General features: G+C 69.2%; 101 protein-coding genes, 4 tRNA genes, 1 pseudogene and 1 riboswitch (2 of these 107 cut by a window edge). Of the genes and pseudogenes, 50 read left to right on the forward strand and 56 right to left on the reverse strand.

Annotation, left to right across the window (positions count from 1 at the left end):
- On the forward strand, positions 1 to 223 hold the 3' portion of the coding sequence (locus MKK67_RS24025; protein WP_243970220.1) for a response regulator. It extends 500 nt beyond the left edge of the window; the window shows 223 of its 723 coding nt (coding positions 501-723); its start codon lies off the left edge, out of view; the stop codon is at positions 221 to 223.
- 19 nt (positions 224 to 242) lie between these two features.
- Here the strand turns inward: MKK67_RS24025 and MKK67_RS24030 are convergent, their stop codons facing one another.
- Positions 243 to 461 (reverse strand): hypothetical protein, encoded by a 219-nt coding sequence (locus tag MKK67_RS24030; protein WP_243970222.1) that lies wholly within the window; start codon positions 459 to 461, stop codon positions 243 to 245.
- A gap of 285 nt (positions 462 to 746) precedes the next feature.
- A tRNA-Asn gene (locus MKK67_RS24035) sits at positions 747 to 822 on the reverse strand.
- A gap of 456 nt (positions 823 to 1278) precedes the next feature.
- Between MKK67_RS24035 and MKK67_RS24040 the strand changes: the two genes are divergently transcribed.
- The 3 genes from MKK67_RS24040 to MKK67_RS24050 all read left to right on the forward strand — a co-directional run bounded on the left by MKK67_RS24040 (position 1279) and on the right by MKK67_RS24050 (position 6045).
- Positions 1279 to 1422: a hypothetical protein gene (locus MKK67_RS24040; protein ID WP_243970225.1), complete on the forward strand. Its 144-nt coding sequence runs from the start codon at positions 1279 to 1281 to the stop codon at positions 1420 to 1422.
- 258 nt (positions 1423 to 1680) lie between these two features.
- Positions 1681 to 3360 carry a methyl-accepting chemotaxis protein gene (locus tag MKK67_RS24045; RefSeq protein WP_243970227.1) on the forward strand — a complete coding sequence of 560 codons (1680 nt, stop codon included), beginning with the start codon at positions 1681 to 1683 and terminating at the stop codon, positions 3358 to 3360.
- A gap of 996 nt (positions 3361 to 4356) precedes the next feature.
- On the forward strand, positions 4357 to 6045 hold the full coding sequence (locus tag MKK67_RS24050; protein ID WP_243970229.1) for a methyl-accepting chemotaxis protein: 1689 nt from the start codon (positions 4357 to 4359) through the stop codon (positions 6043 to 6045).
- 87 nt (positions 6046 to 6132) lie between these two features.
- Here MKK67_RS24050 and MKK67_RS24055 read toward each other — a convergent pair.
- The 3 genes from MKK67_RS24055 to rocF form a co-directional block, all read right to left on the reverse strand.
- Positions 6133 to 6206 (reverse strand) — tRNA-Cys (locus MKK67_RS24055).
- 165 nt (positions 6207 to 6371) lie between these two features.
- On the reverse strand, positions 6372 to 7229 hold the full coding sequence (locus MKK67_RS24060; RefSeq protein ID WP_243970231.1) for an urease accessory protein UreD: 858 nt from the start codon (positions 7227 to 7229) through the stop codon (positions 6372 to 6374).
- Complete coding sequence (gene rocF / locus MKK67_RS24065; protein WP_243970233.1) at positions 7229 to 8197, reverse strand: arginase; 969 nt, start codon at positions 8195 to 8197, stop codon at positions 7229 to 7231. The genes MKK67_RS24060 and rocF overlap by 1 nt, the downstream gene beginning before the upstream one ends.
- 424 nt (positions 8198 to 8621) lie before the next feature.
- Here rocF and MKK67_RS24070 point away from each other — a divergent pair, with 424 nt between their 5' ends.
- On the forward strand, positions 8622 to 10769 hold the full coding sequence (locus MKK67_RS24070) for a methyl-accepting chemotaxis protein (RefSeq protein WP_243970237.1): 2148 nt from the start codon (positions 8622 to 8624) through the stop codon (positions 10767 to 10769).
- Positions 10770 to 10816: 47 nt separating this feature from the next.
- Here MKK67_RS24070 and MKK67_RS24075 read toward each other — a convergent pair whose 3' ends face one another.
- Both MKK67_RS24075 and MKK67_RS24080 read right to left on the reverse strand, forming a co-directional pair.
- Complete coding sequence (locus MKK67_RS24075) at positions 10817 to 12226, reverse strand: ATP-binding protein (protein WP_243970239.1); 1410 nt, start codon at positions 12224 to 12226, stop codon at positions 10817 to 10819.
- On the reverse strand, positions 12223 to 12978 hold the full coding sequence (locus tag MKK67_RS24080; protein WP_243970241.1) for a response regulator: 756 nt from the start codon (positions 12976 to 12978) through the stop codon (positions 12223 to 12225). Before MKK67_RS24080 ends, MKK67_RS24075 begins: the two co-directional genes overlap by 4 nt.
- 116 nt (positions 12979 to 13094) lie before the next feature.
- Between MKK67_RS24080 and MKK67_RS24085 the strand changes: the two genes are divergently transcribed.
- Both MKK67_RS24085 and MKK67_RS24090 read left to right on the forward strand, forming a co-directional pair.
- Positions 13095 to 14339, forward strand: coding sequence for an acyl-CoA dehydrogenase family protein (locus MKK67_RS24085; RefSeq protein ID WP_243970243.1), 1245 nt, complete (start codon positions 13095 to 13097; stop codon positions 14337 to 14339).
- Positions 14340 to 14458: 119 nt separating this feature from the next.
- Complete coding sequence (locus tag MKK67_RS24090) at positions 14459 to 16315, forward strand: glycoside hydrolase family 15 protein (protein WP_243970245.1); 1857 nt, start codon at positions 14459 to 14461, stop codon at positions 16313 to 16315.
- A 251-nt stretch (positions 16316 to 16566) separates the two neighbouring features.
- Here MKK67_RS24090 and MKK67_RS24095 read toward each other — a convergent pair whose 3' ends face one another.
- From MKK67_RS24095 to MKK67_RS24110, 4 genes are all read right to left on the reverse strand, one after another.
- Positions 16567 to 18096, reverse strand: coding sequence for a DUF2336 domain-containing protein (locus MKK67_RS24095; RefSeq protein WP_243970247.1), 1530 nt, complete (start codon positions 18094 to 18096; stop codon positions 16567 to 16569).
- A complete protein-coding gene (locus MKK67_RS24100) occupies positions 18093 to 19184 on the reverse strand; it encodes a lytic transglycosylase domain-containing protein (protein WP_243970542.1) in 1092 nt (363 codons plus the stop codon). The genes MKK67_RS24095 and MKK67_RS24100 overlap by 4 nt, the downstream gene beginning before the upstream one ends.
- Before the next feature lie 90 nt (positions 19185 to 19274).
- Entirely contained in the window at positions 19275 to 19904 is a 630-nt protein-coding gene (locus MKK67_RS24105; RefSeq protein WP_243970250.1) for a flavin reductase family protein, read from the reverse strand.
- 27 nt (positions 19905 to 19931) lie between these two features.
- The gene (locus tag MKK67_RS24110) at positions 19932 to 20495 is read right to left on the reverse strand and encodes a nitroreductase (RefSeq protein ID WP_243970252.1); all 564 of its coding nucleotides are present in this window, start codon (positions 20493 to 20495) and stop codon (positions 19932 to 19934) included.
- A gap of 135 nt (positions 20496 to 20630) precedes the next feature.
- Between MKK67_RS24110 and MKK67_RS24115 the strand changes: the two genes are divergently transcribed.
- Positions 20631 to 21557: a hypothetical protein gene (locus MKK67_RS24115; RefSeq protein WP_243970254.1), complete on the forward strand. Its 927-nt coding sequence runs from the start codon at positions 20631 to 20633 to the stop codon at positions 21555 to 21557.
- A 7-nt stretch (positions 21558 to 21564) separates the two neighbouring features.
- On the opposite strand, the gene MKK67_RS24120 is transcribed toward MKK67_RS24115, so the two are convergent.
- Entirely contained in the window at positions 21565 to 22461 is an 897-nt protein-coding gene (locus tag MKK67_RS24120; RefSeq protein WP_243970257.1) for a DMT family transporter, read from the reverse strand.
- A gap of 289 nt (positions 22462 to 22750) precedes the next feature.
- On the opposite strand from MKK67_RS24120, the gene MKK67_RS24125 reads away from it, so the two are divergent.
- Positions 22751 to 23149, forward strand: a complete 399-nt coding sequence (locus MKK67_RS24125; RefSeq protein ID WP_243970258.1) for a PRC-barrel domain-containing protein — start codon at positions 22751 to 22753, stop codon at positions 23147 to 23149.
- Positions 23150 to 23369: 220 nt separating this feature from the next.
- Here MKK67_RS24125 and MKK67_RS24130 read toward each other — a convergent pair whose 3' ends face one another.
- Positions 23370 to 23621 carry a hypothetical protein gene (locus MKK67_RS24130; RefSeq protein ID WP_243970260.1) on the reverse strand — a complete coding sequence of 84 codons (252 nt, stop codon included), beginning with the start codon at positions 23619 to 23621 and terminating at the stop codon, positions 23370 to 23372.
- 286 nt (positions 23622 to 23907) lie between these two features.
- Here MKK67_RS24130 and MKK67_RS24135 point away from each other — a divergent pair, with 286 nt between their 5' ends.
- From MKK67_RS24135 to MKK67_RS24145, 3 genes are all read left to right on the forward strand, one after another.
- The gene (locus tag MKK67_RS24135) at positions 23908 to 24384 is read left to right on the forward strand and encodes a DUF2231 domain-containing protein (protein WP_243970262.1); all 477 of its coding nucleotides are present in this window, start codon (positions 23908 to 23910) and stop codon (positions 24382 to 24384) included.
- Positions 24381 to 25721, forward strand: a complete 1341-nt coding sequence (locus MKK67_RS24140; protein WP_243970264.1) for a PQQ-dependent sugar dehydrogenase — start codon at positions 24381 to 24383, stop codon at positions 25719 to 25721. The genes MKK67_RS24135 and MKK67_RS24140 overlap by 4 nt, the downstream gene beginning before the upstream one ends.
- Before the next feature lie 70 nt (positions 25722 to 25791).
- On the forward strand, positions 25792 to 25989 hold the full coding sequence (locus MKK67_RS24145; RefSeq protein WP_243970544.1) for a hypothetical protein: 198 nt from the start codon (positions 25792 to 25794) through the stop codon (positions 25987 to 25989).
- Positions 25990 to 26040: 51 nt separating this feature from the next.
- Here MKK67_RS24145 and MKK67_RS24150 read toward each other — a convergent pair whose 3' ends face one another.
- The 5 genes from MKK67_RS24150 to MKK67_RS24170 all read right to left on the reverse strand — a co-directional run bounded on the left by MKK67_RS24150 (position 26041) and on the right by MKK67_RS24170 (position 30871).
- The gene (locus MKK67_RS24150) at positions 26041 to 26202 is read right to left on the reverse strand and encodes a hypothetical protein (protein WP_243970266.1); all 162 of its coding nucleotides are present in this window, start codon (positions 26200 to 26202) and stop codon (positions 26041 to 26043) included.
- 438 nt (positions 26203 to 26640) lie between these two features.
- Positions 26641 to 27609, reverse strand: a complete 969-nt coding sequence (locus MKK67_RS24155) for a helix-turn-helix domain-containing protein (protein ID WP_243970267.1) — start codon at positions 27607 to 27609, stop codon at positions 26641 to 26643.
- Between the two features lie 578 nt (positions 27610 to 28187).
- The gene (locus tag MKK67_RS24160; RefSeq protein ID WP_243970269.1) at positions 28188 to 28850 is read right to left on the reverse strand and encodes a hypothetical protein; all 663 of its coding nucleotides are present in this window, start codon (positions 28848 to 28850) and stop codon (positions 28188 to 28190) included.
- 276 nt (positions 28851 to 29126) lie between these two features.
- A tRNA-Lys gene (locus MKK67_RS24165) sits at positions 29127 to 29202 on the reverse strand.
- A gap of 103 nt (positions 29203 to 29305) precedes the next feature.
- Complete coding sequence (locus MKK67_RS24170; protein WP_243970271.1) at positions 29306 to 30871, reverse strand: 2-isopropylmalate synthase; 1566 nt, start codon at positions 30869 to 30871, stop codon at positions 29306 to 29308.
- A 405-nt stretch (positions 30872 to 31276) separates the two neighbouring features.
- Here MKK67_RS24170 and leuB point away from each other — a divergent pair, with 405 nt between their 5' ends.
- From leuB to ubiB, 3 genes are all read left to right on the forward strand, one after another.
- Entirely contained in the window at positions 31277 to 32386 is a 1110-nt protein-coding gene (leuB, locus tag MKK67_RS24175; protein ID WP_243970274.1) for a 3-isopropylmalate dehydrogenase, read from the forward strand.
- Between the two features lie 188 nt (positions 32387 to 32574).
- Positions 32575 to 33357: a bifunctional demethylmenaquinone methyltransferase/2-methoxy-6-polyprenyl-1,4-benzoquinol methylase UbiE gene (gene ubiE, locus MKK67_RS24180; RefSeq protein ID WP_243970276.1), complete on the forward strand. Its 783-nt coding sequence runs from the start codon at positions 32575 to 32577 to the stop codon at positions 33355 to 33357.
- Positions 33358 to 33424: 67 nt separating this feature from the next.
- Positions 33425 to 34987, forward strand: coding sequence for a 2-polyprenylphenol 6-hydroxylase (gene ubiB, locus MKK67_RS24185; RefSeq protein WP_243970278.1), 1563 nt, complete (start codon positions 33425 to 33427; stop codon positions 34985 to 34987).
- Between the two features lie 77 nt (positions 34988 to 35064).
- Here the strand turns inward: ubiB and MKK67_RS24190 are convergent, their stop codons facing one another.
- A complete protein-coding gene (locus MKK67_RS24190; protein ID WP_243970280.1) occupies positions 35065 to 38019 on the reverse strand; it encodes a response regulator in 2955 nt (984 codons plus the stop codon).
- On the reverse strand, positions 38016 to 39248 hold the full coding sequence (gene zapE, locus MKK67_RS24195) for a cell division protein ZapE (protein WP_243970283.1): 1233 nt from the start codon (positions 39246 to 39248) through the stop codon (positions 38016 to 38018). Before zapE ends, MKK67_RS24190 begins: the two co-directional genes overlap by 4 nt.
- Before the next feature lie 297 nt (positions 39249 to 39545).
- On the opposite strand from zapE, the gene MKK67_RS24200 reads away from it, so the two are divergent.
- Entirely contained in the window at positions 39546 to 40139 is a 594-nt protein-coding gene (locus tag MKK67_RS24200; RefSeq protein WP_243970285.1) for a GNAT family N-acetyltransferase, read from the forward strand.
- A gap of 6 nt (positions 40140 to 40145) precedes the next feature.
- Here MKK67_RS24200 and MKK67_RS24205 read toward each other — a convergent pair whose 3' ends face one another.
- Together MKK67_RS24205 and MKK67_RS24210 are read right to left on the reverse strand one after the other, a co-directional pair.
- Positions 40146 to 40907 (reverse strand): ComF family protein, encoded by a 762-nt coding sequence (locus MKK67_RS24205; RefSeq protein ID WP_243970287.1) that lies wholly within the window; start codon positions 40905 to 40907, stop codon positions 40146 to 40148.
- An 18-nt stretch (positions 40908 to 40925) separates the two neighbouring features.
- Positions 40926 to 41171 carry a hypothetical protein gene (locus MKK67_RS24210; RefSeq protein WP_243970289.1) on the reverse strand — a complete coding sequence of 82 codons (246 nt, stop codon included), beginning with the start codon at positions 41169 to 41171 and terminating at the stop codon, positions 40926 to 40928.
- A gap of 182 nt (positions 41172 to 41353) precedes the next feature.
- On the opposite strand from MKK67_RS24210, the gene MKK67_RS24215 reads away from it, so the two are divergent.
- On the forward strand, positions 41354 to 42244 hold the full coding sequence (locus MKK67_RS24215; RefSeq protein WP_243970291.1) for a methyltransferase domain-containing protein: 891 nt from the start codon (positions 41354 to 41356) through the stop codon (positions 42242 to 42244).
- Entirely contained in the window at positions 42241 to 42609 is a 369-nt protein-coding gene (locus MKK67_RS24220; RefSeq protein ID WP_243970293.1) for a DUF427 domain-containing protein, read from the forward strand. The genes MKK67_RS24215 and MKK67_RS24220 overlap by 4 nt, the downstream gene beginning before the upstream one ends.
- A 425-nt stretch (positions 42610 to 43034) precedes the next feature.
- Here MKK67_RS24220 and MKK67_RS24225 read toward each other — a convergent pair whose 3' ends face one another.
- Both MKK67_RS24225 and MKK67_RS24230 read right to left on the reverse strand, forming a co-directional pair.
- Positions 43035 to 44561: a DUF6880 family protein gene (locus MKK67_RS24225; protein ID WP_243970295.1), complete on the reverse strand. Its 1527-nt coding sequence runs from the start codon at positions 44559 to 44561 to the stop codon at positions 43035 to 43037.
- Between the two features lie 16 nt (positions 44562 to 44577).
- A complete protein-coding gene (locus MKK67_RS24230) occupies positions 44578 to 44817 on the reverse strand; it encodes a DUF2188 domain-containing protein (RefSeq protein WP_243970296.1) in 240 nt (79 codons plus the stop codon).
- A gap of 105 nt (positions 44818 to 44922) precedes the next feature.
- Here MKK67_RS24230 and MKK67_RS24235 point away from each other — a divergent pair, with 105 nt between their 5' ends.
- Entirely contained in the window at positions 44923 to 45180 is a 258-nt protein-coding gene (locus tag MKK67_RS24235) for a hypothetical protein (RefSeq protein WP_243970298.1), read from the forward strand.
- Positions 45181 to 45203: 23 nt separating this feature from the next.
- Here MKK67_RS24235 and MKK67_RS24240 read toward each other — a convergent pair.
- The 3 genes from MKK67_RS24240 to MKK67_RS24250 form a co-directional block, all read right to left on the reverse strand.
- Positions 45204 to 45290 (reverse strand) — tRNA-Leu (locus MKK67_RS24240).
- A gap of 34 nt (positions 45291 to 45324) precedes the next feature.
- Complete coding sequence (locus MKK67_RS24245) at positions 45325 to 46521, reverse strand: FAD-dependent monooxygenase (RefSeq protein ID WP_243970300.1); 1197 nt, start codon at positions 46519 to 46521, stop codon at positions 45325 to 45327.
- A gap of 11 nt (positions 46522 to 46532) precedes the next feature.
- Complete coding sequence (locus MKK67_RS24250; RefSeq protein WP_050732645.1) at positions 46533 to 46790, reverse strand: zinc-finger domain-containing protein; 258 nt, start codon at positions 46788 to 46790, stop codon at positions 46533 to 46535.
- A 215-nt stretch (positions 46791 to 47005) separates the two neighbouring features.
- Between MKK67_RS24250 and map the strand changes: the two genes are divergently transcribed.
- The 6 genes from map (at position 47006) to MKK67_RS24280 (ending at position 52786) form a co-directional block, all read left to right on the forward strand.
- The gene (gene map, locus MKK67_RS24255; protein WP_243970302.1) at positions 47006 to 47833 is read left to right on the forward strand and encodes a type I methionyl aminopeptidase; all 828 of its coding nucleotides are present in this window, start codon (positions 47006 to 47008) and stop codon (positions 47831 to 47833) included.
- Positions 47834 to 47839: 6 nt separating this feature from the next.
- Entirely contained in the window at positions 47840 to 48574 is a 735-nt protein-coding gene (gene radC, locus MKK67_RS24260) for a RadC family protein (protein WP_243970305.1), read from the forward strand.
- 97 nt (positions 48575 to 48671) lie between these two features.
- Positions 48672 to 50111 carry a circularly permuted type 2 ATP-grasp protein gene (locus MKK67_RS24265; RefSeq protein WP_243970307.1) on the forward strand — a complete coding sequence of 480 codons (1440 nt, stop codon included), beginning with the start codon at positions 48672 to 48674 and terminating at the stop codon, positions 50109 to 50111.
- 63 nt (positions 50112 to 50174) lie between these two features.
- Positions 50175 to 51122: an alpha-E domain-containing protein gene (locus tag MKK67_RS24270; RefSeq protein ID WP_243970309.1), complete on the forward strand. Its 948-nt coding sequence runs from the start codon at positions 50175 to 50177 to the stop codon at positions 51120 to 51122.
- A 22-nt stretch (positions 51123 to 51144) separates the two neighbouring features.
- Positions 51145 to 51972, forward strand: a complete 828-nt coding sequence (locus tag MKK67_RS24275) for a transglutaminase family protein (RefSeq protein ID WP_243970311.1) — start codon at positions 51145 to 51147, stop codon at positions 51970 to 51972.
- A gap of 58 nt (positions 51973 to 52030) precedes the next feature.
- Positions 52031 to 52786: a peptidase gene (locus MKK67_RS24280; protein ID WP_243970314.1), complete on the forward strand. Its 756-nt coding sequence runs from the start codon at positions 52031 to 52033 to the stop codon at positions 52784 to 52786.
- Here the strand turns inward: MKK67_RS24280 and MKK67_RS24285 are convergent.
- Positions 52783 to 54552, reverse strand: a complete 1770-nt coding sequence (locus tag MKK67_RS24285; protein WP_243970316.1) for a peptidase domain-containing ABC transporter — start codon at positions 54550 to 54552, stop codon at positions 52783 to 52785. The two genes, MKK67_RS24280 and MKK67_RS24285, sit on opposite strands and share 4 nt — an antisense overlap.
- A gap of 389 nt (positions 54553 to 54941) precedes the next feature.
- Here MKK67_RS24285 and MKK67_RS24290 point away from each other — a divergent pair, with 389 nt between their 5' ends.
- The gene (locus tag MKK67_RS24290) at positions 54942 to 56297 is read left to right on the forward strand and encodes an esterase-like activity of phytase family protein (RefSeq protein ID WP_243970318.1); all 1356 of its coding nucleotides are present in this window, start codon (positions 54942 to 54944) and stop codon (positions 56295 to 56297) included.
- Positions 56298 to 56304: 7 nt separating this feature from the next.
- On the opposite strand, the gene MKK67_RS24295 is transcribed toward MKK67_RS24290, so the two are convergent.
- The 7 genes from MKK67_RS24295 to dnaG form a co-directional block, all read right to left on the reverse strand.
- A complete protein-coding gene (locus MKK67_RS24295) occupies positions 56305 to 56931 on the reverse strand; it encodes a thiamine phosphate synthase (RefSeq protein ID WP_243970320.1) in 627 nt (208 codons plus the stop codon).
- Entirely contained in the window at positions 56928 to 57731 is an 804-nt protein-coding gene (locus MKK67_RS24300) for a thiazole synthase (protein WP_243970322.1), read from the reverse strand. The genes MKK67_RS24295 and MKK67_RS24300 overlap by 4 nt, the downstream gene beginning before the upstream one ends.
- A 2-nt stretch (positions 57732 to 57733) precedes the next feature.
- The gene (gene thiS / locus MKK67_RS24305; protein ID WP_243970324.1) at positions 57734 to 57946 is read right to left on the reverse strand and encodes a sulfur carrier protein ThiS; all 213 of its coding nucleotides are present in this window, start codon (positions 57944 to 57946) and stop codon (positions 57734 to 57736) included.
- The gene (gene thiO / locus MKK67_RS24310) at positions 57943 to 59166 is read right to left on the reverse strand and encodes a glycine oxidase ThiO (RefSeq protein WP_243970326.1); all 1224 of its coding nucleotides are present in this window, start codon (positions 59164 to 59166) and stop codon (positions 57943 to 57945) included. Before thiO ends, thiS begins: the two co-directional genes overlap by 4 nt.
- Before the next feature lie 64 nt (positions 59167 to 59230).
- A riboswitch (TPP riboswitch) is annotated at positions 59231 to 59359 on the reverse strand.
- Between the two features lie 120 nt (positions 59360 to 59479).
- Positions 59480 to 60739, reverse strand: a complete 1260-nt coding sequence (locus MKK67_RS24315; RefSeq protein ID WP_243970328.1) for an adenylate/guanylate cyclase domain-containing protein — start codon at positions 60737 to 60739, stop codon at positions 59480 to 59482.
- A 76-nt stretch (positions 60740 to 60815) separates the two neighbouring features.
- Entirely contained in the window at positions 60816 to 62816 is a 2001-nt protein-coding gene (rpoD, locus tag MKK67_RS24320; RefSeq protein ID WP_243970329.1) for an RNA polymerase sigma factor RpoD, read from the reverse strand.
- A 200-nt stretch (positions 62817 to 63016) separates the two neighbouring features.
- Positions 63017 to 64915: a DNA primase gene (dnaG, locus tag MKK67_RS24325; RefSeq protein WP_243970331.1), complete on the reverse strand. Its 1899-nt coding sequence runs from the start codon at positions 64913 to 64915 to the stop codon at positions 63017 to 63019.
- A 169-nt stretch (positions 64916 to 65084) separates the two neighbouring features.
- On the opposite strand from dnaG, the gene MKK67_RS24330 reads away from it, so the two are divergent.
- Complete coding sequence (locus MKK67_RS24330; RefSeq protein ID WP_243970333.1) at positions 65085 to 65399, forward strand: BrnA antitoxin family protein; 315 nt, start codon at positions 65085 to 65087, stop codon at positions 65397 to 65399.
- 2 nt (positions 65400 to 65401) lie between these two features.
- Here MKK67_RS24330 and MKK67_RS24335 read toward each other — a convergent pair whose 3' ends face one another.
- Positions 65402 to 65863, reverse strand: coding sequence for a GatB/YqeY domain-containing protein (locus tag MKK67_RS24335; protein ID WP_243970335.1), 462 nt, complete (start codon positions 65861 to 65863; stop codon positions 65402 to 65404).
- Between the two features lie 192 nt (positions 65864 to 66055).
- Here MKK67_RS24335 and carA point away from each other — a divergent pair, with 192 nt between their 5' ends.
- Positions 66056 to 67288, forward strand: a complete 1233-nt coding sequence (gene carA / locus MKK67_RS24340) for a glutamine-hydrolyzing carbamoyl-phosphate synthase small subunit (protein WP_243970337.1) — start codon at positions 66056 to 66058, stop codon at positions 67286 to 67288.
- Positions 67289 to 67411: 123 nt separating this feature from the next.
- Positions 67412 to 67789: a hypothetical protein gene (locus tag MKK67_RS24345; protein WP_243970339.1), complete on the forward strand. Its 378-nt coding sequence runs from the start codon at positions 67412 to 67414 to the stop codon at positions 67787 to 67789.
- Positions 67790 to 67821: 32 nt separating this feature from the next.
- Here MKK67_RS24345 and MKK67_RS24350 read toward each other — a convergent pair whose 3' ends face one another.
- Complete coding sequence (locus MKK67_RS24350) at positions 67822 to 68256, reverse strand: pseudoazurin (RefSeq protein WP_243970342.1); 435 nt, start codon at positions 68254 to 68256, stop codon at positions 67822 to 67824.
- Between the two features lie 305 nt (positions 68257 to 68561).
- On the opposite strand from MKK67_RS24350, the gene carB reads away from it, so the two are divergent.
- From carB to MKK67_RS24380, 6 genes are all read left to right on the forward strand, one after another.
- Complete coding sequence (carB, locus tag MKK67_RS24355; RefSeq protein WP_243970344.1) at positions 68562 to 72035, forward strand: carbamoyl-phosphate synthase large subunit; 3474 nt, start codon at positions 68562 to 68564, stop codon at positions 72033 to 72035.
- A 90-nt stretch (positions 72036 to 72125) separates the two neighbouring features.
- Complete coding sequence (gene greA, locus MKK67_RS24360) at positions 72126 to 72602, forward strand: transcription elongation factor GreA (RefSeq protein WP_187277678.1); 477 nt, start codon at positions 72126 to 72128, stop codon at positions 72600 to 72602.
- Between the two features lie 4 nt (positions 72603 to 72606).
- Positions 72607 to 73110: a hypothetical protein gene (locus tag MKK67_RS24365; protein WP_243970346.1), complete on the forward strand. Its 504-nt coding sequence runs from the start codon at positions 72607 to 72609 to the stop codon at positions 73108 to 73110.
- Positions 73111 to 73143: 33 nt separating this feature from the next.
- Positions 73144 to 74193, forward strand: coding sequence for a mitochondrial fission ELM1 family protein (locus MKK67_RS24370; RefSeq protein ID WP_243970348.1), 1050 nt, complete (start codon positions 73144 to 73146; stop codon positions 74191 to 74193).
- Positions 74194 to 74207: 14 nt separating this feature from the next.
- On the forward strand, positions 74208 to 75188 hold the full coding sequence (trxB, locus tag MKK67_RS24375; protein ID WP_243970349.1) for a thioredoxin-disulfide reductase: 981 nt from the start codon (positions 74208 to 74210) through the stop codon (positions 75186 to 75188).
- 263 nt (positions 75189 to 75451) lie between these two features.
- A complete protein-coding gene (locus MKK67_RS24380; RefSeq protein WP_243949111.1) occupies positions 75452 to 76342 on the forward strand; it encodes a LysR family transcriptional regulator in 891 nt (296 codons plus the stop codon).
- Positions 76343 to 76856: 514 nt separating this feature from the next.
- Here MKK67_RS24380 and msrP read toward each other — a convergent pair.
- The 4 genes from msrP to MKK67_RS24400 all read right to left on the reverse strand — a co-directional run bounded on the left by msrP (position 76857) and on the right by MKK67_RS24400 (position 82272).
- Positions 76857 to 77810, reverse strand: a complete 954-nt coding sequence (gene msrP, locus MKK67_RS24385; RefSeq protein ID WP_243970351.1) for a protein-methionine-sulfoxide reductase catalytic subunit MsrP — start codon at positions 77808 to 77810, stop codon at positions 76857 to 76859.
- A 146-nt stretch (positions 77811 to 77956) separates the two neighbouring features.
- Positions 77957 to 79711: an AMP-binding protein gene (locus MKK67_RS24390; RefSeq protein ID WP_243970353.1), complete on the reverse strand. Its 1755-nt coding sequence runs from the start codon at positions 79709 to 79711 to the stop codon at positions 77957 to 77959.
- A 102-nt stretch (positions 79712 to 79813) separates the two neighbouring features.
- The gene (locus MKK67_RS24395) at positions 79814 to 80488 is read right to left on the reverse strand and encodes a hypothetical protein (RefSeq protein WP_243970355.1); all 675 of its coding nucleotides are present in this window, start codon (positions 80486 to 80488) and stop codon (positions 79814 to 79816) included.
- Between the two features lie 272 nt (positions 80489 to 80760).
- Positions 80761 to 82272, reverse strand: a complete 1512-nt coding sequence (locus MKK67_RS24400) for a leucyl aminopeptidase (RefSeq protein ID WP_243970357.1) — start codon at positions 82270 to 82272, stop codon at positions 80761 to 80763.
- A 183-nt stretch (positions 82273 to 82455) separates the two neighbouring features.
- On the opposite strand from MKK67_RS24400, the gene lptF reads away from it, so the two are divergent.
- From lptF to rsmA, 7 genes are all read left to right on the forward strand, one after another.
- Positions 82456 to 83616: an LPS export ABC transporter permease LptF gene (lptF, locus tag MKK67_RS24405; protein WP_243970359.1), complete on the forward strand. Its 1161-nt coding sequence runs from the start codon at positions 82456 to 82458 to the stop codon at positions 83614 to 83616.
- Positions 83617 to 83623: 7 nt separating this feature from the next.
- Positions 83624 to 84712, forward strand: a complete 1089-nt coding sequence (gene lptG / locus MKK67_RS24410; RefSeq protein ID WP_243970361.1) for an LPS export ABC transporter permease LptG — start codon at positions 83624 to 83626, stop codon at positions 84710 to 84712.
- Positions 84713 to 84790: 78 nt separating this feature from the next.
- Positions 84791 to 87370, forward strand: a complete 2580-nt coding sequence (locus MKK67_RS24415) for an LPS-assembly protein LptD (RefSeq protein WP_243970363.1) — start codon at positions 84791 to 84793, stop codon at positions 87368 to 87370.
- Between the two features lie 620 nt (positions 87371 to 87990).
- Positions 87991 to 88362, forward strand: a complete 372-nt coding sequence (locus MKK67_RS24420; RefSeq protein WP_243970365.1) for a hypothetical protein — start codon at positions 87991 to 87993, stop codon at positions 88360 to 88362.
- On the forward strand, positions 88359 to 88826 hold the full coding sequence (locus MKK67_RS24425) for a hypothetical protein (protein WP_243970367.1): 468 nt from the start codon (positions 88359 to 88361) through the stop codon (positions 88824 to 88826). Before MKK67_RS24420 ends, MKK67_RS24425 begins: the two co-directional genes overlap by 4 nt.
- A 269-nt stretch (positions 88827 to 89095) precedes the next feature.
- Positions 89096 to 90214 (forward strand): 4-hydroxythreonine-4-phosphate dehydrogenase PdxA, encoded by a 1119-nt coding sequence (pdxA, locus tag MKK67_RS24430; protein WP_243970369.1) that lies wholly within the window; start codon positions 89096 to 89098, stop codon positions 90212 to 90214.
- The gene (rsmA, locus tag MKK67_RS24435; RefSeq protein ID WP_243970371.1) at positions 90211 to 91065 is read left to right on the forward strand and encodes a 16S rRNA (adenine(1518)-N(6)/adenine(1519)-N(6))-dimethyltransferase RsmA; all 855 of its coding nucleotides are present in this window, start codon (positions 90211 to 90213) and stop codon (positions 91063 to 91065) included. Before pdxA ends, rsmA begins: the two co-directional genes overlap by 4 nt.
- A gap of 319 nt (positions 91066 to 91384) precedes the next feature.
- Here the strand turns inward: rsmA and MKK67_RS24440 are convergent, their stop codons facing one another.
- The 3 genes from MKK67_RS24440 to MKK67_RS24450 form a co-directional block, all read right to left on the reverse strand.
- Positions 91385 to 92353 carry a Tim44 domain-containing protein gene (locus tag MKK67_RS24440; RefSeq protein WP_243970374.1) on the reverse strand — a complete coding sequence of 323 codons (969 nt, stop codon included), beginning with the start codon at positions 92351 to 92353 and terminating at the stop codon, positions 91385 to 91387.
- Between the two features lie 124 nt (positions 92354 to 92477).
- Entirely contained in the window at positions 92478 to 93575 is a 1098-nt protein-coding gene (locus MKK67_RS24445; protein ID WP_243970376.1) for a two-component system sensor histidine kinase NtrB, read from the reverse strand.
- Between the two features lie 106 nt (positions 93576 to 93681).
- Entirely contained in the window at positions 93682 to 94314 is a 633-nt protein-coding gene (locus MKK67_RS24450; protein WP_007567824.1) for a helix-turn-helix transcriptional regulator, read from the reverse strand.
- A gap of 592 nt (positions 94315 to 94906) precedes the next feature.
- On the opposite strand from MKK67_RS24450, the gene MKK67_RS24455 reads away from it, so the two are divergent.
- The 4 genes from MKK67_RS24455 (at position 94907) to MKK67_RS24470 (ending at position 99402) form a co-directional block, all read left to right on the forward strand.
- Positions 94907 to 95257: a DUF952 domain-containing protein gene (locus tag MKK67_RS24455; RefSeq protein ID WP_243970546.1), complete on the forward strand. Its 351-nt coding sequence runs from the start codon at positions 94907 to 94909 to the stop codon at positions 95255 to 95257.
- The gene (locus MKK67_RS24460; protein ID WP_243970378.1) at positions 95254 to 96330 is read left to right on the forward strand and encodes a quinone-dependent dihydroorotate dehydrogenase; all 1077 of its coding nucleotides are present in this window, start codon (positions 95254 to 95256) and stop codon (positions 96328 to 96330) included. The genes MKK67_RS24455 and MKK67_RS24460 overlap by 4 nt, the downstream gene beginning before the upstream one ends.
- 339 nt (positions 96331 to 96669) lie before the next feature.
- Positions 96670 to 98967: an FdhF/YdeP family oxidoreductase gene (locus tag MKK67_RS24465; protein ID WP_243970380.1), complete on the forward strand. Its 2298-nt coding sequence runs from the start codon at positions 96670 to 96672 to the stop codon at positions 98965 to 98967.
- 171 nt (positions 98968 to 99138) lie between these two features.
- Complete coding sequence (locus MKK67_RS24470) at positions 99139 to 99402, forward strand: hypothetical protein (protein WP_243970382.1); 264 nt, start codon at positions 99139 to 99141, stop codon at positions 99400 to 99402.
- Here MKK67_RS24470 and MKK67_RS24475 read toward each other — a convergent pair.
- From MKK67_RS24475 to motA, 8 genes are all read right to left on the reverse strand, one after another.
- Positions 99387 to 99869: a VOC family protein gene (locus tag MKK67_RS24475; protein ID WP_243970384.1), complete on the reverse strand. Its 483-nt coding sequence runs from the start codon at positions 99867 to 99869 to the stop codon at positions 99387 to 99389. The two genes, MKK67_RS24470 and MKK67_RS24475, sit on opposite strands and share 16 nt — an antisense overlap.
- Before the next feature lie 31 nt (positions 99870 to 99900).
- Positions 99901 to 100365: an SRPBCC family protein gene (locus MKK67_RS24480; protein ID WP_409568437.1), complete on the reverse strand. Its 465-nt coding sequence runs from the start codon at positions 100363 to 100365 to the stop codon at positions 99901 to 99903.
- 42 nt (positions 100366 to 100407) lie between these two features.
- Positions 100408 to 100827, reverse strand: a complete 420-nt coding sequence (locus tag MKK67_RS24485; protein WP_243970388.1) for a VOC family protein — start codon at positions 100825 to 100827, stop codon at positions 100408 to 100410.
- A gap of 512 nt (positions 100828 to 101339) precedes the next feature.
- On the reverse strand, positions 101340 to 102509 hold the full coding sequence (locus MKK67_RS24490; protein WP_243970390.1) for an SDR family oxidoreductase: 1170 nt from the start codon (positions 102507 to 102509) through the stop codon (positions 101340 to 101342).
- Positions 102510 to 102680: 171 nt separating this feature from the next.
- Positions 102681 to 103541, reverse strand: a complete 861-nt coding sequence (locus tag MKK67_RS24495) for a MipA/OmpV family protein (RefSeq protein ID WP_243970392.1) — start codon at positions 103539 to 103541, stop codon at positions 102681 to 102683.
- Positions 103542 to 103785: 244 nt separating this feature from the next.
- Entirely contained in the window at positions 103786 to 104610 is an 825-nt protein-coding gene (locus MKK67_RS24500; RefSeq protein ID WP_243970394.1) for a phytanoyl-CoA dioxygenase family protein, read from the reverse strand.
- A 443-nt stretch (positions 104611 to 105053) separates the two neighbouring features.
- Positions 105054 to 105914, reverse strand: a complete 861-nt coding sequence (locus MKK67_RS24505; RefSeq protein WP_243970396.1) for a flagellar motor protein MotB — start codon at positions 105912 to 105914, stop codon at positions 105054 to 105056.
- A gap of 22 nt (positions 105915 to 105936) precedes the next feature.
- Positions 105937 to 106800: a flagellar motor stator protein MotA gene (gene motA, locus MKK67_RS24510; protein ID WP_243970399.1), complete on the reverse strand. Its 864-nt coding sequence runs from the start codon at positions 106798 to 106800 to the stop codon at positions 105937 to 105939.
- A gap of 263 nt (positions 106801 to 107063) precedes the next feature.
- On the opposite strand from motA, the pseudogene MKK67_RS24515 reads away from it, so the two are divergent.
- A pseudogene (locus tag MKK67_RS24515) lies at positions 107064 to 107381 on the forward strand (DDE-type integrase/transposase/recombinase); the annotation flags it as partial.
- Between the two features lie 4 nt (positions 107382 to 107385).
- Here MKK67_RS24515 and MKK67_RS24520 read toward each other — a convergent pair.
- Positions 107386 to 107796 carry a GFA family protein gene (locus tag MKK67_RS24520; RefSeq protein WP_243970401.1) on the reverse strand — a complete coding sequence of 137 codons (411 nt, stop codon included), beginning with the start codon at positions 107794 to 107796 and terminating at the stop codon, positions 107386 to 107388.
- Between the two features lie 23 nt (positions 107797 to 107819).
- Positions 107820 to 108713, reverse strand: coding sequence for an HpcH/HpaI aldolase/citrate lyase family protein (locus MKK67_RS24525; RefSeq protein WP_243970403.1), 894 nt, complete (start codon positions 108711 to 108713; stop codon positions 107820 to 107822).
- 216 nt (positions 108714 to 108929) lie between these two features.
- Between MKK67_RS24525 and MKK67_RS24530 the strand changes: the two genes are divergently transcribed.
- On the forward strand, positions 108930 to 109268 hold the full coding sequence (locus MKK67_RS24530) for a hypothetical protein (RefSeq protein WP_243970405.1): 339 nt from the start codon (positions 108930 to 108932) through the stop codon (positions 109266 to 109268).
- A gap of 28 nt (positions 109269 to 109296) precedes the next feature.
- Here MKK67_RS24530 and MKK67_RS24535 read toward each other — a convergent pair whose 3' ends face one another.
- Both MKK67_RS24535 and MKK67_RS24540 read right to left on the reverse strand, forming a co-directional pair.
- On the reverse strand, positions 109297 to 110676 hold the full coding sequence (locus tag MKK67_RS24535) for an MATE family efflux transporter (RefSeq protein WP_243970407.1): 1380 nt from the start codon (positions 110674 to 110676) through the stop codon (positions 109297 to 109299).
- Between the two features lie 42 nt (positions 110677 to 110718).
- Positions 110719 to 111063, reverse strand: a complete 345-nt coding sequence (locus tag MKK67_RS24540; RefSeq protein ID WP_243970409.1) for a DUF6460 domain-containing protein — start codon at positions 111061 to 111063, stop codon at positions 110719 to 110721.
- Between the two features lie 202 nt (positions 111064 to 111265).
- On the opposite strand from MKK67_RS24540, the gene MKK67_RS24545 reads away from it, so the two are divergent.
- Together MKK67_RS24545 and MKK67_RS24550 are read left to right on the forward strand one after the other, a co-directional pair.
- Positions 111266 to 112222, forward strand: a complete 957-nt coding sequence (locus MKK67_RS24545) for an alpha/beta hydrolase (RefSeq protein ID WP_243970411.1) — start codon at positions 111266 to 111268, stop codon at positions 112220 to 112222.
- Positions 112219 to 113149, forward strand: partial view of a ligase-associated DNA damage response DEXH box helicase gene (locus tag MKK67_RS24550; protein ID WP_279601815.1) — the 5' portion only. 1817 nt of this gene lie beyond the right edge of the window; 931 of the gene's 2748 nt are visible here — the first part of the coding sequence; its start codon is at positions 112219 to 112221; its stop codon lies off the right edge, out of view. Before MKK67_RS24545 ends, MKK67_RS24550 begins: the two co-directional genes overlap by 4 nt.

Below are 113149 nucleotides of genomic sequence, written 5' to 3' on the forward strand. Positions count from 1 at the left end.
GCATGCCGGCAAGGTGCTGACCCACGCGCAGCTTATGCAGGCGGTCTCGGTCTCCTCCGATCCGCAATACCTGCGGGTCTACATGCGCCAGCTCCGGCAGAAGCTGGAGGCCGACCCCGAGCGCCCGCGCCTCCTCCTCACCGAGACCGGCGTCGGCTACCGCCTGCGCGCCCCCGACGACGAGCCGACGCTCAGGCCGCCCGTTGGGGAAAGCGGGCGCTGAGGCGCCGCGCCGCCAGCCTTCACAGCCGCAGTTCGATGCGCTCCGCGGAGAGCGATACGGCATCGGGCCGGTGGTCGGTCTCGCCCACAGCGTAATCGACCGCGGCCTCCCGGCTCCGAAACAACCCGCCGGCCCGCCCATGGATCTCGACGGCCACCCAATGGCCCTCGGGATCCTGCCCGACGACGAACCGGGCGGTCTCCCCCGCCGGGGCGATGATGTGAAGGGTGGGCGACATCGGACGTCTGGGGTTGCCGCGATCCTCCGGGGACCGCGGCCTCAAGCTGGGCCGGGACGCGTGAGGGTTCGAGCGGGAAACCGGGCCAATCGCGTAAGTGTCGCGTTAGGATCCGCAAGTCAGGCGCGGCCGTCCTGGAACGGGTCTTGCCGCATTGTGATGCCGATACGAACAGCACTGCCGCACGATGCGACCACTGAAACGCGAACGCTATTCCCGCACCTCGCAACCCGGTGCGGGAGCGAAAGCTAAAAGCGCAACGTTTTGAGGATCTTGGAAGGCTGATGGCTCCCCGAGCAGGACTCGAACCTGCGACAAGGCGATTAACAGTCGCCTGCTCTACCAACTGAGCTATCGGGGATCACGAGCGGGTCTCTACACACCGCTCTCGCGGGACGCAAGACCCTGATTGGCGTGATCGACGGGCTTCGTGAGCGCGTGCCCTCTGTGAACCGCTCGATGGGGTGTTTTGCCGGCGCTCAAACGGCAGAGATGTTGCCTTTCTGCAACATGCCGTTCAGGCGCCGGCCGGATGGAGCGTGCAACCGCGGCCGGATTGGATTCGGCGCGCGGGTTCCGGTGCGATGCAGCGGGGTCATCCCGCCGTCATGGCCGCCACCTAGGGGTCGGGCCGCCGAATGCAGCGCGGTCCGATGCCCGTCCCACTCAGTCTCGATCCAAAAGGCCCGTCCGCCGTGTCCACCGTCCATGCCGCGGCCCTCGACCGGCGATACGCCGACATCCGGCGCGATCGGGTTTCACGCGTAGGATTAGACCGCAGGGGCTCGTTCGCCTCGTCTCCGGAGGCTTGACGAGGGTGCACGATCCCGATGGCACCCATGAGGTCTTCGAGGCCGATCGCGAGCGCGGGAGCCGCATGCCCGACTACATCGGCCTATCGCTGATCGGGTTCCTAATCGTCGCCGTCGCGGCGCGCGTGATCCTGGCGCATTCCGTTTGAGATGGCCCCGTCGCGCAATCGGACAGTGGAGCCGCACCGCGAAGGTCAGGTTTCCCGCCGCCAAGATGATGCGATGATCGAAGATTTCGAGCGTGATTTGTGTAATCCTGACGCGCATTTTGTCTTCGTGATCATCAATTATAGTTCAAAAATCGAAGTATAAGCGATACGCGTTTGCCGGCTATATTTAACGCCGGCGCAAGCGTTGCTATAGTACGACCCCGTCCATCGATTCGTCCCGAAACCGGTCTCCTTCTCATGCGCATCTCTCTCGGCCTCAAGCTGACGGCGGTCGTCGGCCTGCTAGGCTTCGTGGCGGTCGGCATTTCGGCCTTCGCCATTCGCCAATCGCTCTGGGAGCAGGAGCGCGCCGCCGCCACGGACAAGATCTGGAACGCCGGCCTCCAGGCCGGTGCGCTGGGCCAGGCGATCGAGCACGCGGTCGTGCAAGCCACGGCCCTCTACACCGCCGACGACACGGCGGAGGCGCGCACGCGCTTGTCCGCGCTTCACGACGCCCTGGCGGCGGTGGAGCAGGTCCGCGTGCCGTTCCTGGAGGCGATGGAGGATCAATTGCCGCCGGACCGGCGCCGCCGGTTCGACCTGTTCGTGAAGGAATTCATCGCCTACCAGACCGACACCGCCGAGCTCGGCCTGACGATCTCGCCCAAGGCGGCCCTGATCCAGGCCACCGACGAGGCGACGGTGAAGAACCGCGAGCACATGATCACCGAGATCGGCCTGCTCGGGCGCGAGGTTCTGGCCCGCCTCAACGAGCGGCGCGCCGCAGACGCCGCGGATCGCCGCCAGGCCCGTTTGGCGTTGATCGTCGTGCCGGCCGTCGCGCTCGCCCTCGGACTGCTCGCCGCGATCTGGATCATCCTCAGTCAGGTCAAGAGGCCGCTCGACCGCCTGAAGGCCAGCATGACCGCCCTGGCGGCCAACGACCTCGGCCGCACCATCCCGTTCACCCACCGCCGGGACGAGATCGGCGAGATGGCCGACGCCATCGCGGGCTTCCAGACCGCCTTGCTTGAGAAGCGCGGGCTCGACGCCGAAGCGCAGGCCCGCCGCGACCGTGACCGCGTCCGGACCGAGCAGCTGGCCGCGGCGACCCGGGCCTTCGAGGGCGAGACGCATCGCGCGGTGGCGGACCTCGCCGGATCGGCGGACTCGATGCAGGAGGCGGCCGCGACGCTGACCGGCACGGCCGGGGACATGGCCGCCCGGGCCGCCGTGGTGGCGGGGGCCTCGAGCCAGACCGCCGGCATCGTCGACAGCATCGCCAGTGCTGCCGAGGAGTTCGCAGCCTCCGCCCGGGAGATCGAGGCGCGGGTCCGGCACACGAGCGAGATCGCGGCGACAGCCCTCAACGATACCAAGCAACTCGAAGTCACGGTCTCCAGCCTGTCGCAGGCCGCGGCCGAGATCGACGCCGTCGTGACCCTGATCCGCACGGTGGCCGAGCAGACCAACCTGCTCGCCCTCAACGCCACGATCGAGGCGGCCCGCGCCGGGGCTGCGGGGCGCGGCTTCGCCGTGGTGGCCGCCGAAGTGAAGGCGCTGGCCGGCCAGACGGCGCTCGCCACCGACCGCATCACCGGGCAGGTCGGGGCGATCCAGGGCGCCGCGTCCAACACGGTCGACGCCATCGGGTCGATCGGCGAGACCATCGCCCGGATGAGCGTCATCGCCTCGGAGGTGGCCCAGGCGGCGGATCAGCAGGGTGCCGCCAGCCAGGAGATCGCCCGCGCCATCGCGGGTGCGGCGGCGGATTCCCACAAGGTCTCGGAGAGCGTCGGGGGCGTGCGCGCCGCCGCGACCTCCAACGAGGTCCAGGCCGAGCAGGTTCGGGGCAGCGCCTCCCGGGTCAGCACCGGGACCCGGACCCTGCAGCAGGCGATCGAGACCTTCCTGGGGCAGGTTCACGCCGCCTGAGGCGCGTCGCCGCGTCTCGACGCGGTCGAGGATGGGTCCAAGTCTTTGATATGGCCCCGCCTTTGATGTGACCCGCTCGCAGTCGCCGAACCGGCATCCGTTTCGGCGACGCGCCGTTCAGCCGATACGGCCGAACGGCGCCCTCCTTCGCCGCCTAGGATATTCACCCATCGGCTCGCGGAAGGCGGGACGGGCTCTCCTCCCCCTTGCGGGGAGGAGTTGGAGGTGGGGGTGGTTCAGAAGGCACCGTCAGGCTCGCTCCTGCACCACCCCCACCCCTGGCCCCTCCCCGCAAGGGGGAGGGGAAAAGCTTGGTGCAGCAAGCGCTTGCTAACGGACCCGATGTGTGAATCCGTTAGCCTTCGCCGCCACCCTGCCGGGCACCGCCCCGGCCTCGCGGTGCGCAGGCCGATCCCGGTCGCCTTCGCCGGTGCGTGAGCCAGGCTGCTCAATCCGTCGGCCGCGCCTCATCCCGACAGCAATGTCCCTGAACGCGAAACTCAAAGGCGTAGGGCGCGGATGTTTCCGATTCCGCATGCCAATTCGGCATCTGTCGTTTGACCGTTCACAGAAATGACGATGGTCAATATTGTAAAGAAACGCGCATTAAAATTCAGCCGATACTTATCAACTCAATTTTCAAATATTGACAACTTTCGCGTGTATTGACGTGCTAAGGTTTGTGGCGGTATCTCTATAGCCGTGCTGAAATCAGCCTCGACAACCTGACTTGCCCACCCATGTCTGCATTGCCGATCTCCAGTCCGACGGAGCTATCCCGTCATCGCCGTCCTCGCCACGCCAATCGGGCTGAGGCTTCGCCCTGCCGATAGCTGATCCGCGTTCGACGGCGGCTGTCGCGCGCTTCTTGAGGCCCGGACGCGCTTTCCGACTGATCACCGGATGATCGCGGGAGCGAAGACGCGCCCATCAATACATTGCATTGCGACGACGCCATCGCGCGTCGGTACGATTGAGAAGGTTCTCGTGTTTCAGATGCGCAATTCTTTCGGTTTCAAGCTGGCGGCGGTCGTCGGCCTGCTGGGCTTCGTCGCAGTCGGAATCTCGGCCTTCGCCGTGCGTCAATCACTGTGGGAGCAGGAGCGCGCCGCTGTCACGGACAGGATCTGGAATGCCGGCCTTCAGGCCGGTGCGCTGGGCCAGGCCATCGAGCACGCGGTCGTGCAGGCCACGGCGCTCTACACGGCCGAGGACACCAACGAGGCGCGCACGCGCCTGTTCGCATTGCAGGAAGCCCTGGCTGCGGTGGAGCAAGTCCGGGGGCCGTTCCTGGAGGCGATGGAGCATCACCTTCCGCCGGAGCGCCGGCGCAAGTTCGATCTGTTCGTGAAGGAATTCATCGCCTACCAGACCGAGACGGCGGAGCTCGGCCTGACGATCTCGCCGAAGGCAGCCCTGATCCAGGCCACCGATGAGGCGACGGTGAAGAACCGCGAGCGCATGATCGCAGAGATCGGCTCGCTCGGTCGCGAGGTGCTGGGCCGCCTCAACGATCAGCGCACGGTCGCGACCTTGGAGCAGAGCCGGGCGATCCTCGCGTTGATCGTGGTGCCGGCGGTAGCGCTCGCCCTGGGGCTGCTCGCCGCGATCTGGATCATCGTCGCCCAGGTCCAGCGGCCCTTGGCCAGGCTGAAATCCGCGATGCAGGCCCTGGCGGCGGATCGGCTCGACAACGTGGTTCCGTTCACTGACCGGCAGGACGCGATCGGCCAGATGGCGCATACGATCGCGGCGTTCCAGGCGGCGATGATCGAGAAGCGAACCCTCGACGGCGACGCGCGCGCCCGCACCGCGCGGGACCTCGTCCGGACCGAGCGGCTGGCCGGGGCGACCCGGGCCTTCGAGAAGGAGACGCATCGCACCGTGGCGGATCTCGCCGCCTTGGCGGAGGCCATGCAGGTCTCGGCCGACGCGCTCTCCGGCCTCGTCGGCGAGACGACCGCTCAGATGGCCGTCGCCGCGGAGGCGTCTGACCAGACCGCCGGCGTCGTCGTCAGCATCGCCAGCGCCGCGGAGCAATTGTCGGTCGCGGCCCGGGAGATCGAGAGCCAGGTCCGGCATACGAGCGTGATCGCGTCGACGGCGCTCTCCGACACGCAGGGGCTGGTGGCGACGGTGACGACCCTGTCCCAAGCCGCCGACGAGGCCGGGACCGTGATCGCGCTGATCCGCGCGGTCGCCCAGCAGACCAACATGCTCGCCCTCAACGCCACGATCGAGGCGGCGCGGGCCGGTGCTGCGGGGCGCGGCTTCGCCGTGGTCGCCACCGAGGTCAAGGATCTGGCAGCGCAGACCGCGCAGGCGACCGACCGCATCGCCCACCACATCGGGGCGATCCAGGCGGCCGCCGCCGACACGGTCGGGGCGATCGGCTCGATCGGCACGGTCGGGCAGACGATCGCGCAGATGAGCTCCATCGCCTCCGAGGTCGCGGTTGCGGCCGACCAGCAGGGGCAGTCGAGCCAGGTGATCGCCCGCGCGATCACCAGCGCGGCGCTGGAATCCCGAAAGGTCTCGGACAGCGTCGCAGGCGTGCGGGCCACCGCGGCCTCGAACGAGCAGCAGGCGGAGCATGTCCGACAGAGCGCCCTGCAGGTGAATGCCGGCACGCACAGCCTGCAACGGGCGATCGAGACGTTCCTGGCTCAGGTCGCGGCGGCTTGATGCGGAGGCCGGGGCAATCGCTCGGCCAGGTGCGCTGCACCTGGAATGCCGGCGGCCTGATCTGAACGGCGCTGATCAAAAAGACGATGGAGGCCTCGCCCGGAATCGAACCGGGGTGCAAGGATTTGCAGTCCTCTGCGTAACCACTCCGCCACGAGGCCCCTCGTCGCGACGCCGCGGCGTCGCCCTCGGAGCCTGACGGCCGGCTCCGGGTGGGCGTCTCTAGCAGAGGTCGGTGGCGGCAGGCAACGGTCGCGATGCGGCTTCTGCGCGGGAATATGATCGTGGTCGGGGCCGTCAGGCTATCCGGTCCGGCGCCGCGCTCTTCAGCTCTGCCAGACTCGGGGCATCGGCCGATCGCGATAGGAGGCCAGGACGCGGGCGACGAGGCCGCGCAGGGGGCCGACCGCCTCCGACAGGGCCCGGATGACGAGGTGCCCGTTCCAGGCGCTCGCCGCCGCCTCGATTCCCGGCGTGGTTGCCTGCTCCAAGAGAACGCGGGCTTCGTCCAGGCGGCCCTCGGCGCCGTCGGCGACGTCGAGCAGGGTCGCGCAGGCCCGCGCGCCGCCGCCGATCGCCGGTCGCGTCAGAAGATCGGAGATCGGGCCATCGAGCCAAAAGCTGTCGGCGTAGACGAGCCGCCCGGCCCGGCGCACGCGCCAGGCATCCGCGAACAGTCCCGCCTGGATCCGCTCGCCCCGGGCGGCGCGGCCGAAGGCCACGATCTCGACGGCGAGCAGGGCAGCGCCTTCGGCTAAATCCGCATCGAAGTGCCGCCGCACCCGGGCGCGATCGAACAGGATCGTCTCCTGCGGCAGCCAGGCCAGCCGGGCGCCCTCTCCTAGGGTGACGCGGTTCTCGATCCGGCTTACCGGCCCGTCCGAGCGATAGATCTTTTCCGCCGCCGTGGTGGTCAGGACCAGATCGGCCCCCGGGGCGAGATCGAGGGCGATCGTGAAGGCATCGCCGCACGCGACCCCGCCGGCGGTGTTGACCAGCACCGCCTCCAGCGCGCCCTCCCCGCGCGGAAAGCGCAGCCGCGACGGGCCGGATTCCGAGAGATCGATGATTCGGGTCGGGCCGGCGCCGCCGAATGGGCCGGCGCGCAGGTGGACGCGCCCAGTCGACCGCTGGCGCGCTGGCGCCTCGGGTGAACGATGAGCGTCGCCTCGGCTGCCCTCCATCAGCGACGGCCAGCTTGGTCGCTCGCGACGGCTTCGATCGCGGGGGTTGGCCGATCCAGGATGCGCCGGCCGAACAGGCTCGCCACCAGCTCGACCAGCACCCGGGCGCTGCGCCCCCGATCGTCCAGGAACGGGTTCAGCTCGACCACGTCGAGGGACCGGACCAAGCCGGAATCGTGCAGCATCTCCATGATCAGATGCGCCTCGCGGAAGGTCGCGCCCCCCGGCACGGTGGTGCCGACACCGGGCGCGATCGACGGGTCGAGGAAGTCCACGTCGAGACTGACATGCAGATGCGCGCCGTCCCGGGCCACGCGGTCGAGCACGCGCCGCAGGGGGGCGACGACGCCGAACTCGTCGATCGTGCGCATGTCGGTGACGCCGACCCGGCGTGCGGTCACCAGGGCGCGCTCGCCGGCATCGATCGAGCGCAGGCCGAACAGGTGGACGTTCTCCGGCGGCAGCGGCGCCGGCACCGGTTCTGCGAACAGGCTGGGGAAGCCCGGCTCGCCGCAGAGCGCCGCCAGCGGCATGCCGTGGACGTTGCCCGAGGGCGAGGTCTCGGGCGTGTTAAAATCGGCATGGGCGTCGAGCCACAGCACGAACAGCGGTCGGCCCTCCCGGGCGCAGTGGCGCATCGCTCCGTCCACCGAGCCGAGGGACAGGCTGTGGTCGCCGCCGGCGGCGAGCGGCACGGAGCCGGCCTCGAGGGCAGCCTCGACCGCCCGAGACAGGGCGCGGGTCCAGGCCGCGACGGCTTGCAGGCCGCGCCCGTCGGCCGGGCCATCGGGGACGACGTCGCCGTGGTCGACCACCGCGTGGCCCAGATCGGACAGGGTCCGGGCGAGGCCGGCCGTACGGAGCGCTGCCGGGCCCATGAGCGCGCCGGGCTCGCTGGTGCCGACCTCGATCGGTGCCCCGATCAGCGCGATCCGGCGCGCCTCCTCTCGGCTGGTCTCGCTCGTCATCCGGTCCCCTCGGTCCAGGTGAAGGTCTTAGCTTGAGGTTTTGGCGCTCCGCCGATGCTCTAGGCGGACTTGCCGGGGCAAGCCACCGATTCGCGTCCGCGCTTCCCGATCGCCAGCAAGCGCCGGGCCGCGCTTCCATGAATGCGGTCGCGCCGGCTGGGCGGGGCCGTCCGGGGTGCCAACGGGGAGGTCATGCGCGCAGCATCGGTTTTCAAAGGCCGTATTCATGCGGATTCGGCGATTCATCTAGGGCAGCCCCCGCTTATGTCCCGGCGCTGTTGGGCAAATATTGGAAGATCTACTATCCAGATAGATTAGCTTGAACGCAACGAAAGCATGCTTTCGGTCTCACGTTTACCAGATTTTAGTGACATTGCCCTAAGGTTGCGCCAGTTTATCAATCCGAAGACGTTGTGGGCCTGTCATGGTGATGCTTTCGCGGCTGAGTGCGCGCCTGCCGGCGATGACGATCGGATTGGCCTTGCTCAGCGCCACCGCGATGGGCGGCTTCAGCTGGTATTCCGCCAAGTCCGGGTTGATCGACGCGGCGAACGAGCGCTTGCAGCTCGCCGCTGCCGCGCGTCGGGACGGGATCGAGCTGGTGGCGGACCGGATGCAGGCCGACTTCCTCGCCGCTGCGGGGCATCCGCAGATCGTCTCGAACTTCCCCGACCTGATCGAGACCCTCGACCCGGCCAAGCCGGAGACGGCTGCGGTGGTCGAGGCGTTCCAGGCGCCGCAGACCGTCGAGGCGCGGGTCGCGCTGGACGGGAGCGGCATGTACGGACGCCGGCACGTCAAGGTCCAGGAGGTGGCGCGCAAGCTCGTCGCCCAGGCCGGCTATGCCGACCTGCTGTTCCTCGATGACAACGGCCGCATCGTCTACACGACCACCAAGGGCGGCGACTTCGCCAAGTCGGTGGCGGAGGACGGCTTGAAGGGTACGGCGCTCGCGCGCCTGGTCGAGCGGCTCAAAGCTGCCGACCCGAGCGCGGTCCTGTTCGAAGACTTTGCGGCCTATCCGGTAGACGGCGTGCCGGCGGCCTTCATCGGCCGGGCGATGACCAAGCGGGCCAACGTCGCCATGGGCACCGCCCAGGCGGCGGAGCGGATCGGCTTCATCGCCATGCGGGTGACGCCGACCCTGTTCGATCAGGCGCTGGCCAAGCGGACCGGCCTCGGCGAGACCGGCCAGGTCCTGGCCGCCGGTGCCGACGGGCGCCTGCGCAGCAACCCGCCGCTGAGCCAGGCGGTGAAGGCCGGCGACGGCCTCGCGCCCCTCGGGATCGCGGCGGACCGCCTCAAGGCCGGCGGCGGCTTCGAGTTCCCGGCCGCGGACGGCCCGCACATGGCGGCGGCCTCTTCGGTCAGCGTCCTGGGCGCGCCCTGGACCGTGGTGGCCGAGCAGTCGCAGGCGGAGGCGATCCACGCCGTGCAGGCCCTCTCGCGCACCCTGTTCCTGATCGGGCTCTGCGTCCTGGGGGGAACCGCCCTGCTCGGCATGCTGTTGGCGCGCTCGATCGTGTCGCCCCTCGGTGCGCTCACCCGCGCCCTCAAGGCGCTCGCCGACCGGCAGGCCCTCACGGATGTGCCGGGCAGCCGGCGCCGCGACGAGATCGGCGACATCGCCCGCGCCGTGGTCACCATCCGCGACGTGTCGCTTGAGGAGGCGGCGCAGCAGTTGCAGACCACGGAGGCGGCGCGGATGCGCGAGGAGCAGGCCCGCCGGGTCATGCTGCAGGACCTCGCCAACGATTTCGAGCGCTCGGTCGGCGGCATCGCCGAGGGGCTGACCCGGGGTGTCGCGGCGCTTCAGGATGCGTCCGGCACCATGCGGGCCGCCGTGGCCGGCACCTCCGAGCGCTCGACCAGCGTCGCCAGCGCCGCGCGCCAGACCGCCGACAACGTCGACGCCGTCGCGGCCGCCGCGGAACAGCTCGGTGCCACCGTGCAGGAGATCGGCCGTCAGGTCGAGCAGGCCGCCGGCATGTCGGCCACGGCCGTCGACGAGGCCAAGCGGGCCGAGGGCACGATGGCAAATCTCGCCGCCGCCGCCACCCGCATCGGCGACGTGGTCGGGATGGTCTCGACCATCGCCGGCCAGACCAACCTGCTCGCGCTCAACGCCACGATCGAGGCGGCCCGCGCCGGCGAGGCCGGCCGCGGCTTCGCGGTGGTCGCCGCCGAGGTCAAGGAACTCGCGACCCAGACCAGCCGGGCCACGGAAGAAATCAGCCGTCAGGTGGCGTCGATCCAGGCGGTGACCGGCGGCGTCTCCGAGGCGATCCAGGGCATCGTGTCCCAGATCGAGGCGATGAACCACGTCTCCACCAGCATCTCGGCCGCCGTCGAGGAGCAGGGCGTCACCACGCAGGACATCGTCCGCAGCATGGGGCAGGCCTCGACCGGGACCAGCGGGATGACCACCGACATCGCCGAGGTCGCCCGGGTCGCCGGCAATGCCGGCCAGGCCGCGTCTTCGGTCGCGCAGGCCTCGGACGACCTCGCGGCCCAGTCGGAGCGGCTGCGCGCGGAGGTCTTCCAGTTCCTCCAGAACGTCCGGGCGGCCTGATACGACCCGTAAGTCTCCGACCCCTTAAGTCCCCGGCCCGGACGGTCTCAGGCCGCCCGGGCCGGCAGCGGTGATGCCGGCTGCGCCGTCCGCCCCGCATAGACCTGCGCGGCCAGGGGCAATTCGATCGCGGCGCAGAGTCCGCCCTCGCGCCGGTTCTCCAGGATCAGCCGGCCATTATGCGCCTCGACGATCGCCAGCACGATCGACAGGCCGAGGCCGAAGCCGCTGGCCTCGTTGAGGTTGCGGGCGCGGTCGCCGCGCACGAAGGGCTGGAGCATCGCGTCGCGCTCCGAATCGGGGATGCCCGGCCCCTGATCGAGCACGCAGACCCGGATGCCCCGCTCGGAGGTCTCCATCCGGACCTCCGCCCGTCCGCCATACTTGACGGCGTTGTCCACCAGATTGGTGATCGCCCGCTGTAATTCCTCCGGCCGCCCCTGCACCAGGACGTGGCGGCTGCGCCCGACGCTCACCGCCGCGCCGAAATCAGAGAAGTCGTCGCAGACCGTCTGCACCACCGAGGCGAGGTCCACGAGGCCGAGGCTGCCGGCATCGCGGGTCTGCCCATCGCGCACGAAGGAGAGCGCCGCCTCGACCAGCCCGTTCATCTGCTCCAGGTCGCGCAGGGTGGCGGTGCGGGTGTGCTCGTCCTCGATGAACTCGGCGCGCAGGCGCAGGCGGGTGATCGGCGTGCGCAGGTCGTGGCTGATCGCGGCCAGCATCTGGGTGCGATCGTCGATCAGGCGGCGCACGCGCGCGCGCATCCGGTCGAGCGCCCGGGAGACGGCGAGCACCTCGCGGGGCCCCGCCTCCGGCAGGGCGACGTGGTCGTCCCGCGTGCCGAACGCCTCCGCGGCGCCGGCGAGCCGCGCCAGCGGCGCTGTCAGCGCCCGGGTCGCCCAGACGCAGAGCAGGGCCAGGGTCAGCGCCAGGAACACGACCGTGAAGATCAAAGCCCCCTGCCGGGGCGGGCGCAGGGGGCCGTTCGGCAACGTGGCCTGGAGGGTCGCCCCGGTCGGCGTCACCACCCCGATATGCAGCAACCCGTCCGACTGCGCCTGCTCGGGATCGATGGTGGAGAGATCGACGACAGTCACCGGCCGGCCGGCGCCGACGCGCAGGCGGTTGATGACCGGCAGGTTGGGTACGGGCGCCGCGCCCGGCGGCACCGTCCCGTCCCAGGCCTCGACCCGGACCAGCGGCAGGCTGCGCCCGCTCGCCAGCAGGGCCGGCCGCACGGCCGGGTCCGCCTCGTCGAGGAGCCGCACCAGCGTGGACAACCGGCCCGCGGCGACGCCCGGCAGCGTATCCGGGTTCTGCGGTTCGTGCAGGAGCAGGAACGCCGCGGTGGCGACCATATGGGCCACCGCGATCCCGGCCACGACCAAGAGAGCGATCTGGCCCGCGATGCTCTGCGGACGCAGCCGGGCGCGCAGGCGCTGGAACGCGGTCATGACCGGGTCACTTCGGGCGTGAACAGGTAGCCGCCCGAGCGGATCGTCCGGATGAATTCGGGGTTGCGCGTGTCCCGCTCGATCTTCTGGCGGATGCGCGAGATCAGCACGTCGATGCTGCGCTCGAACGGCCCGGCCGAGCGGCCCTGGGTGAGATCGAGGAGCTGGTCCCGCGACAGCACGCGGCCGGGCCGCAGGCAGAGCGCGTGCAGGAGGTCGAATTCCGCGCCCGTCATGGCGATCCGGGCGCCCTCCGGCGACAGAACCTGCCGGAGCGACACGTCCAGCGTCCAGCCGGCGAAATGCAGGCGCCGGCGCTCGTCCGGATCGGGCGCCTCGGCGGCGACCCGGCGCAGGATCGCCCGGATCCGGGCCAAGAGTTCCCGGGGGTTGAACGGCTTGGCGAGGTAATCGTCCGCGCCGAGCTCCAGGCCGAGGATGCGGTCGACCTCCTCGGATTTTGCGGTCAGCATCAGGATCGGGATCTGTGACGAGGCCCGCAGGCGCCGGCATAGGCTCAGCCCGTCCTCACCCGGGAGCATCAGGTCGAGCACGATCAGGTCGATGCGCGATTCCGCCAGCGCCCGGTCCATCTCGGCGCCGTCGCCCGCGAGCGTCACACGACAATCGTTGCCGCGCAGGTAGCGGGCGACCAGGGCCGAGATCTCCCGGTCGTCCTCGACCACGAGGATGTGGGGTGTGGCGGGTGCGGTCATCGCGCAGGAATCGGCGAGCGGATCGGCGAGCGTCATCAGGTGATTATGCGCCGAAGCGGCGATTATTCGAAGATGCGCGCGGGAACCATTTTGTAAGCGCGTGTTTCCAGCACAGCCGTAGCTGTGGCGGCGAATGGATTCCGGGAGAGACCATGACCACCAAGGCGGCCAAGCCGGATCCGATCGCGCCGAAGCCGCCCGAACTGGCCTCGCCGTGGCACACGCCCGCGCGGGCCGCGCTCCAGGCCAAGGCCCGTGATTTCGCCCGCGACACGGTGCTGCCGCTCGCCGACGAGCTCGACCGGCAGAAGGCCGAGATGCCCCGGTCGCTGATCGACACCATGGCCGAGAAGGGCTGGTTCGGCATCACGATTCCCGAGGCGCAGGGTGGCCTCGGCCTCGGCGTGTTCGAGTATTGCCTGGTCTCAGAGGAATTGGCCCGGGCCTGGCTGTCGGTGGGCAGCATCCTGGCCCGCGGCCAGGGGCTCGGCACTCAGACCCTCGACCCGGAGCGCCGGGCCGACCTGCTGCGGCGCTCGGCCAAGGGGGCTTGGATCGGCTCGATCTCGCTGTCGGAGCCCAATGCCGGGTCCGACCTCGCCGGGGTGCAGACCCGGGCGGTGCGGGACGGCGACGATTGGGTGCTCACCGGCACCAAGCGCTGGGCCGGCTTCGCCAAGGGTGCCGACTTCGTCGAGGTCCTGGCCCGCACCCGCGATCCGGAGCCCGGCGAATCGCGCTCGGCCGGCCTGGAGCCGTTCTTGGTGGTGAAGGACCGGGACAGCTTCCCGCCCGGCATGACCGGCCGGGTGATCGACAAGATCGGCTATCACGGATTCCAGACCTTCGAGCTCGATCTCGACGGCGTGCGCGTGCCCGAGAGCGACCGGCTCACCGGCCTCTACGGCGACCAGGGGGCGGACGCCGATTCCGGCGGCTTCGCCTCGGTCCAGCGCGGGCTCAACATCGCCCGGGTCCACACGGCGGCCCGGGCGGTCGGGGTGGCGCGGGCGGCCGTGGAGGATACGCAAGCCTACCTGCAGGAGCGCGTCCAGTTCGGCCACCCGATCGGCGATTTCCAGGCCCTGCGCTTCGCGCTGGCCGACATGGCCGCGGAGGTCGCCCAGGCGCGGGCGTTCTGGCATCAGGTCGCCCACCTCCTCGATCAGGGCGAGGCGGCCGAGAGCGAATCCGCGATGGTGAAGCTGCTGGCCACCGAGATGGCGGTGCGCGTCACCAACCAGGCGATGCAGCTCCACGGCGGCAACGGCTACACCACCGAGCGGCGGGTCGAGCGTTACTGGCGCGATGCCCGCCTGACCACGATCTTCGAGGGGACCAGCGAGATCCAGCGGCGGATCATCAGCGACCGGATGCTGCCGCGACCGGGGGCGTGATCGATCGCGGCTCCGTGCGGCGAATCGTCGAGCCGGACTCCCCGCCCCGTCCGGTCTGGCTACCTCATCGGGATCTCTCTTGCGCCGCACCATCGGCGCAGCCGCCATTCGGAAGCCCCGTGTCGAAGCCCATCAGCGATTACGCCCTCATCGGCGACACCCATTCCTGTGCCTTGATCGCCCGGGACGGCTCGATCGACTGGCTGTGCTGGCCGCGCCACGACTCGCCGGCCCTGTTCCTGAAGCTCCTGGACGACGACAAGGGCGGCGCGTGCAGCCTCGCCTTCGAGGGGCTCGAGGGCACCGAACGCCGCTATCTGCCCGACACCAACATCCTGGAGACCACCTTCACCACCGCCACCGGGCGCGCCCGGTTGCTCGACCTGATGCCGGTCAGCCCGCCGAGCCCGGAGCCCGACGAGGGCCCCGACGGCGAGGGCGAGAGCCGGCTGATCCGGCTGCTCACCTGCGAGAGCGGGGAGATCACCGGACGGTTCGTGGTGCGCCCGACCTTCGACTACGCCCGCCGCCCCTGCACGCCGATCGTCGAAGGCCGGTCCGTCCTGTTCGAGGCCGGAGATTGCCGCCTGCGCGTCAACGCCTTCCCGCAGCCGGACCTGGCGGGCGACGAGGCCGAGGTCGCCTTCAGTCTGACCGAGGGCGAGACCGCCTATCTGGTCCTGACCCATGGCGAGGACAACGAGGACGCCTGCATCGACGATTTCGCCGGCGCCCAGCGCCGCCTGGAGACCACGACCGAATACTGGCGCCGCTGGAGCGCCCGCAATTCCTATCAGGGCGCCTACCGGGATGAGGTGATGCGCTCGGCCCTGTGCCTCAAGCTCCTGACCTACTCGCCCACGGGCGGGATCGTGGCGGCGGCCACGGCGGGGCTGCCGGAGGCGGTGCCCGGCGACCGCAACTACGATTACCGCTTCACCTGGATGCGCGACGCGGCCTTCACGGTCACCGCCTTCGTGATGCTGGGCTATGTCCGCGAGGCCGCTGAGTTCCTGCGCTTCCTGCGCGAGCGGGACGGGTCCTACGGACGCGACACCAAGCTGATGTACGGCATCAGCGACGGCATGCCGTCGGAGGAGGTGCTGGACCACCTCGCCGGCTGGAACGGCGTCGGCCCGGTGGTGATCGGCAACCTCGCCGAGGCCCAGGACCAGCACGACATCTACGGCGAATTGCTGCGGGCGCTCTGCGTGTTCCTGGAGGCGGTCGATTACGACCCGCCCGAGAAGGTCAACGACCGCCTGCCCGAGGTGCTCGACAACCTCACCGCCCGGGCGATCCGCCACCGGCACGACGCCGATAACGGCATCTGGGAATTGCGGACCGGGCCACGCCACCAGGTCCACACCAAGGCGATGATCTGGGTGGCGCTGACCGACGCCGCCCGGATCGGCCGCAACATCAAGGGCGTCCCCGCGGAGAAGATCGCCGCGTGGGAGCAGATCGCATCCGAGGTCCGGGCGGAGTATCTCGACAAGGGCTGGAGCCCGGAGAAGCAGGCCTATACCGGCGCCTTCGAATCCCACCACCTCGACGCCGCCGTGCTGCGCGTCGCCCTGTTCGGAGCGCTCGATCCGTCCGAGCCGCGCACCCGCGCGACCCTCGAGGCGATCGAGCGGGAACTCGGCGACGGCGACCTGATCTACCGGTACCGCATGGATGACGGCCTGAAGGGCGATGAAGGCACGTTCACGGCCTGCGCGTTCTGGCGGGTCGGCTGCCTCGCGCTCGACGGCCGCACCAGCGAGGCGAAGGCGGTGTTCGAGCGGCTGATCGCGCGCGGCAACGATGTCGGCCTGTTCGCCGAGGAGATCGACGCGGCCACCGGCGAGCAGCGTGGGAACGTGCCCCAGGGCTTCTCGCACATGGCGCTGATCAACGCGGCCCTGCGGCTGGAGGACAGCATCGACCGGTTCGGCTTGGTCGACGCGGTCGAGCGGCGGGCGGCCGAATAGGCAAAGTCACGGCCGTGTCCCTCGCCCCGTTTGCGCCGGGCGACATCCAACTCACTCGACGGCCCGGACATCGCACGGAGGCTGAAGCTTTTAAGCCGTCATTCCGGGGCGCCGCAGGCGAGCCCGGAATCCAGATCCACCGCCGATGCAGGGCCGTGCGACACCTGCGTTTCTGGATTCCGGGGCTTCGCTTCGCGGCCCCGGAATGACGGAGCGGGTTGTGTAGACCAGCGATAGGTTCCTGGCTTCGGTCAGGCCGCGATCCGGATCACCTCGTCCGACCCCGCATCAGCAGTGTCGCGGCTGGCGCGGAACTGATCCAGCAGGTCGGCGCCGAGCCCGTCGAGGACTTCCTGCATGGCGGCCTGGACTTCAGGATCCTCCTCCTTCGGCTCCGTGCGGTACCAAGCCAGGATCTGCTCGGGCAGCGCATCCAGGATCGCGCCGACCGGGTTGGGCACTTCGGCCTCCGCCGGCTCGCCTTGCGCAGCCTCGAACACCACCGGATCGGCGGTCTCGATCGGCGCCGGCGCGACGACTTCGACGGCGTTCTCCGGTTCGGCGAAGGCGGTGCGGCGCTGGCTCTCCAGGGCGGCGCGCCAGGCGGCATCCGTGGCCTCGGCGTCGCGGCGGACGGCTTCCCGGGCCATGGCTTCGGCCGCGACGGCTCGGGCGACTTCGCGGGCCTCGTCGCGGGCGGCCTCGGCCTCGTAGCGGGTCAGCAGCGCGACCACCGCGTGCATCTCCGGCGCCGGCAGGTCGGTGCAGGCGTCGATGGCGGATTCGATCATCCGGCGCGACAGGCCGGCGCCGCGCAGGCCGGTCGGTCCGCCGGCTGCTTGCCGCGCGGAAAGGGCCGCCTGCATCGCCGGCAGCAGCGCGTCGGGCAGCCCGGCCTTCCGGTGCAGCTCGGCGAAGGACCGCGGCTCCCGCATGGCCCGGGCGATCCCGACATGATCCTGGCCCGACAGGTCGGCCAGCGCCGCCTGCACGAAGTCGGTCCGGCCCGAGAGCACGGCCCGGAGGATCAGGCCCGCGGTGAGCTGGCGGGTCGTGCGCAGATGCGTCACGAGGCGCGCGACCCCGGCAGCGCCGGATTGATCGCAGGCCTCCAGGGCCACGCGCTCGCCCGCCTCGCGGCGCATCCGGTCGCAGCGCTCGGTGCCGAGCCAGCCGCGGTCTGTGACGAACAGCGACAGGGCCTCGGCCACCGCGAGTCCGATCGCGTAGCGCACCTCCGGCGGCAGGTCGGGTCGGCGCAACAGCGCTTCGCGTAAGCGCGCTTCGTCGCCGCGGCGCTCGATCATGCGCAGCATCCGGCCGGCGGTGATCTTCGCCGTGGGGTTCCCGGCGAGCACCACCAGGGTGTCCAAATCGCCGATCTCGGCCAGAGCCCCCGAGACCGCGTGTGAGAGATGATGGCGGGCGGCGATCACCGCCCGGGTGGCCTCGTCGCCCAAAGCGGCGGCATCGACCAGATCCGCATCGGTCAGCACCGGCGAGCGCGCCAGGACCAGACGCGCCACCTCGGGCACGTCGCAGGACAGGGCGACCACCAGGGGCCGCGGTGTCCGCGCGGAGGCCGCGCAGGTCTCGGCGAGCGCCCGGCGGACCAAGGGAGACGGATCGTCGAGCAGCGACAGCAGCGCGGTCTTGGCCTCCCAGGCCTCGTCGGCGGAGAGGTCGCCGTAGAGGTACGCCCGCGCCAGCGCGGTGGTGGCCTCGGCTCGGCGGCCGGCCGAGGCGTTCTGGGTCCAGGCCAGGAACTCGCGGATGATCATGGGCCGCTCCGGGGGGCGAACAGGCTGGTCCTGGTGCCGGTGGTGGATCCCGCGCCGGCGAGATCGGCCGGGCGGCGGGGCGGCAGCGGCGGGTTGACGAGGGCGAGACCGGCCGGCGTCGGCGCTGGTTCGGCGAGGGCGCCTGTGGTCGCCGGCTCAATCGCGGCAATGCTTGGTGGAGGTTCGGCGCCCGAACGCGGAAAATAGGTCGGCGCGGCGTGCTGGGTCGGCGGCGCCGCGTTGCGGGCCTGCCAGAGGCGCGCCACCGCGTCGGACGCCGCTCCGCGCTGATCGGTCTGGAACAGGCTGCGCAGGTCGGAGCTGCCGCCGAACGCCGTTGCGGTGCTGGCATAGGCGGTGGCCGCCTGGGTGGCGGGGGCACCGTCCTGGCGCAGGGCGGTCAGGTCGGTGGCAGCGGCGGCGCCCTGCGCGGCGGCCGACAGGCTGGCATAGAGTTCGGCGGCACTGCGCGGCCGGCCGGCCCGGTCGTAGAACAGGGCCCGGTTGGCGGCGGCCGCCTCCGGCAGGTCGAGGGCGGCGGCCCGGGCCGGGAAGGCGCGGGCGGTGGAGATCAGCGCGGCCGCGCCCTTGGCCCCCAAGACATGCGCCGCATAGAGGTCGCCCGATGTCGGGTCGCGCCCGAGGGCCGCGGCAAGCGCGTCGGAATTCTGCTGGGTCAGGGCTCCGGCCAGCGTCGCGGAAATCTTCGGATCGCGCCGCAGATCGAGGATCGCCTGGCGCTGGTCGGCATCCGGGACCGTGTAGGTGCCGTCCGGCTGCCGGGTGATCGCGTCCGCATGCGCCTGAAGGCCGAGTTTCGGCCCGGCATTCTTCATCACCCCGAGCCAGGTCTGCTCGATGAACTGGAACAGGCCGGTGGCCGACGAGGTCCCGGCCTTGGCGGCGGGATCGAGGGCGGATTCCCGCCGGGCCGTGGCCAGGAGGTAGTCGAAGCCGACGCCGCTCGCCATCGCGCCGTCGCGGATCGCCTGGACCACCGGCCCGGAGGCGGCCGCGCCCGACGCCGCTCGTCCTTGCGCGGGCGAGCTGCTCTCCGGTGGGCTGGACGGCGTGGTGAACAGGAACATCCGGGCGCGCACGGGGTCTGAGGACACCGTGAACCTGCGCCGCTTATGGTAAACAACTCCTCAATCGACGTTGCGCCGCGATATCTGGTTTCAGGACCCGGTGAATTCGGCCGCGCCCTTCGGCCGGCGCATCTGGAACCGGGTGTCGGCGGTGGCACGGAAGTAATCGAAATAGCCGCCGCGCAGGATCGGATGCATCGCCGCCGTGTCGACCATGCCGTCCGTGACAAAGCGCTCGTCGACGTAGATCGACACCACCTGCCCGATCACCAGAAAGTTCTCGGCTTCGCCGCCGCCGAGCGGCACCAGCGGGACGGTCTGGAGCCAGCGGCATTCGAGAGCGGCGGGCGAGGCCGCCACCCGGGGCGGACGCACCTTCTGCGACGGGGCGGTCTCCAGCTTGGCGAAGGCGAACTCGCTCTCGCCCCGCGGCAGCGGCGCCGAGGAATCGTTCATCCCGTCGCGCAGGTCCCAGGTCGCCAGGCTGCAGACGAACTCGGCCCCCTCCTCCGCGAAGGTCATGGCGTCCTTCCGGCCCGAGGACGAGAACGCCACCATGTTGTCGGCAACCGCATTGAAGAACGAGTACGGCGCGAGATTGAGCTTGCCGTCCCGGCTCATGGCGCTGATCCAGCCGATCGGCCGCGGCGCGACGATCGCCTTCAGCGGGTTGTGCGGCAGGGCGCGCGCCTCGCGCGGGGCTTCGAGATCGTAATGCACGGGTGCGCCTTCTGAGGTCGGTCTCGCTCAGAGATAGGTCACGATCTCGGAAAGACTCGGCCGCGGCCGATCGGACGGTACCTCGCGCGCCCGGCCGATATGCACGAACCCAGCGAGCTTTTCGGACGGCGCGAGGCCCAGCGCATCCAGCACCCGGCGATCGTAGGCGTACCATTCGGTCAGCCAGGACGTGGCGAAGCCGGAGGCGTTGGCCGCGATCACGAGGTTCATCGTGGCGGCGCCCACCGAGAGCAACTGCTCCCAGTCCGGGATTTTTATATGTGGGCCGGTGCGGGAAACGACCGCGACGGTGAGCGGCGCGTGCATCAGGCGGCCGCGTTCCTGGGCCAGCCGCTCGGGGGTCGCCTGGGGATTGTCGGCCGCGAACGTGGCCGCGATGGTCTCGCCGACCCGTTCCCGGGCCGCTTCGGCGATAACGATGAACCGCCAGGGCGCCAGCTTGCCGTGATCGGGCACCCGGGAGGCGACAGTCAGGATGGTCTCGAGCTGCGTGCGGTCCGGCCCCGGGCCGTCGAGCAGCAGGGGCGGCACCGAGCGGCGCGTTGTCAGGAGGTCGAGGGTGGCGTTCATGCGTCCTGTCCCGCTGGGAGATCGGCACCCGGATGTGGCATGCAGGGCCCGGCGGTGGAAGAGCGTGCGGCCTTGCCGTCGCCATGGTCCGAAGGCAGAGGCGGGCCCGGATACGGCTTGATGAGGATTCGACCGATGCGCACGAGGCTTGCCACGATGGCGGTGGCAATTCTCCTGCCGGCCCATCTCGTGCCGGCGAGCGCGCTCGCGCAGCAGGGCGTGTTCCAGAACCGCCTCGGCGATCCCCTGCCCTCCCCGTCGATCACCAGCCCCAGCCTGCCACCCAGCATGCCGCCGGCCGAGCCGGAGGCGCAGCTGTCCCTGTCGGCGCTTCTATCCGGGGCGGGCGTGCCCCTGCGCCAGGGGCTGGCCTGGCGGATCTACGAGGATCGCGGCGACGGCACCCGGCCGTCGATCGTCGGCCGTTCCACCGAGGCCGAGCCGAACTTCACGCTCGCTCCGGGCGCCTACGTGGCGACCGTGACCTACGGCTTCGCCAGCGCCTCGAAGCGGATCGTGATGGGCGGCCAGCCGGCCACCGACACCCTCCGGGTCGCGGCCGGCGCCCTGAAGCTCGCCGGGGCGGTCGGCGACCAAAAGATCCCGGCCGCGCAGGTCTCGTTCTCGGTGTTCGTGCCGGTGGGGACCAATTCCGAGGGCCGGCTGGTGCGCTCCGGCATCAAGGCCGGGGAAATCCTGCGCCTGCCGGAGGGCACGTATCACGTGGTCTCGACCTATGGGGAGTCGAACGCGATCCAGCGGGCCGACCTGCGGGTCGAGAACGGGAAGGTCACGGAGGCGACGCTTAACCACCGCGCGGCCACCGTCACCCTCAAGCTGGTCGCTGCCCCCGGGGCCGAGGCCTATGCCGGCACCGCCTTCTCGGTGCTGACGCCCGGCGGCGACACGATCCGCGAGGCGATCGGCGCGTTTCCGCAAGTGACCCTGGCCGAGGGCGACTACGTGCTGATCGCCCGCCATGACGGGCAGGTCTATACCCGCGAGTTCAAGGTCGAGAGCGGGCTCGACCGGGACATCGAGGTGGTGGCCAAGGCCGGCTGAACCCGGTTCAGGCGAAGCGTCGCGCCAGGGCCACGCAGACGGCGACCAGAATGGCCGCCGCGATCATCGCGGGCTCGATCCGCTCGCCGAGCACCAGGGCGGCGACGCCGAGCCCCAGGAACGGCTGCAGCAACTGAAGCTGCCCGATCGCCGCGATGCCGCCTCGGGCGAGCGCCCGGTACCAGAACACGAACCCGATCAGCATGCTGAACAGAGCCACATAGCCGAGGCCGGCCCAGGCCGGGAGCGGGATCGCGCCGGGATCGGCCGGGCTCAAGACCAGCGCCAGCGGCAGGGAGAGCGGCAGGGACAGGACCGTCGCCCAGGCGATCACCTGCCAACCGCCGAGCCGCCGCGCCAGGATTCCGCCCTCCGCATAGCCGAGCCCGCAGACCAGGATCGCCGCGAGCATGAAGGCGTCCCCCGGTCCCGGCGGCCCGTCGAGCCCGCGGGCGGCGAAGCCCACAGTCACGAGCGCACCCAGCACCGACAGGACCCAGAAGGCCGCGGACGGGCGCTCGCCCGAGCGCAGGGCGCCGAACAGGGCGGTCGAAAGCGGCAGCAAGCCGACGAAGACGGTCCCGTGTGCTGCGCCGACGGTGCGCAGGGCCAGCGCGGTCAGGAGCGGAAATCCGACCACGACCCCGCCGGCCACGATCGCGAGCGCACCGAGATCGCGTCTCCGCGGCCACGCTTCTCGCAGGACCAGCAGCGCAGCCGCCCCCGCGAGGCCGGCGAGTGCTGCCCGTGCCGCGCTTAGGAACAGCGCGTCCATCCCGGTCAGCGCGAGGCGGGTCGCCACCAGGGAGGCGCTGAAGATCGCCACGCCGATCAGCCCGTCGATCCAGGCGCCCGACTGTCGCGTGACGGCACTCACGCCCGCGCCGCCCGGCAACGCCTTCACGACCTCTCCCTGTTTCACAGTCCGTGTCCCCCGGTCATCATCCGGCCGTGACATGCGTCCAGCGGCCGCTTGCCGCCAGGGACGGTTCGGGCGCGGTCCAGCTGAACTGTCCCGGCCGTGGACCCGTACAATCGCCTTGGGCCGTCATGCCGCGCGGAGACCCGGCGATGCCCAACTGGGGGATCCGATCGGTTCCATGTTCCGGGCATTAACATTTCTGCGAGAGGGCGGAACGATGCGACCGGGCCGGCACTTTCCAGGCGCCCATTCCGGGCCACTGGAGATCCTTATGCGCCGCCTCGTCCTCGCTACCCTCGCCGCCGCTGTCCTGGCCGGCCCTGCCCTCGCCGCCAACGACACGCCCCCGACGGTGGCCCCGAAGTTCGAGAGCGTGCCGCAGGACGCGGTGCTGAGCTACAACCTGATCGGCCTCAACATCACCGACGCCGCGAACAACACCGTCGGCGAGATCAAGGACCTCGCGATCGTCCACGAGAAGCTCGTCGGCTACATCGTCTCCGTCGGCGGCTTCCTCGGCATGGGCGAGCGCTACGTCGCCGTCGCGCCGTCCTCCGTTGCCCTCGGCTACGATGCCGACGCGAAGAAGTGGAAGGCGATCATCGGCGCCACCAAGGATCAGCTGAAATCCGCGCCGGAGTTCAAGTACGACGGCAAGTTCAAGCGCTGATCTTTGGCCAGGGCTGCCGGCAAGCGGAGTGCCGCCACTGCCGCAGCCCCGGCTCTGCGAGGATTCCCGGCCGTTCGATGAAGCGCAGATCGAGACCGAGAAGCCTCATTGCTCCGGAAGCGACATCGCGCAGCGGCCGGACGTGCCTTCCGCGTCGCGATGGCCAGAATCTCATATCCGAGATCACGGCCTCGACCCTGTCGCAAGCGCCGGTCGCGCGTCAGGACGATGCCCGATCCCCTTGCAGGGCCTCGCGCGCGATTTGACTGACCAGCGCGTCGCGTTTCGCCTGGCGGAGGATGATGCGGGCCGCCGCCCGGGCATTGGCCGCGCGCAAGGCGGCCTGCGGACCGCCATCGCGTTGCGCTCGCCAGGCGAGGGCACGAAACCATTTGACGTTGCCGAGCGCGGCTGCCCGGCGGCTGATTGGGCCACCGACATCGAGTGGCGTTTCTACTGTTGCAGCGGCCATTGGCTCAATCCTGGACTGCACGTCGCCGCTTGTCCGCTTATGAGACAAGAAATGGCGATGCTGAGCAGACTCGGCAATAGTGGTGCCGGGCGCTGATCTTAGAAAACGACACAGTTTTCACGGTTCGACGGTGCGGGGCCGCACGCCGCTCCCTCGCGTCGGCCCAGCTTGCCGGACCGACTCATCTGGCCGCCCTCGTCCCGGCGGTTCGCCCTGTCGCAGGGACGCCCTACGCGGAACCTTTGCGGCGGCGCGCGGTAGAATCCTCGCTAAACGATGTGATCGTATGACGAGGATCGCTGTGTCCGAAATGTACCCGCGATCGACCGCCAGCATCGCCGGCCATCCCATCCATCCGATGCTTGTGCCGATCCCGATCGTCTGCTTCGTCGGGACCCTCGTGACCGATGTCGCGTATTGGTCGACGGCCAACATGCAATGGGCCAACTTCTCGGTCTGGCTCCTGACCGTCGGGCTGGTCGCCTCCGTGTTCACGGCGCTGGCCGGCGCGATCGATTTCTTCGGGGATCGGAGCATCCGGCGGCTCAAGCCCGCCTGGATCCACGTGGCCGGCAATGCGGTTGCGCTGATCCTCGCGATCATCAACGCCTTCGTTCACAGCCGCGACGCCTACACATCCGTCGTGCCGACGGGCCTGATCCTCTCGGCCCTGGTCGTCCTGATCCTGATGGTCACCGGCTGGAACGGTGCCACCTTGATCCATCGTCACCGAGTCGGCGTTCGGCCGGGAGAGCGCGCATGAGTCGGCTTCGTCACCTTCTCGCCGGGGCTGCCCTGCTGCCGCTGGCCGCCTGCGGACCGGATCCGATCGACCCGCAGACCCAGGTCGGGCCGAACCCGCCCCTGCCCGCGCTGCACCAGTACCTGCTGCCGCCGATGCACGTCTCCCGCTCGGTCGGCTGGAAGGACGGCGAGACCCCGCAGGTCGCGGCCGGACTTCAGGTGAAGGCCCTGGCCACGGGCCTCAAGAGCCCGCGCTCGGTCCTGGTCCTGCCCAACGGCGACATCCTGGTGGCGGAGAGCGGCGGCCCGACCCCGCCGATCAACCGGCCCAAGGAGATCATCATGGGCTGGCTCGAGGGCCTGTCCCATCCGCCGGAGAAGCCGGGCCAGCGCATCACCCTGCTGCGTGATGCCGACGGCGACGGCGTGGCCGAGTTGCGCACCGTCCTGCTCGACACGCTGAACGCGCCCTTCGGCATGGCGCTGGTCGGGGACGACCTCTACGTTGCCAACACCGACGCGGTGATGCGCTACCCCTACAAGCCGGGCACGACGCGGATCACCGAACCCGGCACCAAGCTCACAGAGCTGCCGGCGGGCCGGATCAACCATCACTGGACCAAAAGCCTGACGGCCAGCCCCGACGGGACCAAGCTCTATGCAGGCGTCGGTTCGAACAGCAACGTCACCGAGAACGGGATCGACGAGGAGACCGACCGCGCGTCCATCTGGGAGATCGACCGGGCGACCGGCGCCCACCGGCTCTACGCCACCGGCCTGCGCAACCCGAACGGCCTGACCTTCGAGCCGCAGACCAAGGTGCTCTGGTGCGTGGTCAACGAGCGCGACGAGCTCGGACCCGACCTCGTGCCGGACTACATGACCTCGGTGAAGGAGGGCGGCTTCTACGGCTGGCCGTACAGCTACTGGGGCCAGAACCTCGATCCGCGGGTGATGCCGCAGCGCCCGGAACTGGTCGCCCAGGCGATCATGCCCGACTATTCGCTGAGCTCGCACGTCGCTCCGCTCGGGATGGCGTTCGCCACCGGCACCGGCCTGCCGCAGGCTTACCGGAGCGGCGCCTTCGTGGGCGAGCACGGCAGCTGGAACCGCGATCCGCTCAACGGCTACAAGGTGGTCTATATCCCGTTCGAGAACGGCAAGCCCGTCGGCAAGGCCCGGGACGTGGTCACCGGCTTCGTCAATGCCGACAATCAGGCCCGTGGCCGGCCGGTCGGGCTGGCGATCGATACCCAGGGCAGCCTGCTCATCGCCGACGATGCCGGCGGCACGGTGTGGCGCGTGACCGGATCGGGGGCGCGCTCGGATGCCGGCCCGGCGGCGATCCTCCGTTGATCCGTGTGGGGGCGCCTCGAAAAGCCTCTGGCCGAACCAGAATCATAACCCGGAGGGTCATGCCGTGACGATGTCGACTCGTTCACCCACCGCAATCAGCGACGAGGGGCGCCACGCCCGGGATCGCGGGGATCCGATCACGGCCAACCCGTATCCGGAGAATTCGGACGCGCACGGCACCTGGGAGCGCGGCTACCGGATTCCCGATCGCGAGGGACAGGACCAGGCCGCCGGCTCGGCGATCGACAGGGCCGATCAAGGATCGTGATCGTAGCTCGGTCAGCCGGCATGTCCGGCGATGTCGTTGCGGGTGCTCTCGCTACGGCGTGGGGGCTGATGGATCCTCGAGAGGCCGTTCATCGCCTGGTGCGATGAGCGGGGCCGCATTCCCGAAGCCGCTGATGACGTCCGCGACGAGATCATCGAGCGCGTCGGCGACCCATGTGGCGCCGGTCATGACTGAATTCATGAGGCTGTGCATCGCCAGCTCCCCGAATGCGAAGCATTCATTTTCAGAGGCGACGGGGCGTCGGGTTACCGGGCGCTCCGTCGCCGGGATCTGCCGACATCAGGCGAAGTGGGCCGGCAGGGCGAGGCTCATGGCCTGGACATAGGTGCCGGCCAGTATCGCGACGGTGGCGAGCGTCGCGGCGGCGGCGAGGGTGAGGCGGGCAGCGAGGGTCATCGGAAGTCTCCATCAGGTCCGCGACTGTGTTCGCGGTGTGACCCTGATGTATGCCCAAGCTTTCAGGATGGGCGTGCTCCGGCACACCTGGGACGTGACCTGATGGTTTCCCGTCAGGCGCGCCGCGATATCCGTGCTCAGGCCGCGCACGGTGGCGTGATGCTCAGGCTGCCGCGACAGCGCGGATACCGCCCCGGCCCAGCCTCGAACGAGCCGCCACAGCCCGGTCGAGGCTCAAGCTTTTGGATCGGCCGCGTCAGCCAGATGCCGGAAGTCGCTTGGCGCCATCCCGTATCGGTCCCTGAACCGGCGGGAAAAATGGGCTTGGCTGGCAAAGCCGCAGCCGAAGGCCAGAACGCCGATGGAAAGATGGCGGCAGCCTTGGTCGGTCAGACGCTTGGCTGCAGTCTCCAGGCGACGTTGCCAGATCCAGTCCGAAATGTGCTGACCCTGTTCTTTGAAAAGTTCCTGGAGCCGGCGCAGCGACACCCCCACTGCCGTCGCCAGTTTGGGCGGATCGAGAGAGGAGTCGCCCAGGTGCGCCTCGACGTAGGCCTTGGCGCGTTGGACCACGACGGTGCCGTGCAAGGGCTTGGGCACTTCCTTGGCCAAGCGTTCGGCGACGCTGGCCGCGATCAGGTCCACGGCGATCGCCGACATCCGCTTGGCCGCATCGGGCGTGAAGGCGTTCTCGACCCGCAGCAGCGTCTCCAGGAACGTCGTCACCAGCTTGGTGCTGCCGAGATCCGCTCCAACGGTGAGGGCCGAGAAGTGGCGCGCGTCGCCGAGAAGGTTCTCCATGCGAGCGCGCGGAATTTCCAGGAGCAGGGATTGGGACGATCCGGACGTCTGCCGGACGGATGGATTGGCCCGATCCAGAACCATGATCTCGCCGGCCTGCACGGTGGCCTGGCGTCCGAACTGCTCGCAACTCGACGTGCCCGACAGCTTGATCGTGACGGCTAAGGTGTCCCGCTTGTCGTTCCGACGCAGCGTGGTCGGTGTCGACTCGACGCGGACGGCGCTGAACGTCGAACGGGTAATCAGCAGCGATCCGAGATCGGTACCTTCGAACAGGCCACGAAATACACCATCATCGACCCGGTACAGCTCGGCCGGCATCAGTCGATCGCGAGCGAAATCTCTCCAGAGTTGGAAATTTGTATCCGACTGTTCTCCGAGGGCCGAAAAAATGGTCTTCATTGAGGCGAAGGTCGGTCCGTTATTTCGAATTCAGGATCGGTGGATTATCTCTCGCCTTCCCTGGAAATGGTAGCGCTGACAGGGTAAGTTGTAAATTACAAGTTGCAGTGAGATATTTCTTCAACAATTGTTTTTTTATATTGTTAGACTGAATTAATGGGGTAAATATAGAGCTTATTAGAGATATTTACGTTAACTGAAGTCGTTATTCTTACATGAGTTAAAATGTCGCGGCGAACGATCGCGTCATCCGCAGGTCTGGATCGCGCATGACCTCGACGCCCATTGCCGGCTTCATAAAATGTGTTTCGTAGAGGCGATGACGGCCTCGCCGGCTTTCCGATCTGCATCGCGCTCTTACAGTCCCGCGGGCTTGGGCGGCGGTGATGCGGGTTTCACCGATTCCGAAGGTGCCCACTTCTCTGGTCTCCCTCAGGCGCGGCGGGTTTTTCGAGGCCGGCCCCCGCGATGGGCTACGCTGTCGGCCGGATCGCCGCAGAGGGCGCGGCGCCGACGAGCGAGCGGTTTTGATGGGCGAGGAACCCAGATGTCGCCCGCGGCCCTTGGGGAACGCCCGATCAATCGGCGATCGGCGGACCGGTATCGTCCGGCGCCTCTTGCGGCGCTGGCCGGGGTTTCCGGGCCGGCTTGACCGGTTGGACGGCTCGGGCCTGCGGCGGTGCTGGGCTGACGGACCGCTGCGGCGGGCTCGGTGGCCGCTCGATCCGGGCTCTGTTCGGGGCACCGGCCCGTTGACCGGCAGGGGCGGCGGACGGCTCGGCTGCCGGACCGGTCCGGGCCGGCGGCGTCGCGATGGCGGCCCGGTTGTGCTGTGGCGATCGCGGCGGCGTCCGGCCCGCTGCGGCCGCAGGTCCCCCCTGCCCCGGCACCGGCACGGCCGCTGCCGGGCCGGCGGCGGCTGCACTCTGCGGGACGACCTCACAATGCTGGCTGCAATTGCTGACGACCGCTTCGACGGTCTTGCCGTCGATCGTCGCGGAGACGATGCACCGGGCCGGATGGTAGATCAGCTCGTACTGGAACGTGCCCTTGTCATCCGACTCGGTGCGGAATCTGTTCTCCAGCACCACGGGCCTGCGCGGACCCTCCGTCGTCCCGACGATGTAGAGCCGGCCCGTCGCGATCGCCGCGACGGTGATCTCCGATCCCGCCCACGCGGACCCGCACGTCACCAGGGCGCCAACCCCGGCCGCGGCGACAATCGAGGCGAAACGAACCAATCGACACTTCTCCGCATTCTGCCGTCGACATGCGACGGCTAGACCATTTTCAGGCGGAGATAGTTACGACATCTAGATTGATCAGGCGATAGCAATTATCCTCGGCCCTATCGCACAAGTTTTGATTTCGTTGTGCATGAGCGCGGCCGCGGCGATGGCCGCACGGCCACCTCGGCATTCAGCATCCAGCCGCCGGAGACGGGGCACGAAAACGACCCACACGGCACACCGGTACAAGTCGAGGGCTGATTTTCTAAGGGAGGTCTTCGAGGATCTTGGTGGGCGCACTAGGGTTCGAACCTAGGACCCGCTGATTAAGAGTCAGCTGCTCTACCAACTGAGCTATGCGCCCGATCGCATCTGCGATCCGCCCCGGCGGCCACCAAGTCCGTCCGGGGTGGCGGGCTGATACCAACGCATCCGGGGGCTGTCCACCCCCGGATGCGAGTTTTTTGCTATTCCGCCGCCGCGTGCTGTGCATGAACCCGCACCGCGTGGGCCGCGAGCTTGTTCAGGGCCGAGAGATACGCCTTGGCCGAGGCGACCAGCGTGTCCGGATCGGCACCGCGGGCGGTGACGCTGCGCTCGCCGTCGCGCAGGCGTACCGAGACCTCGGCCTGGGCGTCCGTGCCGCCGGAGACGGCCTGGACCTGGTACAGCTCCAGCTCGGCCTTGTGCGGCACCAAAGCGGTGATGGCGTTGAACACGGCATCCACCGGCCCGTTGCCGTCCGCCTCCTCGATCCGCGTGCCGGTCTCGTCGGCGATGCGCAGGGTCGCGCGCTGCGGCCCTCGTGTGCCGGCGATGACCGAGAGCGACACCAGCCGAATCCGGTCATGCGCCGTGGCGAGGTTCTCGTCGACCAGCGCCTCGATATCCTCGTCGTAGACGTGCTTCTTGCGGTCGGCCAAGGCCTTGAACCGCTCGAACGCGTCCTGGAACTGGTTGTCGGACAGGTGCAGGCCGAGGTCGTCGAGCTTGGAGCGGAACGCCGCCCGGCCCGAGTGCTTGCCCATCACCAGGGAGGTCTTGCTCAGGCCGACCGAGGCCGGGGTCATGATCTCGTAGGTCTCGGCGTTCTTGAGCATGCCGTCCTGGTGGATGCCGCTCTCGTGCGCGAAGGCGTTGCGGCCGACGATCGCCTTGTTGAACTGCACCGGGAAGTTGGTGGCGTGGCTCACCAGCTTCGAGGCGCGGGTCAGCATGGTCGATTCGATGCCGGTCTCGTAGGGCAGCACGTCCGCGCGGGTACGCAAAGCCATGACGATCTCCTCGAGCGCGGCGTTGCCGGCCCGCTCGCCGATGCCGTTGATCGTGCACTCGACCTGCCGGGCGCCGCCCTCGATGCCGGCGAGCGAGTTGGCGATCGCGAGGCCGAGATCGTTGTGGCAGTGGACGGAAAAGACCGCCTGGTCGGCGTTCGGCACCCGCTCGCGCACCGACGCGAACATGTCGCGGTACTCGGCCGGGGTCGCGTAGCCCACCGTGTCGGGCAGGTTGATCGTGGTGGCGCCGGCCTTGATCGCGGCCTCGACGCAGCGGCACAGGTAATCGATCGGCGTGCGGGTCGCGTCCATGGCCGACCATTCCACGTCCTCGACGAGGTCGCGGGCCTGAGCCACGGTCTTCAGGATGATCTCGAGGACCTCGTCCTGGCTCTTGCGCATCTGGTGCGCGAGATGGATCGGCGAGGTCGACACGAAGGTGTGGATCCGCCCGCGCTGGGCATGCCGCACCGCCTCGCCGGCCCGGGCGATGTCGGCCGGGATGGCCCGGGCGAGACCCGCGATCGTGGCGCGCTTGGTGCGCCGGGCGATTTCCGACACCGCCTCGAAATCGCCGATCGAGGCGATCGGGAAGCCGGCCTCGATGATGTCGACGCCCATCGTGTCGAGGAGCTCGGCCACCGCGAGCTTCTCGTCGTGGGTCATGGTGGCGCCGGGGCATTGCTCGCCGTCGCGCAAGGTGGTGTCGAAGATGACGATGCGTTCGCGGGCGGTGGTGCTGGTGGTTGTGGTCATGGCGTTACCCTGTCGCGGGCCGCCCGGCGGAAGGCTCGGGGCGGCGGGGAGCCCAAAAGGGGCGAGGTTCGCGAGTTCAAAAAATCCCCTGAAGGCCCAGGCGCGCCCGGACGGCCCTCAGGGGCGGGTAAGCAGAAGCGGAAGGAGAAGCCCGGCACGACGCGCGCGCGACCGCGGCGCCGGCGAAGCGGCGTGGGCGGTCTCGGTCGCTGAGCCGGCTCTGGCCAAGGCTCGTCTCTCCCGGGTGAGGCGCGGACGGCGTGATGCAGCATCCGCGCGGTGGGCGGCAGAGGTAGCGCCCGTGTGGCGGAAACACAAGGCCCGGTTCCGACCGCGACCTTGCCAAGCGCGGTTCGCCCTCGATAAAGCCCGCCGGCACGTCGAGAGAGAACCCGCGAGACCGCCATGGCCAGCTACAAGCTCCTGCTCCTGCCCGGCGACGGGATCGGCCCGGAGGTCGCGGGCGGCATGCAGGTCGTGCTCGGCGCCCTCAAGGAGACCGGCCTCGCCACGTTCGAGACCGAGACCGATCTCGTCGGCGGCTGCGCCCTCGACGCCCATGGCAGCCCGCTCTCGGACGAGACCCTGGCGCGGGCTCGGGCCGCGGACGCGATCCTGCTCGGCGCGGTGGGCGGCCCGAAATGGGCGGGCGTCGCCTACGAGAGCCGCCCCGAGGCCGGCCTGCTGCGCCTGCGCAAGGATCTGGAGCTCTTCGCCAACCTGCGGCCGGCGATCTGCTACCCGGCTCTGGCCGACGCCTCGGCGCTCAAGCGCGAGCTGGTCGAGGGACTCGACATCATGATCGTCCGGGAGCTGACCGGCGGCGTCTATTTCGGCGAGCCCAAGGAGATCACCACCCTGCCGGACGGCTCCAAGCGGGCGGTGGACACGCAGGTCTACACCACGGGCGAGATCGAGCGGATCGCTCATGTCGCTTTCGATCTGGCGGGCAAGCGCTCCGGCCGCGTCGCCTCGGCCGAGAAGCACAACGTGATGAAGTCCGGCGTCCTGTGGAAGGAGGTCGTCACCAAGGTCCATGCCGAGCATTATGCCAGCATCGAGCTGGAGCACGTGCTCGCCGACAACTGCGCCATGCAGCTGGTGCGCCGGCCGAAGCAGTTCGACGTGCTGGTGACCGACAACCTGTTCGGCGACGTGCTGTCCGACCTCGCCGCGATGCTCACCGGTTCGCTCGGCATGCTGCCCTCGGCCTCGCTGGGCGCGGTGGATGACAGCGGCGTGCGCTGGGCGCTCTACGAGCCCTGTCACGGCTCGGCCCCGGACATCGCCGGCCAGGACAAGGCGAATCCGATCGCGATGATCGGCTCGCTGACCATGTGCCTGCGCTACTCGTTCGGCCTCGGCGAGGCCGCGGACGCGCTGGACGGCGCCGTCATGGACGCGCTGGCGAGCGGCGCGCGCACCGCCGACATCGCAGGCGAGGGTACGAACCCGATCGGCACCCGCGCCATGGCGAACGCCGTGGCCGATGCGCTGCGCGCCCGCGTCGGCTGAGGATCCGTCACCGCCCGCGTGTTAGGACGCATGGCGGATGGGCGCAGCCTTCGCTATGACGCACGGGCTTTAGAGCGCTCGCCGCCGAAGTGGATACCGGTTCGGTGTCAGCGAGCGCGTCACATCAAGAACTTGGAGTCGTTCCCGAGCGCAATGCGATCGGGAACGGCTCTCGGAACGGGAGCGTCATGAAGGCCGGGGACGGGGCGACGGAGCGCGAGGGCGCGGATTTCGGCTTCGAGCGCGTGTCGCTCGACGAGAAGCAGGGGCGCGTCGACAGCGTCTTCCACTCGGTCGCCCGCCGCTACGACGTCATGAACGACCTGATGTCGGCGGGCCTGCACCGGGCCTGGAAGGCGCAGCTCGTCTCGATGCTGCGGCCGCCGCAGGGCCGGCCGTTCGCGCATCTCGACGTGGCCGGCGGCACCGGCGACGTGGCGTTCCGGGTGCTCGCTGCGGGCGGCCCGAAGACGCGGGTTACGGTGCTCGACATCAACGAATCGATGCTGCGCGTCGGCGCCGAGCGAGCCAAGGAGAAGGTCGAGGGCGCGGGCGACCGGATCGCCTTCGTGACCGGCAACGCCGAGAGCCTGCCCCTGCCGGACGCCGCCTTCGATGCCTACACGATCGCCTTCGGCATCCGGAACGTGCCGCGGATCGAGACCGCGCTCGCCGAGGCGCGCCGGGTGCTGAAGCCCGGCGGCCGGTTCCTGTGCCTCGAATTCTCCGCCGTCGACATCCCGCTGCTCGACAGGATTTACGACGCCTATTCCTTCCACGTGATCCCGCGGATCGGCGCTCGCGTCGCCGGGGATGCCGAATCCTACCGGTACCTCGTCGAATCGATCCGGAAATTCCCGACCCGGGGCGCGTTCAGCGGCATGATCGAGCGTGCCGGCTTCCGCCACGTCACCGACCGGCCGCTATCCGGCGGGATCGTGGCGATCCATTCCGGCTGGAAGGTCTCCTGATCTTGGCCGGTGCACGCGATCTCCCCCCCTCCCCCGCAGAGGGGGGCGGGAACGTCTCGGCGCGTCGATGATCGGCGCCGCGATCAACCTGTTCCGCGGCGCCCGGGTCGGCTTCGTCCTGGCGCGCGAGGGCGCGCTCGCCCTCGTCGATCCCTCCGAGCTCCCCGCGCATCTGCGCTTCGCCCTGAAGCTTGGGCGGACCCTGGAGCGGCGGGGACTGGGCGACGGCGCCGCCGGGCTGTCGGCCGCCCTGACGCGGCTCGGCCCCTCCTACGTGAAGTTCGGCCAGTTCCTGGCGACCCGGCCCGACATCGTCGGCATGCGGGCGGCCTTCGACCTGGAGCGGCTGCAGGACCGGGTGCCGCCGTTCCCGCAGGAGACCGCGCTGAAGGTGGTCGAGGCCGCGCTCGGCAAGCCGGTGCACACGCTGTTCGTGTCGTTCAGCGAGCCGATCGCCGCCGCCTCGATCGCGCAGGTCCACAAGGCGGTCGTGCAGGATGCCGACGGCACGCAGCGGGCGCTCGCCGTGAAGGTGATGCGGCCGGGCGTGCGCGAGCGGTTCATGCGCGACCTCGAAGTCATGCGCTTCATGGCCCGGGTGGTGCACGCCCTCTCGCCGCAGGCCGAGCGGCTGCGCCCGCGCGAGGTGGTCGAGATCCTCGCCCGCTCCGTGATGATGGAGATGGATTTCCGTCTGGAGGCGGCCGCCGCCTCGGAGATCGCGGAGAACACCAAGGGCGACCTCGATTTCCGCGTGCCCAAGCCCGAATGGGAACTCACCGCCCGGGAGGTGTTGTCCGCCGAGTGGATCGAGGGCGTGCGCCTGCACAGCGCGGCCGAACTCGCCGCCGCCGGCCACGACCCGCAGGCGATCGGGCGCACCGTGATCCAGAGCTTCTTGCGGCAAGCGATCCGCGACGGCTTCTTCCACGCCGACATGCACCAGGGGAACCTGCTGGTCGATGCCGAGGGGCGGCTCGTCGCCGTGGATTTCGGCATCATGGGGCGGCTCGGCCTGAACGAGCGCCGATTCCTCGCCGAAATCCTGCTCGGCTTCATCCTGCGCGACTACCGCCGGGTGGCGAAGGTGCATTTCGAGGCCGGCTACGTGCCGGCGCACCATTCGGTGGAGGATTTCGCGCAGGCGATCCGGGCGATCGGCGAGCCGATCCACCAGCGCCGGGCCGACGAGATCTCGATGTCCAAGGTGCTGACCCTGCTGTTCGACATCACCGCCCTGTTCGACATGAGCACGCGGACCGAGCTGGTGATGCTGCAGAAGACCATGGTGGTGGTCGAGGGCGTGGCCCGCTCGCTCGATCCGCGTCTCGACATGTGGACCACCGCCGAGCCGGTGGTGCGCAGCTGGATCACCAAGAATGCCGGCCCGCTCGGGCGTGCCCAGAGCGGCTTCGAGGCGCTGCGGGTGCTGTCCGACGTGGTCGGCGACATTCCCGACCTCGCGACCCGGCTCAAGCGCGTGCTGGTCCGCCTCGACGAGGCCGGGACGGGCGACGCGCGGCGTCTGGAGCACTTCGCCCGCAGCGAGGGCCGGCGCGCGATCTGGTCGACCCTGGCGCTCTGGGGCATCGCGGTCGGGGCGCTGGTGCTGGCGTTCCGGGGGATCTGACAGCCAGGATCGCCCGCGGCCCCCGGCCGGCATCGTCCCAAGAGCCGGCCTCCCCCGCTCGGGGATGATGCGCGGCGTCAGCCCACCTCCGCATGCCCCGGCATCAGCGCCCGCAGCTCCCGGGCGAGCTCGCTCAAGCCCGTCGTGCCCTTGGCGAGCACCCGGTCGGCCTGGCCGGCGAGGCGTCGGCGATCCTCGGCGGTGATGTCCTTGGCGGTGAGCACCACCACGGGGATGTCCCGCCAGTCCGGCCGGGCGCGCAAGGCCCGCAGGAAGCCGAACCCGTCCATCTCCGGCATCATCAGGTCGAGCAGGACCAGGCAGGGGCGCTCCGCCTCCAGGGTTTCCAGGGCGCGCAGGCCGTTCTCGGCCTCGACCACCGGAAAACCCTCGCGGCCGAGATAGGCGCAGAGATGGGCACGCACGTCCGCCTCGTCCTCGACCACCAGGATCGGACCGTCCGTGGTGACCGGCCGGAACCGGTCGATGACATGGCGCAGGCTGCCCCAGTCGATCGGCTTCTGGAGGTAGTCCGTGGCCCCGAGCGAGAAGGCGAGGTTCTGCTCGTCCAGCACCGTCACCATCACGATCGGCGTCGCGCCGACCTCGGGATCCGCCCGCAGGGCGCGCAGCACCGCCCAGCCGTCCATCTGCGGCATGGTCACGTCGAGGAGCACCGCCCGGGGGCGCAGGGACTTAGCCAGTTCCAGCCCCCGGCGGCCGTCCTCGGCCACCGCCACGGAAAAGCCCTCGCGCTCCAGGAAGCGGGCGAGGAGGTCCCGGGTCGCGGCATCGTCGTCGACCACCAGGATCGTCCTGCGATCGCCCGGGGTATCGCCGGGCGTCTGCGCGTGCTCGGCCTCCGGGCCCTGGAACTGCACTGGCAGCGTCAGCGTGAAGGTGGTCCCCTGCCCTTCCCGGCTCTCCACCACGATGGCGCCGCCGAGCATCTCCGAGAAGGCCCGGGTGATCGACAGGCCGAGCCCGGTGCCGCCGAAGCGCCGCGTCGTCGAGGCGTCGGCCTGGGTGAAGCGCTCGAACAGCCGCCCGACCTGCTCGTCGCTCATGCCGATGCCGGTATCCGCCACCGTGAAGCGCAGAGCCTCGGCGGTGCGGGTGACGCCCAGGGTGATCCGGCCGTTCTCGGTGAACTTCGCCGCGTTGCTCAGGAGGTTGATCAGGCACTGGCGCAGCTTGGTCACGTCGGTATGGGCCCGGCCGACATCCTCGGCCAGTTCCAGGGCCAGGGCGTTGCCCTTCTTGGCGATCAGGCCCTCGACAGTGGCGGCCACGTCGCGGACCACCTCGGCCACGTCGAAATCCTCCGCATAGATCTCGACCCGGTCGGCCTCGATCTTCGAAATATCGAGCACGTCGTTGATCAGGCCGAGGAGATGACGCGCATTGGACTCGATCTTCTTCATGTCGGCGATCAGGTCGGCTTCGCCGAGATCCTCCAGCTCCTCCTGGACCATCTCGGAATAGCCGATCACCGCCGAGAGCGGCGTGCGCAGCTCGTGGCTCATATTGGCCAGGAACTGGCTCTTGGCCTCGTTGGCGGCTTCCGCGGCGGCCCGAGCCGCTTCGATGGCCGCTTCCGCCTCCTTGCGCTCGGTGATGTCGGTGTGGGTGCCGACCCATTCGCGTAAGGTGCCGTCCGCTTCGAGGATCGGGACCGCCCGCACGCTCATGTGGCGGTAGGCGCCGGAGCGGGCGCGCAGCCGGTGCTCGGTGGCGTAGGGCGTCAGGGTCGACACCGCCCGGGACCAGTCGGCCTGGGTGTGGGCGCGGTCGTCCGGGTGGATCACGTCGAGGAAGCCGAGGCCGGCATAGGTGGCCTCGTCCTGGCCGGTGAAGCGGCTCCAGGCGGTCTGGCGCCGGTGCAGGCTCCCCTCCGGGTTGGCGGTCCAGACGATCGCCGCGCTGGCCTCGATCAGCGAGCGGAAGCGCTCCTCGCTGCGCCGGGTCCGCATCTCCGCGAGGTGGCGGATCGTGTCGTCGACCACGACCAGGCCGACACCCTCCACGTCCTGGCCGCTGTCGGGCGCTGTGCCCTCGCCGCGCAGGGGATAGAAACTCATCGAGAACTGGCGCACGCCGCCGGGGGCGGAGGGTGTCGGCACCCCCACCGGCACGTTCGGCGAGACCAGACCCGCTTCGAGGGCCGCGGCGAGCTTGGGTGCCAGCGCCTCGCGCAGGGTCGGGAGCATCGCCCAGATCGGGGCGCCGAGATCGGCCCCGAAGCCGCGCTCGCTCATGGTGGCGAGCGCCCGGTTCATGTGGCGGATCTTCAGGTCCCGATCGAGGAAGCCGAGGCCCACGGGGGCGTTGGCGAGCACGCCGTCGAGCAGGCGCGACATGCGCAGGGATTCCTGCCGCCGCACCAGGGCGAGGCGGGCGAGCAGCACGATCGCGCCGAGCGCCGCCGCACCGGAGAGCAGGAACAGGATCAGCCCGCGCCAGCGCTCCCGCACCTGCACGTCGGCGAGGTGCTGGGCCGTCATCGCCTGGCGGGCGGCGGCCTCCATGCGGATCGCGTCCATGAGACGCTTGCCCTCGCCGGTGCGCACGAGGTCGGTGGCCGCGTCGAAGCCCCGCTCCCGGCGCGCCGCGACCACCCGGGTGGCGAAGTCGCGCTTCTGCGCCACCAGCCCGGCGAGGGACGGGCCGCCGGCGCGCACCGGCTCCTGCGCGGTCGAGCCGAGGCCGGCAAGCTCGGTCTCGATCTTGCCGAGCGCGAGGGTGTAGGGCGTCAGGTAATCCTCGCTGCCGACCAGCACGAAGCCGCGCTCCCCGGTCTCCAGGTCCTTGACCTCGGAGAGCAGGCGCTCGACCCCCGCGATCGTGGCGTTGGCCTGCGCGGTGGCGGCCCGGTCGGCCTCCCCGGCGATGTAGTTGGCGGTGCCCGCCGCGAGCGCCACGACCAGCAGGACGAAGGCGGCCGGCGAGCCGAGGAGCGGTCCGAGCGGGCCGGCACCGCGCCAGTTCGGCCGCCGCAGGCGGAAGATCGAGCCGACTCCCGGGCGGTTCACGTCTCCACCAGCCCGGTGCTGGCACCTGAGGCTTCGGAATCGGCCCGTCCATGCGGCAGGGCGAGGTATTCCCGCGAGCGCATCTCGATCAGGCGGGAGACCGTCCGGTCGAACTCGAACGCTTCCCGGCCGGTCTCGGCCACGTAGAGATCCTGCGCCTCGGCGGCGGCCGAGGCCACCAGCTTCACGTGCCGGTCGTAGAGGGTGTCCACCAGGGTGATGAAGCGCTTGGCCTCGTTGCGCTCGGCCTCCCGCATTACCGGGATCCCGTCGAGGATCACCGTGTGGAAGGCCCGCGCCAGGGCCATGTAGTCCGAGGCGCCGAGCGGCTTGCGGCACAGGTCGTCGAAGCCGAAGCGGGCGACGCCGTTCGCCTCCTCCGGGATCGTGACGTCCCGTCCGTGGACCTGGATTGTGGCCGGGCGGCCCTTGGCCTTGCCGGTCAGCCCCTTGAACGCGGCGTCCAGGGCCGTCCGGGCGGCCTCGTCCGCCGGGACATGGTAGACGGCCGCGCCGCCGAGCTTCTCCAGACGGAAATCGGTGCGCGAATCGAGCCGCACGACCTCGACCTGCTCCTTCAACGTCGCGACGAACGGCAGGAACAGCGCCCGGTTCAGCCCGCCCTCGTAGAGCCGGTCGGGCTCGACGTTGGAGGTCGCCACCACGGTGACGCCGCGCCGGAACAGGTGGCCGAACAGGCGCCCGAGGATCATCGCGTCGGCGATGTCGGTCACCGTGAACTCGTCGAAGCACAGCAGGGTCGCCTCGTCGGCGAGCTGGTCCGCCACCGGGCCGATCGGATCGTCGCCCTTCACGGTGCCGGCTTTCAGTGCCTGCCGGTAGGCGTGGATGCGCTCATGCGCGTCCGCGAGGAAGCCGTGGAAATGGACCCGCCGCTTCGGCGCCGGCGCGGCGTCGTGGAACAGGTCCATCAGCATGGTCTTGCCGCGCCCGACAGAGCCCCAGATGTAGAGCCCCTTGGGCGCCTCGGCCTCGTCCTTGCGCCGGAACAACCAGCCGAGCGCGCTGGTCTTGCTGGCACGCTTGCGGCGCCCGAGGTCCTGGAGCAGCCGGTCGAGGGCGCGCACCAGCTGCGCCTGGGCGGGATCGCGCTCGATCGCGCCGGTGGCGACCAGGGCCTCGTAGCGCTCATGGACCGGGCCGGGCGACACGGCGCTGGCCCGCGCCTCCGCGGATGGCGCGTGTTGCTTCCCGGATTGCTCGCTCACGCCGCCGGTCCCCTGCAGCTCCGCATGGCGCCTGACCGGCACCCCCCGCGCCCGATCGACCGTTCCCGACCTGAGCCGCATCCCTGTGCCGCGCAAGCTGGGCCCGAATCAAGTCCAGCCCGGAACACGGTACGGCGAACCGTTCCATCCGGTCTGCGCATGGCAGCGTGTCCACGGTTGGCCTCAGTCATATTGCTGCATTGCACAACGGCCATGGGGATGCGAGATCAGCCCCGTCTTTCGGGAGGAACGTCCGGATCAATCGGCGCGACAACGCGCACAGACCGGAGACCCATCATGGCTGTTCGACACCTCGCCGTGTCGGCCCACACGGTCCGGCGCCTATGGCCGGCCGACCGCAATGCGGTGCTCGACTATTTCCTGCGCCTCGATTCCGAGGCGCGCGCGAATCGCTTCATGGGCAATGTCAGTGAAGCCGGCGTGCGGGCCTATGCCGCGCAGGCGCTCACCGCTCAGGGGGTGATGTACGGCGCCTTCGTGGACGGCGAACTGCGCGGCTTGGCCGAGTTGCGGCCCATGGGGCCGGGTGCCTCGCCCTACGGCCTCGGTCCGAGTGCCGAGGCGGCCTTCGCGGTCGAGCGCGCCTTCCGTCGGCAGGGCATCGGTGCCGACCTGTTCGCCCGGATCGCCCGCGCCGCCCGCCATCGCGGCGTCGCCGACCTCCACGTCCGCTGCCTGTCCGGCAACGGGCCGATGCTGCGGCTGGCAGCCAAGCAGGGCGCGGCCCTGCACCGAGCCGGCTCCGAGACCGAGGGCGCGCTCCACCTCGCCCGGCCGACGCCGTTCTCGCTGTGGTACGAGAGCATCGCGGAGGCGTTCGACTTCACCTTGGCGGTGAGTTTCCCGAACCGCGAGCGGGCCACGGCCTGACCGGTCTTACCCGGCGGCGGTATCGACCAGCGCGAAGGTCAGCAGGTCCACCGACGCCGCCCCGCCGCGCAGGAGCGCCCGGGAGGCGGCATTGCCGGTGGCGCCGGTGGTCATGACGTCGTCGATCAGCAGCACCCGCCGTCCGCGGATGCGGTGTGCCTGCGCCGCCGCCACCCGGAACGCCCCGCTCAGGTTCTCGGCCCGGGCTGCCCGGCTCAGGCCGACCTGGGAGCGGGTTGCCCGGACCCGGACCAGCACCGACGGCTCGAACGGCAGCCCGGCGCCCCTGGCGATCACCCGGCCCAGCAGGGCGGCCTGATTGAAGCGCCGGCGCCAGAGCCGCCAGCGATGCAACGGGACCGGAACGATGCACTCCGCCTCGGCGATCAGGGCCCGGCCGCTCGCCGCCATCATCCGACCCATCACGCCGGCCAAGTCGAGACGATCCTCGTACTTCAACCGGTGGACCAGACGACGGGCGACCTCATCGTAGAGGGCGACCGCCCGGGCGCGTCCGAAGACCGGCGGCTCGGCGATGGCGCGCGGCGAGAGCAGCGGCCCGACGCCGAGATCGACCGCGAACGGCGTCCCGAAGCGCTGGCACAGGGGCTCCTCGATTAGGCGCAGGCCGGTCCAGCAGGCCGGGCACAGGGCGCCGGGATCAGCCGTCGCACCGCCGCAGCCGGAGCAGGTCGGCGGGTAGATCAACGACACGACCCCGCGCGGCAAGCCGCGCAGGGCCGATGCGACGGCCTCGATCGCCGTCATGCGGTCGAAGGACCGGTTTTAGCGGGCCGAGACCGGGCGTGCGCCCTGCTGGTCGATCGCCTGGTCTCGCTGCCGGGCCTGGGAATTCGCCCGGTGGCGACCGATGGCGCAGCCGGCGGCGGCGCCGACCAGGCCGTGATGCCCGGCATAATGGCCGGCGATGCCGCCGACGATCGCGCCCTTGATGCAGCCCTTGGCCTCAGCGCCGCTCGCGACGGTGAGGGCGGCGAGGGCCATTGCGGCTCCGATGAGCGTACGCTTCATGACCTGAACTCCATGATCAATCTCGGCCTTGCGGCCGGTCGCAGCAGGAACGGCGGCGCTGCTGAGTCGTTCCATGAGGTTAGCGCGCCTCACGGCTCCGTGTGCAGCCGCGATCGATCCTGTTCACAGGCATGCGGACGGGATGCTGGCGGGACGCCGCCGCAAGCGCCATGTGCAGGCCCATGAACGCCCCGGCCGCCCTGTTCGACACCGCCCTCGCCCGCCATCGCCTCGCCCGGGCCGAGCGGATCGGCTACGCCGGTTTTCTGCTCGACCGGCTCGTCGAGGATCTGGATGATCGCTTGGGCGCGGTGCTGCGCGATTTCTCGACGGTGCTCGACCTCGCCACACCCGGCACGGGGGCGGGCACGGCGCTCGCATCTCGGTATCCGAAATCCCTGATCCTCCGCCTGGCGGCCCTGCCCGGATCCGGCGGCAGCCACATCGTCGGAGACCCGGAATTCCTGCCCCTGGCCGCCGGGAGCCTCGACCTCGCCGTCTCCCTGCTGACGCTGCACGCTGTCAACGATCTGCCCGGCACGCTGATTCAGCTGCGCCGGGCGCTGCGGCCGGACGGCCTGTTTCTCGGCTGCCTGCTCGGCGGCGCGACGCTCACCGAATTGCGCCAGAGCTTCGCCCAGGCCGAGAGCGAGATCGAGGGCGGGATCAGCCCGAGGGTGTCGCCGTTCGCGGCCGTGCGCGAGGCAGGCGCCCTGCTGCAGCGGGCGGGGTTCGCCCTGCCGGTGGCCGATACCGACACCCTGATGGTGCGCTACGCCGACCTGTTCGGGCTGATGCGCGACCTGCGGGCCATGGGCATGACCAACGTCCTCACCGAGCGTCGGCGCACGCCCCTGCGCCGGGCGACCCTGGTGCGTGCTGCGGAAGTCTATGCCGAGCGCTTTTCGGACTCCGACGGGCGCGTGCGGGCGACCTTCGAGGTGCTGTGGCTCTCAGGCTGGGTTCCGCATGAGAGCCAGCAGAAGCCGCTGCGGCCCGGGACCGCCAAATCCCGCTTGGCCGATGCCCTTGGAACCGTCGAACTGAAACCCGAGCCTGGAAGAACGCCATGAAACAGCCCGGACCAGACCATCCGATCACCCTCACGCCGGATCCGCGCCAGATCCGCGTGATCGTGGCTGGCGTGGCGGTGGCGGACACGCGCAACGCCGTGCGCCTGGAGGAGGCGAGCTACCCGCCGGTGTTCTACATCCCTCGGGCGGACATCCAGGCGGACTCCTTCGTGCCCTCCGCCAAGACCAGCCACTGCCCGTACAAGGGCGAGGCCCGGTATTTCGATCTCGTCGTCGAAGGCGTTCGGCGCGCCGATGCGGTGTGGAGCTACGAGGCGCCGTTCCCGGCCGTTTCGGCCATCAGGGACCACGTCGCGTTCTATCCCGATCGCGTCGATGCGATCGAGGTTTTGGAAGCCTCATAGGGCTCGCTCTCCGGCCCGCCGTTCCCGGCCGGACCGCGCGTATCATCGTCTCAACCGTCATTGCGAGCGCAGCGAAGCAACCCAGGGAACCGCACCATTCTGGGATCGCGCGCTGCCCTGGGTTGCTTCGCTGCGCTCGCAATGACGGGAATAGCCGAGCTAAATCCCTGATCCAACAAAGGGACCGATTTTCAGGCACGTCTTCCATGCACGCGTCGGAGAGGTAGAAAAGACTACGATCCGTATCTGGGCGCCAAATGACTTTAACGACAACATTTCAGAGCTTGTTTGACTGCACGATCGCCGTCGAAGGATGGTTCTGATCGACGGAGATCCTGATCTTTTCCCTCATCCTTCGAGGGCTCTGCTCCGCTACGCCACCGCAGGATGAGGTAGAGGATGGGAATGACCGGTCAAACAGGCGCTCAGTCGCGCAGCAACCCCCAGAACGCGTGCTTGCGGCCGTGATCCCGCCGCAGCCTCTCCCGGTAGGCGGCCGGTGGCGGGTCGATCGCACCCGCCGCCAGGCGGTCGGCGAGGCCGTCGAGTTCCAGCAGGTAGCGTGCACCGTGGGCATAGGCGGCGCTGCGGCCGGATTCGAGGATGCCGTCGAGCAGGCGACGATACAGGATCGTCGCGGCGAGCGGGTAATCCTGGACCAGGGCCTCGGCGGCCGGCGCCAGCACGGCGTAGTTCTCGCCCTGCCAAAGCTTTCGCTTCGCGGTGACCAGCCCCGCAGCCCGGGACAGGTCCGGCCAGCCCACCAGGAAGGCGAGCGCCCGGTGCGGATTGGTAAAAGACTCGGCGTGATTGAGCGCCTTTTGAAGCGCCTCCTCGTCCTCGAAATCGGGGAGCTTGGCGAGGTAGGCGCGCAGCATCGGGGCGTCGAGATCGCGCTCGAACAGCGCCCAGCGCAGGGCCTGCGCCTCCTCGCCCCGGTTGAGCGCGTCGAGGATCTCGATCTCAAGCGCCTGCCGCTCGCGCTCGGGCCCGCGCGGGTCGAAGCCGGCGATCAGGTCGGCGCGGGTCACGATGCGCAGGCCCGGCTCCTGCTCCCGCCGGATCCAGTCCAGGGCTTCCGCGGCCCGGCCGGTGGCGAGCAGGCGTTGCGCGACCGAACGGCGGTCCTCCCGGCCCGGCGCAATCTCGCGCTCCAGGGCGATGAAGGCGTCGGTGTCGTTGCGCCGGTCGGCGATCACTTGGCGGAGGCGCAGGATCTGACCGCGGGCGGCGACGCGGCGATGGGCGGCGTCACTCCGTGGAGTGCCGGCCTTCTCCATCCCAGCGGCTGCTTCCGCCAGCGCCGTTTCGATCTCCGACAACGCGTCCGGAGCGAGCGTCGGCACCATCTCGCCCAGCAGCGGTCCGAGGGGGCCGAACGGATCGGCCGTGAAGGGGGCGACGAGGCTGGTGGCGACCCGTGCGGCCTCGGCCGGCGTCAGACCGGCGGCAATCTCCACGAAGGCGTCGGTGGCGCGTTCATAGACGCCCTGCACCGCGCCGGTGCTGTCATCGACCCGGTTCAGTACGGCGTCGCCGCCGTCCAAGAAGCGCCGGAGCCGATCGAGGGCGGCGCCGGCATCCAGCGGGCGCAGCTCGTTGAGGATGACCGTCACGGTGGCGTCGAGATCGCCCGCGAAGGCCCGGCGCTTCTGCCAGTCGATGTAGCCCTGGGCGGATTCGAGGGCCGCCAGCCGCCGGTCGACCATCGCCGCGACGGCATCCGGGCCCTGCAGGGCCGCGAGCGCGGCGGTGACCAGCTTCTTGAAGGTGGGGTTGCGGGCGGTCTCGCCGAGGATCAGCCCGATGAGCCGATCCGGCCCCAGCTCCGACAGGGTCTCGGGCGACGGGGTCGTGCGGCGCGCGCCCTTGGGGCGCGCCGGCTTGGGGGTGGCGTCCGGCTTCGGACGGGCCTTGGTGCGCGCCTGGGTTGCGGCTTTTGTTGGCGCCACGGCAAGGCCGCTCCGGTCAGTCCACGACCTTGGCGCGGGGACGATCGCTGCCCTGCGCGGTCTCGTCGTGCCAGCTGCCGCTCTTGTCCTGGTAGCGGATGCCCTCGGTGGAGCCGGGGACCTGCTGCTCGGCGGCGGCGGCCTGAGCGGCCTGGAGGGCCTCTTCGCGGCTCGGGAAGGTCTCGGAGAAGACGTCGCCGACCTTGTAGGCGAAGCCGCCATCGTGCTCGACGATGCGATAGGTAACCTCGGACATTGCGACTCCTGTACGCGCTCGGATTGGTGGAACGCGAACCCGTCGCCCGCCGCCGGGTTCCAAGCCGGCCTCCGATCCGCCGGAAAGTCGGGCTAGCGGGACCGGATGACGACGCTGCTTCGCCCGATCCTGGCCCTCGGCCTCCTCGTCGCTTCGACGCATGTCCATGCCGAGGAGGGCTTTTTCGATTCTCTCTTCGGCGGCTCTTCGCGGTCTGCGCCGCCGAACCCGTTCGCTTCGAATTATCCCTCGGCCCCGCCGACCCCCGACGACATCCGCGCCGAGCGTCAGCGCCGCCCGGTGCGAACGGAGCGCGAGCGCGGCCGGGGGCCGGTGCCGCCGGGCCGGATCCCGGAAGAGTGAAGCGGCAATCGATTCGGGTTTCATGGTGCGGACGGCGGGACTCGAACCCGCACGGCCTTGCGGCCGCAAGATTTTAAGTCTCGTGCGTCTACCGGTTCCGCCACGTCCGCATGGGTCCCTCGGTAGCGGCGCCGGCGCGCGTGATCAAGCGGGGGGCGTCCAGCCGTAGAGCCAGGCGTAACGGTCGCGCATGCCGTCCGGGCCGAGGCGGGCCATCACGGTGTTGCGGGCAAAGCCCAGGAGACGGCCGGCGTGGTAGGTGCGGCCGTTGGAGCGGGCCGCCCATTGCACCCGGCGCACCCGGGCGGTCCGGTCGGTTGAATAGGCGGCGAGCGCCGCGGGAACGTCGGCGTTGTCCGCCAGGGCGCGGCTCAGCACGGCGGCATCCTCGATCGCCAGGGCGGCCCCTTGTGCGAGGTAGGGCAGGACCGGGTGCGCCGCGTCGCCGAGCAGCGCTACCCGGCCAGCGGCCAGGGGACGGGCCACGGCCCGGTCGGCCAGCGACCAGACCAGCCAGGAATCGGGCAGGCTCAGCAGATCGCGCAGCGGCCCGGCGCAGCCGCGCAGATGCGCGCGCAGCACTGCTGGCTCGCCGAGGCGACCCCAATCCTCGTCGCCCACCGCCTCGGGCACCACCGCCACGACGTTGAGGAAGCGGCCGCCCCGCACCGGGTAATGCACGACGTGCCGGCCCCGGCCGAGCCACAGGCCGGTGGCCGGACCTTGCAGCGCCTCCGGCACCGCCTCGCTGGGGATCAGGGCGCGCCAGGCCGCCGCCCGGCCCGGTCGCAGCGGCGCCGCGTCGAGATGGGCGCGCAGGCGCGAGCGCAACCCGTCGGCGCCGATCACGAGGTCGAACGGCAGCGCCTGGGCGCCGCCGCTGCTTTCGGCGGTGAGGACGGCGCCGGAATCGGTCTCGGCCAGGCCGGTGATGTCGCGGCCCATCATCAGGCGGATCGCCGGGCGGCTGCGCAGGGCATCGAGCAGCAGGGTTTGCAGGTCGGCCCGGTGGATCACGTAATAGGGCGCGCCGAAGCGCTCCTGGGCCGCCACGCCCAGCGCCACGCCGCCGATCCGGCGGCCGCTCTCTAGGGCACGCACCTCCACCCCCGGCGGCTCGCTCGCCGCCCGGCGCAGGGCCGCCGAGAGGCCGAGATCGGCCAGCACCCGGCTCGCGTTCGGGGAGATCTGGATCCCGGCCCCGACCTCGCTGAAGCCGGTGCGGCGCTCGATCACCGTGACGGCGTGCCCGGCATCCGACAGGGCCAGGGCCGCGGTCAGACCACCGATCCCGGCCCCGACGATCCCGATTTCCAGGGGCGTTCGACTGTCTGAGGGCAAGGGAGGGGGCGCTACTCCGCGGCGACGGCGGCGGCGTCGTGCCAGACGCAGGCCTGCGGATCGGCCTCGTCGGCCTTCAGGCCGGCGCGGTAGCGATAGAGTGTCGAGCAGTACTGGCAGATGATCTCGGTGTCGGCGCCCATGTCGAGGAACACGTGCGGGTGGTCGAACGGCGGCAGCGCGCCGATGCACATGAATTCCTTCACCCCGACCGCGATCACCGGCACGCCCGGCTCGTTGTGGAAGTGCGGTACCGCCTTGCCTGCCATACGGCCCTCGCCTGCCCCGCACCCGTCCGCACGGGCGAATCTGCCCGGGCGCTCCGGGGCGCCTCGCGGCCGCTTATGCCGCCAGCCCCGCGGCCCGCGCAAGCCTCCAACGCCGCGCACCCGTGCACCGTCCGGCGCGGGCGGCTTGGCCTGCCGCGCCGGGCACCGTACATAGGGTCGGCACCCGATTTACGACGCCGCAAAAAGTCACGACGATGCAACAGGAACAGGCCACCGCGCAGGGCACGCGCCGCGCGCCGGAGCCGCCGATCCACGGGCCGGAAGGATTCGAGGGCATGCGTCGGGCCGGGCGTCTGACCGCCGAGGCCCTGGACGTCCTGATGGAGGCGACGCAGCCCGGCGTCACCACCGAGGAGCTCGACAAGCTCGCCTACGAATTCGCCATGGATCACGGCGCCTATCCGGCCTCGCTGCTGTATCGCGGCTATCCGAAGTCGATCTGCACCTCCATCAACCACGTGGTCTGCCACGGCATCCCGAACGACAAGCCCCTGCGCGAGGGCGACATCGTCAACCTCGATTGCTGCCTGATCCTCGACGGCTGGCACGGCGATTCGAGCCGGATGGCCTATGTCGGCGAGGTGCCCCGCAAGGCGCAGCGCCTGTGCGAGATCACCTACGAGGCGCTGATGCGCGGCGTCGCGGCGGTGAAGCCCGGCGGCTCGACCAACGATATCGGCCGCGCAATCCAGACCTTTGCCGAGAGCGAGCGCTGCTCGGTGGTGCGCGACTTCTGCGGCCACGGCCTCGGGCGGATCTACCACGACGCGCCGACCATCCTGCACTACGTCGAGGCGAGCTACGACGTGCCGTTGAAGCCCGGCCAGTTCTTCACCATCGAGCCGATGATCAATCTCGGCCGCCCGGCCGTGAAGGTGCTGGGCGACGGCTGGACCGCGGTGACCCGCGACCGTTCGCTCTCGGCCCAGTTCGAGCACACGGTGGCGGTGACCGAGACCGGCGTCGAGATCTTCACGATCTCGCCCAAGGGGCTGCACCAGCCCATCAATCCGGCGGCCTGACCGGCCGTGGCTCCGGAGGACGGCAGCGCGGCGGGGCTGTTCGCCGAGAGCGCCGTGCCCGCCGCCAAGGAGCCGCCGCATTATCACGGCCATCGCGACCGCCTGCGGGAGAAATTCGCGGCGGTCGGCGACGCCCTGGCCGATTACGAGCTGCTGGAGCTGGTCCTGTTCCGGGCGATTCCCCGGCGGGACGTGAAGCCGCTCGCCAAGGCGCTGGTTGCCCGATTCGGAAGCTTCGCCGAGGTACTGAGCGCCGAGCCGGCCCGGCTGATGGAGGTCGAGGGCGTGAGCGCCGGGGTCGCCGCCGACCTCAAGGTGATCGAGGCCGCGGGCCGGCGGCTCGCCCGAGGCGCCCTCCGCGAGCGCGACCTGCTCAATTCCTGGAGTGCGCTCCAGGATTATCTGCGCACCACCATGGCGTTCGCGCCGCGCGAGGAATTCCGCATCCTGTTCCTCGACAAGCGCAATCACCTCATCGCCGACGAGGTGCAGGGGCGTGGGACCGTCGACCACACGCCGGTCTATCCACGGGAGGTCGCTCGCCGGGCGCTGGAACTCTCGGCCACCGCGATCATCCTCGCCCACAACCATCCCTCGGGCGACCCGGCCCCGTCCGCGGCCGACGTGGCGATGACCCGCGAGATCGTCTCGGTCCTGGCACCCCTTAAAATTGTGGTGCACGACCATGTCATCCTCGGTCGAAACGGACATGCCAGCTTGAAAGGCCTCAAGCTGTTCTGATCTTCCTGCCGTCTTGAGCGTTGTCGACCGCACGTATAGCCCTGCTGGGGGTGGCGCGTCTCTTGCCTGAAGAGCAGGAGCGTTAGGGAGAAGCGGAATGGCGTTGACGGCCTTCGACGAGATGAACGGACTCGGCAACGGCGCCGCCAATCCGGCCGCCGTCCGCGATGCCTACGGCAAGCTGAAGACCTGGCTCGAGACCACCCCGCCCGAGCATTTCAACACCCGCCGGAGCCAGGCCGAGCTGCTGTTCCGCCGGATCGGCATCACCTTCGCGGTCTACGGTGACAACGAATCGACCGAGCGGCTGATCCCGTTCGACATCATCCCGCGGGTGATCACCAAGCCGGAATGGGATTTCCTGGAACGCGGCCTCAAGCAGCGGGTGACCGCGATCAACCTGTTCCTGAAGGACGTCTACGGCGCCCAGGAATGCATCAAGGCCGGCATCATCCCGGCCGATCTCGTCTACCGGAACGCCCATTACCGCATGGAGATGCGCTCGTTCCGAGTGCCGCACGACCTCTACGTGCACGTGGCCGGGATCGACATCGTCCGCACCGGCGAGAAGGACTTCTTCGTCCTCGAGGACAACGCCCGGATCCCGTCCGGGGTCTCCTACATGCTGGAGAACCGGGAGGTGATGCTGCGCCTGTTCCCGGACCTGTTCTCCAAGCACCGGGTCGCCCCGGTGGAGAACTACCCGGACGCCCTGCTCGCGACCCTGCGCAGCCTCGCGCCAAGCTCGGCCACGCGCGATCCCACGGTGGTCCTGCTGACCCCCGGCCGCTACAACTCGGCCTTCTACGAGCACTCGTTCCTGGCCGACAAGCTCGGCGTCGAACTGGTGGAGGCGTCCGACCTCTTCACCAAGGACGACGTGGTCTACATGCGCACCACCGAAGGGCCGCGCCGGGTCGACGTGATCTACCGCCGCCTCGACGACGATTTTCTGGATCCCCTCGTGTTCCGACCGGATTCGGTGCTCGGTGTGCCGGGCCTGATGAATGCCTACGAGCGCGGCTCCGTGACCTTGGCCAACGCCGTCGGCACCGGCATCTCGGACGACAAGGCCGTCTACAGCTACATGCCGGAGATCGTGAAATTCTTCACCGGCGAGGAGCCGATCCTGCACAACGTGCCGACCTATCGCTGCCGCGAGAAGGAGTCGTTCGCCTACGTGATGGACAACCTGTCCGAGCTGGTGGTGAAGGAGGTCAACGGCTCGGGCGGCTACGGCATGCTGGTCGGGCCGCATGCGAGCAAGCGCGAGATCGACGATTTCGCCAAGAAGCTCAAGCACGCCCCGGACGGCTTTATCGCCCAGCCGACCCTGTCGCTCTCGACCTGCCCGACCTTCGTGGCCTCCGGGGTCGCCCCGCGCCACGTCGATCTGCGGCCGTTCGTGCTCAACGGAGCCGATCAGATCCGCATCGTGCCCGGGGGGCTGACCCGCGTCGCGCTGAAGGAAGGGTCTTTAGTGGTCAATTCCAGCCAGGGCGGTGGTACGAAGGATACCTGGGTGCTCGACGCTTAAGGGGTCATCGCCCCACACATCCAGACGCGCCGCCTGCCGCCGAGCCGATCCGAGTCGCAAGAAATGCTCTCCAGGACTGCCGACAACCTCTTCTGGCTCTCGCGCTACGTCGAGCGCGCCGACTTCGTCGCGCGCATCCTCGACGCGGCGCACCGGCTGGCCTCGCTGCCCACCAGCTACGGCGGCGGCGAGACCAACGAGTGGGAATCCGCCCTCGCCTCGGCGGGCGACCCGGAGCTGTTCAAGCCGCATTACAGCGCGGTCAACGCCGACACGGTCTGCGACTTCCTGGCGTTCAGCCCGCATAACCCGTCCTCGATCCGCTCCTGCATCGAGTCGGCCCGGGAGAATGCCCGTTCGGTCCGCACGGCGCTCACCACCGAGATGTGGGACGCGATCAACGGCGCGTGGCTGGAACTGCGCAACTACGCCGGCAAGGAGCTCAGCCGCGACGAGTTCAGCCGCTTCCTCGACTGGGTGAAGACCGTCTCGCTGACCTTCGACGGCTCGGCCTTCCGGACCATGCTGCGCAACGACGCGTTCTGGTTCACCCGCCTCGGAACGGCGATCGAGCGCGCCGACAACACCGCCCGCATCCTCGACGTGAAGTACCAGATCCTGCTGCCGCAGAACGAGACGGTGGGGGGCAGCCTCGACTACTTCCAGTGGACCACGATCCTGCGCGAAGTCTCCGCCTTCAACGCCTATCACTGGGTCTATCGCGAGAGCGTCAAGCCGCTGCTGGTGGCCGACCTCCTGATGCTGAACAAGCAGATGCCGCGCTCCTTCGCCAATTGCTACGGCGTGATCGTCGAGTATCTCGACCTGATCGCCGATGCCTACGGACGGCGCGGGCCGAGCCAGCGCCTAGCCGGGAACATGCTGGCCAAGCTCGACAGCGAGGATATCGATCGGGTGTTCAATTCGGGGCTCCACGAGTTCGTCGAGGCGTTCATTGCGGAGAACAACAGGGTGGGCGAAGCCATCGCCAAGCAGTATCTGGTCGGCTGAACAGGACGGACAGGCCCGGCGCATGCGCATCCGCGTGGTCCACGAGACCATCTACACCTACGAGCAGCCGGCCCGCGGGCTCGTGCAGGTCATGCGCCTGACGCCGCGGGACCATGACGGGCAATATGTCCGCACCTGGCGGATCGACACCTCCATCGACGGGCGGCTCACCGCCCGCGAGGACGGGTTCGGCAACATCGTCCACTGGTTCACGCCGGACGCGCCGGCGGACGCCCTGACCATCCGGGTCACCGGCTCGGTCGATACCGAGGACACCCACGGGGTGGTTCGCGGCACGGTCGAGCGTTTGCCGGACGCGTTCTACCTGCGGGACACGGATCTCTGCGCGACCAGCGCGGACCTGCAGATCTTCGCTGAGCGGGTCGCCACTGACGGCGATGGCACGCCGCTCGCCGTGCTGCACCGCTTGCGCGGGGCGGTGCCGGAGGCAGTGGCCTACGAGGCCGGGCCGGCCGCCAACGCCGTCCCCGCCGGAAAAGCCTTCACCGCCGGCAAGGGCGTCTGCCAGGATCTGACCCACGTCTTCATCGCCGCCGCCCGCCATCTCGGCATCCCGGCCCGCTACGTCGCCGGCTACCGCGCCCGCGACGACGGCGAGGCCGATGTCGAGGCCCCGCATGGCTGGGCCGAGGCCCTGGTGCCGGATCTCGGCTGGGTGGCGTTCGACCCGTGCTACGAGAACGCGCCGTCGGACGGATACATCCGCGTCGCCTCGGGGCTCGACTACCTGGGCGCAGCGCCGATTCGTGGCAGCCGCACCGGCGGCGGCACCGAGACACTGGACGTCAAGCTCCGCGTCGAGCAAGGCAGGGGCGCCGCTCAATCCTGATTCCCAAGAAGACGGTCTTCGGCACCAGCCGGAGGCCACCCGCGAGAGCCCGAAAGCCATGACCTACTGCGTCGGTGTCCTCGTCGAGGAGGGGCTCGTGATGGTCGCCGACACCCGCACCAATGCGGGGCTCGACGACATCTCGACCTACCGCAAGCTCCACCACTTCAACGTGCCGGGCGAGCGGGTGATGATGCTGGCCTCGGCCGGCAACCTGTCGATCACGCAATCGGTCCTGAGCCTGCTGCAGGAAGGCGTCCCCGGCGAGGAGGGCGAACTGCCCCAGAAGCTGATCGAGGCGCCGACGATGTTCCAGGCGGCGCAGCTCATCGGCCGTGCCATCCGGCGGGTCCGGGAGATCGAGAAGGACGGGTTCGAGGCGGCCAGCATCCGGTTCTCGATCTCGCTGCTGTTCGGCGGCCAGATCGCCGGCGAGGACATGCGGCTGTTCCTGATCTACTCGGCCGGCAACTTCATCGAGTGCAGCACCGACGCGCCGTTCCTCCAGATCGGCGAGCACAAATACGGCAAGCCGATCCTCGACCGGGCGGTGAAGTTCGAGAGCGACCTCTACGACGCCCTGAAGGTAAGCCTGGTCTCGATGGATTCGACCATGCGCTCGAATCTCGGCGTCGGCCTGCCGATCGACATCGCCGTGGCCCGCCGGGGCGCCCTCGACCTCGAAGTGAACCACCGGATCGAGGCCGGCGAGGGCTACTTTCATGATCTACGCGAGCGCTGGTCGGCCGCACTCCGGGCCGCGCACCGGGCGATCCCGCGCCCGCCCTACGGGCCGGCGGCGAAGCAGGGTTAAATCGCCGGCTCCGGCTCCTTCCCGGCCTCGACCATCGAGCGCGTGTAATCCGCCCAGAGCGCCGCGTAGAGCGGCACCGTTCGGAGAAGGTCCTCGTGCCGGCCGTCGCCGAGCAGGCGGCCGCCGTCGAGGACCAGGATCCGGTCGGCCTGGCGGGCCGCCGCGAGGTGATGGGTCACGAGGATCAGCAGCCGCTCGCGGCCCCAGGCGGTGAGGTTCCGCTCCAGCGCCAGGGCGGCTTCCGGATCGAGGAAGGCGGTCGGCTCGTCGAGCAGCGCCACCGGCGGGTTGCGGATCACCGCCCGGGCGATGGACAGGCGCTGGCGCTGACCACCCGACAGGGTCCGGCCGCCCTCCCCGAGCGGCGTTTCGAGCCCCTCGGGCAGGTTCTCCACCAGTGCCCGCACCCCCGCGAAGTCCAGCGCGGCGTCGAGGGCCGCTGCGTCCGGCCGCCGCGCGGCGAGGTTCTCGCGCACGCTTCCCGAGAACAGCACCGTATCCTGGTCCACGGTGCCGATTCGGCCCCGCAGCCAGCGGGGATCGTAGTCCCGCAGGTCGGCGCCGCCCAGCTCGACCCGGCCGGTATAGTCGCGCTGCAGGCCGAGCAAGATGCGCAGCAGGGTCGACTTGCCCGAGCCGTTGCGTCCGACGATGGCGACGATCCCGCGCTCCGGCAGTGTGACGCTCAGCTCCTGCAGGGCCGGCTGCGCAGCGCCCGGATAGGTCAGTGAGACCCGATCGAGCCGGATGCCGCCGGGGCCGATCCGGCGCACGGGTGGATGGCGGTTCGCCCGCTCGCGCGGCAAGTCGAGGAAGCCGCCGATCGCCCCGAGCGCGACGTTCACCTCCTGGGACATGCGCAGGATGTCAGCGCTGCTCAGGAGCGGGCCGGTGATTCGGGCCGAGACCACTTGGATCGCCAGGAACTCACCGACCGTCAGGTGTCCGCCATAGATGCGCCAGCAGCCGACGCCGATCACGAGCAGCGTCATGGCCCGGGAGACCGCCTGCGACCGGAGCCCGTAGCGCCGCTGCAGGTCCATCACGGCTCTCAGCTCGGTGAGCGTCGTGTCCGTGACCGTATTCCAGCGTCGCATGCGCCCGGCTTCGAGGGCGAGCGCCTTCACCGTGGGGAGGCCATGCACGCTCTCCGCCAGGGTGCCGTCGCGGACGCCCAGAGCTGTGTAGAAGGCTTTTGCGGACTTCCAGATGCCGCTGATCTGATTGCTCGCAACCACGATGATGACGGGCGCCGCGAGGACGAGCACGGTTCCGACGACCACGTCGTAGTGGAAGACGAGGCCGAACGCGACGAGCGCGCCGCCGGCATCGATCACGGTGTTCGGCACCTGATGCAGGACGAAGTCCCGGATCTTCGTGATCTGCTGGAAGTGGTTCAGGATGTCACCGGACTTGAAGCCGGCGCCGTCGATCCGCACCCGCAGCAGATGCGCGAAGACCCGGCGTGACATCCGGCGGTCGAGGAAGACCGCGAGCGCGATGATCAGGCGACCGCGGAATGCGGTCAGCAAAACCTCCGCGCCGATCGACAGGATCGCGAGGACCGCCAATCCGAGCAGCGGCAGGTCCGCCTGTCCGGCCACGATCGCGTCGACGATCCGCTGGGTCGCCACCGGAAAGACGAGCCCGACCCCGTATCCGGCCGCGATGGCGAGCAGCAGCCGGGTGACCTGTCCCCGGCGCAACGCGAGGGCGCGGCCGAGCCAGCGCCAGCCAAAGGACGATCGGTCTGCCTGCAAAGCCATCCCCCGAATCGGGCGCGGATTGAGGCATACATTCTTGGTGCTGACGACCCGTCCCCTGGCGAATGAAAGACCCTCCTCTCGGATGCTCGGGAGCTGCCGGGGTGCCGGAGCGCCGACCCTGTCATCCCGGCGTCGCGCAGCGGAGCCCGGGATCCAGAATCGCAGGTGGACCAGGCTCTTGCACCGTCGCCGGCTCTGGATTGCCGCCTCCGGCGGCCCTTTCGGTGCCCTAGACGCGCGGGACGATGACGCGCACGCGGAAGCGGGTGCGTCACGTCTTGCACGTGGCGTTGTGCTGACATCATGGGTGCGGGGCTCATCCAGCGGTGTCACCGACGTGACGCATGGCTCTGCCATGGGGCGGATCTTCCTCGCTGGATCCTGCCACGATGCGTTCGCCCTGCTTTTCGGCCCTGCTCGTCTCGACCTGCCTCAGTCTCGTCACGGGCGCATCCGCCGAGACCCTTTATCCAGCCACCTTGGCGGGCCATGTCGTCCTGCCAGCCCTGAGCTTCGTTGCGCCGCCTGCCGATGTGCCGGCGGACCTGAAGGTGACCGGCAAATTTACCACCGGCCGGCGGGTCGATCAGCCCGGCACCGTCGAGATCCTGGATGACGGCCGGCCCACCGGCGTGAAGCTGCCCCTGGCGGGCGTCCCGCTCCAGGGCCATTCCGGCATCAAGCGGATGCCGGACGGCACGTTCTGGGTCATCACCGACAATGGCTTCGGCGCGAAGGCGAATTCGCCGGACGCCATGCTGTACCTCAACCATTACCGCATGAACTGGAGGGCCGGCACGGTGGAGCGGCTGGGCACCGTGTTCCTGCGCGATCCCGACAAGCGCGTGCCGTTCCGGATCGCCAACGAGGCGACCACGACCCGCTACCTGACCGGGTCCGACTTCGACACCGAGAGCTTTCAGTTCGTCGGCGACAAGATCTGGATCGGCGACGAGTTCGGCCCCTACCTGATCCGCGCCGACAAGACCGGCCGGGTCGAGGCGGTGTTCGAGACGCAGCTCGACGGAAAGGTGCTGCGCTCGCCCGACCATGTCGCGGTGACGACGCCCGGCGTCCCGGGCGGCACCGTGGCCTTCGAGATCCGCCGCTCGAAGGGTTTCGAGGGCATGGCCGCCTCGCCGGACGGCAAATTCCTCTATCCGCTCCTCGAAGGGCCGGTCTGGGACGCCGACAAGAAGGCGTTCGAGCAGGATTCCGACGGCCGCCCCTTCCTGCGCATCCTCGAATTCGACGTCGCCGGCGCGCGCTGGACCGGGCGCTCCTGGAGATACGTGCTGGAGGCCAACGGCAACGCCATCGGCGACTTCAACCTGATCGACGCGACCCACGGCCTCATCATCGAGCGCGACGACAACGAGGGCACCACCGACCGCGCCTGCCCGGCCGGGGAGAAGCGCCCGGATTGCTTCGCGACGCCGGCCAAGTTCAAGCGCGTGTTCAAGATCGAGATGAACGAGGGGAATGTCGGCAGCCCGGTGCGCAAGATCGGCGCGATCGACCTGCTGCACATCGCCGATCCGCAGCATCTCGCCCGCAAGCCGCTGACCGACGGCGCCCTCGCCTTCCCGTTCTTCACCATCGAGAACGTCGACCGGGTCGATGCTACGCACATCATCATCGGCAACGACAACAACCTGCCCTACTCGGCGAGCCGCGACCCGGCGAAGGCGGACGACAACGAGTTCGTGCTGCTCGATGTCGGGGAATTCCTGGCGGCCCAGTAGCAGCGGGTCACCCGGCCCACGCGGCCAGGAAGGCGCGGGCTACGGCGGCCGGATCGGCGGCGCGCATCAGCCCGCCCATCACGGCGGCGCCAGCTGCGCCCGCGTCCCGACACGCGGGAATGCGGTCGACCGTGATACCGCCCAAGGCGACCACCGGCAGGCCGGTGCGCCGGGAAGCGGCGATGCCCTCCGGGCCGAGGGCCGGGCCGTAGCCGGGCTTGCTGGCGGTGGGGTAGATCGGGCTCAACGTGACATAGTCGGCGCCGGCCGCGGCAGCGATCTCCGCCTCGGCGGGCGTGTGGACCGAGACACCGATCAGCGCGCCGGGTCCCAGAACCTCGCGCGCCGCTGCGATCGCCTCCGGCCCGCTTCCGCCGCCGAGATGCACGCCGTCGGCGCCGAGCGCGCGGGCCAGCGCGACATCGCCGCCGACCGTCAGGAACGCGCCGGCGGCGCGCGTCCGGGCGGCGACATCCGTGCCGAGCTGCCGCCGTGCTTCCGGATCCAGATCACGGTCGCGGAACCAGACCCAGCGGGCGCCGCCGTCGAGAACCGCCTGCACGGTGTCGGCCAGGGGACGGGACTGCCCGTGCCGGTCCGTCACCGCGAGCAGGCGGGACGGCAGCGGTCTCACGAACCGACGAGGCCGAGCTGTGGGCTCGACGGGTCGGCCCGGCCGCGGCGCGGGATCCGGCCGGCGCAATACGCGTCGCGGCCCGCCTCGACGGCCCGGCCCATGGCGCGGGCCATCCGCACCGGGTCGTCGGCCTTGGCGATGGCGGTGTTGATCAGGCAAGCGGCCGCGCCCAGCTCCATGGCGATGACCGCGTCGGAGGCCGTGCCGATGCCGGCATCGACGATCACCGGCACGCCGGCCCGGCGGCAGATCAGCTCGATATTGGCCGGGTTGGCCACGCCCATGCCGGAGCCGATCAGCGAGCCCATCGGCATGATCGCGGCGCAGCCGAGATCCTCCAGGCGCTGGCAGACCACCGGATCGTCGTTGCAATAGGGCAGGACCACGAAGCCCGAATCCACGAGGTGGCGGCAGGCCTCGATCAGCTCGGCCACATCCGGGTAGAGGGTCTCGCGGTCACCGATCACCTCGACCTTGATCCAGGTGGTGTCGAGCGCCTCGCGGGCGAGCTCCGCGGTCATGATCGCGTCGCGGGCGGTCTCGCAGCCGGCGGTGTTGGGCAGGAACCGCTTTCCCTTGAGGATGCGCACGGTGTCGGAGCCGTGGCCCTGAAGCGAGACCCGGCGGATCGAGGCGGTGACCACCTCGGCCCCGGAGACCGCGACGGCGTCGCGCATGATCGCCTGGGTCGGGTAGCCGGCGGTGCCGATGAACAGCCGCGAGGACAGCTCAACCCCGGCGACGGTGAAGCGGTCCGCGTCGGCCTCGGGGCGCAGCGGCGTGACGATCTGGTCCATGGTCAACCTCCCTGCATGGCGCGGACGATCTCGACGCGATCGCCCTCGGCGACGGGCGTCTCGTCCCAGTCCCGGCGGCGCAGCACGCGGCCGTTCAGCGCGATGGCGACGCCCTGCGGGCTCTCGATGCCGGTCTCCTCGGCCTCGACCCGGAACAGGGCCGCGATGGTCTCGACCGCGTGCTCGCGCGGCTCGCCGTTCACCAGAAGCTTCATGCCGAGGCCCTCCGGGGTTCGGGTTGGGCGAAGCGCGCCCGGGTGAACGGTCTGGCGATCTCGGGGAGCGCGCCATCCGTCACCAGCGCGGCGACCGCGTCGGCGGTGACCGGGGCGAGCAGGTAGCCGTTGCGGTGATGGCCGGTGGCGGCGACGAGGCCCGGCGCCAGGGTGTCGATGATCGGTGCATCGTCGTCCGAGGTCGGGCGGTAGCCGCTCCACACGGCCTCGACCTCCATCTCCTCGATGCCGGGCAGCACCCGGCGGGCGCCCTCCAGCAGCGCGTAGAGGCCGCCGGCGGTGACGCCGGGGCGGAAGCCGCAATCCTCGACGGTGGCGCCAACGATCAGCTGGCCGTCGCTCTTCGGCGCCATGTGGACCTGCTCGGTCCAGATCATCCGGCCGAGGGTGCCGGTGCGGGCGGTGGTGCGCAAAGCCAGAGACTGGCCCTTGAGCGGGCGCACCGGCAGGGCGAGGGCTTCGGGCAGCAGCCCGCCCTCCCCGCTCCAGGCGCCGGAGGCCAGCACGACGGTGCCGGCCGTGACGCCCTGATCGCCGACGCGGATGCCGGTGACGGCCCCGCCGGACCAGTCGAGCCCGGTCACCGCACTATGCTCCACCAGGGTCACGCCGGCGCGCCGGCAAGCCTCGGCCAGCGCCGCCATGACGAGGCGGGGATCGACCTGGTGATCCAGCGGGCAATGGACGCCCGCGGTGACGGAGGGGCGTAAGCCCGGCTCCAGGCGCCGCACCTCGGTGCCCGACAGCCACGCGGCGTCGAGGCCCGAACGGCGTTGCAGGTCGTAGCGGAAGCGCAGGCGCTCGACCTCGTCGCGGCCGATGGCGACCACCACGGTCCCATCGGGCCGGTAATCGATTGGCAGGCCGCTCTCGGCTTCGAGCGCATCGCGAAAGCCCGGCCAGAGCCGCAGGGATTCGAGGGCGAGCGGCAGGAGCGGGTCCGAGCCGGGCTCGTGCTCGGCGGCCGGGGCGAGCATGCCGGTGGCGGCGAGGCTCGCGCCCGCGCCGATCGTGTCGCGCTCGACGACGACCACCGAGCGGCCCGCCCGGGCCAGACGCCACGCGATCGACAGTCCGATCAACCCGCCGCCGACGATGGCGACATCCGCCCGCGCGGGCATCGAAGCCGGCGCGGCGAGACCGGCCGGGATGCGGCGGCGTCCGATCGGTGAAACGGGGCGGTCAAAGGCCAAGATCATCTCCGCGGGATTCCGTCGCGAAGATCGGGCCGTCTGCTTCGGTGAGAAGCTGTGGCCTGCCTTTCGGGCAGCCGCGGTCCAATCCCTACGCCGGTATGAGCCGGATCAGGTTCAAAGGATTTCCGCGCCGCAGGTCCGTGAGGACGTGCCAGCGGTTTCTCAGCCCCTTGCCGGGGATCTCCCTGGAACAGGCATAGATCTGGTCGCGCGGAGAGCGCCGGTCAACCCCGGGGCTAGCCGGTCGGGCCTGCGGGGAGAACAATCGGCAGGTCGCAGTCAGCGTCCGAAGACGAAACCGGTTGCGATGGGCCGATCAGCTCGGCGTCCGCGGCCGCAAAAATTTCGGCCGGAACACCGCCATGGGCTCGCGGAACCCGTCGAGGACATGCTCGCCCAGTGGGATCGGATCGCCCCAGAGGAAATCCACGAACGGCTTCGACATCAGCAGCGGCTCGCCGAGCTGCCGGTTCAGCCGTGACAGGCGGCTCGCGAGGTTCACGTCGCGGCCGATCACCGTGAAGTCGAGCCGGGAGCCGGAGCCGACATTGCCGTAGGCGGCCTCGCCGTGATGAAGCGCGATCCCGGCGGCCACCGGTACAGCGAACTGATGCAGGGCATTGGCCTCGTCGAGGGCCGCCAGCGCGTGCTGGGCGGCCGTGAGCGCGCCCTTGGCGGCGCCCCCGAGATCGTCCCCGGATTCGCGAAAAATCGCCAGCAGACCGTCGCCCAGGTATTTCAGGACTTCGCCGCCTTCCCGCTCGATCGGCGGCACCAGGCAATCGAAGAACACGTTGAGCAGCCCGACCGCCTCCTCGGGGGTCATGTCGGCGGAGGTGCGCGTGTAGTCGCGCATGTCGGCGAACAGGATCGCCGAGCGGATCCGCGTCACCTGCCCGCGGCGGATGTCGCCCGCCAGGATCGCCCGGTGCGGCTCGTCGCCGACATAGAGCCGCAGCACGTGGTCGAGCTGCTTGTTGAGCACGCGCATCTCCACGACCGCGGCCAAAGCCGGCATGACGAAGCGCAGGATCGCGATGTCGTCGTCACCGAACCCGTCGGGCGCCTTCGTCGCGAAGGTGATGCCGTTCTTGGTGCCGTTGGTGAAGAACAGCGGCGCCACGACGTAGTGGGTGTAGCCGCCGGCCTTCAGGTCCGGGATGATCGCGTAGGCGTCGTCCGGCGTCTCGGCGACGTCGAGGATCAGCCATTCGCCGGTCTCGTGGACCGTGTGGAACGGGCTGCTGAGATAGGCTTCCTGCGAGCGGCTCCCGTGCGGGAACAGGCGCACGCTGGTGCCGCCGTCCCGGGTCCAGACCCGGCCGACCCCGGCATATTCCGAGTGCAGGGTGTCGATCGCCGTGGAGGCCCGGTCCACCGGAACGCCGACCGCGATCAAGCGCTCGGCGAGGCCGGAGAGCATGTCTTCGGCCTTCTCCAGCCGGGCGCCCTCGCCCAGCAGCCAGTCCCGGATGCCCACCGAGGGCTGGAGCGCGCCGAAGGGCACGTCGTCGGCTTCGGAGCCGTCCGCGAAGGCCGTCGGCAATCCGGGCGTTGGCGGGCGGCGTTCGAGCATGGCGCCACAATGGGGTCCGCGCAGCCCGGTGGCAACGCGGTCAAAGGAGAGGCGCCGCGGAATCCGCGGCGGGGGCTCAGTTGTCCAGGAAGCTCCGGAGCTTCCGGCTGCGCGACGGGTGCTTCAGCTTGCGCAGGGCCTTGGCCTCGATCTGCCGGATGCGCTCGCGGGTCACCGAGAATTGCTGGCCGACCTCTTCGAGGGTGTGGTCGGTGTTCATGCCGATGCCGAAGCGCATGCGCAGCACGCGCTCCTCGCGCGGGGTCAACGACGCCAGGACGCGGGTCGTGGTCTCGCGCAGGTTCGACTGGATCGCCGCGTCGATCGGCAGAACGACGTTCTTGTCCTCGATGAAGTCGCCGAGGTGGCTGTCCTCCTCGTCGCCGATCGGGGTTTCGAGGGAGATCGGCTCCTTGGCGATCTTCAGGACTTTTCGCACCTTCTCCAGCGGCATCGCCAGCTTCTCGGCCAGCTCCTCCGGGGTCGGCTCGCGGCCGATCTCGTGCAGCATCTGGCGCGAGGTCCGGACGATCTTGTTGATCGTCTCGATCATGTGCACCGGGATGCGGATCGTGCGGGCCTGGTCGGCGATCGAGCGGGTGATCGCCTGCCGGATCCACCACGTGGCGTAGGTCGAGAACTTGTAGCCGCGCCGGTACTCGAACTTGTCCACCGCCTTCATCAGGCCGATGTTGCCCTCTTGGATCAGGTCCAGGAACTGCAGTCCGCGGTTCGTGTACTTCTTGGCGATCGAGATCACGAGGCGCAGGTTGGCCTCGATCATCTCCTTCTTGGCCTGCCGGGCCTCGCGCTCGCCCTTCTGGACCATGTTGACGATGCGGCGGTACTCGCCGATCTCCAGGCCGGTCTCGGAGGCGAGGTCGAGGATCTGGGCGCGCAGCTCCGTCACCTGCTTCGAGCCGCGCTCGACCAGGTTCTTCCAGCCCTTGCCGCCCAGCGTGCCGACGCGCTCCATCCAGTTCGGATCGAGCTCGTAGCCCTGGTAGTGGCGCAGGAACTCGTCCCGGGCCACGCCGTGGCTCTCGGCATAGCGCATCAGCCGGCCCTCGTGGCCGATCAGCTGCTTGTTGATCGAGTAGAGCTGGCCGACCAGCGCCTCGATGCGGTTGTTGTTGAGTGACAGCGACTTCACGTCGGCGACGACGCTGTCCTTCAGCTCGATCTGCTTCTGGTTCTGGGCCGGGCTGTTCTTGTCGCCGGCGGCCTTGCGCTCGGCGCCCTCGGTCTGGAACTTGCGCAGCTTGCGGTAGTTCGCGGCGATCGCGTCGAAGGTCTCGAGGACCCGCGGCTTGATCTCGGCCTCCATCGCGGCGAGCGAGACGTTGTTCTCGAGGTCGTCCTCGTCGTCGCCGCCTTCCGGGGGCGCCGGCGGCTCGGCCTCCTCGGCCCCCTCCTCGCTCTCGCCCTCGGCGATCTGCGGGGCGTTCTTGCCGTCGGGGCCGGCATAGGTCGCTTCGAGATCGATGATGTCGCGCAGGAGGACCTTGCCCTCCACGAGCTCGTCCCGCCAGATGATGATCGCCTGGAAGGTCAGCGGGCTCTCGCAGAGGCCCGCGATCATCGCCTCGCGGCCGGCCTCGATGCGCTTGGCGATCGCGATCTCGCCCTCGCGGGACAGGAGCTCCACCGAGCCCATCTCGCGCAGGTACATCCGCACCGGATCGTCGGTGCGGTCGGTCGGCTCCTTGGTGGTCGTGGTGACCGCGACGGCGCGCGTCGGCGCGACCTCGGCCACCTCGCCGCCCTCGGATTCTTCCTCTTCGCCGTCGGCGCCGTTCGCGGTCTTCTCGGTGGCGGCCGCCTCGTCGGTCTCCTCGGCCTCCACGACGTTTATGCCCATCTCGGACAGCTGCGAGAGCACGTCCTCGAGCTGGTCGGGGTCGGACTGGCCCTCGGGCAGCACCTCGTTGACCTCTTCGTAGGTCACGTAGCCGCGCTTCTTGGCGAGCTTGACCATCCGCTTGACCGCGGCATCCGTCAGGTCGAGGAGCGGCCCGTCGGTCTGCTGCTCGGGGGCAGCGTCCGTCTCGTCCCGTTCCGTTGCCTTCGTCGCCATGATCAGCCTATTGTTCCGGATGCGGCGCACTGCGGAGGCCTGAAGAAGGCCGGTCCACGCCGTCGGCGCCGCGATACTTGCGAGTGGCCCCGGATTGCTCCGGACGCCTTGAGTCGTCGGGTTCCGTATGCAAGCCTGAGGCTTGACCGATTGTTAACTATGGCGGGGTTCTGCCCGCCGTCACCGCCATCGCACAGCCCTCATGCAGCGGTCGAGTCGCTCGACACCGGCTTATCGGCTTCAGCCTCGGCGGCGATGACGGTCTCCAGCCTCGCCTTGACTTCGCAGAGCCATGCCCACCCGGCATCGGTCGGATCGTCCTCAAACGCCTGCCGTGCTTCGCGAAGTTCGCTATGTAGCGCTCCTGCCTGCCGGTGCAAGATCATCGCCTGTCTGAGAGCGTCCGCGCGCTGCTGCGGATCGGCGTGCGGAGACAGCGTAATCCGGTCGCGAGAGCGTGCCAGCGCGAGAATCCGCTCCGCAGCCTCTGCGAGACCGGCCCGTGTGATGCGGCTTTGCAACAGGTCGGCATTCGTTTGCCCGTCCTCTGCGGCAGATGCGACCAGGACCGACAGGAGCGCCCGGGCGTCCGGATCCTCGAAGTCGAGTTCCGAGACCTCGTCGCCGAACTCGGCGAGCATTTCGGGGTGGACCAGCAGGGTGCCGGCGATCACCGCCTCGCGGACCGGCGCCGCGCCGGAGAAGCCCGCCGAGGCGGTCATCGATGCGCTGGGGCTGCCGGTGATGCGCGGCGAGACCGGCTCGCCCGGCCGGACGAACCGCCGGCCTTGCCCTTGCCCCTTCGGCCCATTCCCGGCCGAACGCGAGGCGCGGGGCGACAGGCTGCGCAGCCGCTCCTCGATGTCGTCGCGGTAGTAGCGCTTGACCGTCTCGTCGCGGATCGTGGCGACGGTGGCGCGCAGCGTCTGCGTCAGCCCGGCCCGCCGCTCGGGCGTATCGGCCGGACCAGATTCGAGCGCCCGGCGCCAGAGCAGTTCCGACAAAGGCAAAGCAGCCTGCAGCACCTGGTCGATCGCCCCGGGACCGCCCGAGCGCAGCAGGTCGTCCGGATCCTGGCCGCCGGGCAGCAGAGCGATCCGCAAGGACCGGCCGGGTTCGAGGGCAGGAAGCGCGATGTCGAGCGCCCGGAACGCCGCCCGCTGGCCGGCCTTGTCGCCGTCGAAGCACAGGATCGGCTCGTCGGCGTGGCGCCAGAGCAGGGCCAGCTGCTCCTCGGTCAGCGCGGTGCCCAGCGGCGCCACCGTCTCGGGATGGCCGGCCAGCGTCATGGCGATGACGTCGACATAGCCCTCGACCGCGATGATCGAGCCGCGTTCGTGCGACGCCTTGCGGGCGCCGTGGAGGTTGTAGAGCGTCCGGCCCTTGTGGAAGAGCGGCGTCTCCGGCGAGTTCAGATACTTGGCGCGCACCTCCTTGGAGAGCGCCCGCCCCCCGAAGGCGACGACCCGGCCGCGGGTGTCGGTGATCGGGAACATCACCCGGTCGCGGAAATAATCGTACGGGACCGAGACATCCTCGCCGCCGGCGAGCAGGCCCAATTCGACCATCAGCGCCTTGTCGACCCCCTGCCCGGCGAGGTGGTCGCGGAGCGCATAGCGCTCGTTCGGCGCGTAGCCGAGCCGGAAGGCCCGCTGGGTCTCGTCCTTCAGCCCCCGACGTTCGAGATAGGCCCGGGCCTCGCTCCCCTGCCCCGCGCGCAGCCGTTCCTCGAACCACCGGGCGGCCATCTCCATGACCTCGATGGCTCCCGCGCGCTTCTGCTCGCTGGCGCGGTTGTCCTCGGTGGGCGCCGGCAGGGTGACGCCAGCCTCGCTCGCCAGCCGCTCCACGGCCTCGGGGAAGCTCAGGCCTTCGGTTTCCATCAGGAAGGTGAAGATGTCGCCGTGCTTGGACGAGGAGAAGCAGTGATAGAACTGCTTCTGGTCGTTCACGTAGAAGGACGGCGTCTTCTCGGCGTTGAACGGCGACAGGCCGCGCCATTCGCGGCCGGCCTTCTTCAGCTGCACCCGCCGCCCGACCACGGAGGAGGCCGGCAGCCGGGCGCGGATCTCTTCCAGGATGTGGGGGGGATAGCGCACGGGGCCTGCGGGTCGATTGCCTGACCGCTGGATATAGCGCGATGGGGCTGGTGGAGTCTCCCGCGGTCATTCACGTGTTGGGCTGGGCGGGGATTGCGGGGAGAAATGCCCTCGATATCTTCGATGGCCCGCGCCTGCCGGATCATCTCCGCGAGCTCTGCGAGGCGACATGAGAGACAAGCCTACACGGCGCGCTTCGGCAACTGACTGCACGGTCGGCCGAACGGACTGGGACCGGATCGCCGCCCTCGGCGATGCCGAGATCGCCGCCGCCGTGGCGGAGGATCCGGATGCGGCAGCCCCCGATATCGATTGGTCGCGCGCCGAGGTCATGATGCCCCCGCGCAAGGTTCCGGTCTCGATCCGGCTCGACACCGACGTGCTCGATTTCTTCAAGCACGAGGGTGCCGGCTTTCAGAGCCGTATCAACGCGGTGCTGCGGAGCTACATGGCCGCGCGGATCGCCCGCGGGGGTGATGATTGAGTTCAGCCCTTCGCCGCCAGCGCGGCCTTCACCAGCCCGCTCGCCTTGGCGAAATCCATACGACCCGCGTAGCTGCCCTTCAGCGCGGCGATGACCCGGCCCATATCCTTCTGACCGGCGGCGCCGGTCTCCTGGATCGCGGCATCGACCGCGGCCTTGGTCTCGGCCTCGTCCATCTGCTTGGGCAGGAACGCTTCGATGATCGCGATCTCGGCGCGTTCGTTGGCGGCGAGCTCCGGGCGGCCGCCCTGCTCGTAGACCGAAGCGGATTCGGTCCGCTGCTTGATCATCTTCTGAAGCAGCGACAGGATCTCTTCGTCGGAGGCCGGCTCCTTGCCGAGGCCGCGGGCCTCGATATCCTTGTCCTTGAGGGCGGCCTGGATCATCCGCACGGTGGCGAGCTTGTCCTTGTCGCCGGCCTTCATGGCCTCCTTCATCTCGGTGGTGAGGCGGGCGCGCAGCATCTCGATAAACCTTCCGACGGGAGAAACGGGGGGCTGGCCTGCAGTTTGCGGGTGTTGAGCGGCTTCAGCCACAGGGCCACATTGACCCCATCGCGGGCCGCTCGTTAAGAGCGCCGCACACGATCATGCCGCCAGCCGAGCGCGCCGCAACGCGGTGCCTGCCTTCGGCCGGACATAAGCGAGACCGACCCGATGCTGCAAGACGCCGCCGCGCAGGCCTCCAAACCCGCTGCCCCCGAGCCCTGGGCGGAGCCCGTTGCGACGGCCCTGCTGGTGCTGGCGGACGGGACCATCCTGGAGGGCTTCGGCATCGGCCGGACCGGCATCGCCGACGGCGAGGTCTGCTTCAACACGGCGATGACCGGGTACCAGGAAATCCTGACCGACCCGTCCTATGCTGGGCAGATCGTCACCTTCACCTTCCCGCATATCGGCAACGTCGGCACCAACGACGAGGATCTGGAGAGCCTGGAGGCGGCGCCGGCCTCCGGCGTGCGCGGCACCGTGATCGCCTCGGCGGTGACCAAGCCGTCGAGTTGGCGCTCCTCGTCGCATCTCGACGGCTGGCTCGACGCCCGCGGGATCGTTGGCATCACCGGTATCGACACCCGGGCGCTGACCGCCCGCATCCGCGACCACGGCATGCCCAACGCCGTGATCGCCAACGATCCCGAAGGCCGGTTCGACCGCGAGGCTCTGAAGGCGCGCGCCGCGGCCCTGGCCCCCATGGAGGGCCTGGACCTCGTCCCGCCGGTGACCAGCCGCGAAACCTCGGAATGGTCGGAGACCATCTGGGCGCTCGGCGACGGCTACGGCAAGCGCGGGACCCGCGACGGCCTGAAGGTCGTGGCGATCGATTACGGCGTGAAGCGCAACATCCTGCGGCTGCTGGCCCAGGCCGGCTGCGACGTCACCGTGGTGCCGGCCACCACCAGCGCGGAGGACATCCTGGCGCTGAAGCCCGACGGCGTGTTCCTCTCCAACGGCCCCGGCGATCCGGCGGCCACCGGCACCTATGCCGTGCCGGTGATCCGCAAGCTGCTGGACGAGAAGGTGCCCACCTTCGGCATCTGCCTTGGGCACCAGCTCATGGGCCTCGCGCTCGGTGGCCGGACCGTGAAGATGGGCCAAGGCCATCACGGGGCGAATCACCCGGTGAAGGACAAGACCACCGGCAAGGTCGAGATCGTGTCGATGAACCACGGTTTCGCGGTGGATCCCGCGAGCCTGCCGGCGAGCGCGGTCGAGACCCATGTCTCGCTGTTCGACGGCTCGAATTGCGGCCTCACCCTGACCGACCGGCCGGCCTTCTCGGTGCAGCACCACCCGGAGGCCTCGCCCGGCCCGCGCGACAGCCACTACCTGTTCGAGCGCTTCGTCACGCTGATGCGCTCCGGCGAGCCGGAGAAGGCCACCGACGCCTGATACGCGAGGTGCGGCGCGGTCCCATTCAGGCCGCGCCGGGGTCACAGAATCTGCGAATTCCGGAGGTCTAAGGAACCCCTCGACGGACCGCGCATGGCGGTTTCGTCCGAAGGGGATTGCCGGATGACCATCGACGAGGCACGCGACGACTTCTCCCGTCTGCACCGCACGTTCATGGTCCATCTCGGCATCGCCGCCGGCCTCGCCTGGGCCACGGCCCTCTACGCTGCCCTCTATGCCCCGTGGGTGCGCAACATCCGCGCCCTGATCGATCCGGCGGCCGGTCTCGACCGGGTCGAGAGCACGGTCTCCTACCTGTTCGCCATGCCGGCGGTGCTCGTGCTCGCCTGGGTGTCCCTGTATTTCGGCCGCGAGATGCTGCGCCGGGCGCAGACGCTCTCGAACGTGGCACTGGAATTCGCCGCCGCGGCCCTGGTCGCCTTCGGGATCTTTTATCTGTCCATCGACCGGGCGCTCGCCGCGCTCCACGCCGGGTTCTGAGCGGGGGCGGCGGGCCGCCCCCGCCGGGACCCCTACTCCACCTTCTCGAACAGCGGCTCGAAACGCTTGGCGGCCAGCTTACCGTGCTGGACCGCCTTGGCGGTCTCCAGGTTCTTCGGCTTGTCGCCGACCTCGATCAGGCCGACCATCCCCATGATGTAATGCGGCGCGCACTTGAAGCCGTAGAGGCCGGGCTTCTCGAAGGTCACGGTCTCCTCCTTGCCGACCACGGTCTTGAAGCTCGGCGCGCCCTCGGGCGCCATGCCCTTGATGAGCTCGGCGTTGTGGCCCTTGTCGGTCGGCACGAACCGCACCGTGTCCCCGGGTTGAATCTTCACGAAGGCCGGATCGAAGACCATCATCCCGCCCGGGCCGCTGTTGAGCGTCTTGATGGAGACTTCCGTGGCCTGCGCCCCCGCTGCCGCGCCGAGCAGAAGCATCGCCGCACTGAACGTTTCCCTGATCATCGTCTATCTCGAATTGGTATTGTTTTAATCGGCGGATCCGTCGATCGCAAAAGCTTTATGGCCCGCGAAAAGACTCCGCAACGCCGCGGATGATCTCTCGGATATTTGAGAATTATTCGACTTTGGCCCTGGGCTCGCCAGCGCCGGCGCGGAGGGTCCGGAAACGGCCGCCGTGCCCCGGCCTTCCAATGCGCCGATCCCCCGTGTAAACGCGGCGTTCAACGACAATCCCGCCACGCGCGTCCGGGAGCAGGGCCGATCCGAGCCGTGCCCGACCGGGCGCGCTTGGCCTGAAAAGGCCGCAGATGCCCAAGCGCACCGACATTTCCTCGATCCTCATCGTCGGTGCGGGGCCGATCATCATCGGGCAGGCCTGCGAGTTCGACTATTCCGGGACCCAGGCCTGCAAGGCGCTCCGCGAAGAGGGCTACCGGATCGTCCTGGTGAATTCGAACCCGGCGACGATCATGACCGACCCGGACATGGCGGACGCGACCTATGTCGAGCCGATCACCCCGGAGATCGTCGCCAAGATCATCGAGAAGGAGCGCCCCGACGCGATCCTGCCGACCATGGGCGGTCAGACGGCGCTGAACTGCGCCCTGTCGCTGCAGAAGATGGGCGTGCTCGCCAAGTACGGCGTGCAGATGATCGGCGCCACGGCAGAGGCCATCGACAAGGCCGAGGACCGGAGCCTGTTCCGGGACGCCATGACCAAGATCGGGCTCGACACCCCGAAATCGGCGCTGGCCAACGCCTCCGCGGCCAAGAAGGCCGACCGGGAGAAGTTTTTAACCGAGATCGCCAAGATCGAGGCCGCCAACCCCGACCAGCAGGCGCGCGCCGCGGCGATCGCGGCCTTCGAGCGCAAGTGGCAATCCGGTGAGTCCGAGCGGCGCAAGCGCTACGGCGAGCACGCCCTTGGGCAGGCCCTGATCGCTCTGGCCGAGGTCGGCCTGCCGGCGATCATCCGCCCGTCCTTCACCATGGGCGGCACCGGCGGCGGCATCGCCTACAACCGCGAGGAATTCCTCGACATTGTCGAGCGCGGCATCGACGCGTCCCCGACCAACGAGGTCCTGATCGAGGAGAGCGTCCTCGGCTGGAAGGAATACGAGATGGAGGTCGTCCGCGATAAGGCGGACAACTGCATCATCGTCTGCTCCATCGAGAACATCGACCCGATGGGCGTGCATACCGGCGACTCGATCACCGTCGCCCCGGCCCTGACGCTCACCGACAAGGAATACCAGGTGATGCGCGACGCATCCCTGGCGGTGCTCCGCGAGATCGGCGTCGAGACCGGCGGCTCCAACGTGCAGTTCGCGATCAACCCCGAGAACGGGCGCATGATCGTGATCGAGATGAACCCGCGCGTCTCGCGCTCCTCGGCGCTCGCCTCGAAGGCCACGGGCTTCCCGATCGCCAAGGTCGCGGCCAAGCTCGCGGTCGGCTACACCCTGGACGAGATCGCCAACGACATCACCGGCGGCGCGACCCCGGCCTCGTTCGAGCCGACGATCGACTACGTCGTCACCAAGATCCCGCGCTTCGCCTTCGAGAAATTCCCCGGCGCCGAGCCGACCCTGACCACCGCGATGAAGTCGGTGGGCGAGGCGATGGCGATCGGCCGCTGCTTCGCAGAATCGCTGCAGAAGGCCCTGCGGTCGCTGGAGACCGGGCTCACCGGCCTCGACGAGATCGAGATCGAGGGGCTGGGCCGCGGCGACGACCACAACGCCATCAAGGCGGCGCTCGGCGTGCCGACGCCGGACCGTCTGCTCAAGATCGCCCAGGCCCTGCGGCTCGGCGTGAGCCACGCGGAGGTCCATGCCTCCTGCAAGGTTGATCCGTGGTTCCTGGAGCAGATCCAGGCGATCGTCGATCTGGAGAACCGGGTGAAGGCGCACGGCTTGCCGCGCACCCCCGGGGCGTTCCGTCAGCTCAAGGCCGCGGGTTTCTCCGATGCACGCTTGGCCGTGCTGGCGAAGACCGAGGAGGCGGACGTGCGCGCCCTGCGCCGCTCGCTCGACGTGCGTCCGGTGTTCAAGCGCATCGACACCTGCGCGGCCGAGTTCAAGGCGCCGACCGCCTACATGTACTCGACCTACGTGGCCCCGTTCGCCGGCACCGTGGTGGACGAGGCGCGACCCACGGACGCCAAGAAGATCATCATCCTGGGCGGCGGCCCGAACCGGATCGGCCAGGGCATCGAGTTCGACTATTGCTGCTGCCACGCCTGCTACGCGCTGTCGGAGGCCGGCTACGAGACCATCATGGTCAACTGCAACCCGGAGACGGTCTCCACCGACTACGACACCTCGGACCGGCTCTATTTCGAGCCGCTGACCGCCGAGGACGTGCTGGAGATCATCGAGACCGAGCGGCAGGCCGGCACCCTGCACGGGGTCATCGTGCAGTTCGGCGGCCAGACGCCGCTCAAGCTCGCCCGGGCCCTCGAAGCGGCCGGCGTGCCGATCCTCGGCACCTCGCCCGACGCGATCGACCTCGCCGAGGACCGCGACCAGTTCAAGCGGCTCCTCGACAAGCTCGGCATGAAGCAGCCGAAGAACGGCATCGCCTATTCCGTCGAGCAGAGCCGGCTGATCGCCTCTGAGCTCGGCCTGCCCTTCGTGGTGCGCCCGAGCTACGTGCTGGGCGGCCGCGCCATGGCGATCATCCGCGACGAGAGCCAGTTCGCCGACTACCTGCTCGGCACCCTGCCCAGCCTGATCCCGTCCGACGTCGTCGCCCGCTACCCGAACGACAAGACCGGGCAGATCAACACGGTGCTGGGCAAGAACCCACTGCTGTTCGACCGCTACCTGTCGGACGCGACCGAGATCGACGTGGACGCGGTCTGCGATGGACAGGACGTGTTCATCGCCGGGATCATGGAGCACATCGAGGAGGCCGGCATCCACTCGGGCGATTCCGCCTGCTCCCTGCCGTCGCGCTCGCTCTCGCCGGAGACCATCGCCGAGCTGGAGCGTCAGACCACCGCGATGGCGCTGGCCCTGAAGGTCGGCGGCCTGATGAACGTCCAGTACGCGATCAAGGACGGCGACATCTACGTGCTGGAGGTGAACCCGCGCGCCTCCCGCACCGTGCCGTTCGTCGCCAAGGTGATCGGCGAGCCGATCGCCAAGATCGCCGCCCGGGTGATGGCCGGCGAGAAGCTCGCGAGCTTCGGCCTGAAGCGCAAGGAACTGGCCCATATCGCGGTCAAGGAGGCGGTGTTCCCGTTCGCGCGCTTCCCCGGCGTCGACGTGCTGCTCGGACCGGAGATGCGCTCCACCGGCGAGGTGATCGGGCTCGATGCCAGCTTCGGCGTGGCCTTCGCCAAGAGCCAGCTCGGCTCCGGCACGCAGGTGCCGCGCTCCGGCACGGTGTTCGTCTCGGTGCGCGATGCCGACAAGGCCCGGATCCTGCCGAGCGTGAAGCTCCTCTCCGATCTCGGCTTCTCGATCCTGGCCACCGGCGGGACGCAGAAATTCCTGGTCGAGAGCGGCGTGCCGGCCGAGCGCGTGAACAAGGTGTTGGAGGGCCGGCCGCACGTGGTCGACTCGATCAAGAACGGCGACATCCAGCTCGTGCTGAACACGACCGAGGGTGCCGGCGCGCTGTCGGACTCGCGCTCGCTCCGCCGCGCGGCCCTCTTGCATAAGGTGCCGTATTACACCACTCTAGCCGGCGCGATGGCGGCGGCCGAAGGGATCAAGGCCTATCTAGAAGGCGATCTCCAGGTTCGCGCCTTGCAAGAATACTTCGCGGCCTGAGCCTCAGGGTCCCGCTGACTTAACTTCGTGGCCCGGGGAGAGTGCTCCACTCTCGGCCGGGCCTCTTCATTGTGGCGCGAGACGATGACGATAGACAAGGTTCCGATCACGGTACGCGGTTTCGCGGCTCTCGAGGAGGAGCTGAAGCACCGCCAGCAGGTAGAGCGCCAGCGCATCGTCGCGGCGATCGCCGAGGCCCGCGCGCACGGAGACCTGTCCGAGAACGCCGAGTATCACGCCGCCAAGGAGGCGCAGTCCCACAATGAGGGGCGCGTGATGGAGCTCGAGAGCATGATCGCGCGTGCCGAGATCATCGATGTCTCGAAGCTGTCCGGCGACAAGATCAAGTTCGGCGCCACCGTGAAACTCGTGGACGAGGACACGGAGGAAGAGAAGACCTACCAGATCGTCGGCGAGCCCGAGGCCGACGTGCATGCCGGGCGCGTCTCGATCACGTCGCCGATCGCCCGCGCGCTCATCGGCAAGGGGGTCGGCGACACGGTCGAGGTCACGACGCCGGGCGGCGGCAAGTCCTACGAGGTCGTCGGCGTCCAGTTCGGCGGCTGAGCGCATGCTATCGCGTCTCTGGGGCCGGCTCGCCGGCCTCGTCCTCTGCGGCTTCGCGGGGGCGGCAACTGCGGCCGGCGATTTTCCGTCGACCGCTTTCTTCTCGGATGTCCGGGTCGACGTGCGGCCCCTTCGGGCGGCCGGCGCCGGACTCCAGGCCGAGGCGCTGGCCGCCGACCTGACCGGGGCCCTGCGCAAGACTTTCGCAGACCGGATCGGTGGCGGCGGGCCCCGCCTCGTCGTCGTGGTGAAGGCCCTGTCGCTGCGGCCCTATGTCGGCGGCGGCGCGTTCCGCGGCCGAGGCGGCAACTTCGAAACCGATTACCTGGAGGGCGAGGCGCTGCTCGTCGGCCGCAACGGGCAGGTGCTCGGCCGGCACCCGCAGATGACCGCGACGCCGTCGAGCTATGGCGGCGCCTGGTACGCCCCGGATTTCGAGGCGCGGCGTCTGGCGGCCATCGCTGACATCTACGCCCAGTGGCTCGCCCGCGACCTGCCGCGGGATTAGCCCAAGCCCGGCCTGCGGTGTAAGGCGTTTCCGATGAGCAGCATCGACGTGTCGGAGGCGAAGCCCGCCCTCCCGGCCCAGACATCCGCGCGGCGCGAGCCCCTTCCCGAACTGTCCCAGGCCCGGGCCTGGATCATCACCGACGGCAAGGCCGGCGACGAGAACCAGTGCGTCGGCATCGCCGAGACCCTCGGGGTCCCGTTCGAGATCCGCCAGGTCCCGGCCGCGGGGCCGTTCGGCTGGATCGCCCCCTGGGGTCCGATCGATCCGCGCGAGAGCCCGCGCCGCCGCAACGGCGCCCTGTCCGGACCCTATCCGGACCTGCTGATCGCCTCGGGCCGCCGGGCGGTGCCGTATCTCCGGGCGCTGCGCAACGCGACGCAGGGGCGGACCTTCACGGCCTTCCTCAAGGATCCGCGGACGGGCGCGGACAGCGCCGATTTCATCTGGGTGCCGGATTACGACGACCTGCGCGGCCCCAACGTTTTCACCACCCTGACTGCGCCGCACCTCGTCACCGCCGCCCGACTGGCTCAGGCCCGCGCTCATCCGGATCCGCGGCTCGCCAGCGTCGACGGCCCGCGGGTCGCGGTGCTGGTCGGCGGCGACAGCCGGCACCTGAGCTACCGCAAGACCGACATGCAGCGCCTCGTCACGGAGCTGCGCGGGCTGATCGATCAGGGCTGCCGGCTGATGGTGACGATCTCACGCCGGACGCCCAACCCGCTGCGCGACGCGGTCAAGACACTGACCGCCGAGACCGGGGGCTTCCTTTGGGACGGCACCGGCGACAATCCCTACGTCGCCATGCTGGCGCTCGCCGAGGCGATCGTGGTCACCTCGGATTCGGCCAACATGGTCAGCGAGGCGGTGGCGACCGGCGCGCCGGTCCTGCTGTTCGACCTGCCGCGCACCTATATCCGGCACCGGCGGATGTTCGCCGGCCTGGCGATCGCGGGTGCGCTGCGGCCGTTCACCGGTCGCTTAGTCGATCTGCCGTACAAGCCGATCGACGCGACCCCGGTGATAGCCGAGGCGCTCGCCAAGGCTTACGCTGCGCACCGCAGCGCGGATTCGGTCTGAAGGGAACGAGAGAGATGGCCCACACGCACGCCAAGCTCGTGATCGTCGGATCCGGCCCGGCCGGCTACACGGCCGCGATCTACGCGGCCCGCGCGATGGTCGAGCCGCTGCTGATCTCCGGCTTCCAGCCCGGCGGCCAGCTGATGATCACCACCGATGTCGAGAACTATCCCGGCTTCGCCGAGGCGATCCAGGGGCCTTGGCTTATGGAGCAGATGCGGCTGCAGGCCGAGCATGTCGGGACCAAGATCGTCTCCGAATACATCACCTCGGTCGATCTCAAGCAGCGGCCGTTCCGGCTGGTGGCCGATTCCGGCGAGACCTATTCCTGCGATGCCCTGATCATCGCCACCGGCGCCCAGGCGAAGTGGCTCGGCCTGCCCTCGGAGGCGGCGTTCCAGGGTGGCGGCGTCTCGGCCTGCGCGACCTGCGACGGCTTCTTCTTCCGCGGCAAGGAGGTCGTGGTGGTCGGCGGCGGAAACACCGCCGTCGAGGAGGCTTTGTACCTCGCCAACATCGCCAAGAAGGTCACCGTCGTGCATCGCCGCGACAGCTTCCGGGCCGAGCGGATCCTGCAGGAGCGGCTGTTCAAGCATCCGAACGTCGAGGTGCTGTGGCACCGGGAGGTCGCGGAGATCTGTGGCGTCCAGAAGCCGGCCGCGACCGTCACCCATGTCCGGCTCAAGGACCCGCGCTCGGGCGAGATCAGCGACGTGCCGGCCGACGGCATTTTCGTGGCGATCGGCCACCAGCCGGCCACCGGGATCTTCGAGGGCCAGCTGCCGATGCGCCACGGCGGCTACCTGTCGGTGAAGCCCGGGACCACGGAGACCGAGATCCCCGGCGTGTTCGCCGCGGGCGACGTCACCGACGACGTCTACCGGCAGGCGATCACGGCCGCCGGCATGGGCTGCATGGCGGCCCTGGAAGCGGAGAAATTCCTCGCCAACCTGGAGATCGGCGAGACGCCACTCCAAGCCGCTGCGGCGGAGTGAGACCACGCAGCGCGGGCCGCTCCGCGCTGTTGGACCAAAGTCCTGTCAACAAGATCGCGATCTCAGCGCTTGCATCCGACCATGCGCCGGGCGCATAGGGGTTCTGACCGGGCAGGGCTGCAATCGTTGCATGCCCCTGCAGCGCCGGCCGCGCCCCCTTGGCGTCGGTCGCACGCGCATCGCTCGGTCCATCGCCCGACGCAAGTGCGGCTCGGTCCGAGCCGGGCGTCGGGTGCGGATTCGCGTTGGTGGGGGTTCTCGCCTTGGATTGGGACAAGATCCGGATCTTCCTGAACGTCGCGGAGGCGGGCAGCTTCACCAAGGCGGGCGACGATATCGGCCTCAGCCAGTCGGCGGTCAGCCGCCAGATCAGCGCCCTGGAGCGCGAGCTGAAGGCACCGTTGTTCCACCGCCATGCCCGCGGATTGATCCTGACCGAGCAGGGCGACCTGCTGTTCCGCGCCGCCCGGGACATGAAGCTGCGCCTGGAGAACACCCGGGCGCGGCTGGTCGAGACCTCAGAGCGGCCGACCGGCGACCTCAAGGTCACCACCACCGTGGGCCTGGGCACCTCGTGGCTGTCGCAGCGGGTCGGCGAGTTCCTGGACCTCTACCCGGATGTCCGCATCGAGCTGATCCTCACCAATGAGGAACTCGACCTCGCCATGCGCGAGGCCGACGTGGCGATCCGCATGCGCCGCCCGGCCCAGCCGGACCTGATCCAGCGCCGGCTGTTCACCGTGCACTACCACGCCTACGCGAGCGTCGATTACGTCAAGCGCTTCGGCGAGCCCAAGAGCATCGAGGAACTCGACGATCACCGCCTCGTCTCGTTCGGCGGCAACGAGCCGTCCTACCTGCTGGCGGCCCATTGGCTGGCCGATGCCGGGCGCGAGGGCCGCGACCGGCGCAGCGTCCACCTGACCGTGAACAATATCGGCGCGCTGCAGCGGGCCATGGAGGCGGGCGCCGGCATCGGCATCCTGCCCGACTACGCGGTGGACGGCGACCAGCAGCTCACCCAGGTCCTGCGCGACACCGAGATGCCGAGCCTGGAGAGCTATCTGGTCTATGCCGAGGAGATGCGCTCGGTCGCCCGGGTTCAGGCGTTCCGCGACTTCCTGGTCTCGAAGGCGCAGCGCTGGACCTATTGATCGCCACCGTGACGAGAGACTGAGAGCCAGTTTGACTGTGCGATCACAGTTGAATGACGTTTCTGATCGACGGAGATCCTCATCCCTCCCCTCATCCTGAGGTGCTGCGCAGCAGCCTCGAAGGAGCCCTCCAAGGATCGCCCGGCCGGCTGGAGGGCTCCTTCGAGGGCTCCGCTCCGCTACGCCGCCTCAGGATGAGGTTGAGAATGGGAATGACCGGTCAAATAGGCCCTGAGGCATCAGGGCCGTGCGTTCGGAACCGGCTCTGTAAGTTCAGCCTCCATCCCGTCATTCCGGGGCGCCGCAGGCGAGCCCGGAATCCAGAGCCGCCGACGGTGCAAGAGCTAGCTCCGCCTATGGTTCTGGATTCCGGGCTCCGCTTCGCGGCCCCGGAATGACAGGGCGGTTGATGGAACTAACACTGCGAGGATCCGGTGCCTGCGGGAAGCGGGACGGTCCGGGTCCAACACCTCGAAAGGTCTTGGCCGCAGGCCCTTTGGGATCCCTTGGTCTTTCACACGAACAGCCGTTCGCCCTCCAGGCCCTTGTAGAGCCCCGCGACCTGCTCGCCGTAGCCGTTGTAGATCAGCGTCGGCACGCGCTCGTCGGTGCCCAGTACGCGCTCCGAGGCCTGGCTCCAGCGCGGGTGCGACACCGCCGGGTTCACGTTGGCCCAGAAGCCATACTCGGAAGCCTGCAGCCCCTCCCAGAAGGTCTTGGGGCGGTCGGCGGTGAACGACACCTTCACCAGCGATTTGGCCGACTTGAACCCGTATTTCCACGGCACCGCCACGCGGATCGGTGCGCCGAACTGGTTGGGCAGCGGCTTCCCGTAGATTCCGGTGACCATGAAGGCGAGGTCGTTGCCGGCCTCGGCCAGGGTCAGCCCCTCGATATACGGCCAAGGGTAGTAGAAGGCGCGCTGGCCGGGCGCCATCGCCTTGTCCATGAAGGTCTCGAAGCGGATGTACTTTGCACCCGATGTCGGCTTGGCGAGCGCCACCAGCTTCGACAGGGGGAAACCGGTCCACGGCACCGACATGGACCACGCCTCGACGCAGCGGTGACGGTAGAGCCGCTCCTCCAGGCCGATCTTCCGTATCAGGTCATCGACCCCGATCTCGAACGGCTTCTCGACGAGACCGTCGATCTTCAGGGTCCAGGGCTGCGTCTTGAGCGCGTTGGCGGCCGGCAGCACGGACTTCGATGTGCCGAACTCATAGAAGTTATTGTAGTCGCCGCTGAACCGCTCCGGGGTCAGCGGCCGGTCGAGGGTGAAGGCGGGGTTGCGCGGCGCCGGATAGAGCGGCCCATCACCCGTGGCCGCGAAGGCGCTCCGGCCGCCGAGCACGGAGCCGGCGGCGAGCCCGGCCGCGGCGCCGATCAGCGCCCGCCGGTTGAGGAAAACGGCCTCGGGCGTAGCCTGACTCTCCGGGATCTCCCACCCGCGCCTGCTTCGGATCACCATCGCCGTCTCCTCGCCTGTTCTGCGCGAACAACCCACAGATCGGCCGGGGCCGACAGGGGCGCAAGCGCCGCAGGCTCACCATTCGGCGATCGGGGACGGGCGGTTACCTGTCGTGGCGATGACGATCCGCCGCGGGCGAGACAAGCTCAGCCCGGGGGCGTCTCGTCGCGCAGGACCCGGCGCAGCACCTTGCCGACATTGGTCTTGGGCAGCGCGTCGTGCAGCACCACCCGGCGGGGCACCTTGTAGCCGGTAAGCTGGGTGCGGGCATGGGCCCGCAGGGCGTCGGTCGAGACGGCCGGATCCTTCATGACCACGTGGGCGACCACCATCTCGCCGGTCTCCTCGCTCGGCGCACCGACCACGGCGCATTCGAGCACCCCCGGATGGGCGGCCAGCACCTCCTCGACCTCGTTCGGGTAGACGTTGAACCCGGAGACGAGGATCATGTCCTTCATCCGGTCGACGATCTTGATCTGGCCGTCCGGCTCCATCACGGCGATGTCGCCGGTGCGGAAGAAGCCGTCCGACGTCATCGCCCGTGCGGTCTCCTCGGGCTTGTTCCAGTAGCCGCGCATCACCTGGGGACCGCGCACGCAGATCTCACCCGGCTGGCCCCGCGGCACCGGCTTGCCGGCGGCATCGCGGATCGAGACCTCGGTGGACGGGAACGGGTAGCCGATCGTCCCGGAGAATTCCTTTATGCCGGGCGGGTTGGCGCTCACCACCGGCGATGTCTCCGACAGGCCGTAGCCCTCCAGGATGGTGTTGCCGGTGAGCGCCTTCCAGCGCTCCGCCACCGGTCGCTGCACCGCGGTCCCGCCGCCGACCACGAAGTCGAGATGGGAGAAATCGACCGTGTGGATCTTTGGGTGGTTGATCAGCACGTTGAACAGCGTGTTCACGCCCATCAGATGCGTGAAGCGGTGACGGCTCAGGGTCTTCACCATGCCGTCGCAGTCGCGTGGATTGGGGATCAGCAGGCAGGACCCGCCGTTGCGCATGAACTGGAAGAAGCAGGCCGTCAGCGCGAAGATGTGGTAGAGCGGCAGGGCCGTGACGGCGCAGCGGAGGATGCTCGGATCCTTCGAATTGAAGAACAGCTGCGACTGCTCGACATTGGCCATGACGTTGCGGTGGGTGAGCATCGCCGCCTTCGCGACCCCCGTGGTCCCGCCGGTATATTGCAGGAAGGCCAGATCCTCCGGATCGACCGGCACCGAGGCGTGCGGCATGCCGCTGCCCCGGCGCAGGGCCGTCGTGAACGGCAGCGCCAACCCGTCCGGCAGCCGGAACGGCGGCACGGCCTTGCGCACGTGGCGGCTGGCGAGATTGATGACGTGACCCTTCAGCCCGAGCCCGTCGCCGGGGCCGACGAGCAGGACGCGCTCGAGCGCGACATCCGCCAGCGCCCCCGCGACGGTCGCGCCGAAATTCTCCAGCACGATCAGAAACCGGGCGCCGGAATCGTTGATCTGCTGTGCGAATTCCCGGGGCGTGTAGAGCGGGTTGACGTTGACCACCGTCCCGCCGGCCGAGAGCACGCCGAACAGCGCCACTGCGTAGGCCGGCACGTTCGGCAGCATGATCGCGACGCGGTCGCCCTTGGCGAGGCCCTGCGCGCGCAGCCAGGCGGCGAGCGCCCGGGCCTGCTTGCCGAGGCTCGCATAGGTCATGGTCGAGCCGAAGCACAGGATCGCCGGGCGATCGGCGAAGGCGGTGACGCTGGTCTCGAACAGATCGACCAGGGTGCCGAGCGACTCGACATCGATCTCGGCCGGGACGCCTGGCGGGTAAGAAGCGAGCCACGGCCGCGGCGACAGGTTCGTGAAGGCGGGATCCGGCTCGGACCCATGCCGGCGCGCCGCCGTGCCCTGTTCGATCACGCTGGCCTCGCGCATCGCGTCGTCTCCCGCGGGCACGGCTCTCGACGGCCGCGTCCCGTCCCTACGCAGAACCGCCCGACTGTGGGCGAACGGGCGGCCACTAGCAAGGCGGCGGCCTCAGGCGCTTCGACGAAGCCGGCTCAATGTCGTGAGCAGGACGTGCGGCAGGGCGGCGACGACGAGCAGCAGCGCGGCGAGGCCCGCCTCGGCAGGGCGGAAGGCCCGGCGCGGCCAGGCTCCGATCCCGAGATCGCCGGAGAGCCCGATCACGCAGGCGCCGAACCAGAGGGCCAGGAAGGCCAGCAGGCCGGCGCCGATTCGCCGGAGACTCGGGCGGAGGGGCCGGTTGGCCGCGATCGCGAATAGGCCGAGGATCCCGCCGAACAGCGCCGCCGCGACCCCGGCGCCGAGCCCGTAGGCCAGCCACAGGGGCTGATGCGTCAGGAACGCCATCCCGCCGGTGGCGAAGCCGCCGCGCAGGATCAGGCCCCCGGAGGTCGGGTAGAGGCCAATTAGGGTGAGGGCCGCGGCGCCGACTGTGGCGAACAGGATTCGTCGGAGTGCGGAGGCCGGCCCCGGGCCGGCCGCCACCGTCGCGAGATACGCCAGCCCGTAGACCAGCGCGAAGGCGAAGAGCGGATAGCGGGCGATGAAGTAGCCGTAGATCCAGGGCTCGAACGCCTCCGGCACGCCGGAGCGCTGGCTGAGACCGGTGATGGCCACCAGCACCAGCGCGGAGAGCATGGCCAGGATCGGGATCGCCGCGAGGAGGTTTCTGTTTGTGGTTCTCACAGACACATGCGTCCGGTCATGCGCGACGGCTCCGCTCCACGACGCTTGATCGGCGCTCCTCCAACCCAACCCCCCTCATCCTGAGGCGTGAGCGAAGCGAGCCTCGAAGGAGCCCTCCAGCCAGCCACGCGATCCCTGGAAATCTCCTTCGAGGGCGCCGCTGCGCGTCGCCACCTCAGGATGAGGAGGTTGGGTTGGATAGACGTGAGTAAGGACAGAGCCAGCCTCGGTCGAATCCCGCGGGCGCGGTAGCGTCGCGCCCGCGATCCGCCTCACCGCGCCTCGTAATGGTCCCGCACCAGCCGGTCGAGCAGGCGCACGCCCCAGCCGGCGCCCCAGCTGCGGTTGATCTCGCTGGCGTTCGACGACATCGCCACGCCCGCGATGTCGAGATGGGCCCACGGCACCTCTTCGACGTAGCGCTTGATGAACGAGGCCGCGGTGGCGGCGCCGCCGTGGCGGCCGCCGGTGTTCTTCATGTCGGCGAACTTGGAGTCGATCGCCTTGTCGTAGGCCGGGATCAGCGGCATCCGCCAGACCTTCTCGCCGGTCGCCTCGCCGGCGGCGTTGATGTTGGCGGCGAGCGCGTCGTCGTTGGAGAACATCCCGGCGATGTCCTGGCCGAGCGCCACGATGATCGCCCCGGTCAGGGTCGCGAGGTCGATCATCGCCTTCGGCTTGGCGCTGCGGACGATGTGGGTGATCACGTCGGCGAGCACGAGGCGGCCTTCCGCGTCGGTGTTGATCACCTCGATGGTCTGGCCGGACATAGAGGTGATGATATCGGAGGGGCGGTAGGAGCCGCCATCCGGCATGTTCTCGACGATGCCGATGGCGCCGACGACGTTGCAGCGGGCCTTGCGGGACGCGAGCGCGTGGAGCGCCCCGACCACAGCGGCCGCGCCGCCCATGTCGCCCTTCATGTCCTCCATGCCGCCGCCCGGCTTGATCGAGACGCCGCCGGAATCGAAAACCACGCCCTTGCCGATGAAGGCGATGGGTGCCTCGCCGGCCGGGCCGCCGTTCCAGCGCATGATCACGACCCGCGGCTCGCGGACCGAGCCCTGCGCCACGGCGAGCAGCGCGCCCATGCCGAGCTCGCGCATCCGCGCCGGCTCCAGCACCTCGATCTCGACGCCGAGCTTCGACAGCTCCGAGGCGCGTTTGGCGAATTCCTCGGGGAAGAGCACGTTCGGCGGCTCGTTCACGAGGTCGCGGGCCAGGATCACGCCCTCGGACAGGGTCCGGGCGGCCTCGCCCTCGCGCGACGCCGTGCCGTGCTCGGCGAGCAGCAGGGTGAGCGCGGTGCCGCCCTTTTCCTCGGCGTCGGGCTTCTTCTTGGTCTTGTAGCGGTCGAACGTGTAGGTGCGCAGGCGCGCGCCGAGGGCGAACTCGCCGGCCTGCGCGGCGCTCACCGTCGTGCCCGGCCAATCGAGCACCACCCGGGCCGAGCGGCTGGATACCTTGCTGGCGGTGAAGCCGCCGAGCACCGGCCAGTCGATCTTGGTCCGGTCCTTCTCGGAGCCCAGCCCGACCACCACCAGCCGGTCGGCATGGATCCCTGCCGGCGCCGGCAGGCTTAGGGCGCTGAGCGAGCGGCCCTTGAATTTTTCGGATGCCGCGGCCTTGGCGACGAGGTCGGCGCCCGCGCTGCCGAGCGCCGTGCGCGCCGCAGAGCCCAGGGCGAGGTCGTCGCCGACGAACACCACGAGATCGCCCGATCCCCCCGGGCCCTGGCCGCCCTGCTCCATGGGGCCGAAACCGATCTCGATACCGTCCGCCATACCCGTCGTCCTGCCCAATGTTCCGCAGCCGTTCCCACGCTCGGGCCGTGCCGTAGGGCGTGGTCCGCTCTGTGTAGCCGGTGAGGCGGCAAACGCAACGCGGCGCGACAGCCCTGGAATCGCCCCTTTTGTCGGGTCCCTGCCGAGCCCGGGGGCGAGGGAACGGGCGGGACTGCCGGGCCAATGAGGCAGATCGAGCGCTACATCTTTCGGATCGCCCTGGGCGCCAGCCTCGCCTGCCTGATCGGCCTCACCGGCACGATCTGGCTGACGCAGGCCCTGCGCGAGCTCGATCTGGTGACCGCCAAGGGGCAGACGCTCCTGGTCTTCTTGTTCGTCACCGGGCTGTCGCTGCCGACGCTGATCGTGGTGATCGCGCCCGTGGCCCTGTTCATCGGCGCCGTCTACGCGCTGAACAAGCTCAACGGCGATTCCGAGCTGATCGTGATGTCGGCGGCCGGCATGCCCCCGCGCGCGCTGCTGCGCCCGTTCCTGACGCTGGCACTGTTCGTGAGCTTTCTGGTGGGCTTCCTGGTGCTGGTGGTGATGCCGGCGAGCTTCCAGGAACTGCGCGACGTGATCACCCGGGTCCGGGGCGACTTCATCGCGAACGTCGTCAAGGAGGGGCAGTTCACCCAGCTCGACAACGGCATCACCTTCCATTTCCGCGAGCGCGGGCCGGGCGGCGTGCTCAAGGGCCTGTTCATCCAGGACCGGCGGGAGGCCGGCAAGACCAAGGTCTACCTGGCCGATCGCGGCACGGCCGCGGATATCGACGGGCAGAGCTTCTTGATCCTGGAGAACGGCAGCGTTCACCAACAGCAGAAGGACTCGCGGGATTCCTCGATCCTGACCTTCGAGCGCTACACGATCGACCTCGCGGCGTTCGCGCCGCCGGATTCCGACACGGTCTACAAGCCCCGCGAGCGCTCGACCGCCCAGCTCCTGTTCCCCGACCAGACCGAGGGCTACTACAAGCTCCAGAAGGGCCGGTTCCGGGCGGAGCTGCACGACCGGCTCTCGGCCTGCCTCTACCCGCTGGCCCTCGTCTTCATCGCCTTCGCGGCGCTCGGCGACCCGCGCACCACCCGCCAGGGCCGCGGGCTCGCCATCGCCGGGGCGATCCTGGCCGTGGTCGGGTTGCGGATCGCGGGCTTCGCCGCGGTGAGCGCGGCCACGCGCAGCGCCGGGGCGGTGGCGGCGATCTACGGCGCACCGATCCTGGCGATCGCGCTCTCCTGCCTGCTGATCTTCTTCGGGCCGCGGGTGCGCGCCTTCAACGCGGCGCTGGCGGGCGCCCTGCGCGCCCTGTTCCGCGCCCCGCGCCTCGTCCCGGCACGCTGAGCCCCCGATGCTGATCGGTCCGACCCTCGGGCGCTATTTCGCCGCCCGGTTCGCCCGCACGGTGCTCGGCGTCTTCGTCACCGTGTTCGCCCTGGTCTACACCCTCGACTTCGTCGAGCTGCTACGCCGCGCCGGCGAGGCCGAGGGGGCCTCCACCGGATTGATGGCGCAGCTCTCACTCTACCGCACCCCCGCGGTGGCCGAGGGCGTGCTGCCCTTCGCGGTCTTGTTCGGCTCGATGGCAGCCCTGCTCCAGCTCTCGCGCAAGCTGGAACTGGTGGTCGCCCGGGCGGCCGGGATTTCCGCGTGGCAGTTCCTCCAGCCCGGCTTCTTCGTGGCCCTGGCGCTCGGGGCGGTGGCGGTCGGGATCTACAACCCGGTCTCGGCCCTGCTCAAGCAGCGATCCACCGAGATCGAGGCGAAGATTTTCGCCAAATCGACCAAGGCCGGCTCCGGCAAGGACCTCTGGATCCGCCAGCGCGGCCTCGACGGCGAGGCGATCATCCGGGCCGAGACCGCCATCGAGGGCACCACCACCCTGGCTGGCGTCTCGGTCTTCACCTTCGACGCGGCCGGCAAGTTCGCCGAGCAGATCATGGCCGCCCGGGCGACGCTCCATGACGGCTACTGGGAACTCACCGACGTGCGCCTGCTGGCCCCGGACGCGCCGCCTGAGTCGTTCGACACCTACCTAATCGCCTCGAACCTCGACCCCGGGCAGGTCCGGCAGCGCTTCACCCCCCCGGAATCTGTGCCTTTCTGGCAACTTCCCACAACCATCGCGCGGACCGAGCGGGCCGGTCTCGACGCCACCCGATACCGTCTTCAGTACGATGTCCTGTGGGCTCGACCGGTCCTGTTCCTGGCGATGGTGATCGTCGCTGCAACCGTTTCCTTACGGTTCTTCCGCTTTGGTGGGGTCGGTAAACTCGTCCTCGGCGGTGTGGCGGCGGGCTTCGCCCTCTACGTGGTCCGACAGGTCATGGAGGGGCTCGGCGCGTCCGGACTCGTCGCCGCACCGGTGGCGGCCTGGTTCCCGGCCGTGGTAGGCAGTCTTCTCGGTACGCTTACGCTTCTGTACCAGGAAGACGGCTGACGCCCGTGATCCATCGCGGGACGGGAGACGGGTGTGTGAGGTTGGTGGCGGATCACGTCACAGGGGTTGGGTCGCGCGTTGCGTAAGGTCGCCCACATCCTGCGGAAGACGGCCCTCCTGGCTGCGCTGGCGCTCGCCGCGCCGCTGGCCGGGGGCGTCTTGGCGCATGCCCAGGGGATGGCCGCGCCCAAGCTCGGCAAGCCGGGCGACAAGCTGCTCGTCGAGGCCGGCGAGCTGATCTACGACAACGATCACAACACGGTGACCGCCCGGGGCAACGCCGAGCTGCATTACGGCCCGCGGACCCTCCAGGCCGACAGCGTGCGCTACGATCGCGGCACCGGCCGGGTCTTCGCCCAGGGCAACGTCCGGCTCACCGAGGCCGATGGCGGCGTCGTGACCGGCGAGCGCATGGAGCTCACCGACGATTTCAAGACCGGCTTCATCGACGCGTTCCGGGGGCAGCAGACCGTGCAGCGGCGCGCCGAGACGGTGCGCACGCGCTTCTCCGCGCCGCGGGCCGAGCGCCTGAGCGGCGAGCAGACCAGCTTCGAGGCCGGCAGCTACACCGCCTGCGAGCCGTGCAAGGACAATCCGGAGACGCCGCCGCTCTGGCAGATCCGCGCCAAGAAGATCATCCACGACAACGAGACCCACACGATCTACTTCGACGATTCCACGCTGGAGATCGCCGGGATCCCGGTCGCGTACCTGCCGTATTTCGAGGCCGCCGACCCGACCGTGCGGCGCAAGACCGGCTTCCTGACCCCGCGCTTCATCTCGACCACGGCGCTCGGCCGGGGCGTGTCGCTGCCGTACTTCATCAACCTCGCGCCGAACTACGACCTGACCATCACCCCGACCCTGCTGAGCCGCCAGGGCGTGCTCGGCCAGGCCGAGTTCCGCCAGCGGATCGACAACGGCTTCTACAACATCCGCGTCTCGGGCATCTCGCAGACGACGCCGTCGGCGTTCCTGCCGAGCCCGCTCGGGGCCGGCGAGCGCGACTTCCGCGGCTCGGTGGAGTCGCAGGGGCGTTTCTACATCAACGACCGGTGGCGGACCGGCTGGGACCTCGTCGGCGTCACCGACAAGTGGTTCCTCGACAATTATCGGATCCGCAACCAGAACATCACCACGGATTATTTCCGCGAGGCGACCTCGACCGCCTACCTGGTCGGCCAGGGCGACCGGTCGTGGTTCGAGGCGCGGGGCTACTACTTCAAGGGCCTGTCGAGCTTCGACTGGCAGAAGCAGCAGCCGGTGGTCGCGCCGGTGATCGATTACGACAAGCGGGTCAACGGGCCGTCGGAGATCGGCGGCGAGGTTCGGTTCCAGGCCAACATCACCAGCCTGACCCGCGAGACCACCCAGTTCCAGGGGTTGCCGCGCACCTCGAGCTACCTGTTCTCGCCGAGCGTGAACGGCGTCAGCTTCCCGCTCTACCAGACCTGCACCTACTTCCAGCGGGGCTTGTGCGCGATCGACGGGCTCGCCGGCACCAACACCCGCGCCTCGGCCGAGTTGTCCTGGCGCCGGAGCTTCATCGACGAGTGGGGCCAGAAGTTCACGCCGTTCGCGTATCTGCGCACCGACGCGTTCTTCACCAATCCCAGCTTCTCCGGCTACCAGAACGACCTCGCCCCCCAGGTCGCCAAGATCGACGACGGCTTCGCCGGCCGGGTGATGCCGGCGATCGGGCTCGATTACCGCTACCCGTTCGTCGCCAATTTCGGCGCGCTGGGCGTCCACACCCTGGAGCCGATCGGCCAGATCATCGCGCGCCCGTCCGAGACCCGGATCGGCCGCCTGCCGAACGAGGATGCCCAGAGCCTGGTGTTCGACGACACCTCGCTGTTCGAGTGGGACAAGTTCTCGGGCTACGATCGGGTCGAGGGCGGCGTCCGCACCAATCTCGGTGGCCAATATTCCGTGGTCACGCCGTCGGGCTGGTACACCAACATCATGTTCGGCGAGTCGATCCAACTCGCCGGGGTGAACTCGTTCCGCCGGGGCGACATCGCCAATGTCGGGCTCGATTCCGGCCTGGAGACCCAGCGCTCCGACTTCGTCGGGCGGTTCCAGGTCTCGCCGAACCAGAACATCACCTTCATCACCCGGGCGCGGTTCAACCAGGCGGATTTCCACGTCTCCCGTCTCGAGACCGGCGCGACGGCGCGGTTCGCGCCGTTCCTGCCGCTCACGGTCTCGGCCTTCTACTCGTATTACGAGGCGCAGCCGCTGCTCGGCTACAGCCACTACCGCGAGGGCGTGACCGCCACCGCCACCTACAACATCACGCCGAATTGGTTCATCTCGGGCTCGCTGCTGGTGGACCTCACGCACTATCTCGACGTGCGCAACACCTACACGGACGCCTTGTCGTCGTACCTGTCCAACCCGATCGGCACGGTCCCGACCTACGAGAACCCCGGCCGGTTCTACCTCTCCGGCGCGAGCTTCGGCGGCGGCTACCAGGACGAGTGCACGACCATCTCGCTCAACTACATCAACTCGCCGATCGCCACCGCGACGGGCGTGCGCGAGCGCAACCAGACCGTGCTGCTCCGCCTGGAACTGAAGACGCTGGGCGAGGCGGACCTCCGCCAGAACGTCGGCACCGCCACCACCGCGGACGGCATCGCGACGGTGCGGTAGTTTTTTGGGATTCTTGGGACTTCCCAAGCGTCCGGCGTTTCCCATCCAGCCCGCAGGGGACTAGCTCCCGGGTCGAATGCGGCTCGACTGAAGGCCCGTTCGGACAATGACACGCGCTCTCCTTCCACAGGACTGGAAGGGAAACGCGTGCCGCCGTCGCCCTTATGCTATCGGGAATCGGAGTTCGCAGGTCATCGTGGTGTTGACGTCGGGCACGGCAATGACAGATTTTGTGGTAGGCACGGTCTAAGCCGCCGCCATTCGCCGCGCCATGTCGGGGTTACGGCTGCCGTGAGTGCTCCCTAGCTCACCGGCTTGCCACTGTGTCGATAGGGTTCTGGACGCGGCCCAAGAAACTATGGCGACAGAGTTTGGGGTTTCCGACAAATGATGGAAACTGGGCAACGTCGACCTGGAGGCAGCGGGCTGCTACCGAACGGTAAGGGCACAGCTATTGGTGCGCGCTTTCAACCCGACATGTTTGGACTGTCCGACGCATGGACCGATACCTATCCCGATTTGAAGTCCTCACGATCTGAAGCTGTTCGCGTAATCATTAAAGGCCGTCGTTGCTATCAGATTTGCCCGCACCACTGTCGGGATGCTCGGGAGGCGAACTGATGGTGCGCGTGCTTGGGATGGTCGATGGTCGACAAGTCATTGAGAGAGATTTTTTTATCTTCAAGACGGATCAAATTATAGAAATAATACCATTCTCTGACGATTCGGACTACAAAATACTATTCAATGTTGAGATTGTAGAAAGATCCGGATCGAAGACAATCAGAAGCGCCGAGGGTGAGTCTACTTACAAGATAACACATCAGCGTGACTGGTTTGATGGAAAAACCTCTGCCTATTTGGGGAGTTCATCGTTCGCTTCCGATGAAGACTATCGCTATTTTCTCTCTTTTTCCGTCATGCCGATAGGAATTCAATCGCGTTTTGCCTTTCAAATGAACTACATTATTTCGAGAGAGGCGCAGAAATGAGCGGCGGGATCAAAAAACATACCTCGCCGCTTCGCGATGCCACAGGTTTGTCTCCAGCCGATTTCAGTCCGAGCTCTGGAACTTCTGCCGATGGTACGGATGGCGGCGATGGAGGGAATGTGAACGACATGGAACGAAGAGTCGCTACACTAGAAAAGAATTTTGAAAAACTTGACGTTAAAATCGACAAATTGACAGAGCTCGTCCAGGGCCTTGTCCATAAAACGACTGAGCGTCTCGGTGCCATTGAAGGCCGCCTGACTGGTATCGAAAAAACTCTAGATGCGAAAGCTGCAAAGAGCGACCTTGGACCGCTTCAGGAGAAGCTTGGTGACATTACGGGCCAGTTTAAAAACGTCCCTGGTATCGGTTCGATGATTACGCTCGTCCTCGCAACGCTTGCCGGCTCGCTCGGCGGCGCGGCAACTTTGGCGTATACGCTGGCCAAGTATTTACATCCATGATCTATATTTCGATTGCGCTAGAGCCGTTCCTGATCGCTTTGCAATCGGGAACAGCTTTAAGCTCTTGATTCACCGCACTCGCTGACGCCGAACCAGGGTCCACTTTGGCGGCGAGCGCTCTAAGTTTATGGGCAACTGCGCCCTCGATGCATCCTTGACGCGGAGAGGACCCGATCCTTCCTGTGACGGAACTAGGGTTAGGCGTCGCGGGTGCCAGCACCCGAAATAGGTCAGATGCACTTCGGCCCCACCGGCGCTATAGACCCGAAATGCCGCCTCTCGCCCTCACCCTTGGAGACCCGGCCGGGATCGGCCCGGAGCTGGCGCTCAGCGCCTGGCTCGCGCGCGGCGGCGCAAATCCGCTGCCGCCGTTCTTCCTGGTCGCCGATCCGGATTTCATCGAGCGCCTGGCGAACCGCCTCCACCGGCTCGTCCCGGTGGCCGAGGTCGACCCCGAGACCGCCGCCGAGGTGTTTCCCCGGGCGCTGCCCGTCGTGCCGCTGCCGAGTGGCGCCAAAATCTCCGCCGAGCCCGGCGCGCCAGATTCCGCCAATGCGGGGGCGGTCATCGAGTCCATTACCGCCGCCGTCGCCTTCGTGGCGGCCAAGCGCGCCAGCGCCGTGGTGACCAACCCGATCGCCAAGTTCGTGCTGACTCGGGCGGGCTTCGCCCATCCCGGCCATACCGAGTTCCTGGCCGCCCTCTCGGTCCCGCCGGGCCGCACCCCGCCGCGCCCGGTGATGATGATCTGGAGCGACGATCTCGCCGTGGTGCCGGTGACGATCCACGTGCCGCTGAAGGACGTGCCGGGCCTGCTCACCCAGGAACTGGTGGAAGAGACCGCCCGGATCGTCGCCCGGGATCTGCGCGACCGGTTCGGCCTGCCGGAGCCGCGCTTGGTGCTGGCCGGCCTCAACCCGCATGCCGGCGAAGCCGGAACGATCGGCCACGAGGATCGCGACGTGCTCGCCCCCGCGGTGGCCCGGCTGCGGGCCGCCGGCATCGACATCCGCGGGCCGCTCCCGGCCGACACCCTGTTCCACGCCCGCGCCAGGGCGACCTACGACGTCGCCCTGGCGCCGACCCACGACCAGGCGCTGATCCCGATCAAGACCATCGCGTTCGACGACGGCGTCAACGTCACCCTCGGGCTGCCCTTCGTGCGGACTTCGCCCGACCACGGCACCGCCTTCGACATCGCCGGAACGGGCATCGCCCGGCCCGATAGCCTGATCGCCGCCCTGCGGCTGGCGCGGCGGCTCGCCGACACCGAGGCGGCGCGCATCGGTCGGGGGCCTGTCGGCGCCGACATCATCCCGTTCAGCATCTATGCCGGACGGCCGCGCGCCTCGGGCGCCCAGCATTTCGACGCCGAGGACGAGCTGTGAGCGACGGAGACGGTCTGCCGCCGCTGCGCGAGGTCGTCGCCCGGCACGGGCTGGAGCCCAAGAAGGCCCTCGGCCAGAATTTTTTGTACGATCTGAATCTGACGGGTCGGATCGCCCGCGCGGCTGGGCCGCTCGACGGTGTCACCGTGGTCGAGGTCGGGCCGGGCCCCGGCGGCCTGACCCGGGCGCTTCTGGCCGAGGGCGCGTCCCGGGTCGTGGCGATCGAGCGCGATCCCCGGGCCTTGCCGGCTCTGGCTGAGATCGCCGCGCATTATCCCGGCCGGCTCGAGGTGGTGGATGCCGACGCCCTGGCCTTCGATCCCCGGCCGCTGATCGGCACTGGCCCCGCCCGGATCGTGGCGAACCTGCCTTACAATGTCGGCACGGCGCTGCTCACCGGCTGGCTCGACGGCGAGGTCTGGCCGCCCTGGTGGGACCAAGCGGTGCTGATGTTCCAACGCGAGGTCGCCGAGCGCATCGTCGCCGGGCCGGAGACCCGGGCCGATTACGGCCGGCTCGGCGTGCTGTGCGGCTGGCGCACGGAAGCCGACATCCTGTTCGATGTGAGCCCCTCGGCCTTCGTGCCGCCGCCGAAGGTCACGTCCAGCGTGGTGCGGCTGGTGCCCCGCGCGCGGCCCCTGCCCTGCCGGGCCGGCGCCCTCGAAGCCGTGACCCGGGCGGCCTTCGGCCAGCGCCGCAAGATGCTCCGCCAGAGCCTGAAGGCACTGACCCCCGAGCCCGGCGCGCTGTTGGCGGTGGCCGAGATTCTGGAGACGGCCCGGGCCGAGGAGGTGCCGGTGGCCGGGTTCGTCACCCTCGCCAACCTGTGGGACGCGGCGCGCGGACGGTAAAACAGTCGGCCGAGTGTTCCGAGATCACGCTTCGGTTTCGACCTCCACCCCGTCATTCCGGGGCCGCGAAGCGGAGCCCGGAATCCAGAAACGCAGGTGATGCAAGACTTTGCACCGCTGGCGGCTCTGGATTGCCGCCTCCGGCGGCCCCTTCGGGTCCGGGCTCGCCTGCGGCGCCCCGGAATGACGGGTCTGATTCCACGGCTGCTGGAACGCCCGATCCGGCGCCTGCCCAAAAATAAAAAACCGGCGCCGCGGAAACGGCGCCGGCTGGAAGGGCGCGTCCCGGCCTGAGTAGCCGGGACGCCAAGTCGCAAAACTAGCGGGTCTGCTGGATCGCCGAGAGCACCCAGCCGCGGCCGGGCTGGCGCTGGAAGGTCCAGAGCTCCGTCGCCTCCGGGGCCGGCTCGGTCTTCACGATCCGGCCGCTGGCGCGGTCGACCATGACGTCCTTGAGAGCGTAGCGCATCGCCACGGTGGCGTAGTCGGTGCGGTCCTCGCCCCAGGCTTCCGCGAGGTCGCCCTGCAGCAGCTTCACGTCCGTGATCTTGTTGACCACGCCCTGGGCAGCGTTGTTGCGCAGCTCCTCGTCGAAGTAGCCGGCCATCTCGGGCGTCGTCAGGTTACCCAAAGTCACGCGATCCTCGCGGGAATAGGCATCCTGGATGTCGCCGAGCAGGCGCTCGAACGCCTGGTAATCGGCCGGGCTGATCTCGACCTTGCGGGTCTGCACCGGACGGGCGCCGCCGAAGGAACCGCCGGCAGCCGGGTTCGGGCCGCCCGTCGGGCCACCCGGGTTCGGGCCGCCGTCCAGCGTCGAGCGGGCGTAGGGCGCACCGGCGCCGGCCGGCTCGCTGCGGCGGCGAAAGAACCGCACCGCCAGCATGACGACCAGCACCACGAGGCCGACCTGGAACAACAGGCCGATCATGGAGGCGAGGCCGCCGAGGCCGCCGAAGAAGCCGCCGCCGAGCAGGGCGCCGAGCAGGCCGGCGCCGAGCAGGCCCGCGAAGAAGCCGCCGCCGAAGCGACGCCCAGGTGCGGCCGGAGCCTGCATGCCGGGATTGGACATGCCGGGGGACGGCGCTGTCTGGGACCGCTGCATGGTCATGCCGCCGCCCGGCGCCGTCGGCGTGGCCGAGGGGGCGGTGTAGGTCCGCGAGCCGCGCGAACCGAAGGATCCGCCGCCGCCCGGACGGGCTTCTGCGACGGGGGCCGCGACGGTCAGGGCAGCGGCCAGCGCCAGGAAGGCGGCCGTGCGCCGACGGCGCGAGAATTGGGTGAGCATGTACGCGCCTCTGAGGACGAGAACCGAATGGCGGAGATCGCCGACGATCATATGGTGACGGCTCAGCGCGGGTTTTAGTCCGCGCCTCTCGACGTCGTGATGACGTTTGTCGCCGGCCGTTGCGTCAGTGCAGCGTCCGGTCCGGCGCGGCCGGGAAGGCGAGGCGCACCTCGGTGCCCTCCCCGGCCCGGCTGTCCAGGGTGATCGTGCCGTTCTGGCGCTTCATCAGGCCGTGGACGATGGCGAGGCCCGCGCCCCGTCCGGCCTCGCGGCTGGTCTGGAACGGCGCCAGCGCCCGGGCCAGCATCTCGGGCGACATGCCCGTCCCGGTATCGCTTACCGTGATCCCGACCGTGCCCGGCCCGGGCTGGTACATGGCCCGGTCGTTCGGATCGACCCGGAAGGTCGAGAGCGTGAGGGTGCCGCCGCTCGGCATGGCCTCGCCGGCATTGGCGACCAGATGCCGCAAGGCAAACTCGATCTGGGTCGGGTTGCTGATCGCCCGCGGCAGCCCGGGCGTGGTGTTGACCGTGAGGCGGATCCCGGCCGGCAGGTCCGGCGCGAGGCGCTGCGCCAGATCCGCTACGATGGCGTCGAGGTCCACCGGCCGCACGTCCGGAGCGATCCGGCGGGAATAGGCCAGGAGCTGGCGGGTCAGGATCGCGGCCCGCTCCGTGGCGTCGGCTGACCGCACGAGCGCCCGCTGGATGAACGGCTCGGGCCTATCGCCCAGACGGCGCTTCAGGCCGTCGATATAGCCGATCAGGATCTGGAGGAAGTTGTTGAACTCGTGGGCGACGCTGTTGGTCAAAAGCCCCAGGGCCTCGCGCTGCCGTGACAGCGCCAGCGCCCCCTCGGCCTCGCGCCGCGCGGTCACGTCGAGGATCTGGCAGATACTATCGTCGCCATCCGGCAGCCGCCCCACGGTGAGGTTCGCCCAGAAGCTGGTCCCATCGGAGCGCAAAGCCAGGAATTCCTGCGGCGCCTCGCCTGAAAAATCGGGCGCCGACCCGCGGGTCGCCAGGATCAGGTCGAGGCCGCGGTCGGCAAACGCCCGGGCCGGATGCCCGGTGAGGCGCTCGAAGGCCGGGTTGGCGTAGCGGATCCGACCGCGGGCATCGACGAGAAACGTCGGCGTGGGCAGCGCGTCGAGGAGCGCGCGGGCCTGGCCCCTGAGCGGCCCCTCGCCTTCCGCGCCGTGATCCGTCCCGGGCTGCGTCATGCTGCGTCCGAGCTGAGCGGGTGCGGGAAACCCGCAACGAGGCCCGCGATAGCGAGGAACTGCGGCGGGGCCAAGTGCGGCGGCTGTGTTCTCGGCGGGACGCGCCCTACTGGCGGACCCACATCACCCGGGCCATCCAGGCGACTTCGCCGATGTTGAGGACGCGGTCCTCGTGCTCCGGGTTGAGCGAGACCAGCTCCACGGTCCGGGCGGTGCGGCGCTTCAACTCCTTGGCGAGGACCTCGCCGCCATGGAGGCGCACCACGACCCGGTCGCCCTTGCGGACGCTGGCGGTGGGCGAGACGATCAGCACGTCGCCGTCGCGGAACAGCGGCTGCATGGAATCGCCCTGGATCTCCAGGGCGAAGGCGCGCTCCTCGCCGAGATCCGGGAACTCGATCTCCTCCCAGCCGGCGCCGCCGGTGGGCATGCCCTCGTCGGTGAACAGGCGCCCGGCCCCGGCCTGGGTCAGGCCGATCAGCGGCACCATGGTGCGGGCGGGGATCTCCCTGGCCTCGATCAGCCGCAAAAATTCGTCCAGGCTGGCGCCGGTGGCGGCCAGGACCTTTGAGACGGATTCCGTGGAGGGCCAGCGCTTGCGCCCGTCGGCGCCGATCCGTTTGGAGCGGTTGAAGCTCGTGGCGTCGAGGCCGGCGCGCCGGGCGAGCCCGGAGGCGGAATAGCCGTGGCGCTCCGCCAGGCGGTCGATGGCGTTCCAGATCTGCTCGTGAGACAGCATGTCGGGCTCGGCGGCTCAACCTCGTCGGGCCGGCGCCCCCGTCTCGCCAGCCGGCACCCGGCTGCCTCGGGGGCACGGAGGCAGTCTCCCCGGAGGATGCGGACCGAACCCGCCGGAGAGGCGCGGAATATTGAAAACCGTCACGCGCCCGTCCGAATCAGCGGTTTCGGACGCGGTTCTATGACGCTCAGCCTAGTCGTAGGAAAGTAGAACTACAACCTGCAGAATGCAATCGCCCTTGGAATCGATCTGGTTTCCGGCTGTTGCCGGCGGTCAACGCCCTCTCTCGGGCGTCACTCTGATCGACGCCCATCCAACCCAACCCCCCTCATCCTGAGGTGCCCGGCGATCGAAGATCGCGGGGCCTCGAATGAGCCCTCCAGAAAGCTCTGCGATCCCTGGAGGCCTCCTTCGAGGGCTCCGCTTCGCTACGCCACCTCAGGATGAGGGCTGGGGTGGGATAGACCCCTTCACGACCCCCTCCGCCGGCATAGTCTATCGGTCCCGTCCCGGTCGCCCAATGCTGCCCTCCGCCCTGGTTCCGGTCCCGGGGGCGATGGGCTATGGACGCGCCGACCCCCGGGGAATGACGATGCCGCTCATCTACAAGATCTGTCCGCGTGCCCTCTGGCGCGAGGCCGAGGCGGCGGGCCGATTCACCGGCGCGCCCGTCGATCAGGCCGACGGCTTCATCCACTTCTCCACCGCCGAGCAGACCGCCGAGACGGCCGCCCGCCACTTCGCCGGGCAGGGCGACCTGCTGCTCATCGCCGTCGAGGCCGAGAGGCTGGGCGCGGCCCTGGTCTACGAGCCCTCGCGCGGCGGTGCCCTGTTCCCGCATCTCTACGGCGACCTGCCGCTCGCGGCGGTGGTGTCGGTTGAGGAGATGCCCCTGGGCCAGGATGGGCAGCATGTCCTGCCCGCGGGGATCCCGCGCGCATGATCGCCGCCGCCTTCCCGCTGGTCCGCCCGCTGCTGCACCGGCTTGATGCCGAGCGTGCCCACGATCTGACCCTGCGCGCCCTCGCCCTGCTGCCCCCGGGCAAGCCGGCGGCCGACGATCCGCGGCTCGCCGTCGATCTCCTCGGGCGGCGGTTTCCCAATCCGGTCGGCCTCGCGGCCGGGTTCGACAAGGGCGCCCGGGTGCCGGACGCGATGCTCGGCCTCGGCTTCGGCTTTGTGGAGGTCGGCGGCGTGGTGCCGCGGCCCCAGCCCGGAAATCCGCAGCCGCGCGCCTTCCGCCTTGCCGCCGACCGGGCGGTGATCAACCGCTACGGCCTCAACAGCGAGGGGCTGGATGTGGTGGCCGGGCGGCTCCGGGCCCGGGCCGGTCGTCCCGGCATCGTCGGGGTCAATATCGGGGCCAACAAGGAGTCCACCGACCGGCTGGCCGATTACGTCGCCTGCACCCGGACCCTGGCGCCGCTGGTCGATTTCGTCACCGTCAACGTCTCCTCGCCCAACACGCCGGGCCTGCGCGACCTCCAGGGCGAGGCCTTCTTGGACGAGCTGCTCGCCCGCACGGTCGAGGCCCGGGACGCAGCCGGCGCTCGCGCGGCGGTGTTCCTGAAGATCGCCCCCGACCTGGCCCTCGACGCCCTGGACGCGATCTGCGCCACGGCGCTGAAGCGCGGCGTCCAGGCTTTGGTGGTCTCGAACACCACGGTGGCCCGGCCCGAGAGTCTTCGTGAAAAGAGCCTGGCCCGGGAGACCGGCGGCCTCTCGGGCCGGCCGCTGTTCGGGCCGGCGACCCGGATGCTGGCGCAGACCCGGCTCCGGGTCGGCGACAGGCTGCCGCTGGTGGGCGTCGGCGGCATCGATTCCGCTGAGGCCGCCTGGACGAAGATTCTGGCCGGGGCGAGCCTGATCCAGCTTTACTCGGCGCTGGTCTATGACGGGCCGGGGCTGGTGGATCGCATCAAGGCCGGCCTGCTGAAGCGCATGGCGGCGGACGGCGTCTCCGCCCTCCATCAGGTCGTCGGCCGCGACGCGGAGGAACTGGCCCGCGCGGCGTGAGGGCCTTTCGTTCGGGCTCTTCCCACCCGCTCATCGTCCTTGCGAGCGCAGCGACGCAACCCAGTGCGGCGCGCCAGCGCCGAACGTAGCGTATCCCTAGGTTGCTTCGCTGCGCTCGCAATGACGGATCGGAATCGAGCTTTCGGCGACCCAGTCCGATCGCAACCGAGCGTTCCACCCGCCAATTTAGAAAGACTTTCGCAAGCTGTGACTTAGCCTGTGCCCCGCGCATGAGGGGCCTGCACGCGCCCTCCATTGTGAGGGGGCCGTCAAGCCGCTTATCTCGCGGTTGCGAATTGGCGAGCCGATCTCGCTTTCAGAGAACATCCAGGACACTCCATGGCCCAGCCTGACGGGGCTCCGAAGCGCTCATCCGCCGCCGGCGGCTGGGGTGCTCTGAAGAGTTGCGGCAAGCACCTGCTCGGCTCGCGCGCGCCGCTGTCGGGAGCGCGCGCCCTGCTGAAGGCCAACCAGCCGGACGGGTTCGATTGCCCGGGCTGCGCCTGGGGCGACCCGGAGCACGGCTCGTCCTTCGAGTTCTGCGAGAACGGCGTGAAGGCGGTCTCCTGGGAGGCCACCGACAAGCGCACGCCGCCGTCCTTCTTCGCCCGCCACACGCTCACCGAGCTGCGGACGTGGAGCGACTACGCCCTGGAGGGCGAGGGCCGCCTCACCCACCCGATGCGCTACGATGCGGCGAGCGACCGCTACCTGCCGGTGAGCTGGGACGAGGCCTTCGCCGAGATCGGCGCGACGTTGCGCGGCCTCGACCGTCCGGACCAGGCCGAGTTCTACACCTCCGGCCGGGCCTCGAACGAGGCCGCCTATCTCTACCAGCTGTTCGCCCGCGCCTACGGGACCAACAACTTCCCCGACTGCTCGAACATGTGCCACGAGGCCAGCGGCGTCGCGCTGATCGACGCCATCGGCATCGGCAAGGGCACGGTCCTGCTGGAGGATTTCGAGAAGGCGGACGCGATCTTCTGCGTCGGCCAGAATCCCGGCACCAACCATCCGCGCATGCTCGGCGACCTGCGCCGGGCGGCCGAGCGCGGCGCCAAGGTCGTGGTGCTGAACCCCGTGCGCGAGCGCGGGCTCGAGCGCTTCGCCGACCCGCAGAACACCGTCGAGATGCTGCGCGGCGCCAGTGGCGCCATCGCCAGCCACTACCTCCAGCCGCGCTCCGGCGGCGACATGGCGGCCTTCCGGGGCATCGCCAAGATCGTGTTTGCCCGCGACGCCGAGGCGCTCACAACTGGCCGCCCGTCGCTCCTCGACAGGGCCTTCCTGGAGCATCACACCGCCGGGCTCGACGCCTACCGGGCCGCCGTGGACGCCACGAGCTGGGAGGCAATCCTCGACCAGTCGGGCCTGACCTACGACGACATCTCCGCCATGGCGGATGTCTATCTCGGCGCCCAGCGGGTGATCGCCACCTGGGCGATGGGCGTGACCCAGCACCGCCACTCGGTGGCGACCGTGCGCGAGATCGCCAACCTGCTGTTCCTGCGCGGCCATATCGGCCGGCCGGGCGCCGGCCTATGCCCGGTGCGCGGCCATTCCAACGTGCAGGGCGACCGCACGGTCGGGATCAACGAGCGCCCCTCGGTGGCCTTCCTCGAATCGCTGGAGCGGCATTTCGGCCTCGCCATGCCGCGCAAGCACGGCCACAACGTCCTGGCCGCGATCCGGGCGATGCGCGACGGCACGTCGAAGGCGTTCATCGGCCTCGGCGGCAACTTCCTGAGGGCGACCCCGGATACCCCGGTGGTGGCGCAGGCGCTGGCCTCCTGCCGCCTGACGGTCCACATCGCGACCAAGCTCAACCACGCCCATCTGGTGCCGGGCGCGATCGGCTACCTGCTGCCCTGCATGGGGCGCACCGAGATCGACCGGAACGCGGCGGGCAAGACCCAGATCGTGACCGTCGAGGATTCGATGAGCATGGTCCACGGCTCGGGGGGCATCAACAAGCCGGCCTCGAAGGAGCTGCGCTCCGAGATCGCGATCATCGCCGGCATTGCCCAGGCCACCGTCGGCTCGGCCGCGATCGACTGGGCCGGGCTCTCGGCCGATTACGACCGGATCCGCGAGGCGATCGCCGCCACGATCCCGGGCTTCTCCGAGTACAACACGCGGGTGCGCAAGCCGCGCGGCTTCATGCTGCGCAACCTCGCCGCCGAGCGGGTGTTCGAGACCGCCACCGGCCGGGCCAACTTTTCCGCCGACGCCCTGCCCGCCGAGACCGAGCATCAGGTCGCAAAGAAGTCGCGGAACACGTTCGTGCTGCAGACCTTCCGCAGCCACGACCAGTACAACACCACGATCTACGGCCTCGATGACCGCTACCGCGGCGTCTACGGCGAGCGGAAGGTGCTGTTCGCTCATCCAGATGACCTCGCCGAGATCCGCGACCGGTTCGGCGAGCGGGTCGACATCGTCGGGCTCCACGCCGACGGCGTGACCCGGCGGGCCGAGGATTTCCGGCTCGTGCCGTTCGACATGCCCCGGGGCGCGGTGGCCGGCTACTATCCCGAGCTGAACGTGCTGGTGCCGCTCTCGACCTTCGGCGAGAGGAGCGACACGCCGACCTCGAAATCGGTGCTCGTCACCCTGGAAGCCCGTGCGGCGGCATGACAGGGCTTCCGGTCGAACGCTCCGGCCGGTTCGTCGTCATCACGCGCGGAGCGAAGTGACCGAGGGCCGCGCGCCATCTGAAGACCATGGCGCCATGCTGGGTTGCTTCGCTTCGCTCGCCATAACGGTCAGGCAGCGGGGCGCCGACCCGGACACCCTATGAGCCAGCCGATGGATCGCCCGCTCGACGAGGTGGCGTTCGTCGCCGCCCTCGACCGCATCACCGCGACGCATCCCGGGATGGATCCGCTGGAAGCGGGGCTGCTGGCGGCCCTTGATCTCGGCCTGCCCGGCGACAGCCGCGCCTTCGCCCGCACCTTCGCGGTGGAGCACGCCCTGGTGCTCCGTGCCGTCGCCGCGCTGGAGGAAGCCGGCCGGGTCACTGTCACAAGCCGTGATTCGCGCACCCAGCGGACGCGCTACGACGCGGTGTAGGCGGCGGCTTCGAGCGCCGCGACGTCGAGCTTGACCATAGTCTGCATGGCCGTGAACACCCGGGCGGCCACCGCGGGGTCGGGGTCGGCGAGCAGGCGCGGCAGCATGTCCGGAAAAATCTGCCAGGGCACGCCCCAGCGGTCGCGCAGCCAGCCGCACATGATCTCCGTCCCGCCCTCCGCGATCAGGGCGTGCCAGAGGCGGTCGACTTCCGCTTGGTCGGCGCAAGCGATGGCGATCGAGGCGGCGGTGCCGTAATCGGCCGGCGCGCCGCCGTTCAGGGCCTGGAAGCTTTGGCCGCCGATGGTGAAGGTGATCAGGATCACGTCGCCGGGCTCGCCCCCGGGCCAGGGACCCGGTGCCCGCAGGATCTCCCCGAGGCTGGAGCCGGGCACGAGTGAGACGTAGAAGCGCGCCGCCGCCTCGCCGTCGCGGGCGAACCACAGGCAGGTGCTGACCTTCGACATGGCGGCATCTCCGTGCGGCCGGGATCGGGAGCTACAAGCCGGCTGCGAGCGCCGCGAGCTGATCGGCGCAGCGGCCCCAGCCGTCGTGGAAGCCCATGGCCTCGTGCGCCGCGCAATCGTCGGCCGACCAGTGCAGGGCGCGGGCGGTGTAGCGGGTGGCGTCGCCCTCGGGCTCGAAGGTGATGATGCCGGTGAAGAACGGCTTTGCTGAGGGCTCCCAGGCCCGCACATACGCGTCCGTGAACACGATGCGGGCATTCTCGACCAGTTCGAGATAGATCCCCGCGCTCGGGAATTCCGTGCCGTCGGGGCCGCGCATCACGATCCGGGTGGCGCCGCCGGGCCGGAGGTCGGTCTCGGCCTCCGTGACCACGAAGGGGCTCGGCGCGAACCAACGCCTCAGCAAGTCAGGTTCGGTCCAGGCCCGGTAGAGCGCGGTCGGGGATGCGGCGATGCTGCGGGTGAGGACGAGTTCACGTCCATTCGGATCGGTCATGGTCGAACCCTGCATCCGGAATTGCGGAGGGCGCCGGGACGGTCAGCGTGTCGGTTGGTTCATCGCCCAGACGATTCCGAACGGATCGCGCAGCTGGCCGTAGCGGTCGCCCCAGAACATATCGGCCGGCTCCATCAGGGCGGTTGCGCCCGCCGCGACCGCCTGGGCGTAGCGCGCGTCGATGCCCTCGACCATCAGCATCAGGGTAAAGCCCTGCGGCGCCTGCAGCGGATGGCCGTGCTCCGGAAAGGCGTCGCTCAGCATCAGCGACGACCCGTTCACGTGGAGATGCACGTGCATGGTCCGCCCCTGATCGTCGGCCGGCATGACGGTGACGATCTCGGCCCCGAAGGCACGGACGTAGAACTCGGCCGCCTTCAGGGCGCCGTCCACGGTCAGGTAGGCCACGAGCCCGCCCTTCACCGGGGCCGGGGCCGGCATCTCTGGATTCGCGCTGCTCATTCTGGCGTCCCCTCATGTGCAGCTTCGCGCCAGGGACACGCGAAGCCGGATGCAGCCGATTCGGCCGGACGAATATTTTTGCATCCCCGGCTCAATCCGTCGAGCCGCGCTTGAATATTGTCGTGAATACTGATGAGTGCGGCTGTGTTCCGCTGCGCGGGCCAGGCGGGCCTACTGCGAGGCGGGGTTTCCCTGGACCTGCCGGGCGCGTGGCATCAGGGTTGAGGCCCGCTGGCGAACGCAAAGCCTGCGTCCGGCGGTGCTGCTACGCAGCGTTCGCTCATCACGAGGCTGTGCAGGCGTCGCCGGCGCCGACCGTCAGGATGGCGGGTGTCCGCAACTTCGGCCGAGGGGCCGGTCGTGACGAGCCGGCTCTCGATCCTTGTTTCGATTCGCTCGCCGACGCAGAACCGGTCTGCACTTCGGCGGCGAGCGCTCCAGCCGGTCAGGCCTTCAGGCCAGAACGGCCCGGATGTCGGCCGCGTTCACCGCGGCGCGGGCCGCAGCCGGCATCACGCGATCGCCGCCAGGGGCTGGTCCGGATGCGATGCATCCGCTCCGGGACTCGGCGCGAACATCTCCATGTCGTCGACGAACTGCTCCACGATCTCGGCCGAGTTCGCCAGGCACACCGGCAGATACGATACGAGCGACGGAGCCTGTTCAAACCCCTCTTGAATCAGCCTGTCGTTGGCGAAGGTGAGGTCGAGGGCACAGAAGGCGTAATAGGCGCGGGTGGCGCGCAGCATCGCCCGCTTCGTCGCATCGTCCAGGCCGAAAACGGCCGCGAAGCGCTTGCGCAGTCGGGCGCAGTCGCGGTCGAGATCGAAGGGCTCGAATGCGCGTATGCCGTCGCTCGGGTCCGCAGCCTCGAAGGCGGCGATCACATCGGCCCAACGCGTCCGCCCGGCTTTGCCCGCGGAGAGATGATAGAGAGTGTGCTTGAGATCGCGCTTCGTCAGGAGGCCGATAAGCGTCTCCGCGACCCAGTCGGCCGGGACGATGTCGACGCAGCTCTCCAGGCTGCAGGGCAGCATGCGCAGAGCATCGGCGGCGCGCAGGACCCATAGGATGCTTGAGCTCGGCGCGGCGCCGAGCGTCGCGTGACCGACGACGATCGACGGACGTGCCACGACGATCGGCAGGTCGGGGAACTGCTCGGCCAGCGAGGTCTCCGTCGCCGCCTTCGATTCCGTGTAGCCGACGATGTGCCGAGCATCGGCAGCGGGATAGGCGTCTTCCTCCACGAGGCTTGGTGCGTCGGCACCGCAGATCATGGCGGTTCCGACATGCAGGAACCGCTGCAAGCCCAGCATGGCCTGGGCGCGGCGTGCGAGCGCCAGGGTGCCGTCATGGTTGGTCCGGAACACGCGCTCGCCGCCCCACCAGGACGTGTCGGCCGCGAGGTGGAGAACGTGGGTGCAGGCGTCGAGCCGAGGATCCATGTCGAGGTCGGCGCGGGTGAAATCGCCGGGCACGATCTCGATCTTGCGCGCCAGGCGCTGGGCCGTGAACGCGTCGGTGAAACGCTCCAGACGCGCGGCGACGCGCTGACGCCCCTGCTCCACGTTCGTGCACCGCACGAGGCAAACCCAGCTCGCGTCATCGTCGCGGCTGAGGGCTTGATGAAGCACAGCGCCGCCGATCAGTCCGGTCGCGCCCGTCAGAAGAATGCGTGCCAACGGTCCTCTCCGCTCGATCGGGAGAGTGATACGCGCAAAACTTCGGAAACAATCCTGTGGCGACAACGTAAAACGCAAACTTTGCCTGAGTGTGCCAGACTCGCAACAGTCATCACGAACGCGTGATCTTCGCGCCGGAGCAAGCTGTGCTTGCTTGGTCTTTTTCTGAGTTCAGGGCGTCATGCGGAATGAATAGATCGCGCCGATTGCAACCGTGAGTTCATTCACGGTGCCGATACGCCGGACGATCGGGCTGTTGGCGGCCGATACGATCAGCCGGTCGTAGCGGACATAGCCGAGCCCCTGCCACGCTTCGGACCAATCATAGCTCACGGTTGCCGTCGCCCCGGCCGAACGCGCTCCGGCGGAAGCCCGGTAGGGGGCGAGAGAGGGATTCACGAGGGCGGCGGCGACCGGGACGTCGAAATCGAGATGCATGGCGGCGGCATCGCCGACGACGAAGCGTGGCCCCGCGCTGAGCGTGAACCGGCCGAAGCGGCCGACCAGATCGGCCCCGAGCTTGGCGACGATACCGTCACGGGCGCGGACGCCCTGTGTGACTTCGGCGCGCAACCTGAGCGTATCGGGGATCGGCCAGACCTCCCCGAACAGGCCGAGCCCGACGGTTGCCGGCAAGCGCGGCAGGCCGGCGAGGCGATGATCGTCGGTGCGGGAGCGGCCTTCCCGGAAGTCCAGAACGGCGCCGACCTGGACCGGGCCACCGCCCAAGAGCGTGGCATCGAGGCCGTCATCCGGAGACCACCAGTCGCGCGGCTCGTCGGCCTTGCGGAACGACAGGTAGGGCAATCCCCAGAGCCCGGCTTCCCGGCTGCCCTGGAAGCGCGGGCCGAGTCCGGTGAATCCGCCGACCGAGAAGACGGTGTCGCGATCGAACAGGACGCTGAGGTCGTCGGCATGCGCCGTGACCGGGCTCGCAACGAGAATCCCCGCCAGAAACAGGCCCGGCTTGGCCGCGCGCTGCCGTGGCCGTGGTTTCGAGAGTGCACGGATGTGCACGCGCAGGCGGGGCAAAATCGAGTTTCTCCAGTTAAGCAGATCTTAGAGACCGTTCGCGTGACACGCCAATGTTAAAGGCAGTTGGACGTTCGTTCTCAGCCGCCCCGTCGCCGAAGCCACTTCGGATCGGCGGGCGCTCCACCGCCATCTTCCGGCAGCCTGTTCGGACGCGATTCGGGGTGAGCCTTGGAGCCCATTCCGGTGGCGTGTGTTCGCGATCGAAGTTCAATCGGTGCCTCGTGATCCGAAGTCCCGCCTCTCAATGAGCGGCTTCTTGATGCGCCCGCTTCATCACATAGCCGTTCTTACTGATCTTCGTTCGCAAGGACGACGTATAATCTTTCGCTCGCCAGTAATGCGTAACCAGGCTGCGCCGGGTGCGGGAAGGGTTCTTGATCGGCGATCCGCCGTGGAGAACTTGCCCGTGCCATATCAACACGTCGCCGGGCTGCCCGTAGAACGTGACGGGCTCGATAGCGCGCGACGTTTCTTCGACATAGCGCAGGGCGGGGCCGAGATCGGCATCCAGCTTGGCGATCTTGCCGTGCGGGAAGACGTAGGGCGGTATCGTGTGCGAGCCGGGATAGAGGAAAATTGGCCCGTTATCATCGGCATTTTCATCCAAGCATATCGAGACGGCGACCATCTTGTCCTTGACCGGAGGGGCCATGAACCAGCTGTCGTAGTGTGCCCCCTGCGTGCTGCCGTAGATGAAGTTCAGCGAATTGCAGACCATCGGGTCGCCATCCAGCAGCGCGCCGAGGATGGTGGAAAGCCGTTCGTCCAGGGTGCAGGCGCGAACGATATCGGAGTTCAGGAACAGGTCGTTGATCTTGATCGGACCGGAAAACAACTCCTCCGGCACGTCCATGATCTTCATGCGCTTGCCGACGTTCGCGTCACTCAAAACGTCGACGCTGACATCGGGATAAGCCTCCCTGTTGCGGAGCAGACCCGCCACCTCTGAATTGACTGCGTCTACGGTCTGATGATCGAAAAATGCACGCAGTATTAGAAATCCGTCTCTGGCCCAAACACGGCGGTGTTCGTCAGTCAGGACGGAGCGCTTGAACAATCTCATCATGACATCTCTCAGCCGGCGACATTCTAGGCTGAGAATAGCCTCGCGGAATCGTCTCGGGAAGAGATTCCTGATCGTCATCCAGGCGCTTGCCCTGCCGATCCGGCGACTCGGCACGATCCCGTCCGCTCCTCCAGAAGGTAGACAGGTTGCGGCTCGCACTCGGCCGGCCCTGATCGCGGAGCATGCGGGTCAGCGCGCGCGATCAAGGACTGAGAGCCTGTTTGACCGCACGATCGCAGTCGAATGATGGTTCTGCCGATGGAGATCCCAATCTTCCCCTCATCCTGAGGTGCTGCGCAGCAGCCTCGAAGGAGCCCTCCAGGGATCGCGCGGCTGGCTGGAGGGCTCCTTCGAGGCCTCCGCTTCGCTCCGTCGCCTCAGGATGAGGGTCAGGATGGGAAAGACCGGTCAAACAGGCTCTCAGGCGGCGCGGCGCCGTGTCGTCAGCGAAACAGGTTCGGGGGCGCGGGCGGGTTCGCGTGGAGCAGCGTGATCGTCACCCGCCGGTTCGGCGCGAGGTAGGGATTGTCGGGGAAAACCGGCTCGGTATCGGCGCGTCCCACCACAGACATGAAGTTGTCGTTGGGAACCCCGGCACCCGACAGGATCTCGCGTACGGCGAGCGCACGCCCGGCGGTGAGGTTCCAGGGTTCGACGGCCCGCGCCGAGCCCGGGCGCGCGGCGGCCGTGTGGCCGGTGACAGACAGGCGGTTGGGCAGCTTGCGCAGGGCGGGCGCGAGCGCCTCCAGAACGCGACGGGTGCGCTCATTGGGGTCAACGGAGCCCTCGCGGAACATGGAGCGGCCGTCTTGGTCCACGAGGGACACGTTCACGCCCTCCTTGGTCGGCTCGATCACGATGTTCTTCGACAGCTCGGCGATGTCGGGCATCGACTGGAGCGCCTGCCGGAGGCTGGCTATGGCGCTGTAATCGGCCTGCGCGCTGGCGGCCGGGCGGTTGGTATCGACATCGCTGGCGCGGCCCGGCGTGTTCGGGCGCGCTCTCTCCTCGGGCTCGGCAGATCCCCTCGCCGCGTCGCGGGGCGTGGACGCCTTGTTGCCCGACGTGTCCAGGGCGGTGCCGTAGAGCATTCCGCCAGCGCCGCTGGTTGCAGGACTCGACGCCGACGGCGCGAAGTATTCCGCTAAACCGTTCTTCTGCTCCTGCGTCGTCATGCTGATCAGCCACATCAGCAGGAAGAACGCCATCATGGCGGTCACGAAGTCCGCATAGGCGATCTTCCAGGCCCCGCCGTGGTGCGCATGCGCCGCCTTCTTGACCTTCTTGATGATGATCGTGGTCATCGGGTCCCTGCTCGATACCGGGTCAGTTCTGGGCGGGCAGAGCGGCGGTCGCCGCTTCGACTTCGTTGAAGGTCGGGCGGACGTCGCTCATCAGGGACTTGCGGGCAAATTCGACCGCCATCACCGGCGGCTGGCCGCCGATATGGGCGAGCAGACCTGCCTTGAGGGACAGGAAGTATTTGGATTCGGCCTCGAAGAGGCTCTTGAGCGACTGCGCCATGGGCCCGAAGAAGCCGTAGGCGACGAAGACGCCGAAGAAGGTGCCGACGAGCGCGCCGCCGATGAGATGTCCCAGCACCTCCGGCGGCTCCTTGATCGCCCCCATCGTCTTGATCACACCGAGCACGGCGGCGACGATGCCGAGCGCCGGTGTTCCGTCGGCGAGCGACTGCATGGCCGAAACGACACGCTCCTGCTCCTGGTGGTGCGTCTGCAGTTCCTCATCCATGAGCGCGTCGATCTCGTAGACGTTGTTGGCGCCCAGCGTGACCATACGCATGTAGTCGCAGACGAACTCGACCGCGTGATGGTTCGCTGCAAAGGTCGGGAAGGCGTTGAACAGCGCCGACGCGCCCGGATCTTCGATGTGCGGCTCGAGCGCCATCGCGCCCTTCGATTTCGCAAGTTTGAACAACGAATACTGCATACCCAGGAGTTCGACATAGCATTGCTGCGTGTATTTGGGGCCCTTCACGAGCGTGCCCAGCATGGCGGGCACGGCCTTGAGCACCGGCCCGACGTTGCCGATGACGAAGGCCCCGATCGCTGCACCGAGGATGATGACGAACTCGAACGGCTGCCACAGGACGAGCAGATGGCCACCCATCATCGCGTAGCTGCCGAAGACGCAGGCGAAGACGATCAATGTGCCGACGATCAGCCGCATAATTTGCCATCCTTTCGCGGCAGGTACAGTCCGCGCGAAACCATTCAAGATCTGGCAAATCACTGATTAAGGTTAACGGTACGTTTAGAGCCGTGGCCGGAAGATTCGCAGATGTTTGGTCCCGGCGTTGGGCGGAGCTGGTTTGACCTGACGTGACGGGCGCGGGCGTGTCGCAAACGCGATCACGCCGGCTTTCACGGGTCGTCAGGCCTAGCTGCCGAGCCTGCCGCTCCAACTCAGGAGCCGGCCCATGATCCTCAACGCTGGCCCTCAAGCTGAAGCGAGACACGCGCGGCGACGTCCGGAGCCGGCACTTCCAGGCCGCCCTGATCGTCCGGGCGGTTTCCAAGTATTTGCGCTACGCGTTGAGCGACCGCGATATCGAGGCGATGCTCCTGGAGCGCGGAATGGAGGTCGATCACGCCACCGGCAATCGCTGGGTCCTGGCCTACGCGCCCGCCATCGAGCGCCGGCTGCGCCGCTTCCGCAAGCTGAACTGCGGCTCGGTGCGCGTGGACGAGACCTACATCCGGATGCGCGGTCCGTGGCGCTACCTGTACCGCGCCATCGACAAGCACGGCCGGATCAGCGCGAGGGTCTGTCGCTGTCTCGCGCCCCCGAAAATGCCGGCAGCCCGTTGCCGACCGGATCCCAGCTCACCTTGCTGCCCACCCGTGTATGGTCCTTCGGCGGAACCCGGCCCGGTTCGTCGAGGCTCGCCGTCGTGTTGTCGATCTCGTCGGGTGCGGACTCGGCTTCGTAGGTCAGGGAGGTGCCGCAGGTGCCGCAGAACCGGCGCAGCACCGCCGGGCTGGACCGGAACGCGGTGGGCGTCCCGGCGACGAACCGGAACGCGGAGCGCGGTACCGAGAACCACGCGACCTGCGCCGCGCCGACGATCCGCCGGCAATCGGTGCAATGGCAGATCGTTTCATGGAACGGCTCAGCCCGGGCCTCGTAGCGGATTGCGCCGCAGTAGCATCCGCCGGTGAGCATGATTTTCTCCGCGCTGCTGGCGCTCAGAACCCCTTGGCCTTGATCGCCTCGGACCAGGTGACGGCCCGGCGGTTCACCCCGAGATGCTGGCGCTCGTAGAGGCGGCCTTCGAGCTTGATGGCGCCGCGCTTGGCGTATTCCGGGCGCTCGAACGCCTCGATCACCAGCTTGGCCCGGCGCACCTCCTCCTCGGTCGGCGCGAACGAGGCGTTGGCCGGCTCCAGCTGAGTCGGGTGGATCAGGGTCTTGCCGTCGAAGCCGAGGTCGCGGGCCTGGCGGCACTCGTCGCGGCAGCCCTCCGTGTCGGCGATGTCGTTGTAGACGCCGTCGAGGATCGCCAGACCCTCGGCGCGGGCGGCGGCGAGCGCCATCATCATCCAGGGCAGCATCGGCACCCGGCCTGGTACGATCTTGGCCCAGGTGTCCTTGGCGAGGTCGTTGGTGCCGAGCACCAGGCAGGTCAGGCGCTTGCGCGGATCGCGCTTGGCCCGGGCGATCTCCTGGATATTGAGAATCGAGGCCGGCGTCTCGATCATCGCCCAGACGGCAATGCTCTCGGGGGCGTCGAGGGATTCGAGCCGATCGGCGATGCTCTCCAGCACCGCCGGGGACGACACCTTCGGCATCAGGATCGCGTCGGGCTTGGCCTCGATGGCGGCGTGGAGGTCGGCCTCCCCCCAGGGGGTCTGAGGGGCGTTGACCCGGATCACCAGCTCGCGGCTGCCGTATGCGCCGCTCTTGACCGCGGCGCAGACCTGCTCGCGGGCGATCTCCTTCTCTTCCGGGCCGACCGCGTCCTCGAGATCGAGGATGATGCTGTCCACCGGCAGGGTCTTGGCCTTGTCGAGCGCCCGCTGGTTCGAGCCGGGCATGTAGAGCACGCTTCGGCGCAGGCGCAGGTCGGTCGTCGTGGCCATGGGGATCTCCCGCGTGCGGCCGCTCCACGGCCGGCCTTCGTTGCGCTGCACCCTAGAGCACGGGATTGGGCTGGCCACACCTTCGATCGCTCGATCTGTGAGTCCCTGCGACGTTTGATACTGCTCGCCGCCGCGCCGTATCCGGCCGCGCTTTGGTCATGTTCTCACGGATAAAGGCAGCCCGAGTCCAATCCTTGGATCCCGGGATCCGATACCATGCGCCTGTTCTCGACCGCCTTCGTCCTGGCCGGCTTGGCCCTGGCCGGGGCACCCGATCCCGCCCGCGCCCAGAGCCGGACGACCCTCGGGGTCGGCTCAGGCGCTGTGGCGGGCGCCCTGGTGGGCGGTCCGATCGGGGCTGTGGCCGGTGCCGTGGTCGGCGGGTTCGTCGGCAACTCGACCGAGCGTGGGCGGCGCCATGTCCGCCGGGGCCGGCGCTATGGCAGCCTCCGCCGGGCGCCGCAGCGGCGAGCCGAAGCCGAACTGCCGCGGACTACCGGGACGGTCGCCCGCGCAGCGCCGCCGGCCGCCACGGCCTGGAAGGATCCGCACTGATCGACTCTCGCCGAACTTTTGGCGACGACTACGCGAAGTCTGACGCCGTTGTTCGGCCGGCCGACGGCGTGGGACTCTGAAACGTTGCGCGGGCCAGTCCTGGAAACGCGATCGCCTGGAACAGGCCCCGCGCGCCCAGGAAGGCCACGAAGGCCAGCCACAGCCCGGTATTGCCGAGACCCAGACCCTGGACCAGCGCCAGAACAGCGCCGTAGGCTGCGAGTGCGCCCGCCATCAGGTTGCGCATCGCCCGGGTCCAAGTGGCGCCGACATAGATCCCGTCATAGGCAAACGGCGCGGCGGCAGCGAGTGGCGCCAGAGCGGCGAGCGGCAGATAGGTTCTGGCGGTCTCGCGCACTGGCTCGCTGGTGGTGACGAAGTCGATGAAGCCCGCGCCGCCCGCGTAGGCGATCAGGCTGACCCCGATCCCGAAGCCCAGACACCAGCACAGACTCAAGCTGGAGGCCCTCCGGAACGCGTCCGCGTCCCGGGCGCCCACCGCCTGCCCGCACAGGGTCTCGGCCGCCGTGGCGAAGCCGTCGAGGAAGAAGCCGCCGATCAAAAAGAGATTCCACAGGACGGAATTGGCCGCCAGCACCACGTCGCCCTGTCGGGCGCCCAGCGCCGAGAACAGCACGATGGCGGTGATCAGCGCCAGGGTGCGCAGGATCACGTCGAGGTTGACGCTGAGCGTCCGGCGGAGCGCGGCCGCGTCCCGGAGGTCGCGCAGGGGCACCCGGAACGGGCGTGAACCGAGCCGCGCCAGCACGATCAGGCCAAAGCCGAGCCCGGTCACCTCCGCGCAAAGTGCGGCGAGCGCCGCGCCGGCGAGTCCCATCCCGAGGCCGAGGACGAAGGCCAGGGTCAGGCCGACATTGACCAAGTTGATCGCCACTTGGAGCAGCAGGCCGAGATCGGTCCGGCCGCGCCCCACCACCGAGCCGAGCACGCCGTAGCTCGCCAGCACGAATGGGGCGGACAGGATGCGGATGTGGAAATAGGTCGCGAGGCCGGCGATCACCGCCGCGCTCGCCCCGCTCACCGCGAACGCGGCCTTGGCGATCGGCCATTGCAGCGCGACGAGGCTCAGGCCGATCACGGCGCCGGCCGCCAGAGCCCGGGCCAGAATGCGGTCGACTTCCGGTTCATCCTGGGCGCCGACCGCCTGGGCGGTCAGGCCTGCGGTCGCCATGCGGAGTGCCCCGAAGGACCAGAAGATCACGTCGAAGATCACGGCCCCCAGCGCGACCGCGCCGAGCAGGGCTGCGTCGCCGAGCCGGCCGATCACGGCGGCGCCGACGAAGCCGAGCATCGGCGTCGTGACGTTGGCCAGCGTCATCGGCAGGGCCAGAGCCAGCACGCGGCGATGCGTCGGCAGGACCGGTGAGGCGGCAGGCGGATGCGTCATGCCGCGACCTAAACGGATGCGAACGATTCGTGAACTGTCCGGTCAGCGCGAGGCGGCGAACAGGCGCGAGATCAGCCAGAGCGGGATGACCACGACCGCGCCCGCGACGATCCAGCCGCCGAAATCGTGGAGCGAAGCGAGGCCGATCTCCAGGAGCGCCCGGGCCGAATCGTAGATGTGCCAGAACAGCCGGCCTGGCGTCAGGCCGAGCATCGACATGAAGGCGCCGACCAGCACCGACAGGAACAGTAGGCGCAGGAACACGCCGGCGGGCGAGCCGCCGAGGAATCGGCGCAGCGCCGAGGCGCGCGGTGGGTACACCTCAGCACCATAGGCGTCGTTCGGCGGCGGGGCACCGTGTCGGCGCCGGTCGTGATCGACGAGCATCGCGTCCTCATGAAACCAAAGGCTATCCGGATCGGCGACGAAACCGGCGGAACCGTGGCCGTCGCACCACACCGCGTCGAAACCGGATCCCGGATCGAACGTTAGCGGGTTTCACCCACGGACCCGAGATGGCAAGCGAGGCCCGTCCCGCCAAGATGCCGGGAATGGCCGCGGGACAAAGCCGACGGGGACGAGACCCAGCATGATCGACCACGCCTTGTTCGACCCGGCGACGATCGATCCCGAGACGCTTCGGCTCAATGCCGAGATCGTCGCGGCGTACGCCGCCCTGCCCGATCCCTGGTCGCTGCCGATCGACGAGGTGCGCACCCGCCGCCGCGCCGGAACCAAGGCGGCGCCGGCGATGCCGCACAGCGCCCGAGCCGAATGGCTGACGATCGAGGGCCCCGGTGGCCCGCTCAAGCTCCGGGTGATCCGCCCGAAGGCCGCCGCAAAGCTGCGGGGCGCCTATCTGCATATCCACCGGGGCGGCTGGGTTTGGGGTGCGGCCGACGAGCAGGATCCCTGGCTGGAGCGCATCGCCGATGCCTGTGGCTTCGTGGTGCTGTCGGTGGAGTACCGGCTTGCCCCCGAACATCCCTACCCGGCCGCCCTCCTGGATTGCGAGGCTGCCGCCCTGTGGCTCGCGGGTCCCGGCCGGACCGAGTTCGGCATCCACGCGCTGACGATCGGCGGCGAGTCGGTCGGTGCGCATCTGGCCGTGATGGTGTTGCTGCGTCTGCGCGACCTGCACAACCAGCCGCGGGCGTTCCGCGGCGCCAATCTCAATGCCGGCTTCTACGATCTCGGTCTGACCCCCTCGGTGCGCAACTGGGGCGATGAGCGGCTCGTCGTGAACACCCGCGATCTGACCAAATTCGCCGACGGCTATGTCCGCGACGGGATCGACCGGCGCCGCCCGGACGTGTCGCCGATCTATGCCGACCTCAAGGGCCTGCCGCCCGCCCTGTTCACCATCGGCACCGCTGACCCGCTGCTGGACGATACGCTGTACATGTCGGCTCGCTGGGCGGCGGCGGGCAATGGCGGCCACACCGCGATCTATCCGGGCGGCTGCCACGTCTTCGCCCGCTACCCGAGCGCGATGAGCGAGCGTGCCCTGGAGCTGAGCGACCGTTTCCTGATGGCCCTGGCCTGAGCGACCCGTCCGAGATCCTGCCGCCGGCCTTCCGGGCGTGGTTCGCCGCGCGTGGCTGGACGCCCCGGCCGCACCAGCTCGACCTTCTGCGGATCGTCCGCGCCGGCCGCTCGGCCCTCCTGGTGGCGCCGACCGGGGCCGGCAAGACGCTCGCAGGCTTCTTGCCGAGCCTCGTCGCCCTGTCGGAGAGAGCCGGCGCGAAACCCGCTCCCAAGGCCGCGAAGGGGCTGCACACCCTCTACATCTCGCCGCTGAAGGCGCTGGCGGTCGATATCGCCCGCAACCTCGATGCGCCGATCGCACAAATGGACCTGCCGGTGCGGGTCGAGACCCGGACCGGCGACACCCCGGCGCACAAGCGCACCCGCCAGATCAGCCGTCCACCCGACATCCTGCTGACCACGCCCGAGCAACTCGCGCTGCTGATCGCCCATCGCGACGCCGCCGCATTCTTCTCCGGCCTGCGCTGCGTCATCCTCGACGAGCTGCACGCCCTCGTGACCTCGAAGCGCGGCGACCTGCTCTCCCTGGCACTCGCCCGGCTGCACCGACTCAGCCCGGACCTGGCGGCGATCGGCCTGTCCGCCACCGTCCGAGAGCCGGACGAATTGCGAAAATATCTGGTGCCGCAGGTGCTGGGTCCCGCCTCTGCGGGCGGTCGGATCCACACATCCCCGAACGAGGCGCAGGTCCCCTCTCCCGTGCGGGAGAGGGACAGGGTGAGGGATGCGACCTCTCCGGAAGACCCTGGTCCCTCACCCCAACCCTCTCCCGCACGGGAGAGAGGGCGCGTCGCGGTGTCGGCGCTCGATGAGGTCACACGCCCGACCCAGGCGCCTCTCCCTCCCTCCCCCGCAGAGGGGGGAGGGAATGCGAAGTCCCCCATGGCCGACCTCGTCACCGTCCAGGGCGGCGCCAAGGCCGACC

Origin of the sequence: Methylobacterium sp. J-072 (assembly GCF_022829425.1) — a bacterium.
Taxonomy (GTDB): domain Bacteria; phylum Pseudomonadota; class Alphaproteobacteria; order Rhizobiales; family Beijerinckiaceae; genus Methylobacterium.

Excerpts from the sequence above, each read along its gene's own strand:
- MKK67_RS24390 (WP_243970353.1), bottom strand. The coding sequence starts at position 79,711 with ATGCGCGAGGCCAGCGTGATCGAACAGGGCACGGCGGCGCGCCGGCAT.
- MKK67_RS24440 (WP_243970374.1), bottom strand. The coding sequence starts at position 92,353 with ATGCTCACCCAATTCTCGCGCCGTCGGCGCACGGCCGCCTTCCTGGCG.
- msrP (WP_243970351.1), bottom strand. The coding sequence starts at position 77,810 with ATGGTGATCCGAAGCAGGCGCGGGTGGGAGATCCCGGAGAGTCAGGCT.
- map (WP_243970302.1), top strand. The coding sequence starts at position 47,006 with ATGCAACAGGAACAGGCCACCGCGCAGGGCACGCGCCGCGCGCCGGAG.
- MKK67_RS24350 (WP_243970342.1), bottom strand. The coding sequence starts at position 68,256 with ATGATCAGGGAAACGTTCAGTGCGGCGATGCTTCTGCTCGGCGCGGCA.
- MKK67_RS24535 (WP_243970407.1), bottom strand. The coding sequence starts at position 110,676 with ATGACGCATCCGCCTGCCGCCTCACCGGTCCTGCCGACGCATCGCCGC.
- MKK67_RS24445 (WP_243970376.1), bottom strand. The coding sequence starts at position 93,575 with ATGACGCAGCCCGGGACGGATCACGGCGCGGAAGGCGAGGGGCCGCTC.
- ubiB (WP_243970278.1), top strand. The coding sequence starts at position 33,425 with ATGATCGGCGCCGCGATCAACCTGTTCCGCGGCGCCCGGGTCGGCTTC.
- MKK67_RS24110 (WP_243970252.1), bottom strand. The coding sequence starts at position 20,495 with ATGAACGCCACCCTCGACCTCCTGACAACGCGCCGCTCGGTGCCGCCC.
- MKK67_RS24345 (WP_243970339.1), top strand. The coding sequence starts at position 67,412 with ATGACCATCGACGAGGCACGCGACGACTTCTCCCGTCTGCACCGCACG.
- lptF (WP_243970359.1), top strand. The coding sequence starts at position 82,456 with ATGAGGCAGATCGAGCGCTACATCTTTCGGATCGCCCTGGGCGCCAGC.
- MKK67_RS24170 (WP_243970271.1), bottom strand. The coding sequence starts at position 30,871 with ATGACCACAACCACCAGCACCACCGCCCGCGAACGCATCGTCATCTTC.
- MKK67_RS24485 (WP_243970388.1), bottom strand. The coding sequence starts at position 100,827 with ATGAGCAGCGCGAATCCAGAGATGCCGGCCCCGGCCCCGGTGAAGGGC.
- MKK67_RS24275 (WP_243970311.1), top strand. The coding sequence starts at position 51,145 with ATGCGCATCCGCGTGGTCCACGAGACCATCTACACCTACGAGCAGCCG.
- MKK67_RS24135 (WP_243970262.1), top strand. The coding sequence starts at position 23,908 with ATGACGAGGATCGCTGTGTCCGAAATGTACCCGCGATCGACCGCCAGC.
- thiS (WP_243970324.1), bottom strand. The coding sequence starts at position 57,946 with ATGAAGCTTCTGGTGAACGGCGAGCCGCGCGAGCACGCGGTCGAGACC.
- MKK67_RS24235 (WP_243970298.1), top strand. The coding sequence starts at position 44,923 with ATGACGACGCTGCTTCGCCCGATCCTGGCCCTCGGCCTCCTCGTCGCT.
- MKK67_RS24050 (WP_243970229.1), top strand. The coding sequence starts at position 4,357 with ATGCGCAATTCTTTCGGTTTCAAGCTGGCGGCGGTCGTCGGCCTGCTG.
- MKK67_RS24080 (WP_243970241.1), bottom strand. The coding sequence starts at position 12,978 with ATGACGCTCGCCGATCCGCTCGCCGATTCCTGCGCGATGACCGCACCC.
- MKK67_RS24400 (WP_243970357.1), bottom strand. The coding sequence starts at position 82,272 with ATGGCGGACGGTATCGAGATCGGTTTCGGCCCCATGGAGCAGGGCGGC.
- ubiE (WP_243970276.1), top strand. The coding sequence starts at position 32,575 with ATGAAGGCCGGGGACGGGGCGACGGAGCGCGAGGGCGCGGATTTCGGC.
- MKK67_RS24500 (WP_243970394.1), bottom strand. The coding sequence starts at position 104,610 with ATGATGAGATTGTTCAAGCGCTCCGTCCTGACTGACGAACACCGCCGT.
- MKK67_RS24220 (WP_243970293.1), top strand. The coding sequence starts at position 42,241 with ATGAAACAGCCCGGACCAGACCATCCGATCACCCTCACGCCGGATCCG.
- MKK67_RS24505 (WP_243970396.1), bottom strand. The coding sequence starts at position 105,914 with ATGACCACGATCATCATCAAGAAGGTCAAGAAGGCGGCGCATGCGCAC.
- MKK67_RS24125 (WP_243970258.1), top strand. The coding sequence starts at position 22,751 with ATGCGCCGCCTCGTCCTCGCTACCCTCGCCGCCGCTGTCCTGGCCGGC.
- rpoD (WP_243970329.1), bottom strand. The coding sequence starts at position 62,816 with ATGGCGACGAAGGCAACGGAACGGGACGAGACGGACGCTGCCCCCGAG.
- MKK67_RS24545 (WP_243970411.1), top strand. The coding sequence starts at position 111,266 with ATGATCGACCACGCCTTGTTCGACCCGGCGACGATCGATCCCGAGACG.
- MKK67_RS24115 (WP_243970254.1), top strand. The coding sequence starts at position 20,631 with ATGCGCACGAGGCTTGCCACGATGGCGGTGGCAATTCTCCTGCCGGCC.
- MKK67_RS24520 (WP_243970401.1), bottom strand. The coding sequence starts at position 107,796 with ATGCTCACCGGCGGATGCTACTGCGGCGCAATCCGCTACGAGGCCCGG.
- rocF (WP_243970233.1), bottom strand. The coding sequence starts at position 8,197 with ATGACGAGCGAGACCAGCCGAGAGGAGGCGCGCCGGATCGCGCTGATC.
- MKK67_RS24045 (WP_243970227.1), top strand. The coding sequence starts at position 1,681 with ATGCGCATCTCTCTCGGCCTCAAGCTGACGGCGGTCGTCGGCCTGCTA.
- MKK67_RS24425 (WP_243970367.1), top strand. The coding sequence starts at position 88,359 with ATGAGCGGCGGGATCAAAAAACATACCTCGCCGCTTCGCGATGCCACA.
- MKK67_RS24420 (WP_243970365.1), top strand. The coding sequence starts at position 87,991 with ATGGTGCGCGTGCTTGGGATGGTCGATGGTCGACAAGTCATTGAGAGA.
- MKK67_RS24145 (WP_243970544.1), top strand. The coding sequence starts at position 25,792 with ATGTCGACTCGTTCACCCACCGCAATCAGCGACGAGGGGCGCCACGCC.
- MKK67_RS24465 (WP_243970380.1), top strand. The coding sequence starts at position 96,670 with ATGGCCCAGCCTGACGGGGCTCCGAAGCGCTCATCCGCCGCCGGCGGC.
- MKK67_RS24150 (WP_243970266.1), bottom strand. The coding sequence starts at position 26,202 with ATGCACAGCCTCATGAATTCAGTCATGACCGGCGCCACATGGGTCGCC.
- MKK67_RS24540 (WP_243970409.1), bottom strand. The coding sequence starts at position 111,063 with ATGCTCGTCGATCACGACCGGCGCCGACACGGTGCCCCGCCGCCGAAC.
- MKK67_RS24460 (WP_243970378.1), top strand. The coding sequence starts at position 95,254 with ATGATCGCCGCCGCCTTCCCGCTGGTCCGCCCGCTGCTGCACCGGCTT.
- MKK67_RS24250 (WP_050732645.1), bottom strand. The coding sequence starts at position 46,790 with ATGGCAGGCAAGGCGGTACCGCACTTCCACAACGAGCCGGGCGTGCCG.
- MKK67_RS24365 (WP_243970346.1), top strand. The coding sequence starts at position 72,607 with ATGCTATCGCGTCTCTGGGGCCGGCTCGCCGGCCTCGTCCTCTGCGGC.
- MKK67_RS24070 (WP_243970237.1), top strand. The coding sequence starts at position 8,622 with ATGGTGATGCTTTCGCGGCTGAGTGCGCGCCTGCCGGCGATGACGATC.
- pdxA (WP_243970369.1), top strand. The coding sequence starts at position 89,096 with ATGCCGCCTCTCGCCCTCACCCTTGGAGACCCGGCCGGGATCGGCCCG.
- MKK67_RS24330 (WP_243970333.1), top strand. The coding sequence starts at position 65,085 with ATGAGAGACAAGCCTACACGGCGCGCTTCGGCAACTGACTGCACGGTC.
- MKK67_RS24455 (WP_243970546.1), top strand. The coding sequence starts at position 94,907 with ATGCCGCTCATCTACAAGATCTGTCCGCGTGCCCTCTGGCGCGAGGCC.
- MKK67_RS24315 (WP_243970328.1), bottom strand. The coding sequence starts at position 60,739 with ATGCTCGAACGCCGCCCGCCAACGCCCGGATTGCCGACGGCCTTCGCG.
- motA (WP_243970399.1), bottom strand. The coding sequence starts at position 106,800 with ATGCGGCTGATCGTCGGCACATTGATCGTCTTCGCCTGCGTCTTCGGC.
- MKK67_RS24060 (WP_243970231.1), bottom strand. The coding sequence starts at position 7,229 with ATGGAGGGCAGCCGAGGCGACGCTCATCGTTCACCCGAGGCGCCAGCG.
- MKK67_RS24200 (WP_243970285.1), top strand. The coding sequence starts at position 39,546 with ATGGCTGTTCGACACCTCGCCGTGTCGGCCCACACGGTCCGGCGCCTA.
- MKK67_RS24450 (WP_007567824.1), bottom strand. The coding sequence starts at position 94,314 with ATGCTGTCTCACGAGCAGATCTGGAACGCCATCGACCGCCTGGCGGAG.
- MKK67_RS24030 (WP_243970222.1), bottom strand. The coding sequence starts at position 461 with ATGTCGCCCACCCTTCACATCATCGCCCCGGCGGGGGAGACCGCCCGG.
- lptG (WP_243970361.1), top strand. The coding sequence starts at position 83,624 with ATGCTGATCGGTCCGACCCTCGGGCGCTATTTCGCCGCCCGGTTCGCC.
- MKK67_RS24265 (WP_243970307.1), top strand. The coding sequence starts at position 48,672 with ATGGCGTTGACGGCCTTCGACGAGATGAACGGACTCGGCAACGGCGCC.
- leuB (WP_243970274.1), top strand. The coding sequence starts at position 31,277 with ATGGCCAGCTACAAGCTCCTGCTCCTGCCCGGCGACGGGATCGGCCCG.
- MKK67_RS24525 (WP_243970403.1), bottom strand. The coding sequence starts at position 108,713 with ATGGCCACGACGACCGACCTGCGCCTGCGCCGAAGCGTGCTCTACATG.
- MKK67_RS24285 (WP_243970316.1), bottom strand. The coding sequence starts at position 54,552 with ATGGCTTTGCAGGCAGACCGATCGTCCTTTGGCTGGCGCTGGCTCGGC.
- MKK67_RS24335 (WP_243970335.1), bottom strand. The coding sequence starts at position 65,863 with ATGCTGCGCGCCCGCCTCACCACCGAGATGAAGGAGGCCATGAAGGCC.
- MKK67_RS24480 (WP_409568437.1), bottom strand. The coding sequence starts at position 100,365 with ATGACCGATCCGAATGGACGTGAACTCGTCCTCACCCGCAGCATCGCC.
- carA (WP_243970337.1), top strand. The coding sequence starts at position 66,056 with ATGCTGCAAGACGCCGCCGCGCAGGCCTCCAAACCCGCTGCCCCCGAG.
- MKK67_RS24230 (WP_243970296.1), bottom strand. The coding sequence starts at position 44,817 with ATGTCCGAGGTTACCTATCGCATCGTCGAGCACGATGGCGGCTTCGCC.
- MKK67_RS24300 (WP_243970322.1), bottom strand. The coding sequence starts at position 57,731 with ATGGACCAGATCGTCACGCCGCTGCGCCCCGAGGCCGACGCGGACCGC.
- MKK67_RS24215 (WP_243970291.1), top strand. The coding sequence starts at position 41,354 with ATGAACGCCCCGGCCGCCCTGTTCGACACCGCCCTCGCCCGCCATCGC.
- MKK67_RS24155 (WP_243970267.1), bottom strand. The coding sequence starts at position 27,609 with ATGAAGACCATTTTTTCGGCCCTCGGAGAACAGTCGGATACAAATTTC.
- MKK67_RS24100 (WP_243970542.1), bottom strand. The coding sequence starts at position 19,184 with ATGTTCCTGTTCACCACGCCGTCCAGCCCACCGGAGAGCAGCTCGCCC.
- MKK67_RS24290 (WP_243970318.1), top strand. The coding sequence starts at position 54,942 with ATGCGTTCGCCCTGCTTTTCGGCCCTGCTCGTCTCGACCTGCCTCAGT.
- MKK67_RS24085 (WP_243970243.1), top strand. The coding sequence starts at position 13,095 with ATGACCACCAAGGCGGCCAAGCCGGATCCGATCGCGCCGAAGCCGCCC.
- MKK67_RS24270 (WP_243970309.1), top strand. The coding sequence starts at position 50,175 with ATGCTCTCCAGGACTGCCGACAACCTCTTCTGGCTCTCGCGCTACGTC.
- MKK67_RS24095 (WP_243970247.1), bottom strand. The coding sequence starts at position 18,096 with ATGATCATCCGCGAGTTCCTGGCCTGGACCCAGAACGCCTCGGCCGGC.
- MKK67_RS24470 (WP_243970382.1), top strand. The coding sequence starts at position 99,139 with ATGGATCGCCCGCTCGACGAGGTGGCGTTCGTCGCCGCCCTCGACCGC.
- MKK67_RS24280 (WP_243970314.1), top strand. The coding sequence starts at position 52,031 with ATGACCTACTGCGTCGGTGTCCTCGTCGAGGAGGGGCTCGTGATGGTC.
- carB (WP_243970344.1), top strand. The coding sequence starts at position 68,562 with ATGCCCAAGCGCACCGACATTTCCTCGATCCTCATCGTCGGTGCGGGG.
- thiO (WP_243970326.1), bottom strand. The coding sequence starts at position 59,166 with ATGATCTTGGCCTTTGACCGCCCCGTTTCACCGATCGGACGCCGCCGC.
- MKK67_RS24530 (WP_243970405.1), top strand. The coding sequence starts at position 108,930 with ATGCGCCTGTTCTCGACCGCCTTCGTCCTGGCCGGCTTGGCCCTGGCC.
- MKK67_RS24140 (WP_243970264.1), top strand. The coding sequence starts at position 24,381 with ATGAGTCGGCTTCGTCACCTTCTCGCCGGGGCTGCCCTGCTGCCGCTG.
- MKK67_RS24205 (WP_243970287.1), bottom strand. The coding sequence starts at position 40,907 with ATGACGGCGATCGAGGCCGTCGCATCGGCCCTGCGCGGCTTGCCGCGC.
- MKK67_RS24130 (WP_243970260.1), bottom strand. The coding sequence starts at position 23,621 with ATGGCCGCTGCAACAGTAGAAACGCCACTCGATGTCGGTGGCCCAATC.
- MKK67_RS24210 (WP_243970289.1), bottom strand. The coding sequence starts at position 41,171 with ATGAAGCGTACGCTCATCGGAGCCGCAATGGCCCTCGCCGCCCTCACC.
- MKK67_RS24475 (WP_243970384.1), bottom strand. The coding sequence starts at position 99,869 with ATGTCGAAGGTCAGCACCTGCCTGTGGTTCGCCCGCGACGGCGAGGCG.
- MKK67_RS24075 (WP_243970239.1), bottom strand. The coding sequence starts at position 12,226 with ATGACCGCGTTCCAGCGCCTGCGCGCCCGGCTGCGTCCGCAGAGCATC.
- trxB (WP_243970349.1), top strand. The coding sequence starts at position 74,208 with ATGGCCCACACGCACGCCAAGCTCGTGATCGTCGGATCCGGCCCGGCC.
- MKK67_RS24370 (WP_243970348.1), top strand. The coding sequence starts at position 73,144 with ATGAGCAGCATCGACGTGTCGGAGGCGAAGCCCGCCCTCCCGGCCCAG.